Origin of the sequence: Planctopirus hydrillae, assembly GCF_001707835.1 — a bacterium.
In the GTDB taxonomy this organism is placed as follows: Bacteria; Planctomycetota; Planctomycetia; order Planctomycetales; family Planctomycetaceae; genus Planctopirus; species Planctopirus hydrillae.
In genome coordinates, this window is record NZ_LYDR01000055.1 from 1 (window position 1) to 85,558 (window position 85,558).

An 85,558-nucleotide genomic window follows, 5' to 3' on the forward strand; every position below is an offset into this window, starting at 1 on the left:
GAGGTCGCGGGGCATTACCGCAAAGAAGTCACAGAGATCTTCCAGTTTGATCTCGATACAGCCGTCCTGCGAGCACCTCAAATCGTCGTAGAAACCATTTTTCGGAATCTCTTCGACAATGCCATCAAGTATGGTGGACATCCACCCCTGATTTTTGTCGAAGTTCGTGCGGTGGATCATGCCCGGATCGTAATCCGCGTGACCGACAACGGAGCGGGTGTTGCTCCCGAAGATCGCAAGCGAATTTTTCAAATGTTCTATCGTGCGGGTAACGAACTGCAGAGACGAACCAAAGGAACAGGGCTGGGTCTGTACATTGTGCAGACGTTAGTCCGGCAGTTGAAAGGCAGAATTCACGTTCACCCGGTCAATAGTCATTCATGGAGCCTTTCCAGTGTGCGCTTCGGGCTGAAAGATCTGGAAGGCAAGCCTCTGGAAACTGGCACCACTTTTGAATTGATCCTTCCAGGACGGGTCATAACATGAGAATTCTCGTCGTTGAAGATGAAGAAGCGATTGCCGAAGGTCTGAAATTCAACTTCGAGCAGGAAGGTTACGAAGTTGTCGTCGCCACCGATGGCCACGAGGCTCTGGCTGCCGTCTCACAGACGGATGCAGAAGAGTTCGCCCTGATTGTGCTCGATTTGATGCTCCCCGGACTTTCAGGCTACGAGGTCTTGCGCGAACTCCGGCAGAAACAGGTGATGACACCCGTCCTCGTCCTCTCCGCGCGGACGCTGAGTGAAGACAAGATTCTCGCGTTCGATCTGGGTGGTGATCAGTACATGACCAAACCCTTCGCCCTGCGTGAGATTTTGAGCCGGGTGAAAAGCCTGATTCATCGTCATCAGTCGATTCGGTTATCAACGCCAGCAGCCCCGGCTGACCCTGCACCTGCTGCTGAGCAGAGCAGTTCGACTCAGGGCTCATCTCCCGGCAGATTTCAGTTTGGCCGGGTGATCGTCAATTTTCAGACATTCCAGGTCTCCGTCGGCGAGCGTGTCCATAGCCTGACCACGCTGGAACTCGAATTGCTCAAATACTTTATCGAGCATCAGGGCGAAGTCCTTTCACGCACCAGAATTCTCAATCATGTGTGGGATGAACATGCCGAAGTCACCACACGCACGATCGATAACTTTGTTTTGAGGCTGCGAAAACTGATTGAGCCCGATCCTTCGAAACCGGTGCATATTCTCTCGGTTCGCGGGACCGGATATCGGTTTCTTCCCTTCCCCTCGTCGCAAGATGTTACTGATGAAGAGTTTGCGGAATGACAAAAGTTTGACAAAAGCTTGACACTCACCTGACACACCAATCCCGATGATTCATGTATAAGACTGAAACTTGGCAATTTCGCCAGGCCATGCACGAAAAACATCGGGAATTTGGATATGTCCCCTACCTCGCTCGTCCCACCTGCTCCCAACGAATCTGCGGTGACTGATCACCTTAGCCATACAGACTCAGCTCAGTCGGTCGAATGCTCGGCTGTTGATGCCGCACCATTAGAGACAGCACCTCTCGACGCTGCACCCCTAGACGTTGCACCATTAGATGCTGCACCCAGCCAACTGGTGGCTGAGACACTGGTTGCTCCTCAACTGACCATCGAAGACCGTGTCCGGGCTTCTCGTGCCAGTTCTGTGCGAGTCGTCGGCGAGAACAATCCAGCGCTGACAACAATGTACGAATCGTACAGCCCCAGGCAGCTTCGCTGGGATAACATTGACTGGCCCGTGGTCGGCTGGCTCGTGCTGATGCATGCTGGTGCCATTGCTGCTCCATTTTTCTTTACCTGGACAGCGCTGGGTGTCTTCCTGGTCATGCACTGGTTAACGGGAAGCATTGGCATTTGTCTGGCTTATCACCGCTGTCTGTCACATCGCTCGCTGCGGTTGCGTCAGCCATTCCGTTTCCTCTGCACACTCTGCGGAGTCCTCTCCGGCGAAGGCTCGCCTCTCTTCTGGACAGCCACTCATCGCCTGCACCATCAGCGGTCCGATCACGAAGGTGATCCTCACTCCCCATTCGATGGACAGTGGTGGTCACACATTGCCTGGTTGTTTGTCCGCCGCTCACCAGAAGCCAAGGCCATGGTCATGCGCCGCTATGTGCCTGACCTGATCAAGGACCCCATGCTCCAGTTCTTCGAACGTTATTATGGGCTTATCCTGATTGGTTCGGGAGCATTCTTCTTCGGCATCGGTTATCTGGCAGGTGGCCTCGACTGGTACACAGGTCTGTCTGTCATGCTCTGGGGTCTGTGCCTCCGGATGACACTCGTTTACCACGGCACCTGGTTCGTGAACTCCGCCACACACCTGTGGGGCTACCGCAACTACGATACTCGCGATGCCTCCAAGAACCTCTGGTGGGTTGCCATTTTCGCCTATGGTGAAGGCTGGCACAACAATCATCACGCTCACCCCAACGTCGCCCCTGCTGGCCACAAGTGGTGGGAATTCGATATCACCTGGTGGTCGATCAAGGCCCTGAGAGCCATTGGTATGGCCTACGATATCGATGATCGCATTCCACAAAATCGCTCGGCCGCCGAAGGCTGCTAACCCGGTTTACGGGTAATCCCGGAATATCGGTTCGATATTCACGTTCATTCTCAAGAGAGCCCCGCTTCTCCACTCAGGAAAAGCGGGGCTCTTTTTTAATTAACTTGCAGGTCGTTGACGGGTGGCCCGGCCAACTCGTGGCCGGGTTTTCGTGCGAAGCCACGACAACAAGATGCCGCGCCATGCGTGTCCCCAGTCACAACCCTTGAGCTGTCTTGGGTGGCACGACCTTGGAGGCCCCAAAAACAAAACACTGCGGAAGGGCGTGGTCATTAAACCTTTCAAGATTAATTTTTAGCCAGGGAGGGTGGCAAGGGCCGGATGTCTTCATCCGCCTCCAACTCCATCGATATCAATCGCCAGAGTCCCATGAACTGGGGGCAAACGAGGACGTTTGACCCCAGCCACTCGTCAAAAAGCCTTTCGGCAAAAGATGTGTGTAAGAGACAGGCTCTTCAACTCAGCTTCACCCCGGGATGCACCCATGGTGCACGATAAGGCCTGGCCAGGCGGCTGTTGGCTTCAGCATCATCAATCACCAGCCCGTTCACGGCATCCCAACGCAGTGTGCGGCCCAACTCCAGCGAAAGATTTGCCAGCAGGCAACTCACCGTCGAGATGTGCCCTTCTTCAATATCCGCAATGGGCTTTGATCGCTCATCGATCGCCTTGAGAAAGTTCCGCATGTGAGCGCGAATCGCCGGTGCCACATGCTTTTCGAGATCCTTCTCGGTCTTGTCTTCGGGATACTCTTCGAGTTCATACGTGACATCTTTATGAACAGCTTCGCCTCTTCCCTGAGGAATGAAGTCGTAGCTCATGACACTCACCTTAAGAGTTCCCTTGTCGCCATAAATTGTGACTCCCCACGGATACTTCGGGTCGGGCGTCGAGCCGTAACTGCGATGTTGCCAGACAACATCCAGATCGCCGAAATCGAACGTGGCAGTCTGTGTATCGGGAATGTTGGCCTGGCTCTGGCGATCGACATAGATCCCACCGACGGATGAAACCGCCTGGGGCCAGCCCAATCCCAGCATAAACCGGGCCGTATCGAGCATGTGAATGCACATATCACCCATGATCCCATTGCCGTACTCGGTAAAGGCCCGCCATCTGCGGGGATGAATCAGTGCCGAATAAGGCCGCTTGGGTGCCGGGCCTGCCCACATTTCATAATCGAGGTTTTCTGGCGGCTCTGTGATCGGCGGATTCTCTTTGGCCCGCATGTGGTAATAGCAATAGACCTCGACAAGGCCGATTTTTCCCAGCATCCCCGTATCGATGAACTTCTGCTTCGCCTCGGCAATATGAGGCGTACTGCGGCGTTGAGTTCCCACCTGCACCACGCGCCCGTGCTTCCTCGCAGCCGCCAGCATTGCCTGGCTCTCGGCAACATCGACACTCGTCGGCTTCTGAACATAAACATCGGCACCCGCTTCGACAGCCGCAATCATCGTCAAGGCATGCCAATGATCCGGCGTGGCGATCAGCACAATGTCGGGCTTGGCCTCAGCCAGCAACTTTCGATAATCACTGTAAAGTGCCGGTGGTTTTTCGAGCTTTCCACGCTTGGTGATCAACTCGGCGGCATTGGCCAGCATTTGCGAATCGACATCACAAAGTGCGACCACATCAACTGGCTCCACCTGCATCAATCGCAACAGATCACATTTGCCATACCAGCCCACACCAATGGCAGCCACGCGACGCTTCTTCTTCGGCACAGGAGACGAATCCTGCAAAGCAGAGGGCAACTCTCCTCGAGCCGGATCGATCCAAAGTGCCGCGGAACCCAGCAGGCTGGCTGTTGTGGTCGTACTCAAAAAGTCACGTCGATCCATAATTCACTCGCCATTTCAAAGAAGAGAGGTTTCAGGATGCTTCGGGATTGGTGATGGATAGCGAAAGGAAAAATCGAGGAAACTCGATGATTTGATCATCCCACGAAGACCGAGCCACTTCCAGAGTTCACTTCCACGGGCCATGATGCAAAATCATAAAAGTCTGATCGCACAACCCTCACTCTCGAAACCTGTCTCGTAAGGAAGTTCTCTGCTAATGAACCACTCACTTCACTCAGAAATCCCGGAGCGCCGTCGTCCCGATGTTCCACTGCGGGCAGGGATGGTGGGTTTTGGCATGATCTTCGACGAAACCTATCGGCCATTTTTCGAACAAGCCGGTCAGCGAGGATTCTACTCACCCGATGTCGGTGTGATCACTTGCCAACTGGCAGCCGTCGTCAGCCTCACAGGTCGTCGGGCCGAAGCCTATCGGGCTCAGGCACCTCATCATCTGGCAACCTTTACCAGTGAAACCGGCGAGCATGGCCTCCAAACGCTTTTACAAAGCTCGACAGGTGCTGCACTCGATGCCGTATGTATTGCGACACCAGATGATCGACATTTCGATGCCGCCCGACTCGCCTTAATGGCCGGTAAGCACGTGCTGATTGAGAAACCATCAGTGCTTTCATTGAGCGAACTCGATGAACTGCATCGTCTGGCACAGCATCACCAGCGACTGGTGCGTGTCGTCTATCACAAACTTTTCGACCCCGATCATAAGCGCCTCCGAACACTGGTGGTCGATGGAGTTCTATCACACGTCAATCATGGATATTGCTCGCTGTTGGAACCAAAGTCAGTGGGTCTGGGGCAGTTTGCCACGTGGAATCATGGCCGCAATCCCGGCACTTACGTGGCATGCCATTATCTCAAGCTGATTGATTTCACCTTTGGTGGCCGACTCATTTCCGTCAGTGCGACCGGCCAGCGCGGATTAGCGGGAACGATTGACGGCCCGACCTGGGACAGCACACAACTGCGTGTCACTTATGCTTATCCCGATCGGCGAACGGCCAGTTTCGATATCCATACCTCCTGGGTGACGCCCGATAACTTCCCCGGTTATGTCGAGCAGGAGGTTCAGTTTCGATTTGATAACGGCGTCTGGAACGGCCATTCCCGCAAGCGAGGTATTGAACTCACTGTCGAAGGCCGCACGCCGCACGAACTGAAAACCACCATCAATACGCATTACAACGGTCAAGCGATTGAACCCTGGAATGAGCGCACGCAGAGAGGCTATGGCATCGAAGCGATTGAGCGGTTCTTCCGCGAAGTCGCCTACATCGAATACGCTTCAACGGGGACTCGCACTTCGCGGCTGCAGGAAGTCAATGCTCTGTCATTTTCCAGTCTGACTGCAGATCGTCCTGTTGTCGCAGCGGTACAGGCTTTAGAGGCGATTCTTGCCTCCAGCGTCAATTCCTGCCCGGATGGCGTGGTGCGCGTCGATACAGCAGAAGGTGGCCTGACGTTATGGCTCCCCGGCGCGGCTCATCCAGTGGTTCTCTACGCCCCGAAAGTCTACCAGGATGAATGACCACCCACTTCTGCCGATTTCAGTATTCGACCGTGCTCCCTGATATGGGGTGGCTGGGGTTGAGCGTCTTCGCGAACCCCCAGATCATGCTGAATATTGCTGGGGGTTTGAAGACTCAACCAAAACCACCGGCTTAGTGCCATGCTTGCGGCTCGGAGCTGTCTAGTACACATAACTTCCACCCGAGGGTAGCCCGGCCAACTTGTGCCCAACTCGCCGACACAGGTTGTCGTGCAGTTCCACGACAACAAGAAGCCGCGCCATGCGCATACCCTGCCACCAATCTTGACTTTCTCTTGGGTGGCACACTTTTGAGTGGCACGACGCAGAGGCCCCTAAAAGACTAAAACAGTACGGAAGGGAGTGGTCTTAAGGCTTTTCAACGTCACATTCGCTGTCAGCCTTGGGTGGCACGCCCTGGAGGCTTTGCGAAAGGGCGTGGTTCTTGCCCGGGTCGCAGGAGCCGGATCTCTTTATTGGCCCTTGGTCACATCAAGTTGACCAACACGAAAGCATCTGAAGACATGCTTCATGGCTGTTGAGAAAGTTCTTCAGCGACGATCCAAGTCCAATGACCTGGGGGGCAAACGAGGACGTTTGACCCCAGCCACCCAGCCTTCAGCCACACTTCAGATCAATAGGCATGCAAAGTTGTGTGTAATAGACAGCGGCCCGGAACAAGCATGCTTGATCGACTCTCTGCGCGTATTTGATTTCTGGGATAGATATTAGACCAGGATCTCTTTGACGACGCGCCCATGCACATCGGTCAGTCGGAAATCTCGGCCCGCATACTTGTACGTCAGCCGCTCATGATCGATGCCGAGAAGGTGCAGCATTGTCGCATGCAGGTCGTGCATATGGACGCGATCTTTGGCCGCGAAATAGCCGACCTCATCGGTCTCGCCATACGAAAAACCATTTCTCACACCACCACCAGCCAGCCAGACCGTAAATCCCTGCGGATTATGATCGCGTCCATCATTCCCCTGCACGATCGGCGTTCGGCCAAACTCACCCGCCCACACGACAAGGGTCTCATCGAGCAATCCCCGCTGATCAAGATCATTCAACAGAGCTGCAATCGGCTGATCGACAGCCATCGCATTCTTGGCATGGCCCGCTCGTAACCCGCCATGCTGATCCCAGACGTTCCCTGTGGATAACTCCACATATCGAATCCCCGATTCCACCAGCCTGCGCGCCAGCAGGCATTGTCTGCCAAACTCGTCAGTCGCTTTTTCGCCGATCCCGTAAGCCACCTTCGTCGCTTCGGTTTCGTGGGAGAGATCCAGCACATCGGGAGCCGCAGCCTGCATTCGATAAGCGAGGTCGTAAGTTTCAATCGCCCCCTGCAATTGAGCATCCGGGCCCACACGATCCAGATGTTTCTGACTGATCGTCTGAATGGCACGCACTAGTTCGAGCTGCTCAGGTGTCGCCTGGCTCAGAAAATCAATCTGTCCATTACCCAGCCGACCCTGTCTTCCAATCGTTGTGGCCTGATGGATCGCAGGCAGAAAGGCCGCCCCATAATTGCGTGGCCCGCCATGACCTGCCGAAGGGCCAATCGAAACAAAAGCAGGCAGATTCTCGTTTTCACAGCCCAGTCCATAAGAGACCCAGGCACCAACAGAAGGCCGCACCAGATTGTCACTTCCGGTATGCAGCATCGAAACCGCCTGACCATGCGATTGCCCCCGGCTGTGCATCGACTTGATAATACACAGCCTGTCGATCTGCTGGGCGATGTGGGGGAACAGTTCCGAACACCAGGCCCCCGATTCTCCATACTGGTTGAACTTCCAGGGAGACTGCATCAACACCGGCTTGGCATCGATGTTCGCTGCCGCCTGAAATGGCAACGTTTTGCCATCCAGCTTTGACAGTTCAGGCTTGTAATCGAAGGTATCAACCTGACTGACACCGCCATGCATGAACAGGAAAATGACCCTTTTCGCGCGGGGAGGAAAGTGAGGTTCTCCCACGACAGGCGCTGCGTTCTGAACCTCGCTGCTGGCACCTGCCCAGCGGGAAAGACCAGTCCCCAGTGTTAATCCCGCCAGACTTCCTGCCAGCGAGGAAAGAACCGTCCGTCGGGAAAATCGGGCAGCAATTTGATCGTACATCATTCCCTCCTGACGACGGTTAACAGCACAACAGTTTCAATCAATCGAGGCTATGGCATCCATTGGCTGGTGCTTCGAAATGCATCAATCCCGCCAGCGGAATTCGGTCGAGGCAATCAGGGCATGTGCCACGCGCGACCAGCCTGCCAGATCACCCGGGCCAGCCAGTTTGTTAGCCAGTTGAATTTCTTCTTCTTGAGCAGGACGGCCCAGTAATCGCAGATAAATCGCACTGGCTCGACCATCACTGGGAATGCTGGCATCTTCCACGACCTGGCGGGCGATCTGTTGTGCCGACTCTTTAACGAACGGGCTGTTCAGCATCACCAACGCCTGGGCAGGGACTGTACTGACAGAGCGATCACCCACGACAAAATCAGGGTCAGCAAAGTCAAAGACAGCCAGCAGTGGAGAAATCTCGCCGCGCACGACCGGTTGATAAATCGTTCTTGTGCGCGATTCCTGAATCGACTTGGCAGCCCCCTTGGGATTGTTTTCGGCAACCAGCTTCCCCAGTGATTTGACGGGTGAATCCCGATCCGGTGTCTCCAGCCCGCTGGTCAGAGAAATCAGGCTGTCGCGCATCGATTCCGCCGATAGCCGCTGCCGATTGGCGCGCCAGAGAAGTTTGTTCTCAGGGTCGATGGCCGCTGCCTCCGGACGATAGGTCGAAGACTGCTGATAAGTCTTCGAGAGCACAATCGCACGAATGAGCTTCTTCGTCGACCAGCCTTGTTGGATAAAACTGCTCGCGAGCGCGTCGAGCAGTTCTGGATGTGTGGGCCGTTCACCCAGCACACCAAAGTTATCTGTCGTACGGACAATGCCGGATCCCAGCAGGGACTTCCAGATCCGATTGACATACACGCGGGCCGTTAAAGGATTCTGAGGATGGGCCACCCAGTGCGCGAGTTCCTGGCGTCCACTCACATCGGCAGGGATGGGTCGAGCAGGCTCCCATGAAGCAACTTGCAGGAAACCTCGCGGGACGACTTTTCCCAACTGGTGAGGCTCACCTCGAATGCAGATCGCACAGTCTGCAAATGAGGGGGTATTCTGAGCAGCCATGGCCTTGGGAGCTGGTGGCGGTGCAGTCTTGAGCAGCTCCGCCATTTTCCCTTCCATCGCCTTCATTTCGTTCTGCAGTTTGTCTCGTTCGGCATTCGCCTGAGACTGGCTGGCCGCTTTCGCCAGCATGGCCCGATGGGCTTCGATATCGCGCACAGGGATCCATTGGACAGCATCAACAATCACATGTCCCTTTGTTCCAGCCGTCTCAAATTTGACCACCGCAGGGCTATCGGCCTTGAAGCGGAAGCGACCGATCGTTTCGAACAGACCACCAATCGATCCTGACTTCTGCTGATTGAGTTTGACTGTGGTCTCACCCGCAGCATGCGTCACAGAAATGGGCACAGCTTGAGCCCGGGCCGCCGCCGGTGTAAACGAGACACGCACTTCGTACTCATCATCGGCTGGCAGCGCGGTCTTGAAAGTCGCCGATTTCTCACCTTTGTCTGAGTTGTCGTCGTGACGATACCCCGCACCCACATAGGGCTTGGAATGTGTGCTCTGTTTCCACTCTCCCACAAATTCAGCAGCCGTATCATCGACAACAATGCCCAGTTCCAGTTGCCTGTCAGATCCTTCATTCGTCGAGCCCGTGGAACTGTTCAACTGCTTCTTGATGGACGCCAGTTGTGATTGCAAAGACTTCCTGGCCTGCTCGAACTGCTCCAGCGCTATGCGGTGTTCCGCAGCGATCGGAAGTGGCACCTCGGGCCAGTCGGAAACATACTTCTGAATTTCACCCTGCAAGGAGAGGGTATTCTTGAGAATGCCCGCCATGGCGTAATAGTCTGCCGTCGGCACAGGATCAAATTTATGGTCATGGCACCGGGCACAGCCCATCGTCATGCCGAGAAACGCTTTGCCAATTGTGTCGAGCTGCTCATCCACGACATCCATCTGCAGCTTGAGTTTGTCGCGTTCACTCAGCATTTTCGGGCCGAGCATCAGAAAGCCCGTCGCGACCAGTTTTCGAATACGCTCCTCTTCAGAAGTGGATGGCAGAAGATCACCGGCCAGTTGCTCTTGAATGAATTGATCGTAAGGCAGGTCGTTTTTGTAGGCTTCGATCACATAATTTCGATACCGCCACGCTTCACGGAAGGTAGCGTTGAAATCCGAGCCATTGCTGTCGGCATAACGGGCCACATCGAGCCACCGGCGTGCCCAATGCTCTGCGTACTCAGGACGATCCAGAAGTTGATCCACCAACCGCTCAATGCGATCAGGACGCTGATCCTGGCAGAACTCCTCGACCTCCAGAGCCGAAGGTGTCAGCCCCGTCAGATCGATGTAAATGCGGCGTACCAGCGTGCGGACATCGGCCGGTGGTGAAGGAGCTACCTGGGCCGCCTCCAGTCGAGCCAGAACCCAATGGTCAATCAACCGGCTCTGTGTCGAACTCTCATCGGTCGCGACTGCGCCCCATCCAGGATTCTGTAAAGCGGGTGGCGCAGCCTGAGTTAGTGGCTGAAATGACCAGAACTGTTTACCAGCTTCGATACTCATGCCACTCAGCGGAGCATTCTTTGCAGTCGTGGCGGTCTCAGACCGGGGATCGAAAGCACCCGCTTTGATCCAGCTTTCAAAGTCAGCAATGATCTCATTCGATAGCCGCCCGGCTGGTGGCATTTCGAGGCCATCAAATTTCATCGCCGAAAGGAGCAGACTGTCTTCCGGATTCCCGGGAACAATCGCCGGGCCCGAATCGCCTCCGGTTTGCCAGCCAGCTCGGTGCTCAAGGTTGAGCGCGCCCTTGAGCACCGGAGCCTGACTGGAATGGCACGAATAACACTCTTTGATCAGAACGGGACGAATCCGCGATTCGAAGAATTCCGCAGGCGTCTGCCCGGCCTGTGCCGGGATCATCCCCAGTGCTAAAGCCATCGCAACCACCAGGGAAAGCCAGGCAGATGGACGACTTTTCGCAGAGAGACGACTTTTCCAGGAGAATTGAGAGGCCGCAACCATAATTGTTCACCGGGAAAAATACCGCAGAGTCATGAAAATGGACCGTTCGCCTGAAATACAACGCACACGAGGCTCAGGAAAACCGTGAGCCTGCTAATCCTAACGATCAATTCGCCCTGCGAAGCAACTAACCAAAAGATAATAACGTATTGATGCGTCGTGATGCGAGAGAATTTTCCCCCGCTGGTTGATTCCTCAGGCTGGTCGATGGAATCGATAAGTTCAGGTGAACTGCTAAACTCCAGTAGCGAATTCGAAGACAGTCGCGCGGCGTGCAGAGACACCCCGCAGGTTAAGGATGCTGTGTTGGCAAAACCACAATCTGTTGACGGCATCCCGACTGATGTTCGAAATCCAGCGGCTGATTCTCTCGCTCCTCTTTCCAACGCTTTCATAGAAGAGGCAAACGCTTTGATAGAAGAGGTTTCTTCAGAGCAGTTGGTAAGCAACGCTTCTTCATCGCGAGAAAAGCAGCCACAAACTTCATTGCCCGATCATCTCTCCTGGGCGGGTGCCCATCGAGCCGTAATTCTGCTTGCCTGGCCAGTCCTGTTAGAGCAGGTGCTGCATTTCTCGGTCGGCTTCTTTGATGTCTATCTCTCTGGTCGACTGGGGCAGGAAGAAACTGCCGCGATTGGCATGGCGGCCTATGTCAGTTGGCTGGGTTCGATGATTTTCGGCCTGGTCGGAGTGGGAGCCACCGCGCTCATCGCCAGGTTCTGGGGAGCCCATCAATTTGATGAAGCCCGCACGATCATTTCGCGAGCCATGGCACTGGCGATCTGCATCGGAATATCGGTTTCTTGCGTCCTGTTCACAATGGCTCCCGGCATTGTCTGGCTGTTGGGACTCTCGGGAGAATCCGTCCAGATTGGTGTGACTTACCTGAGAATTGACGCCATCGGGCAGATCTTTTCCGCCTGGGTGCTGGTGGGAGCAGCGAGTCTGAGAGGCGCTGGCGATATGCGCACTCCGCTCTATGTGCTCTGTCTCACCAGTGTCGTTAACATCGTCCTTTCCACGACCTTTGTTTATGGCCTGGGGCCTGTCCCCAAGCTGGGAGTCAATGGGATCGTCTACGGAACCGTCTGTGCCCAGTTCAGCGGCGCTATGCTCATGGCCTGGTTTCTGACATCTGGCAGAACAGTCCTCCAGATCGTCTACAAAGAGTTTCTCATCCGGCGGGAAAGCACCTGGCGACTGATGCGCATCGGCGGGCCTGCTGCTCTTGATGGTGTCGCCACCTTCACGGGACATTTTCTGTTTCTCATGATTATCTCCCGACTCACCGACGGAAAAGCGGCCTTTGCGGCTCATATTATCGGCGTGCGAGTGGAAGCCTTGTCGTATCTACCAGCCGTCGCCTTTGGTATTGCCAGCGGAAGCCTGGCCGGGCGATATCTCGGTGCACAACGACCCGATCTGGCACGCGCCTGTGGCTTCGCTGCAGTCGGTCAGGCCGTCGCCTATGCCGCGTTGATGTCAGTCCTGTTCTTTACTTTCGCACCGCAGATCTACGCCAATATGCACATTGACCCGCTCGTGCAGACAATTGGCGTCGATCCCTTCCGACTGATGGCGTGCTATCAGATTCCCAACGCGATTCTGATTGTCCTGGTTAGTACATTGCGAGGTTCGGGAGATACAAGATTTCCTCTGTGGTGCGCCTTTCTGGGCACCTTCTTCGTCAGAGTCCCCGTGGCCTGGTCTCTGGGAATTGGTCTGAATTACGGCCTGTTTGGTGCGTGGATCGGTATGGGAGCTGATAACATTCTGCGCTGCTGCCTGATCAGTTGGCGATACCTTGCCGGACGATGGACTCATGTCAAAGTCTAGTCGTCTGATAGATTTTTCACCCGGTCAATCAGCATTGACTTGATACAGGAATGTTCATTTCTTATCGACATAGTAGACATCAAATGCAGATACGATCCATACTTCTATTCTTTTCATATATCCCTATTTCAATATTCTCAAGCTGCTCGGCAACCAGTTCGACTTATGAAGATCGCGCACAAAACAAAAACACTTCTATCGATGAACTGCAGCAAGTCGCTATCACGTATCAGATTGAGATCCTCACGTCGAATCTCGATTTCCCAGTTAGAACCACTCATGGCCTCATTGAAGGAAAAGCCGCGACTGAGCAGCAGGTTCGGGCTTATCAGCCCCTGTTTGTCAAAGAATTTTCACTCTATCCGCCAGAATTGATTCGCCTGACAAAGCTGAAAAGAATTGTCTTTTGTGACGAACTCTCATTTGCTGGCCAAAGGCGTAACGCCATTCCCGACTTCGAGCATGATTCACTCTATCTTGACATTGTTCGCGGCATGAAGAACAGTCTTTACATGCGCAAAGTCCTGCATCACGATTTCTATCATATGATCGACTATCGCGATGATGGAAAACTCTATAACGATGACCGCTGGTTATTGCTGAATCCCCCTCAGTTTCAATACACACCTGGTGGGGGGAAAAGCGTGCAGAACGTGGCCGATACTTCGGTACTCACTGATAAATATCCGGGATTTCTGAATCATTATTCCACGATGGGTGTTGAAGAGGATAAAGCCGAGATCTTTGCCCACATGCTGGTCGATGGAAGCTACATGACCCGGCGTGCCTCTCGCGACGATATTGTCGCCACAAAAGTGGAACGGATGACGGAACTGCTGGAAAAATTCTGCCCCGAGATGAACAGCGAGTTCTGGAAAAAGATCGAAAAAGCCGAACAGGATCACCAGCCGCGATAACTGGTCCTCACTGTTCGGCTGCATGGCGTTGATTTCAATCGATCTGATGGACCGGCGGGTGGCAGGGGTCGGATGTCTTCATCCGCCCCCTGGTCAACAAACTTCCACAGCGCAAATGCATCCGAAACATAGATCCATGTCTTTTCATGCTGTTCGTTAAAAATCGATCAAAGTCCAAAGAACTGGGGGCAAACGAGGACGTTTGACCCCAGCCACCCAGTCTCTGGCGAAGATAAAACGAATGAGCACCCGAACAAATTTATTTATAAATGATAGCGGCGATATCTAGCCTCAATGCTCGGCTGCAAGGATTTGCTGTATCCACAGGATCTCATGTCATCGATCAGGCCATGGCGAGTGCGACTTTCGGGCCAAAGAATTCATAATGGATTCGCGATGGATCGATCTGCAGTCCCGAAAGTGCTGAGATCATCTCCTGCATCAGTGCAGAAGGTCCACAGAAGTAATACTCCGTCTCTGCCGCCTGCGTGGCCAGAAGTTCCTTCAACAGGTTCTGATCGACAGGACCTTGCGTATGAAAGCAGTCGCCTGGTCGGTCATTTTCCAGCGGCTGGCTGTAATGCAGGTGCAGTTTCAGTTGCGGGCAGCGAGTCGCCAGATCGATCAGTTCCTGTCGGTGGGAATGTGACCCGCTGTTTCTCGTCAGCACAATAAAACGGATTGGTTGTTGAGGTTCTTCTGCAATCACAGTTTTGAGCATCGAGAGGAGCGGGGTCATGCCAACTCCACCCGCCACAAAGACCAGTGGTTTCCTGGCTGCGAGTACGGGATCGATGGAGAATTCGCCACAAGGGGGGCCAATTTCGAGTCGATCACCTTCATGAATACCGTCGTGCAGATGATTGGAAACCAGGCCATCAACCGGAGATACTTCCTGACGAGCGGACTCCCGTTTGACACTGATCCGGAAGTAGTCTTTCCCCGGCTGATCGGAAAGGCTGTAATTGCGGGGAGAGAGCAATCCTCGCGGAATCTCTCCCGTGGCGGCTGCCTCTGATGATCTGAAGCCGGTGCTCTGAGGAGGAACCTTGACCGTGATGTATTGTCCTGGCTTGAATTCCGGCAACGACTGATGATCGGCTGGTTTCAGATAGAAGGACGTAATGGTTTCGCATTCGGGAATTTTACGCTCGACAACAAACGTACGATAGCCCTTCCAGCCGCCGGGCTGAGACTGCTGCTCGCTGTAAATGGCCGCTTCCCGTTCAATCAGAAGATCTGCCAGCAACTGGTAAGCTTCTCCCCACGCAGTCAGGACATCATCGGTCGCGGCCTCTCCGAGAACATCGCGAATTGCCCGCAGCAGGTACTTCCCCACAATCGGGTAATGCTCTGGTTGAACACCCAAAGAACAATGCTTCTGTGCAATGAGCTCGACTGCTGGCAAGAGCACTCCCAGATTCTCGATATGCGTCGCATAGGCCACAATGGCATTCGCCAGAGCCATGGATTGCCGCCCGCTTTGCTGATGAGCCGGGTTGAAATAAGCCCAGAGTTCAGGATGCTCCGAGAGCATGAGCTGATAGAATCGTTTGGTGATACTCTGGGCATGTTCAGCCAGGGCTGGTGCCGTCGCGCGAACAACTGAAAGAGTGGCCGAAGAAAGCATGCTGTGACTCCCGAGGTAAGTTGTTTCTGGCGCATTGATGACGAGACAGCGAGCCATCAAAGACCGAGCATGTCGTGAAAGTTCTGCGGCAATTCATGGCTGAATGAACTTTACCACTTTAATAATACACGTCAAGGTGTAGAATCGGATTTCAATAGAGGTTTTCTTCAGATTATGATTTCAAAAACGGCGGAATATGCCCTGCGGACAGTTGCCTGTCTGGCCAGTGCCCCTGCGGGAATTGTGCTGGCCGACGAACTGGCCACTCGCACACAAGTTCCCCGGCGGTATCTCAATACCGTACTTCAGGATCTGGGAAGAGCCGGGATCGTAAAGTCCAAATCGGGGCCTGGGGGTGGTCACAGCCTCCTGGTCGATCCCAAAGAACTCTCCATTCTGGATGTCATCAACGCCGTCTCGCCACTGGAGCGAATTCGTCAATGTCCTCTGGGTTTACCTTCGCATACCGAGCTTTGCCCATTGCATGCCGAACTCGACAAAGCCTATGCCCACACGGAAAAAGCGTTCGCCGGTGTTACCTTAGGGCAGGTGCTGGCATCTACCAAAGGAGTGATTCCCCTGTGCGACCTTCCCATTTCGCCAGAGGTGAAACCATGACATGAGCCAGCACACTCCCCAGCGAACCCATTGAGGGAGTACGTCGAGAAGGTGATCTGCATGGAGATGAATTCGCCGACAGAACCAGACAGGATGACTTATGCCCCCGCAGAAGACGAACAGCAGTTGATTGAACGATTGCGAGGCGGTGAACGCGAAGCCTTTGAGATGTTTGTGCGCCGTTATTGCAATCCGATGTATTACGTGGCCCGCCGCATTCTGCGTCATGATGACGATGCCCGCGAGGCGATGCAGGAAGCGTTTCTTTCAGCCTTTCGCAAAATCCAACAATTTGATGCTCGCTCGCAGTTTTCTACCTGGCTGCATCGCATTGTGGTGAATGCCTCACTCAAAAAATTGCAGGTTCGAGAACGCCGGGAAAAACGTACGATTGATGCGTTCTTACCGACATTCACAGATGATGATCATCATCGCATTGAGCCGCGATGTCCTATCCTCAGTTCCGAAGAGTTAGCCCAGCGAAACGAACTCAGGGAACTTCTGCATCAGAAGATCAATGAGTTGCCAGAGATTTATCGCACAGTGCTGTTGCTGAGAGATATCGAAGGCCTCGACACGGAAGAAACAGCCCAGTCGCTTCAGACCACGACCGATGTCGTCAAAACACGTCTGCATCGGGCCCGGCAAGCGCTACGAACTTTACTTGAACCCTGGTTTTCAGGAGACCAACCATGAACTGCCGTGAAGTCGCCGATTTTCTCAGTGCTTATCTCGATGGAGAGCTTTCGCACACAACGAAGCGTGAATTTGATGCTCATCTGGCCGAATGTCCTGCCTGTGTCGCCTATCTGGAGGGGTATCAGCGCACTTTGGTGGCTTTGAAACTGGTGGCCGGGATTCCTGAAAAGACGGTGGAACCTGTGCCCGAAGAGATCATCCAGGCCATCCTGTATGCCCAGTCTCAGACCGCTGCCTAGGCCGGTTTTCGAGTGATCACAGCCGGAGATAACCACTGTTTTCGGCCGAAAGTATTCGCAGGAGCACCAGAGAAATTCTGACCATCTGGTGTTCCGCCACTTGAGGCCGATGGGAAACGCCTGGTGATTCCAGATCGCAAAGCATCGGTTAAACCGGGTGTGGATGTCGACTCTCTTTTGAGAACCACCAGAGACTTCTCGATCTTTGCCAGTGGTCTCTCCTTGCGATCTGCACTTGCTGATGTGTATGGTGAACGGACACTTCAATGGGTCTCTGGCCCGTCGATGATTTCAGTTTTTCAAGGGGTTGATTCTGCTCGACCTGGCAGACAGCGCTTTGATACCTCTGAGCTGGCTGTCCCTGGCGGGCTGACCTGATTCAGAAGCTGGAATTTGTACGATCACCGAGAATCTTCCGCAGGGTGCTGATCCCATGTCACAGGCGAAAAACGCTGTTCGTGCTGCTATAAAGCATGCGACAAGCCGTCAGGTTGGTGCGTCAGTCTTGTATGTGGCGATCGCAGCCTGGACGCTGCAACCACTGGCGCTGGCCAATGAAGAAGATCTGCTCTTTATCGAACGGCTGAGAGGTCGCGGTTATCACGACACTGCTTTGTTGTATCTCGACCAGCTACAAGCCAGACCGCAACTCGACGCGACTCTGAAATCACGAATTCCTTACGAACGGGCCATCACCTTACTTGATGCCGCCAAAATCAATCGCGATTCAAAAACAAAAACGGCTCAACTCGATTCAGCACTGGCTTACCTCAATCAGTTCGTCAAGGAATCGCCCAATGCGCCGGAAGCCGCTACTGCCAATTTAAGACGTGCCGAGATTTTACTGGCTCGTACTTCGGCAGAAGTCGGCAGTGCTCGAACACTTCAAGGCGCTGCTGCCACTGAAGCCAATGATCGCGCCCGGAAGTCTGCCAGCGAAGCTCGCGAAATTCTCACCACAGCGGAAAATCAATATCAGACAGCACTTAAGGCATTCCCTACACACATCGACAAGGTGGCGGATGCCGAAAAGTTTGCAGCCCGGGCGGAAACAGAAAATCGACTGATCAGCGTCCAGCTCGACCTGGCCCGTTCGAGCTACGAAGAGGCGCAGACTCATCCTCCGGATAGTGCTCAGCGAAAAGAATTGTTGCAGGCAGCGGCTGACGCTTACGAGAAGCTGCATCAGAAGTACCGCACCAATGTGGCTGGGCTCGTGGCACGAATGTGGCAGGGAAAATGCTTTGAAGAGCAGGGCGATCTCCCCAAAGCTCTCGGTGTTTACAAAGAGATTCTTGATCAGCCCGACAACAGCCCATCGATGTCGGCACTGAAAGATCAGGCCCGGCAGTTCCAACTGATCTGCCTCAATCGAAAATCGCCACCGGATTACGCTGCGGTCACTTCTCAAGGCGAGGAGTGGGTCAAGGGGAATAAGTCGCTGCTCAGAAGTCGGGTCGGCCTCGGGATTCGACTCGAATTGGCAAAAGCCTATGAAGGGTTGGGAGATGACCGCAATCTCATCAAGCCGGAACAATTAAAGTTCTGGCGATTGGCAGCCACACACGCTCGCGATGTCTCGCAGTTTGGCGAGTTCAGTCGAGAAGGGATGGAGATTCTCCGCCGACTCGAAAAGAAGATTTCTGGCGATGAAAAAGCGCCGGATGCTTTTGAACCCGCTTTGTTCGTGGCCCAGGCCAAACTCCAGGAACGGCAAGAAAAGCAAAAACTCTTCGAAGAAGCCACTGCTGCCAAAAAGCCTGCCGCCGAATTGGCCAAAATGCGACAAGAGCTTTCACTGCTGGATCAGGAAGCGATGCGATCTTTTGAACTGGCGTTGAAGCTGGCCAGTCGGCAGGATGACCCTGTCAAGGTCAACAAAGCCCGCTATCTGTATGGCTTGTGTGCCTACTTGACTGGTAAAAGTTTCGAGGCCGCTGTCATTTGCGAACAGGCCGCCATCATGGCCCGTGGCGACGAAGACCAGCAGTTGGCACTCGATGCAGCTTACCTCTCGCTGATGTCGCTGGTGCAGGCTTATCAGGAAAGTCAGTCCGAAGGGGCAATACGCGAAGCAGAACTTGAGGCTGTGGTGAATGCCGCCAATCGCATGCTCAAGCGATTCCCGGATACGGAAAAAGCCAACGATGTCCGCATGCAGATGGGAAATCTCTACAAGCTGCAAAAACGCTTTATCGATGCCACCGGCTGGTATCTGCAAATTCCAGCAACAGGTGGTAAATACGCCGAAGCACAGATGGCAGCCGGGCAGGCCTTCTGGAATGCCTATCTCGCGGAAGCCACCAAACCCGAATCGATGCGCGTCGATGCCGCCCAGATGACGGAATGGCGTCAGACGGCTCAAAAGAAGCTCGAACAGGGTGTCGCCAAGATCTCTGAAAATCTGCCACCGGAAGGAACCTCACCTCCGGAACTGATTGCTGGCAAATGGTCGCTGGCCCAGATTCTGGTGGGACAAGGTCAGGATAAGGAAGCCGTCAAACTGTTGACGGGAGAGCCGCACTCCCCACGCAAAGCCATTGAAGTTCCCGACGAGAAGAAGCGGCCAGCCACTGGCATCAAGAATCGCGCATTCGCCGGCGAAACGCTCAAATTGCTGGTCAGGGCCTACATTGGTTCTGGCCAGACGAAAGAAGCCAACCAGGCTATGAAGGATCTGGAAAAGGTCGCTGCTGGTCAGGCCGGGGCAGACGTGACCCAGCTCTACATCGGCATCAGCAAACTTTTGAAAGAAGAACTCGATCGTTTCAAAGAAACGGGCGAAACCGAACGCTACAACCAGTTGCGAACGGCCTTCGAAGAATTCATGGGGGATCTTTCCAAGCGGATAGAAGGCCAGACCTGGGCATCACTGAGCTGGATTGGTGAAACCTATGCGGCTCTAGGTGAGGCCAGTGCCGGTGATCAGGAAAAGCAGGATCAATTCTTCGGGAAATCCGTCGAGGCTTTTGAATCGATTCTCAGCCGCAGTGAGAATGAGCCCGAGTTTGCCAGTGCGAATCAACTCCTTTCGACAAAAGTGCGGTTGATTCGTGCTCATCGCATGAAGAAGAATTTCGAAGCAGGTGAGAAGATCATCAACGAACTGCTCGCCTCAAGAAAGAATGATGTCGTCCTGCAGACACAGGCCGCTGAGCTCTATCTCGACTGGGGCACAAACAGCGATGCCAAGTATCTGAACATCGCACTGGTCGGTAACCCGGCCACAGGTGTCTGGGGTTTTGGCGCCTTAGGTCAGCGACTGCAACAGGCGATGGACAGTGGCCGTGCCGACCTGTTGCCGCAATATCTCGATGCCCGCTACAACGCCGGAACCGCACGCCTGGCTCTGGCAGAATCTCAGGGGGATCAGAAGAAACGAGCCACTCAACTGAAAAACGCAGAAATCGAACTGGTTGCCAGCTTGAGTGTGCTTCCCGATTTGACCGCCGAACAGCGGGGACGATTCAACGATCTGTATCGGAAAGTCCTCGAAGCTTCCGGCAAACCCGCTGTCGATATGCCGCTGTCGCGTGAAGTGGTGATGATCGCGACAGAGACCACCGAGACTCCTGAAAACAATGAACCTGGAGTCGCTGGAGCGACTGGCAATCCGAAAGCTGCTGACAAAAAGCCAGACGAACCCGAGAAGATCGCCGAAGTCGCTCCTCCGATGTCCACCACGACGGCTTACGCGATCATTGGTGGGATTGTGGTGGCCTGCCTGGGAGTGGTGGGATTCTTCGTCATGAGTGGAAACAAACAGAAAAAGCGTTCCCGCAAGACACCTGGCCGGAGTGAACCCACTTCGCTGAATGTGGATTTCGGTGGAGGAGCCCCCGCCGCTCTGGGAAGTTTCGATTTTGATATCGCGACGAAACCGACTGGAAAGGCGCCACCCAAGCCCGCCAGTCGCCCAAAGCCCGCAGGGACAGCCACTCGTACGGCAGGTGAAAAATCCACTGGCGAGAAAGCGACGGGTGAGAAAACGACGGGTGAGAAGACCGCTCGACCTGCGGGAACACCCAAACCCCGTCCCAAGCCTCCCGTGGAACCACCAGGCTAAACAGTGTGAGAATTTTCTCTCCACCTGAAAAACAGATGCGGAATCAGCCTTCGAATTGTGACAACTCCTTCACAGAAAACTTTCCAGCTTGTATGAGCGCTGCCACTCGTTGAGAGCCGTAAACCAGGTAGCCAGCACGCCGGAATCACAGCCCCTACGGACAGATCAATATGATGCCGAACTTGCACACGATGATTGGGGATCAGTTAGGCCGGGCCGCACGACCATTTTTGATGTGCGGAGCATTGCTGCTCTCGTGGCAAATGACCGTTGATGCAGCAGATATTGTTATTCGCAAAGGGGGCGGGCGTGTTGGCGGGACTGCGGTTTCGACGAAATCCGGCATGACCGTCAAACCTCAGGCGGGAGACGAAGTCACCATCCCTCTGGCGGAGTTGCAATCGGTCGAGTGGGATTCCATGCCCGCCAGCTTCAAGATTGCCAGTGGAGATCTCGCCGCCGGTCGCTTCGACAAAGCCATTGACGCCCTCTCGAAGTTGAAATCTGATGGCAAGTTCCCTAACGACAACGTCAAGAAGGAAATCGGCTACACCCTGGCCCGCGCCAAGGGCCTGCTGGCTCAGACTCAACCCTCGAAAGTCGATGACGCAATCAAGGAGTTAAAGGGCATTCAGGCCAGTGATCCAGATTTCTACCAATATTTTCCCTCGGTGATTTTGCTCGCCGACCTGCTGGTCAACAAAGGCTCTTTTGATGAAGCCGCCAAGGTTCTGGAATCCTTCAATGAGGTGACCGATTCCTCGCTCAAGCTGCAGGGGCGCAGCTATGTGGGGCGAGTCCTCCTGGCACAGGGCAAGATCCCCCAGGCGGTGACTGCTTTCGACGAAGTCATCTCGTCTGCAGGTGATGATCAAACACTGGCACCACGCAAGCTCGATGCCATGGTGGGCAAAGCCAAAGCCGCTATTCAACAGAACAAGTATGCAGAAGCGTTGCCACTTCTGGATGATGTCATGCTGAACATGACAGAGGCCAGCGCCGCTACTGGTGCGGAATGCAAACTCCTGCAAGGCAACTGTCTGCAGGCTCTGAACAAGCCCATGGAAGCTGTGCTGGCCTATCTGTATGTCGATCTGAATTATCCCAATGAATCAGGGGCCCGTGCTGAGGCACTTTATCATCTGGCGGGCTTGTGGCGCGTCATTCAGCACCCCGATCGGGGTTTGGAAGCACGGGCTCGACTCGAGGCCGATTATCCCGCCAGTCCCTGGGCCAAGAAACTTTCAGGAAGTTAACGAACGGAGTTTGGAGTTCGCCGCACGATGAGACACAGAAAATATTCGAAAAGTAACTTCTCTCGTTTGCCTGCCATTCCAGGGATTGCCTCTGGAATCAGGGGGGCAGCAGACTTACACTCAGGCTCTGATGCGTTGTTCAACATCTACTCGATATTTTTCATCTTCTCCTGAAGATTTCGTCTTTTCGGCGAATGTTTTGTGTTCCGTAACGGTGTTACAGCGAGTGACTTGATCCCGAAAGATTGATGAACTCCTGTTGTTTTATGAATTTGGCAAGCAGCTTCATGGAGGACTGGTCGTCGGCAAGAATTCCCTTTCGACGTCTCCAGTACATCATGGCTCGACTTTCACATCCCTGAATCACTCCGCAGTTCTTGCAAGAGGTGCCCCTTTGAACCGTCGTTGGACCGCATTCTGGCTGGTTTGTGCAATTGTTGTCACTGGCATGGGAACAGGCCTGTTCTCATCAGGGGCCGATCTTCTGGGAGTTGATCTTCCAGGAACGTCACTCGCATTGGCCCAGGATGAAGCGGCTGCCCCGGCAGCCGGTGGCGGTGCGGCGGATCCTGCGGCTGATGTGCTTGCTCAACGCAAGCAGGAGAGTTTCCTCGCGTGGATGATTCGCGCCTCGGGCATCTTTGGCTTTCTGATCATGCTCGTCTCGTTCGTCATGGTGGCCCTCATCATGATGCTGTTCCTGCAGATCCGCAAAGTGAACTACATCCCTGCTGATTTCGTCGAAGACTTTGAAGAAAAGTTGAATGCCCGCGATTACCCCGGTGCCTACGAGCTCGCGAAAAGTGATGATTCGTTCGTGGCCCGCGTCCTGGCAGCCGGTATGGCTCGACTCGCCCGTGGCTATGAAGAAGTCGAAAACGCAATGCAGGAAGTGGGCGACGACGAAGCCCTCGGCATGGAACAGAAGATTGGTTATCTGGCATTGATTGGCTCCGTGGCTCCGATGCTCGGTCTGCTGGGAACTGTCCAGGGGATGGTGCTCAGCTTCCAGGTGATTGCCACCAGTACACAACAGCCCAAGCCTTACGAGCTGGCCGACGGTATTGCCACAGCTCTCTTTACGACACTCGAAGGTCTTGTTGTGGCGATCCCCGCCATCGTCGCCTTTACTGTCTACAAGAATCGTTTTGCACGGTTCATGTTCGAGGCCAGTGTGATCAGCGAAGGATTGATGAGCCGTTTCAGTGGTATGAAACCACAGGCGGCACCTGCTGCTCCAGCAGCCCAGGCGGCTCGTCCTGCGGCCGCTGCTCCTGCTGCGGCTCCACAGGGCTAGTCGGTTCAAGCCTGGAGCGATCCAGGAGTTTGGTCGCTCAGGAAAAGTTGAGCCGTCACATTTCTGTTCTGAAAATTAAAGACTTCCCTGATCGTATTCGCACAGGAATCGACTTGTGGCAAAGCGCCGTCTGAATCACACCAGCGTCATTGAACCGGATATGACGCCGATGATTGATATCGTGTTCCAGTTACTCACCTTCTTCATGGTGGTGATCAACTTCGAAAACACGAAGGCTGATGAACGCGTCAAGCTCCCGAAAGACCTGCTGGCCAAACCTCCTGAAGTCAAGCCGGCAGAAGAGCTGGTGTTGAACGTCGGCTTTGATCGTGATCTCTCCGGAAGAAAACTTTCCGAAGAGCCCATCGTGTTCTATGCCGGTGATAAATTCACGATCAATAACTTCGGTCCGCTCCTCGAACAGGAAAAGCGACTGGCGGAAGCTAAAGGCGGAAAGGGGGCCATTGACGAAACAACCGTCATCCTCCGGGCCGACAGTGAAGTTCCGACAGGCAAAGTCCAGGAGCTGATTCGCAAGTGTCAGGAAATTGGCTATACCAAGTTTTCGCTCAAGGCCATTTCGGAAGAGAAGTGACGACAGCTGATTGTTGAAATCAGCAGATCGAGAGACGTCCCGGTTCAGTGAGTGAGATCGAGTTTCATGGGCAGCAAACGCAGACCAGATACGGGCGGTAAAGTGGATGTGCCCATGGCACCCATGATTGATATCGTCTTTCAACTGCTGATTTTCTTCATGCTCCAACTGAAGATCATGGCTCCGGAAGGTAACTTTGATATCAACATGCCGCTGGGCCAGTCATCACAGCAGAGCAGCGATGCTCCCCTCGTGCCGGACATCAAGATCAAGCTGATTTCCGATGACAATGGAAACCTCGCTCAGCTCAAGTTTGGCGAGCGAAATCTGGGTGTCGGAGATGGCGCCTTCGAAGCTTTAGGGGCCGAAGTCCTCAAAATCATTGGCACTCCGGGCAACCCGGCTACCAAAGATATCGAAGTCGAGATCGATGCCGACTACGAACTTCACTACGAGTATGTCATCAAGGCCGTTTCGCACTGCACAGGCAAGATCGATCCGCAGACCAAGCAACTCGTTCGCTATGTCGAGAAGATCAAGTTCGCCCCGCCGCGGCTCCCTAAAAACAGCTGATCGATCACTGCAGGCAATTCAAGTGGCCCGGATGTTTCATGGAATCATCCGGGCCACTTCACGTTGACGATCCGAGGCTTAAGCTCATTACAGTTCGGTCAGTGGCAGGTGGAATGTCTTGGCGACGGCGGCATTCGTCACCTGACCGGCATGAATATTCACAGCCCGATTCAACCCCGCATGGCCTTTACATGCCGGCAACACCCCCTCTTTCGCAATCTTGAGGATGTAAGGGAGTGTCACGTTACACAGTGCATAGGTACTGGTACGGCCCACCGCACCCGGCATATTCGTAACACAGTAATGCACAATACCATCGATCACATAGGTCGGGTCGGAATGTGTCGTTGGCCGGGTGGTTTCCACACATCCCCCCTGATCGACCGCCACGTCGATAATCACCGCACCATGCTTCATGTATTTCAGGTCTTCGCGAGAGACCAGATTCGGCGCACGCGCACCTTCCACCAGCACAGCGCCAATCACCAGATCGGCCAGTTTGAGTTGCTGCCGGATATTATGTCGGTCACTGAAGAGCGTATTCACATTGGGAGGCATGATGTCCTCCAGGTAGCGCAGCCGATCCACGTTGATGTCGAGAATGACCACGTCGGCCTGAAAGCCTGCAGCAATTCGAGCCGCATTCTTCCCGACCACACCACCACCCAGAATGGCAATATGAGCTGGTGCCACACCCGGCACCCCCGCCAGTAAAATCCCGCGGCCCAGTTGTGGCCGTTCGAGATACTTGGCCCCCTCCTGAATGCTCATGCGGCCAGCGATCTCACTCATAGGAGTCAACAGCGGTAAATCGCCCTGCGGCCCACGCAGAGTCTCATAGGCAATCGCGGTCACTCCACTCTCGATCACATTTCGCGTCAGCGATTCACTGGCGGCAAAGTGAAAGTAAGTGAAAATCGCCTGGCCAGATCTCATCAGAGGGAATTCAGACGCCTGTGGCTCTTTGACTTTGACAATCAGATCCGCCTGATCCCAGACTTCTTTCGCACTTGCCACAATCTCGGCACCGGCCTCGGCATACTCTTCATCCGAGATCCCACTGCCGACACCCGCACCCGCTTCAACCAGCACAGTGTGTCCACCACGCTTCAATTCCTCGACACCGACTGGGAGCATGGCCACGCGATACTCATCAACCTTCACTTCTTTCGGAACACCCACCCGCATGATCGCCCTTCCGGTCTCACTGACTGCTGAAATGAACGCTTTGTCATTCCACTATACCGGTCATTGCCATTGTGGGCGATGTCAACAGAGATGGCGAACGCAAGATTCGCTCGACCTCGACCACGATGACAAATAAAAAACCGTTCATGGCGTCTCCACCACGAACGGTTCAGAAAATCAGTCAATCTCGACGAACGACTTGATGGACTTGGACTTATTCCACGCCGATGGCCTTCACAAGATCAAGACCATTGAATGTCGAACCACTGGCGTTGGTGTACGAGCCCATTGAAGGGACAAGAATCAGTTCGCCGATTTCCAGGTTTGGCAATTCCTGATCGCGGCTGACCACATCTGTGGAATCGCATGTCGGGCCGGCAACCACACAAGGGAAGCAGGGACGATCCAGATGATTTTCGGCCATCAGGTTAAAATCGGTGTGATCGTAAACCTTGCCCGAGAATGAACCATAAAGACCATCGTCGATGATGTATTGTGTCGCTCCGTTAGGACGGACAGACTTCCCGATCACACTGGTAATCAAAGTCTGCGTATCCGCAGAGATCACACGGCCAGGTTCAGCAATCACCCGCACAGGCAGGTCGCCAAAGTGCATTTCGAGTGACTGACGAACGATATCGCAATACGTTTCGAGGCTGATGATCGCTTCACGATAGGGAGCGGGCATCCCACCACCAATATCGAGGATTTCGAGATCAATCCCTTCGCAGGCAGCGTCATCAAAGATCTGTCGCACTTTGGCCAGTGCGCGGTCGTAGTCGCCTGGTTCCAGAGTCTGTGAACCCACATGGAACGAAATACCGCGAACATTCATGCCCAGCTCGCGTGCCTGACGGAGCAGTTCAACCGCTTCGCCAGGAGCACAACCAAACTTGGCCGAGAGGTTGATCATGCTGGAAGCTGACGACATGGCGACTCGCAGCAGCAGACCGACATCGGGCGTCAGGCGATGAACTTTCTTGAGTTCTGTCGCATTGTCATACACAAACAGCCGCACGCCCGCTTCGTAGCAGGTCATGAGGTTATCGACTGTCTTGCAGGGATGGGTATGCAGCATCTGCTCAGGCGTAAAACCTGCCTGAAGAGCAGCTTTCAGTTCGCCAACAGAGCAGATATCGACAGAGCCACCAAGCTTGCGCAGCGTGCGGAGAATGGTCAGATCCGGGTTACTCTTGGCGGCGTAGAACAGTTCCACACCAGGTAGACCCGCCTGAAGAATTTCATAGTTCCGGGCGACGACCGAGCGAGAAACACACATGAGCGGCGTCCCGTACTCGGCAGCGAGTTCCTTCGCCTGCTCGAAAGAAACGACAGGTTCCGCAACACGGTAGCCAACAGCGGATGCAGTACGGTCATCAAGAATTGCAGCCATGACAACGCTCCAGCAGGTAAACGGCAATCTTTTGCCGGTGGGGGATGCGAACGGGAAAAAACGAGGCAAGGAACTTCACTGAATCCATGCGGCTGGAGACATTCATCTGGTCTCTGCTCTGCGACACGGGCGGCTGAGAATTCTCAGTCACTAAGATTCGAAAACCAGGCAGAGGTGACAGAATCAGAAGGTATTTGGAAGATCGCCCGTTGTTCAGCCAGTCACTGGCTGCCAGAGAAGCGTCAAACAGTAAACCTTCTATTCAACCTAAAGAACGCCGTCCGCGAGATAGCTCACTGCAGCGACCGTTTGTTTACCCCCGCCGGCTGCGGGCAGCGGTATCATCGCTTGAGGAGGGGTGTTCGACTCAAAAGGCACAAAGAACCATCCAGCCGAAGTGCATGAGTGCAGGCGGAAAGCCGAGTGCGTTTGCTGATACCTGTGGCCAGCGTCATCACCTGATCAACCAAAGCCAGCGAGCGAATGGCCGAATCGTGGCGAATCGCTGAGGCACGGCGGCGGTAGACCACACTGAGACGCCCCGAAAACATGCGGGCGTTCATCGCCGAGAGCCAGCGACGCAGACCACCAATACCCAAACCCGACTCCGCAAAGCTCAGCGGAGCTGGCAAAACTGCCGGGGTATGGATGGTCATGGTCTGTGGCATACTCGGTTTGACCCTAAGTTGAGTGTTTCGACTGCGGGATAATACGAACACAAACCGCCTTGGCCAAGATAAACCCGGACAAAATTCACCAAGTTCGGGAAAATTCGTCCGGCAGAATCGGCCAGAAGCACTCCCAGAGGAGTCCATCTTGCCGATTCAATCACTTTGCCCAAAGGAAAACGTGGTTTTTCCCGAGAGAGATCAATCTCTTTACAGGAATCACGAATTCAGCATCGTTCGCCAAATCCTTATCACGAGATTTCGACCGCTAGACGACGGGAAAACAAGTCGATTTTCAAAAAAATACAGTGGCCAGTACACACCTGGCCACTGCAAAGTTGATTCATCTTTTTGAATTCGTCCCAGCCTGCAATGCAAACGGCTGGCTGGGGACTATTTCCGTTCGGTCAGAGGAACAAGTTCTTCTCTGCGTGGCAACACCTGTCGCTTGAAGGCGGTCGAATTGCTCGAAACCCACGGTCTTGGCCCGAGAGCTTCCCGAGCAGGCTCTCTGCCAGACTCACCGGCAGACGCTGATTTTTCAGAAACCGATGAGGCTGTCTGTTGCTGGTTATCGTCCACTCGGAGTGAAACCGGCAGACGCTGCGACTGAGAATCAACCTCACCCATCAGATAGGTCATGAACGTCTGGCTGGCACGATTCAAAACCACAATTCGACTGTTATCTCCCGCACCACCACGTGGACGCACAATGCAGATGATTTCCGCATCGGGCGATTGATTCATCAGTGCCGCCTCGGCAGCGGCATTCGTGCCACTGTTATTGCTACTCGCGACACTCGAAACAGCGCGATTGTTACCAACCCCAGCCATCAGGTTGTCGCCCATCGCTTCAGACGAACTTCCCGCATCAGCCGTACGGACAGCACTGGCGATCGCCGTATTCGCCCGGCCTCGACCTTCTCGTCGAACGAGCGCACCCAGCCGATGCTTTTCGAGCATGGTACAGATGGGTTCCAGACCAGCATACAGACCACGGCGTTCTTTCGTATCGGCAGCAATGCACACGCCAGCCAGTTGACCATCGGCTCGGAACAGCCCGCCACCCGAGCGGCCCTGAATTGGCACTCCTGTGCATTCAATGTTTTCCGGCCCATTGTAACGATTGATGGCTGTCACCTTGTGACTTTCGCGTGAAGGGTTAGCCCCTCCACCGCAGCCAATGCTGAACATCTCTTCGCCCGGCCCGAGTCTCACATCGACAGGGGATAGCCGGGCGACTGAGACAGCTTTTTCGGTGGGAATCATGATCAGACCCACATCCGCATCGAGATTGAAATCCATCACTTCGCCGAGGTAGGTCCGAGGACTTCCTTGAGCCTGGAAGACATCCACTTCAACAACAGGCTTGGATTTCAGATCACGGAAAATATGCCCGCAAGTGACAATCATCGTGCGGCCAGTCTGACTGTCGACAATGGTTCCCGATCCGTAGTTCGACATTCCACCCTGGCTGTCGCGAACTCGAATACGCACACTGGCCAAAGCGGGATCGACAGAAGCGACTGTCATTTCTGCATCGTCTTCAGCATTGTTCCCGCGAAAGAGTTCGTTGGCGGGAGTGGCAGGTGGCTTAGGTTCTGCGGGAATTGAAGAATTGGCCGATCGAGTCAGGCCCATGCCCTCACTGATCGAATTGAGAATTCCAGTGCGGGGAGCAGCGGGTGCATTGCGAGGGTTAGAAACAATCTCTGCTTCCAGACGCGATGATTCACCCAAAACGGTGGTCGGTACGCCGTCGGCATCGAAGGGTGAGCTGTTGGTCTTGGGCAGTGGTTTTGAACCAGGGACTGCCAGTCGCTCCTGCTGACCACGTGCGAGTTGTGAACCCTGTACTGCCTGCTCGGCCATCCGTCGCAGTTGAGCTTCGTTGGTCATGCCGACAATACGATTCACTTCTTTGCCATCGATCACGAGGATAAATGTGGGCATCGAATCCACGCGAAACTGACGGGCAAGATTCGGTTCCTGATCCACATCCACTTTGCGGATCGCGTAACCTTGTCGCTGCAGCTTGGAGACAATCGGACTCATCTGCTGACAGGGGCCGCACCAGGAAGCGGTAAAGTCGAGTACGACAGAGTTGGCCGGTGTCCCCGCAGCTTTCAGCGTCTGATTCGACCCCGCCAGTCCAGCCGGCCAGGTCGTGGGGCAGACAATGGCAACCACCGCTGCCACAAGCAAAGTCATCGTGAGAGCCATGGCACTCACGAGACCGGCTGTGCGGGAAAGTTTGCCATGAAGAAATCGTCGAGAACTGCGGATTGTCGCGGGAAGCTCAGGCTCCATAGCAGAAGCAGCCGGGACTTCCGGAGTTGTCGCCTCGGCTTTTGCATCACCTTCCGCAATGATCGAGCGATGGGACAGCGCGATCTGCAACGCATGGGCCTGTGTCTTCGCAGGCAGAGCCACGTGATCGTGAGATCGAGAATGCTGGGATGACTGATGGGAAGATTCAACGCCCGATTCAGAAACTACGGCTGTGTGGGAGACTCTCGATGCTTCCTGAGTCAGCTTTGTCTCAGGGAAAGAGTTCACTTCCACAGTCCGACGGGAGCTATCGGCAACAGGCACCGGTTGATCAGCAGGTGGGATTTCTCCGTACCAGCCGGGAACCTGTCCTGCAAACGACTCGGTCGTGGGCGAAACATGGCGTGCAATGGTCGAATCTCGATCCATGCAAGGCCTCCTTGCCTTGTTCGACTTGTAAATCTTTCCAGAACGTTTGGTAAAACTTACTAGCGTTTTTACCAATCGCATCTGGCCCGAAGTGATCGTCATCCATGACTCGCAACTTCGGCGAAGCATGCGGAAGTTATCCTCCGCAACAATTTAGCTCAAGACAAACTTCTGCAGACACCTTTTCCGGGGAGCATGTACTGAACATTCAACTCCTCGAAGCGACGGCAGAATCTGCCGAAGAACCATAAGAGCACCTCCCGTGCCAGTTGCTTCGATTGCCTTGTTCATTCGCTTTTTCTGAGAAACACAGTCACGCTAAGCCGTATCGTTTCTGCATAGTGAGCTTTGTTTGCAAAGGTGTTCCATGTCCGCAGCGGCCTGCCATTTTCGAGATGAACTCCTGGAACGATTCTTGCGCTATGTGCGCATCGAAACGACGGCGGACGAAACCAGCCAGACTGTTCCCAGCACAATGAGCCAGCTCGATCTCTCCCGATTGCTGCTCGCGGAATGTGAGGCCATGGGGTTGGCCGATACTTCAATGACTCCTCACGGGGTCGTCATGGCCACAGTCCCAGCCACCATTCCGGACGGAGCCGGGGGGAAGAAACTTCCCGCGATTGCCTGGATTGCTCACGTCGATACTTCACCTGAGTACAGCGGGAAGAACGTTCAGCCCATCGTGCATCGCCACTACGATGGCCGGGACATTCATCTCCCAGCCGACCCTCGGCAGGTTCATCGCCCTTTCGAACAGCCCGAACTCGCTGCCGCCCTGGGACACACCATCATCACGACCGATGGCTCAACGCTTCTGGGTGGCGATGATAAAGGGGGCGTGGCGGTCATCATGCAGGCTGCGCGAGAACTGATGCGCAGCGAGCTTCCTCATGGGCCCATCCGGCTCTGCTTTACCTGTGATGAAGAAATTGGCCGCGGCACCGATCATCTCGATCTGGCGGCTCTCGACTGCATTTGCGGCTACACACTCGATGGCGGTGGGCAGGGTGTCGTCGATAACGAAACGTTTTCGGCTGATCAGGCCGTGATCACTGTCAAAGGGGTCAACACTCACCCTTCCGTCGGCAAAGGAGTGATGGTCAATGCCATTCGTATCTTGAGCGAACTCATCTCACGCCTGCCTAAACTTGCAGTCTCACCAGAAACAACCGACGGCCGAGACGGGTTTATTCATCCTTACCATATCGAAGGAGGAGTGGCCGAAGCCTCGGCCCGGCTCATTCTCCGAGACTTCGAAACCAGCGGATTGGAAGCACAGGCCCGGATCCTGCAATCCATTGCCGAGTCGTTAAAGGTCGAGTATCCGCGAGCCACCATCGAGATTGCGATCCACCCGCAGTATCGCAACATGCGCGACGGATTGGCCAAAGAACCCAAAGCCGTTCCGAAGGCGCTGGCTGCCATGAAAGCCGCCGGGATCGAACCCACGCTCAGTATTATTCGCGGCGGAACAGATGGCTCACTCCTCACGGCCAAAGGTTTGCCTTGCCCGAATCTCTCCACGGGTCAGCATAACCCGCATTCACCACTCGAATGGGCCAGCCTCGATGAAATGGAAGTGGCTGTCAAAGTGCTGATTCAACTGGCTATCGAGTGGGGTAAGCTCGAATAAGCCATTTGTAATCACGTCTGTGCAGATTGCCAAGTCGCCTGGAAAAGTGAGCCTGTTGTGTCCTCAGAGCCACCTCGATTGCTGCAGTTGTCGCCAGTGGATCATGTTGCGGTGGCGACACAAAGTCTGCCAGCGGGTTCTATGACGCACGAAGGCCAGGAACTTCTCATCAGGCAACCAGTGCGGGCTGGGCATAAGGTGGCCTTGCTTCCGATCGCTGCGGGAACACCCATTCTCAAGTACGGCCAGCCATTTGCCATCGCTGCACGAGACATCATGGTTGGCGAACATGTCCATACTCACAACGTGCAGGTGCTGCACAACGATGATTGTCAGCAATTCGCGAAGCAGAATTCAGTCGCTGCATCTCATGATCAATCGACGAACCCGAAATCAAATCCCGAAAACAAAATGACGTTTGCCGGGATTCGGCGGCCTGATGGTAGGGTGGCCACACGGAACTACGTGGCTGTTATCGGGACAGTCAACTGTTCATCCACTGTGGTGCGACAAATTGTGCGTGCCATCCCACCAGATCTGCTGAACCAGTACGGAAACATCGATGGTGTGATTCCGCTGGTGCATAGTGGTGGCTGTGCCATGGAGTTTGGCGGGACAGATCATCGGCAACTGGCACGCATTCTGGGTGGATATGCCAGGCATCCGAATATTGGAGCCTATCTTCTGGTCGGGCTGGGCTGTGAAACAGGACAGGGATCTTTTCTGATCGAACAGGAAGGACTTGTGCAACTGCGGCATTCCGGTGAAGCTCAGCAAGCGGCATCGCCACTTTTGGTCAACATCCAGGAAGCAGGTGGAGTCCGCCGAACAATCGAACGCGCGCTGGCAGCATTGAAAGAACTGCTTCCCGAAGCCAACAAATGTCAGAGAGAATCGATCCCCGCCAGCGAACTGGTGATGGGTTTAAAGTGTGGTGGCAGTGATGGCTTCAGCGGCCTCACGGCCAATCCGGCACTCGGTATCGCCAGCGATTTGCTGATTGCTCAGGGCGGGACAGCACTCCTCGCAGAGACGCCGGAAATATTTGGTGGCGAGCATCTGCTGGCATCGCGAGCAATCCATCCAGAAGTCTCGCAGAAGCTACTCGATAAAGTCGCCTGGTGGCGTGCCTACGCCGCCAGGTTCGGCACCACGCTCGATGGCAACCCGTCGTTTGGGAACAAAGAGGGTGGCCTGACGACGATTGTCGAGAAATCCCTCGGAGCAATCACCAAAGGTGGTGCTTCGCCACTGGTCGATGTCCTCGATTATGCCGAGCCGGTTCGTCATCGCGGGTTGAACTTTATGGATTCACCCGGCTACGACCCGGCCAGTGTGACCGGCCTGATTGCCAGTGGTGCCCATGTCGTTTGCTTTACTACAGGCCGGGGGAGTTGCTTTGGTTCCAAACCCGCTCCGACCCTTAAAATTTCGACCAACACGTCGTTATTCGAGCGACTTTCCGAAGAGATGGATTTTGATGCAGGTCGCGTCCTTTCCTCAGCTTCGATCTCACAGACAGGCCACGATCTGCTAGAGAAGGTTCTCAAGGTCGCCAGTGGTGAAAAGACCTGCAGCGAGCAGCAAGGTTTCGGGGATGATGAGTTCTTCCCCTGGACCCCAGGGCCCGTGCTGTAACGACCTCATACCAATCACAACCTGGCGTGATCGCGCGTAAATGGGGGCACGCCATCCGCATGTGGCTTTTGAACCCTCGCCCATGTCCGCGTGGGAGAGGGTGGCACGCAGTGCCGGGTGAGGGTCTTGCCTGGCGAAGTGAAGCCGCCATGAACACTTCCGATGGGTGCCACTGCTGGCTTGCCAGCAGTGCTCCTTCCACGATGCTTTCGATGTCAGATCTTAACGATGACTACACGGAGTTAAAGCACTTCGTCGATTGACCGTCCAATACATTCGAACTCACCCTCATCCCAGCCTTCTCCCGTCGGAACGGGAGAAGGAGCAAAAAACCCTCGCCCGCGTCTGCGTGGGAGAGGGTGGCACGAAGTGCCGGGTGAGGGTCTTCTCCAATTGATATGTATGAATCACAAGGGCTTCCGCAGGGACGCCAATGGACTATCAGTTAGCGGCGATGAAAAGCATCCCGCGATGAGGTCGATTGTTGATTGCACGACAAACACGTACGAACTCGCCCTCATCCCAGCCTTCTCCCGTCAGAACGGGAGAAGGAGCAAAAAACCCTCGCCCACATCCGCGTGCGAGAGGGCACGGTGAGGGTCTTCAGCGTTTCACTTTGTTAGGAAATACAAAGTTTTACTTCTGAGTCACTGGCACCGGTAAGCGAATTACTACAACAGCCAGTCGAACTGCAGCCAGTCTTTGAACAGGAATTCGAGCCGCATGGTCAAGAGTGTAATTCGGCCCATGACCGTATAGGCGAATGATGCACCGAAGGTGATCATCAGCACAAAGACCCCCACTCTCGACAGCCTGCCAAACGCCCCGCGATGCTCAATTGAAAAGATGAAGTAGCTGAGACTGCTGATCACGCAGGCAATGATCGAAGTATTTCGCAGCGAGAGCAGCCAGTCGATCTTGAGAGGTGCACCGGCTTCAGCACTGTTCGGGACCATCACGATCAGTGGCAGAATAGTACTTCGAATCTGCTCGACAAAATCCGATTCGATAATCAGCACCAGCCTTAGCCCTGCCATCGTTCCCACAATGAGAGCTAATGGCCACCTTGCCAGCCAACTGAATGAAGGGATCAGTCGGGCCAGCAGCATGGCTCCGAGAAGTAATGGAAACAGTGCGGAGAGATCAGGAGCGGTATACCCGAAAATCTGCCACGAGCCTGGAGGAATCTGCAAACCAGGGAGCACTGTCGCCTGAGCCAGATCCGGAAGCAACTTCGCAAAGACCAGCGGCACCAGACTTGACCAGAAAGCGACCACAAACCAGTAACCTGCAGAGACACCCACCATCAGTGACTCGGCCAGTTTGTAAAACATGTTGTCGCGAAAGAGCGACGAAAACACGGCCAGCGTAATGGCTGCCGCCAGCCAGACTCCTAACGTTCGTTGCCACGAGATAAAACCTTTGGCCTTCTCTTCATCCGTGGCATTCGGTTTCAACTCGGTATAAATCGGCAGCAGAGTGTTGTTTTGGGCCTTAATCGTTTGGGCTTGAACGTAGACTGTTCCGTAAAGACCTTGCTTATAAACGCCCCAGCCCACCAGAAAACAAAGGCCAACAACCATCAACGAGATTTGAAACTTCCACCAGAAATCCCGCGGAGGAGTGCCCGCGACTCCCGGATCTGTGGAAGATGCCATATCGGCTGACTGATTCATGCCGGGCCTCCTGGAGCAGGAGTGACATCGGCTCGATGAGAATTCGCACCCACACCATAAACATTGAGCGGGAAGCAGCGCGAGAGGACGTACAGAATATTGCCAGCCACAATCAGGCAGATCATCAACAGATGGGCCCACAGTTGTGGCCCCATACGCTGTAAACCTTCGTTGAGTCTGGGCTCTGCAAACCTCGGATACTTTTCAGAGAGGGCGGCTTCGTATTCAGCGGCTCCTTTAATCGCAGCGAGAATCCCCAGCACGCGATCCGGAATGTAAGGGTACAACTGCGGGCCTTGCACACCAGTGCAACCAACCGCCATCGGTGTGCGTGTGGTCGTGGTGGCATATTGCACCCACTCCTTGGCCCCCGGATAACCTGCCGAAACATTCAGCAGCAGATCAAAGTCCTTCAGCGAATGGATCCCTTCCATCATCGGAATTTTTTCCAGACTGGTTCCTCGGGCATCCGTGGGAAAGAGAGCGCGAAGATTGTCTGCCACCTTCTTGATGGCAACCACCTCGCCGGCCTGATAGCCCAGAAACATCCAGTCTTTGCCATATTCCAGATTCTTCTCGGCGAACTCATCATTCAGGACTTCATTGGTGTTCTCATTGATCAAAGGGGAGGCAGCCGGCCAGAGCGTCATCAGATAAATCTTGTGCCCCCGGCTGGCAAGATGACGGAGGAACGAGACCGCCATCGGATTCAGTTCGGCTGCCGAGGCCGGGTCGTAATCCATCGAAACCAGCACGCGTGAGCCCGGCTTCAACTCTTCAATATGATTGAACACCGCTTTGACGTTTGCAGTCGGCTTTTCCGGGAATGTTGCCTTAGTGAGGACAGGAATACCCACAGCCAGCAGCATCAACAGAAAAATCCAGCGGCGATCAATATTCGCTGCCCCCAGCCTGGCGAGCAGGTAACCGCCATTCTCTGCGACCAGGTGACCCCAATGCAGGGGCTGTCGAGACGGCGACGATTGATCATCGTCTGCCTTCGAAGTTGTTGGCCCTGAGGGTGTGGAGGACATACCGTTCTCTTTGTCGAACATCTCGCCCGGAGGCTTGAGAGCGCTCCCTCACGGACGAGTCATATCATGATCAGTACGCTAATCGGTTGCTCGCGTGGCCGCTACTGCCATCCGTGCAAAATCAGCCACACACCAGTCAGTTCTGATCTGTAGCAGTCTGTACTCTGCTGGCTGGTCGTAAGTCGTTAGGGGCGCTCGGCTGCAATCTCGGGAATCTCACGAATCCAGATATTGCGGAACCGGACAGGATTGCCATGAAACTGCAACTGGAAAGGAGCCTTCGGCGCATGGGCTTTGTACTTGGGGGGAGAATCCCAGGCGGTCATGCCGAGAATTTCCGTGTGGTTCTGAATCAAAACACCATTGTGCAGAACGGTGACGTAGCCGGGTTTAAGCAGAGCCCCTTCGGCACTGAATCGAGGTGCATTGAAGATGATGTCGTAACTTTGCCATTCGCCGGGCTTGCGCGAGGCATTGACCAGAGGTGGCTTCGTTTTGTAGAGCGAGCCAGCCTGGCCATCGAAGTAAGTCGGGTTTTCAAACGAGTCGAGAATCTGAATCTCGTACTGACCCATCAGATAGACACCGCTGTTGCCTCGACCCTGGCCTTTGCCTTCGACCTTTTCGGGAGTGGCCCATTCGATGTGGAGCTGGCAGTCACCAAAGCTCTCTTTGGAGGAAATCCCCCCACCCTTGGCAATCGCATAGCCATTTTCAATGACCCACTTGTCACCACCCTGAAACTGATCAAGACTTTTGCCATCAAACAACACCAGGGCATCACTGGGGGGATCACCGGGATTTGTGCCAGGTGTCACGACGACAGGTTCAGCCCAGCGAATTCCACTCACCCATTCGCCAGAACTCACGATACCCGCACCGGCGACCAGCACGGCACAACTGATCATGGCGACTCTGGCAAAACGGGGTCGATTCGTGCCCCAGCATGACAACTTCATGATGACCATCCCTCTGAGAAAACTGACAATGACTCCGATCACGGTAGCGTTTCACTATGGCCCATTTGAGGCCTGACCTCAAGATTCGGGTGTGAAAAGTCTTCTGGATGGATCTGCGAGATTTGTTGAGCAAGGTTTGTTGTGGCAGGTATCTGAACCGCACAGGGAATCCGTCTCGAAAGCAGGGGCTTGCTCGTCGTGTGGAGGACATGTCAAAATCGAGACCATCGCGGGCAATCCCAAGTACGTTTTCTATGACCTGACAGCGTTCGATGTGATCTATCCAATGTGCCATGCTTGCGGCTCTGGGCAAGCATGCCTTCGCAGGTCACAACGTGCTGTTGTTTAGTGGATAACTTACGAGGTTGATCAGAGCGTTACTTCCCGTGGAAATTCACATTTCTTTGCAGGACAAACAGATGCCAACAGGGCCCGGACGGAATTGCGATTCGGTTGATCTGCTGCGCTCCCTCCATGCGTTGACCACTCTTTGCATGGTGCTGACAGGCGTAATTGTCTCCAGCAGCATTGCCAAAGCACAGACAGGGCCGGAAACACCCGCAGCCCGAAATGTGGCCTATGTCGAAAATGGTCATCAGAGGCAGCGACTGCACGTCTATCTGCCAGCCACCGGAAAGAACTGGCCACTCGTGATCTGGATTCATGGTGGCGGCTGGGAAAGTGGAAATCATGATTATTCACCGGCACGTTTTCTGGTAAACGAAGGGTTTGCCGTCGCGAGCATTGGCTACCGGCTTTCGACAGATGCTCCCTTTCCCGCACAGATCCAGGACTGCAAATCAGCCATTCGCTGGTTGAAAATGCAGGCTCCCCGATTTGGCTACAATCCCGAGCGGGTCGGTGTGTGGGGTCAATCCGCCGGCGGTCATCTGGCCAGCCTCGTCGGAACCACCGGAGCCGATTCGATCTTTGACGTGGGAGCTCATTTGGAAAGTAAGAGTCACGTACAGGCGGTGGTCGATTTCTGCGGCCCGACGGATCTGTCGCTCTACGGCCAATCGAAGACTGATGACACTCTGGGAAGGCTGATTGGCGGGCCCATTCAGAACAATGCTGCCAAGGTGAAAGCCGCCAATCCGCTGAGTTACATCCGCAAAGACCAGCTTCCAGCTTTTCTGATTGTGCACGGCGATCGCGACAACATCGTTCCCATCAAACACAGCGAGCTTCTGGTGAATGCACTCAAGGCCAATGGAGGCGATGTCACCTATCATATTGCCAAGGGGAAGCAGCACGATGTCCGGGAAAACGACACGCCCCAGAGAGTGACTGCGTTTTTCAAAGCGAACCTGCAGAAGTGATCTCTTTCGACGATGTTTGATCCCGCCAGATCCTTGAGACCTTGTTCTTTCAAGACTTTGGCCAGAACGAGATGGCGACGAATGGCTTCGACAAGCGAGTTGGCAATGGTAATGATCAAGGCATGATTTATCTCGACCACAATGCCACCACAAAACCACTTCCCGAGGTGGTCGAAGTGGTTTCGAACTGTCAGCAGGAAGCCTGGGCCAATCCGGGTTCGCGCCATGCCATGGGCCGCCGTGCCAGACGAGTTCTCGATGACAGCCGGGAATCGATTGCGAGCCTGCTGGGGGCCAATCCTGAGGAATTGATTTTCACATCGGGAGGAACAGAATCGATCAATCTGGCACTGCGCGGTCTCGCAGGCACCCGGCCCGGCGTGATTGTGATGGGCTCGGGAGAACATCCTGCCACCGTAGAAACCTGTCGCTGGCTGGCGATGGTGCAAGGTCACAAGCTGCTCGAAATCCCTGTCAATTCTCATGGTGAGTTGAAAACACCCGACCACTGCGAAATTCCGTGGGATGATGTCCGCCTGGTGACGATTCTCTGGGGACATAACGAAACTGGTGTGATTCAACCGATTGATGCGTGGAGCCATGCCTGCCGCGAGCGAAACATTCCATTGCATCTGGATGCTGTGCAGATGATTGGCAAAATGCCACTTGAGGAAGTGTCGTTTCGAAGGACCGGTGCCACGGCCATCAGTTTTGCCAGTCATAAGTTTCATGGCCCGCGCGGGATTGGTGGTTTGCTCCTGTCTCCAGCGGCACGGTTAACCCCACTGCTCACGGGCGGGCACCAGGAACGAGATCGCCGGGCCGGGACAGAGTTCACACCCATGGTGGCCGGCATGGCGAGAGCCCTGGAATTGTTTGCCCGGGAAGGAAAGTCCGCATATCAGCACATGATCGAATCGAGAAAACTGCTGGAGGATCATCTTCTCGGCAGTTCTGCCCCGGCCCATGTGTTTGGAAACGAGGCTTCCCGCCGCCTGCCCAATACCATTCAAGTGGCCTTCGAAAATGTGCCGGCAGAGGCACTGCTGGTGAATCTGGATCTGGCTGGTATCGCCTGTTCGGCTGGCAGTACCTGTGCCAGTGGTTCGATGGAGCCTTCCCCGATCCTGCTGGCCATGGGGGTGCCGCCAGAACTCGCCAAGTGCTCAATTCGATTCAGCCTGGGACGATTCACCACGCGCGAGGAAATCATGAGTGCGGCTTCCATCATTGCCCAGACTGTGCAGCGCTTACGGGATCAGGCTGCACAATAGACTCAATGAGTCTTGAGCAATCGCGACCTGACCTCAGCAATATGAGCCGCACAGGCTTTGCGGGCATCGTTAAAGCCTGCGACGGTTCGCGCAGGATCTTTGAGATAACCGAGAACCAGGGCCTCAGCTTTCGCGAGTTCACGGCAGACATCGGGAACTTCGCTCGCGATTTCAGGCGGTATGGTGCTCACTCCATTGCGATCTCCATGGAGCAGATCACCAGGGTAGATGGTGATCCCGCCCACTGTGACAGGGACGTTGATCGCAAGAATATGGCAATATCCATGGGCGGCGATTGAGCCACTGGTAAAAGCCGGAAACTTGAGTGGAGCCACCTGATCGAGATCGCGACCGGCACCAGAGGTGATGATGCCTTTGGCACCAAAACTTTGATAGGTCGTACACATCACTTCGCCGAAAGTGGCAGAAGCGACTGGCTCATCGAGATCCTGAAAAACGATGACGGGTGGGCCGGGAATACTGGCCATGGCTTCAACTTGTGCACCCATGCTGCCATAAGCATCGCCGCCACGGGGTGGCTTCTGGCTGCGGAAGGTGCTGGTGAGCGCAAAACCGACCATCGGTGGAAGATCCGGAAAGCAGGCCCGGATGGACGAGTTCATGTAGCCTTCATTACGAGGCCGGAGATCCCAAAGCTCGACCGCATTGCAGATCGTGGGGGTATCGAAGAGTGCCAGTTCCGTGAGGGTTTGCGGCGAGATGACTACGGACATGAAAGATCCCGGAAGAAAATGTTCAAGATCATCGGCAATCACAATTGAGATCACTCAAGGGAGCGACAACCGGTTCTCAGAGGCTCTGCTCAAGTTGTACCGCATGCTTGTGTGTCAGTTGCATTATCGCCGTACGCTTGAAAAATTGCGAACACGCATTTCCGAAACCTGTCCAGCAGCCTGGCTCGTCACATCATTACAATCGAATAGGCGAAAAGAGTACTACGTCTCGCGATCGAAGCACCCATGCGCATTCTTGGGGTTGTCGCTGGCTGTGTTGGATAACCAGCATCCACTCAGACACCGCGAGCGGATTTGATTGTTAGCAGATTGCTTTCCATCGATTTATTCAATTGACCTGACTGTTTCGTTGATAAGATTGATGAACAATCAGCAGGAAAGACAAGACGCATGCCCTGGTTTGAATTTTTCTGGACGCCCGAGATCGAACAACATGTTGCCGAACATGGCGTCACTGTGGAGCAATTCGAATATGTCGTCATGACATCAGTGGCCCGCGAATTCAGCCATTCCAACTCACAAAACACTGTAGCCAAAGGATATGATCAGACAGGGCGGTGGTTGATTTGTGTCTACGAGATGATTGATACCATGACAGTTTTGCCAGTCACCGCTTATGAGCCAACGGAGGAATGATGAAAGAAATCAAAATCAGTCCGGAAGAACTCCGGGCAAAACAACAAGCTGCTCAGGCTGGTCGAGTCGAAGACAGTGCCGGGTTGGTTCGTGCGATGAAGGCCGCTGGTGAACTGACACACTCGGGATGGCTGCGTCGGCAGATTCATGAACGTCGAGAAGTACCCCTGGAACGGCTGTGTCAGTCAGCAGACATCACTTCCACACAGCTAAACGACTTCCTGGAAGGTCTGGGACCATTGTCTACGGTGCAGGTGGATGCGATTTGTGCTGCTTTGGGAATCATTCCAGCAGGTACCGAAAAGGTCGCTTGAGCTGATCATTCCAAACGTTCGAAACTAGTCAATACCCAGCTGCTGTCGATAGTAATGGACGGTCTTCTCAAGACCTTCTGCCAGCGGAATCTGCGGCTCCCACTTCAGCATGGCTTTCGCGCGGGTGATATCCGGGCAACGCTGTTTCGGGTCATCTTGAGGCAGGGGGCGGAAGTCGATGGTGCTCTTTGAACCCGTGGCTTTGAGAACCTGTTCAGCGAGTTCGAGCATGGTGTATTCGCCCGGATTTCCGATATTCACCGGGCCCGTATGAATCCCCTGATCCATGAGCGCCATGATGCCGCGCACGAGATCATCGACATAGCAGAAGGAACGGGTCTGGCTGCCATCACCATAGACAGTGAGTGGCTCACCTTTGAGAGCCTGTGTGATGAAGTTCGAAATCACCCGCCCGTCGTTGGGATCCATACGCGGGCCGTAGGTGTTAAAGATGCGGACAATACGAATCTCGAGCTGATGAGCCAGGTGATAGTTCATGCACAGCGATTCTGCGACGCGCTTCCCTTCGTCATAGCAACTGCGTGGCCCCAGGGGATTAACATGCCCCCAGTAATCTTCCGTTTGAGGATGCACAATCGGGTCGCCATAAACTTCCGAAGTGCTGGCCTGCAGGATGCGGGCTTTGCAGCGCTTGGCCAGACCCAGCATGTTGATCATCCCCAACGTCGAGGTCTTGATCGTCTTGATAGGGTTGTATTGATAAGCCACTGGCGAAGCAGGGCAAGCCATGTTGTAAATGCGATCGGCATCCAGCGTGATCGGATGGACAATATCGTGATCCACCAGTTGAAACTGAGGATGATCCTTCAGGTGAGCAATATTGGCCATCCGGCCTGTGAAGAAGTTGTCGAGGCAGATGACTTTGTCACCCCGCTCAATGAGACGGTCACAAATGTGACTTCCCACAAAACCTGCACCACCAGTGACGAGTACTGTCGCAGCCACGGATTATCACCTGCGTAAAAGTAAACTGAATGTCTCGATGTTCAATACCGCTCGATCAATCAGAATCGGGCTTTGCTCTGAATTCTCCCGCCCGCTGAGGAGCGTTCGCAAGATGGAAACTTCACGTTTGCCCGAAAGTCGACAGAACTTGGGACAGATCCCGGGGGCTTCCGGTTTCAGACAGTCGCAGACAACCCGCAGAATCGTTACAGGCGGATGTGGTCGAGTGCGTCTTTCGGATCGAGAATATAGCTCGTGTAGAATGGTCCAAACTCGGCGTAGTGAGCTGAGGCATGGTCGAACCGCATCGTGTAAACGATCTCCTTGAGATATTCGGGAGTTCGTCCCCAGAGAGTGACACCCCACTCCCAGTCATCGAGGCCAGTCGAAGCGGTAATGAGTTGCGAGACTTTTCCTGCGAAAGCAATCCCACTGGTGGCATGTTCGGCCATCAAGGCACTGCGCACACTGAAAGGCTCTTCGTACCAGTTGGCGAGTGGATGCCGGGCCTTATTCATCGGGTAAAAGCACATCACGGGCCAGGCGGGGAAATCCGGACACAGACGCTGCTGATTCATCATGGGGAGTCGCTGACGATAGCCATTGACCCGGGCCTGAAAGGCGGGCTCTTCGGGCTTGCCACCTTCACGAATCAGTCGTTCAGCGAACTGCTCGACGGTGGGAACATACTCCGAAACTTCAGTAATCGAGACGAATGAATAAGTTGGCTCGAGTGCCACACCTAAAGTGCTGGCCCGGATCTTCTGCCGCAGTCGTTCAATTTTGAAGGGGTCAGCATCCATCAGCATGAGCGACAGATCCGCACGATGCCCCGCCACGACAGACGTCTGTAAACGGACAGGAGCCTCAGGACCATCGGACCTGAGCAGTTCCAAAAGCTCTTCGCGGCCGCTCGCCCGCTGGCTGTCTGTCAGGCGGGCATAATGGGCCTGATTGACCTGATAGTAGATATGCAGGCAGTGCCAGCCTTCGCGCAGAATGGCAGAAGGTGGCGGAAGATCACGCTGTGGAGCTGGATGATTCATGGAAGGTCACTTGATCGATAGACAAATCCGCTGGATGAAGCATCTCCTCATCTTTGCCTCATTGTAGTCTCTGGGGCGATGGAGTTCACGCAGGTCGCACGAGGATGTCCCCCATGCTCCTTCAAGACTCATCACTTCACAAAAGCGAAGAACAGGCTCCCACGAAATCTTTCAGCACACCTTCAGGGATTCTCTCAACGGGAAAGATAAGTGGTGTCCGAAATCATGGCTTCATAAGCCAGAGCCAGTTGATCCAGGCGTTCATCGGAAAGGCTGCCAGCCTGCTTGCGAACTTCGAGCTGCTGCTTGTAATTGGCCAGAAGCTGTGCCCGGTCGTAGCGGGCAAAGGCCACCATCTCTCCCAGCTTGCTCCCCTGAATCAGCTTGGTAATGTGCCATCGTCCTTCAGCATCCATCACCACATGAGCCTCATTGGGAAGCCCGAACAGATTGTGGAAACTTCCCATCACTTCCTGATAGGCACCCACCAGAAAAATCCCGAGATAATAAGGCTCTTCCGGCTTCCACTTGTGCAGTTCAAGAACTTCCCGCACATCTTTCAGATCGACAAATTTGTCAATCCGCCCATCCGAATCGCAGGTGACATCCACGAGCGTCGCAAAATCGGTCAAAGGTTCGTTGAGCCGATGAATGGGCATGATCGGAAAGAGCTGCCCAATCGCCCAGCTATCCGGAACCGAGCGAAACAGCGAGAAATTGCACAGGTACTTCGCAGCCAGAATACGTCGTAAATCTTCGAATTCTTCCGGTGGCGATTTGACACCATCGGCTTCTTTCAGCGCCCGAGCACACGTTTCCCAAAAGAGAACTTCCCCTTTGGCCCTGTCTTCCAGACTGATCAGCCCGAGATTGAACTGCGTGTGCAGTTCGTCTTTGTGCTCGAGTGCGTCGTGATAAAACTCAGTGAAATTCTTGCGATTGATCCCGTCGCAAAGCGCTTTCAGTTCGACAATCACCTGCGGGTCGTCATCATCAACAGTCACTTCGGGCTTATCATCGGCAAAGGTTTCAATTTCATCGCGAATGCTGGTAATCAGGACGGCATGATACGCCGTCATCATGCGGCCGCTCTCAGTCACCAGATGGGGATGTGGCACATTCTCTTCATCGCAGACCGATTTGATCGTGTAAACCACATCGTTCGCGAACTCCTGAACAGTATAGTTCATGGAGGATTCAAAGCGGGTCTTTGAGCCATCGTAATCAACACCCAGGCCGCCACCGATATCCATCGTATCGATGGGAGTCCCCAGTTGCCTGAGTTTGGCATAGACGCGGGCAGCTTCCTTCATTGCCATTTTGACACGTTTGATCTCGGTGATCTGCGAGCCAATATGCGAGTGCAGGAGCTTGAGTGAACTCAGTCGGCCGCGATCCTTGAGCAGCCGGACACAATCGAGCAGTTCAGACGTCGTCAGACCAAACTTGGCAGAATCACCACCCGATGAGGCCCATTTGCCTGAGCCGCGGGAATAGAGCTTGGACCTGAGGCCAATCATCGGCATGACGCCCGTTTCATCCGCCAGATTGAGCGTGGTGATCAACTCGCTGAGCTTTTCAATCACAATGACGACGTTCTTGCCCGCTTCGACCCCCAGCATGGCAAGGCGAATAAACGAATCATCCTTAAAGCCATTACAGATCAGCAGCGAATTGGGATGCTGCACCTGTGCCAGGCCGGCATAAAGTTCGGGCTTGGAACCACATTCCAGACCCACATTGAAACGGGCTGAGTCTTTGAGAAACTCTTCAACAACTTCCCTTCGAGGATTCACCTTCATCGGGAAGACCGGAAAATGTCGGCCCTGATAGCCGTATTCTTCGATGGCCTGAATGTAAGATGTGGCGAGCTTTTTGAGCTGATTGGTGAGAATCTGCGGGAATCGCAGGAGCAGTGGAGTGTGCAGCTTCCGTTCATCGCGCAGAGAGTTGACCAGCTCGAACAGATCGAGCGATCGTGGATCATCGGCGGCGGGCCTGGCAATCAGATGGCCCTTCGAATTGATATCGAAGTATCCCGCGGACCAGTTTTCAACTCCGTAAACGTTCTGCACAACCTGCAGTTGTTCTTCGTCCATGGACATGGAGGTTGCTCTATCGCTGGGGAGTCACTGGTGATTTACAACACTGGTGAGATGCAACACAGTTGCTATCAGGCCGGTGCTGGATCACCGGCAGGATGATCTGTGCGCACTACTTTGGATTTGCACGGAGTGAACCATTGCGATAGGCCGCTGCCATGGCCAGTGGAATCTGCGCTTCCGCCAGCACCACTTTCGCCTGGTTTTCGACAGTGAGCGCCCGCATTTCCTGTTCGGCAGCCACGGCCCGAGCTCGTCGCTCTTCGGCTTTAGCACGGGCAATTCGTTTGTCGGCTTCTGCCTGATCGGCCTGCAGCCGGGCACCAATGTTGTCACCCACGTCGATATCGGCAATGTCGATCGAGACAATCTCATAAGCGGTCTGCGAATCGAGACCCTTATCCAGCACGGCCTTGGCGATCAGTGAAGGATTCGAGAGGACATCGTAATGGGTCTGGCATGAGCCAATCGCCGAGACGATTCCTTCACCCACGCGGGCAATCACCGTGTCTTCGGTCGCTCCACCCACCAGTTGCGAGATATTGGTTCGCACAGTGACACGGGCTTTGGCCTTGAGTTGAATCCCATTACGAGCCACCCCATCGAGTGTCGTGCGGCCGAAGTGAGCCGGATCGGGGCAATCAATCACCTTGGGATCAACACTCGTGCGAACGGCTTCCAACACATTGCGGCCCGCGAGATCAATGGCCGAAGCGGTATCCCAGTCGAGGTCGATATTCGCCCGGTGAGCCACAATCAAGGCACGGACGACTGTGTTGATATTCCCGCCAGCCAGCATGTGGGCTTCAAGCTTGGTACGCGTGATGCCGGAAATTCCCGACTGGGTGGACATGATGAGTGCATCGACAATCTGCGGAGGATTGATCTTTCGCAGCGACATGAAGAGCAGCGAAAAAGGATTGATCCGAACACCAGCAAAAGACGCCCGCAACCACAGGTTGAAGTACGAAGCCAGGGCGATGAAGAGAATAATGCCAATGATCGCGAGGAAGATCACTCCCACGATGATCAAAGCTGTAATGATCTCATTCATTTAGGTTTTCCCTGGGTTTCGCTGAAAGAAAGAGCTTGAATCGAACGGGAGTCGCCACACATCGTCTGATCAGGCAGACAAGCCCGTCCTGAGGTAACGCGTATTCTAGGGAAGTGGATCATTCACTCGCAAGACGCTGGCACCGACATCTGTTCAAAAACCTGAACAGCGATGCGATGTCGCACTCTCAGAAATCAAAGTCTCAGCATTGTGGCTCATCAGGACATTCAAAATTTGCGCGGCTTGAGTCCTCATGGCCGATACACAACCGCTCAGAATTTGACCTGGCGACTTCCGGCCATATCCTTTGGCCGAGGCTCCAGGCCTTCCATCGACTGAGCGTCCGGTCGGTCTCGGCCCACTTTGACCGTATGCTTACCAGTCGAATAGACCCGTGGCTGGAAGCGGGTTCCCTGCACGCGGACTGTATAAAGAATATCTGCCGTCGCTTCTTCAATCACCTGAACCACAGGATTCTCAACCCCTTCGAAGATCAGTTCCGGCAGCCAGCCTTGAATCGCGCGACCATCGTTGGCATCAAGCGCAATGGTCACTGGCCAGCCGGGGAACTGGGCTTTGTCTCCTTCGCTGACCTTTGAAAACCGCGGCCAGCACTCGAACGTAATCTTTCGCGACTTCTTGTCGAAACGGATCAGGCCGTAGCCATCGGCCCTTTGCTGTTCGTTCTGAATGTTCTCGGGGTTGGCGTAGGCCAGCATGCTGATCGGATTGCCAAGTCCATCTTTGAAATCACCAGTCCAGGGCAATGGGCTGTTCGGAACAGGATTCGGCCCGGCCTGCTCATCCAGCGGATGCCACCAGCGACCATAGATTGTGTTCACAAGGGCGGGACTGGTGAAACCAAATGGGCCATCGCCGAACGTCTCAATACCATGCTTGACGACGACCGCCAGGTGCTGGTCGCCACAGAGATGCGGAGCCCACGCGCAACGAATCTCGCGGAGAGCACGATTGCGACCACTTTGCGGCCAGCCATTGCAGTCGAGATCGGCCAGCAGCCGGCTGTTCGGTCCGCCATGCATATGGACCGCTCCGCAAAAGGCGGTCGCAGAAAGAACACATTTCATCTCGGCACCGCCGCTGTAATCCTGCGACCACTCGTGCAGGAACTTCTCCTGTCGCGGGCCAAGCAGTTCGAGACCAGGCAGGTCAATGCTCTTCGGGTCATACGAGGGATCATTGATATGGTCAGGACGCGGCCCCATCTGCGGGATCATGCCTGCCGGACCCGTCTTGAACTTACGATCTTCAAGAATGGCAAAGTCGATTCCACCCACTGTCATTCGCGTGAAATAGACCGAAATATCCCGGTTCACTGGCGCGGGATCGGGTGTATCGGGCAGATGCCACGATTGCTGCCGCTGGACCTGATTGACATAAGCCACAGGGTACCGATAACCACCGTCGGCATCTCCTTCGATGTGTGATTGACCACCTTCTTCGCCCCAGAGATTCGGGTGGCCGACATCGTGATCGTCGGGAATACAGACCGTGGGCCGGTCGCGGATGATGTCGCGGAACTGCAAGCCGAATTCAATCCAGCCGGCGGTGTGTTCGGTATGGCGATAGGTCTGATCACCTCCAAAGAAAAGGACGTCGGGATCCTGAGCGCGGAGGTTATCGACAATCTCTGTGCGTGGTCCGATGGTGCGACTGCTGTTACAGCTCATGTTGGCGACAACAATCACCTCTTTTTCGACGGGGTCGCGACGAATCAGGCCTTCGAACATGGCCTTCTCGCCGTGACGCACTCGATAGGGGACGCTCTTTGAACCATCCCAGCCCTCGACGCGAAAATGGGCATCCCAACCCGGATAAAGCACCTCAGTTCTGGCGATCTCCTTCCAGTCTTCGCCTGCGGGTCGAACTTCGAGTCGGGCGACACGCTCTTCATCGGGCTTTAGTGGAAAGAGCTGGGCACTCAGCTTCAGCACGCCATTCTGCTGCGTGTAATACGCGAAGCAGACCACCTCATCACGCGGCACATTCATCGAAGGCGGTGCCGATGGCCCACCAGCCGCTTTGGCCTTCCCCTTGGCGTTCTTGTTCGCATTGGGAGTTGCCGCCAGCGCCCCTTTGTTCCACCACTCGCCAGTCGTCAGCGATTCCAGGTTGGGATACTTCTCACCAAACGGTGGCACGGCAGCGGCAAAAGCACGGGAAACATAAGCCTGCCCCAAAAGAAAAACCGGAGCAATCTTCAGCAGCAGGCGGCGTGTCAATTTCATGGGTGGACTCTGAAGAGGTTTTGCATGAGAGGTGTTAAGCGTCTTGAAGCATCGACAGTACTACATCATCAGTGTCAATGTCAGACCAACGAGGAAAATCAATGCGGCGTCCGATCAATCGTTATGATACATCAACTTGATGTCCCTGAAACCAGGAGTCTAACCCTCGGTGCCAACCTTCAAGATGACATCACCAGAGCTGCTTGAAAAATTCAGTTCAAAGCCATTGGCCATTTTTTGATATCGAACCATTTTCCCGTCGATTGGTGTCAATGAATTTTCACCCTCGCGGAGGACTCTTAAGGCCTGTTCCAGTAATTGACGACGAATATGCAGTTGCTCTTCACGAGTGATGACATTTCCAATTGATGGCAGAACCGTGATGGTTAGGCAGCGTTTCAAATCGGCCTTGTCCTTTAACTGTCTCGCAGCTTCAATCGACTTTTCAAATGCATCGACTTTTGCCTTTCGTTGATCGAACGGCAGGCTGGCAATTTGGGCCAGAGTATTGAAATCATCGCTAAGTTGCTTAATTTGTGCATCGATGTCGGCTATTGACAAAGTTTTGATCAACTCGGCCAGCCGTTGTCCTTGGCGATCCTCTGGCTTGGGATCCAGATTACAGGGAACACCCATCGACAGACAAAGCGCTGCAAACAGTTTTTCGGTTGAGGGCGAATTGCCCTGCTGTCGAATTTCGGCTTCGAGTTTTCGTTTCAACCAGGTACCAAAAATCTCGCCTTCCCATTGTATGGCAGTGGCAACCGTCACCGTTGGTGGCAGCAGTGCAAGTTCTTTTTCAAGACGATCCTGTTGATCTTTTGTTAACGCCGGAAGTTGGCGGGCCAGAAGGTCAATGGCGGCCTTTTCAATCGAGGCATCGACCAAAATCGAAATCAGAAGAGGACTGCTGGCACAATCCCGCGCCATTTTCAATGTTGCTAGTACATCATCAATCGCTGCATCTTTCTCACTCTCAGCAAATCGCTGTCGAGCCCTGAGCAGCGAAACTCGACTGAGGTCTCTCAATTTCTGGACGTGAGGTAGCAGTAATTCGGGGCCAGCGCTCATGTCCAGCTGCCAGTCACAAGAAGTCACGTGGCGGGCACGCTGCATTTCATGGAAGGCAATACGGTATTGCGCCAAAATTGGTTTTAGCTCATCCGAAACTGGTGCTTTATCGCTGGAAATGGCGGCTTCGAGAACCTTTTTCTGCTCTTCAGTCAGATTCGGGATCGCATAAAAGGCCTGCCAGTAGATAACAGCCGCGTTAGGAACAGTCGCCACCTTGACGACTGCCGGCGATTGAGGAACGACTTCAGCACGGAGGTGTGTCGAACTTAACCCAGATATCAGTGATCCCAGAATCAGCAGGTTCGTCATTCGTTTCATTGTACAGCTCCTTGCCTTAAAGAAAGAGGTTGAGATGAATCGTTAAAGACATGTTCCGGACATTGAGTCAGAAATCTTTCGAGGGACTCCTCTGACACAGACGCTGCTCGACGGAGTGCAATTAATGTTGGTACCGATGGAGAAATGGAGTCATCCACAACGATGACTGGAGCATCAGAGACAACCTGCGAAGGAGTGGGCAGGGTCGGATCGACAGATCTCGCGACTGAAGGCTGACTTGCTCTTGAGAAAAATGGGATAAAAAGACCCACCATCACCAGAATACCGACGGCAATCAGTATGGCGCTCACGAACGCTTTGACAGGGTATCGCTTTCTCCTGGGTATATCTGAATTCAATGAAAGAAGGGGTTGCTCAATGAGAGCCACACGGGCTGAATCAACTTCAGGTTTTGCGGTCCTTAAGGCCCCTGTGAGATTCTGCAATTCCACGAAACGCTCCTGGCATCCTGCACATTGGCCAAGATGCTCCCGGAGTTCGCGGGATTCGCTTTCCATCAGGCAGCCAGCAGCGTGCAGGCTGATCTCCTCAAGGCGAGTTTCACAAGGTGTGAGTGAATTGTGCATCATGATTTCACTCCTGATTCCCGGGTGTTCGAGAAAAGGTTCACGGTGATTTTTTGTTGCCGCAGTTTTTCCAGGCCGTGGTGAAGTCGCGATTTGACTGTTCCCAACGGAATACCGAGTGCTGCGGCTATGTCTTCGAGGGACGCCTCAGCAAAAAAACGAAGCTCGATCACCAAGCGGTGTTCATCGGGAAGCAAAGCGACAGCCTGACGCAGTTGTGATGCGTCTTCGTTCAGTTGCAACTGGTGAACAGGATCAATCGTTTCAGCCGTCATGAGAGGAGCAGTATCGAGAAGCCACGCATGAGGTTCTTGCAGTGACTTCTGTCTGAGCGATTTCAAAAATCGATGCCTTAAAATTCCGTACAACCACGTGGAAAACCGACACCGGCCATCGAACCGACCGATATAGCGCCAACCTTCCAGTAATGTCTCCTGTGCCAGATCCTCTGCGGACTGCTGGTCTCGGCAAAGAGTGAAGGCACAACGGAGCAACGACTCTGAGTGCCGGCGGGCAAGTTCTTGAAAATGACCTGATTCCCCCGCCTGTATGCGGCGAATCAGTTCGCTCTCAGAAAATGTGCCATGGACTTCCATGCCTTCTCATTCCCAGCTTCACAGAAAAAGGTTCAGCACAATCTCATGATTTTTCAGTTTTATTCAGAAAGACCTTGTTTAACTGTCCTTTGACAGTCAGATGAAATTCTCGTTGATCATCATCATGAAAGGCTTAGAATTCGCCAGAAGAGAGTCCGCATAGACGAAAAACCTGTCTCCAGCATGTCGTTCAAATCATGCCGTGTGGTTCGTGACGAAGAGGTCGTGGTCGATTCTCACGATTCCTGGATTTGAGGAGCTTTGTGGCCTCTGTCCTTGAGCTGGGCAAGTCGTTACAAAGAACTTTCGAACGGGCAATGACTTTGTTCTTTGCCACTCGGTTTTGTCTGATAGCTGATTTGTTGACACCACGGATTGACATCACCTCCTTTTCAGCGAGAAAGGCACGTGCTCATGCCTCGGTCGCGCGCTTTATACATTGTTGTTTCGGAAAACCTCAAAGAGGTCACGCGCTGTCTGAATTGTTTGTTCCTCGGAGGAGTTTGCGTCTTTCTGGGAGGCCAAGTCACTCTGTGGGCCGAGACTTTGCCTGGACGCGAGATTCTGGATCTTTCGCTGGTTCCACCGGTGATTCAGACCCGTCCCGGGCCCGAGTATTCGCCCGAGCAGCTTGACTACTCGATGACCATCGGGATCGAGCGCACGCCCAAAGGACGTTTGTGGGCCGCCTGGGTCGCGGGTGGAGACAGCGAGAAAGGGTTTTTTGTGCTGGGTCTGAGTGATGACGATGGCAAGAACTGGAAGTCGCCACAACTGGTGATCGATCCACCCGAAGCACCCACCGGTTTGAAGCGTCGGATTCTTGTCGGAAACCTATGGACTGATCCTGCTGGCAGACTCTGGCTCTTTTTTGATCAGTCGATGGGCTATTTTGATGGTCGTGCCGGGAACTGGGCAATCACGTGCGATGACCCTGATGCTGAGTCTCCTGTCTGGTCGACTCCTCGCCGGATCTGGGATGGTTGTACGCTCAATAAACCGACCGTCCTCAAGTCGGGAGAGTGGATGCTTCCCGTTTCATTATGGGATCGCGGCAAGATCGGCCCTGCGGAACTCAAAACCGCTGCTCCAGAACTCGACCCTTACCGCAAGGCCAATGTCCTCGTTTCCCACGATCAGGGAAAAACGTGGAACTATCGTGGCGGAGTCGCCTTTCCTGGCCCGCAGTTTGACGAACATATGATTGTTGAACGCAAGGATGGCACACTCTGGATGCTGGCCCGCACCACCGAAGGGATGTTTGAAAGTCTCTCGCAAGATCAGGGAAAGACCTGGAGCCAGCCGGAAATGGCGATGCCGCATATCCCGACGAGATTTCATATCCGGCGGTTGGCTTCAGGAAACCTGCTGCTGGTCAGGCATGGCCAGGTGGATGAACGCACAAAACATCGGACACGACTGATGGCGTTCCTCTCACACGATGAGGGCCAGACCTGGGAGGGCGGACTGATGCTGGATGACCGGGGAGGCGTTTCCTACCCGGATGGTTTTCAGGCTCCCGATGGAAGAATCTACATTTCGTATGACCGCGAGCGGGCGAAAGAGCGGGAAGTGCTGCTGGCTGTTTTTCGGGAAGAGGATGTGGCAGCCGAAAAAATTGTTTCACACGATGCACGCCTGCGGGGAGTGATCACCAAAGCCATGGGCGGCCTTCTCGAATCAAAATTACCCGGCGTGAAAAAAGCCCCCTTCGCGCAGCCCGTTGACGTGAAACTTCTCGCCATGGTCGAAGGTTCGCAGGGTCAATGGAAAGACAAAGCTCTGCAGAACGCGAAACTCGACCGTACGACGATTGCCTATGATGGCATCACACCGAACAAATTGGTCTGCGACACGACGCTGCGTCAGTTGCCGGACAAATCATGGGCACTCTACCTGCTGGCGGGTGATGACATCGAACCATCGCCAGGGAATTACATCGGCGTCGTCAAAAGTCTCGATCAGGGCAAGACCTGGTCTGCGATCGAGGAGGTTCCCACCGGTCTGCCGCGCAGTGGTCTCACCAGTGGACAAGGTGCGACCGAGGTGATGGTGCATCGCGCCAAGTTGACCATGTTCTTTTCGACGCACTCTGAGACGTGGGGCCGAAACTGGCAATCATGGATCATGACCAGCCCCAATCAGGGCCGGGCCTGGAGCAAACCCGGATTGCTGCCAGGACGATTGGGCCAGTTCACGTTTATTCGCAACCACATCGTCACCAGGGATGGGCGAATTATGGTTCCCTTCCAGCATTATGAAGGGCCGGGACCAGATGTTCCTCCGCCACCCGCGGAAGATCGCCCCTGGCACAAGGCGCTAAGGCATTATGTGAGCAATCCGCGAAACGGAGTGCTCATCAGCAGTGATCAGGGGAAAACCTGGACAGAGCACGGCAACATCCGTCTGACAACAGATGATCGCTACCATGGCTGGGCCGAGAACAATATCGTCGAGCTGGACGACGGTACGATCAAAATGATCATTCGTGGGGATCGACTGGGTGGTGTGCTTTACATGGCCGAATCAATAGATGGCGGCAAGACCTGGCCAGATTTTGCGCAAAAGACCGAGATTCCGAATCCTGGCTCGAAGGCGACCATTTACAAGCTGCGTGATAATGGTGTCGCCATGCTGCATAATCCCAATTCCAGTCACCGCAGTCCCCTTTCCTTATGGGTCAGCTATGATGGGATGAAAACATGGCCTTATCGAAGGGTGCTGGTTAAAGAGTCTTCAGATGGCCCAAAGGGGCGACTGAATTATCCGGATGGGTTTGTCAGCGAGGATGGTTATCTCCACTTTGCTTACGACGACAACCGCCACCGAGCTGTTTATTACGGCGCCAAACTTCCCCAGATTGCGATTGACGAAAATTCTCCATAAGCACGGCATCAGCTATTCAATAGATATCGTCGCTATGAACTCACTTTGAGCGAGATTTTCCGCCTCCATTTGGGGTAGTCATCGCTCAGGAGTTTTTGAGGCCAGGTGCCGTACCAGGCATAGCCGTTGCGTCGTTCGTAGCCGATCTTGGCCAGCGTTGCTTGAGGAACCCCGTCACGATCAACAAAGACGGGCTGATTGGTCTCGATCTGATAGAAGCGAGCCCATAATGGAGGGGCATGTTCATCCGCCACCACCACTCGATTGATCCCCTCGGGGCCTTTTTCATCCTTTTCGATCTCCACTCGAATGCCTGTGAGTTTTGACTTCTTAAACCACTCAACAGCGGCATCAACAGACTGCACAATCTCGGGCGATGGATCTTCAATGCTCATCAGAAATCGAGTGATTCCTGCCGATTCGCACCCGCTGAGCGTGGCCAATTCGAATGTGCGGGCTGGCCGCGGGCGAAAATCGATTTCGTCGTGCTGAGCGCACCAGACTGTCAATGTGCCATTAACCCGGATCTGGCACTTGAGGATGCAGTCGATTCCCCGGCTGACGGCGTCACTTGCCGCCTGGCGTCGATGGTCATCGACAAAGTCGTAGGTAACGGATGTCGCGACTTCCCGCAGCAACTCAAGCAGACGCACCATCGCACCATCATTGAATGTGATATAGCGATGATAGCCCGCACCCGGCGGTGAGAATTGGGGCCAGCCGCCGTTTGTGTATTGTCCCTTCAGGATAGAGTCGAGGCCACGGTCAAACGACTGGTGGTACTTGGAATCTTTTGTGGCCTTATAGATACGAGCCAGAAATCGCAATTCATCGGTCGTCGCCCCGTTATCGTAGGTCCCTTTGAGCTGCGAGCGATCGCCGGTAAAGGGAGCGGCCGTTGTATCAACATTCTTGGGCCAGCCTCCGGTTTCACTCTGAAACGAAAGAATATGCCGGGCAATTCGCCGCGCCTCATCTCCGGCAAACCAGCCATCGCTCTTCTTGAGAAAATCCTTCGGCCGAGCATCCGCGATTCCAGCGACCAGCAGCAAGGCAGCGATAACAAGCCCGCATCGAAAGATCATCGAACTAACCCTTTGCGTATCTGCTACCTGCAGGAATTAACTCGTGTCGAAGAATTTCAGCGATCTATCGGCCAGAGCGTCTCGGGTTTTCTGTGGGTCTGGTAAGAATTTCCGCCAACGCATGAAGAACCAAACGAATGCAAAACTGGCGATTGCAAGTCACTTCTCAACGCACCTTTACCAGGCGCGAACTGTTCATATAATACGAAGGCAATCACCATCCCCAGTGAAGTATAAATTTCCTAGATGGGCTGAGCGGGTGTCCAACGGACCGTCGAAGCTTGATCCATCACCGTACGAACCAGTGAAGGCTCAAAGTATGCCATGTTCCAGAGCCGTGGATCCACAAGCGTTTAGAGAAAGTCGAACAATTAATCGTTGTCCGCGATCTGATTGAATTACTAGCGAACCCTCTCCCGGTGACGACAAACCTCGCACCAGCACTGACCAGCGAAGGCCTATGCCTTTGTATTGGATTGGAGTACTACTAAATTCTTGAAGAGCCATAATTAGAGTATGATTCCGGACTTTCCATCGGCTTACGCCACACTTCACAGAATGATGACGATGGATCGTCCACTGCAGATCCACTCGACTTCACCTCCTTAGTGCTTCACATTGTTTGCCGATGTTTTATGTGTGAATAGAGATCGAGTCTCCACCGTTCTCGCCGACGTGAAAACTGATACTTCCGTCAGGGTTTTGCCGAATCTGGGCGTTACCACTCGTCTGAACGAAGGCACCACGCCCTGCTTCAATCGCTGTGTTTTTGGTAGTCAACTTACTCGAATTACCGACGATTGCCGCCCCCTGAATGCTACCAAAAGTTATCGCGTCAGGAGCGTGCAATTTTGATTGTTGGATTGAAAGGACTCCGTTGGCTGCAAGAGCATCGATGACGGTGGCAGCTTTCATTGTGACACCGTGAACTCGGATTGCGTTCTCAATTTCCACTGCGAGAGTCTGTGTGGGCAAAGGCTGCGCCGCGTGTCGCTTGAGTATGTCGTACACCGCATTACAAGCGACGCCGAGACCAATCTGCTGAAGCAGCGAAAGCAAATCATCCATCTGCGATCCATTTCGTGTTAGAAGAACGTTTAGCGTAATCGATAAGCGAAGGTTGCCGTTAATTAAAAAGTCGGCGTGAATCTCCATTCCGATTCGCATAACTATTAACAACGAACCAGGGTAAATCACCAAATCTTGCCAACAGCTCGTTTATAGCCTCCGTGTCGCTCGTGCGTAAGGTCTCTGAATTCGTCCGATCCATCGTGTTGAAACTGGTTGAGAGTTTTTCGATCATTTAGTGTGAAATCAGCCGATACGGTGGTGGATTTTTCGTTTCGGATTTTCCCAAATCCGTACTTATTGCGCCCATTGTCACCCGCGTGGGGTGCGTTGGTTGTCAAACCATTCGTTTGTTACTGCCAAGTTGGCTATTCGAATTTTGGATGAAACGGTTCCTAGGCATTCGATGCGGGTTCAATCAGTTCCAGAACTCTCGTTAATTCTTCACGAGTGATTATCAGCTCACAGAGTTTCTTTGGACCTTTCTCTGAAGCGTCCGTCATGACGCTCAACGTAATGACCTCACCAGCACCGATTCGCTGGGTCCCAGAGTCGGAAAATTGCAAATAGCGTTCACTGACAATGCATGGTATCGCAAAGTCGCCGTGCTCCTTACGCCATCGTTCTTGCCATGTGCTCAAGGGCATCCTCTTTTGAATGAAGGGTATTCAATCCACGCAAGTGGGGTAGAATTTTGCCGAAGTGTGCCGGTCGGGAACGGTCTTGGTAATTCTGAATAATCATATCATGAAACAAGTTGCTACGAAACGCTGACAGAACTCCCATGCTACACCGCTCTTGGCTATCGTGCGAGACCGCAGTTTTCTTGATTTGACGGTGGCTGCGACAAGATTCTTCCCGTTCGTGTCATGGGTTGGCTTCGCGGCGTGTTTGTGTGCCAAGCTATGCCTGGGCCAACACTGCCTCGGTGAGTGGAATGATCCTGTCCAGGGTTGGTGAACGCTTCGAGGATGAACTGAAGAGCTGGTGGGTTGCGCAAAGCCTTTACGCCACCCTGCAGAACTGGTTTTGACGATGCTTTTGTTTCATGTGTTGAGTATCTCCTATTCCCCTTGTGGTCGGATCCAGTCGCCTTTTTTGTTGATATAGCCCTGTTTGCGGTCCAAGGCGACTTCTGCGACGCCGTGGCGAAAGCCGTCGTAGATCCAGCCGTATCGACCCGGAACCACTGCTTGGCCCGAGCGATCGATGAAACCCCAACCTTCTTCGCCAAGCTTGACGCCAGCGAGGCCTTCCGAAAAATCGTTGGCATACTCGAATCGTGGGGTAATGGCCCACTCGCCGCGCTTGTCGATGTAGCCGCAGAGCCGGTTTTTGTAAGCTCTGGCCAGCCCTTCGGAGAAAGCAGCGGCGTACTCAAATTGCGGCTCAATGACGACCTGTCCCTCAGCATTCACATAGCCATACAGACCCTGCTTGCGGAAAGGAATGAGTTCGTCCTGCTCGCCCGTTGCGTAGTGTTCGGGAGGAGGTTCGGGAACACGATTGCCGTTACGGTCAATAAACTTGTAATGGCACTCGACCCCCACGTCGGCAATCAGACTGAGCAGGATTCCCTTGTAAGTGGCAACTCCCACCCGGGCGACACCATTGCGAAAATCTTCTGCCACATCGAACTGTGGTTGAATGACGACCTGGCCCGTCTTGTCGATGTAGCCCAGTTTGTCGGGGTAGCGTTTAACCTGGAATTTGGCCAGGCCCTCGGAGAAGGAACCCACGCTGATAAATTGCGGCTCAATGACCATGCGCCCCGTTGTGTCAATGAACCCCCACTGGCCTTGCCTCTGAACGGCTGCAAGTCCATCATGAAAAGGTAGCGCCCTTTCGAAGGCCGGTTTGATTACAAGGTGACCAGCGGGATCCATGAACCCGGTTTGGCCCTTGACAGTCACAACAAAGAGGGGTGGCCCAACAGGTTCGACTCGTTCGGGAGGAACCAGTTGCGAGTATGAAGCAGATGGGATAAAGAACATCAGCACAATCGCTGCGAGAATCGGTATTCGCATCATGTTCTCCAAGGTTCTGACTAACGAACAGGCTCAATCGCAGCGGGTGCCGAGTGAATATTGAGTGTTATAAATCTTGCGTGCTTCTGTTATTGGAAGCTGTGCTCGGCGCTTTGTGTGTATGACGGTGATTTGTGACATGTGCCAACAGACCGAGAGCACATAGCACGATACCGCCAATGAAGGGGGGTAAGCCCCAGGTGAGCAATTGAATGCCCATCTTGCGATTCTCGCCAGGACCAATGTCCGCAAGGATTCCGAGAAACCCGAGAGCAGCAAAACCGAGGGGTAGCAATGAGATCAGAAGACTGATCATTCCCAGGGCGAGCGAGATGGTTTTGAGATGCCGCACAGCCCTGCTCCAGACAAAAGTTTGTACGCAGTCGATTCACAAAAAACTACCGCTTGAGCTTAACTTGTGAGCGAATATTCGACTGTCGCTAGACTGCATTGCCTCATCACAGATTGCGGATGCGGGATGAAAATGTCAATTTTTTCCGCCTGCCGGTCCAATTCGTTGCGACCGGTCGTGGACTGAGAGGTCCCGGGAAACGGAGCTGCCATAAACGCCTTACCACCTTACAGGACTGTCAGGTAGATCAGATTGATTTTCTGAGCCGCATCGTATATTCGATTATGCGAATGTACACGGACTCGAATGTAAGGGCAGGTCGTGATGTTGGAGTCGCTGCGGCAATTCAAGGCGGGGATTTTTCAGGCACTTGGCCACCCGACACGGGTGGCCGTTGTCGAGTTTCTGAGTCATGGCGAAATGTCGGTCGGCGTGCTCTGCGAAAAGATCGGTGTGGAACAGGCCAATATCTCCCAGCATCTGGCCATCCTGCGAAACAAACACATCGTCGAAACCCGCAGGGATGGCAACCAGATCTTCTACCGCCTGCGTGATCCCCTGTTGGGTGAGGTGTTGGAGAAAATGCGTGAGTACTTCTTCGCCCACCTCGGTGAAGTGATGGAGATGATGCAGGAAGAGAAAAAGGGAGCGAAAAAGTCCGAACAGAAGGCCAGGCGATGAGACGTGGCCACTCCCTCCACACCATCTGGCAGTATTGTCACCGGCCAGTACAACCCATCTGGGGCACACTTCTTCCATTGTTTTCAGCCATTTCTGCTGAACTGCTTCCGCCTCTTGCAGGAAAACCACTCTAATGGTCAGGGCTATTCTCGATCCCACTTCCATGGCACTGTTGCTGCTGGCGTGGCCGCTGATTCTTAATCTGCTGACGATTATCAAGGCAAAATCGAAGCTCTCGTTTTACTCGATTTCGATCGTATCCACCGCCTGTATTGCGGCGATTGCGATTCTGCATGGCCCTGAAAGCGGTTCGATTCGTCTCGGGAACTGGATTTCGTTCTCTCTGGACAGATCTTCATGGATGTTCGTAATTGTCGTCTATCTCTGCTGGAGCGTCACATTACTTTATTCAGTGGGTTATATATCTGCTCATCTCTCGGATCAGGCAGTCGCATTTCATAAGTACATGAATGCGACCGTGGGATTATCAGTCGGGGCCGGGCTTTCGGATAACTTCTTTACACTCTTGTTCTTCTACACTGCGGCTATACCAACGATTGTTCCGCTGATCACTCTCAGAGGAGGAGACGCCGCCCATCGGGCGGCAAGATTCTATGTCAGATCGACACTTTGGCCAGTCCTGCTCATTGTGCTGCCTGTCGTGGCATGGAATTTTCCACTGGGCACCCCTTTTGAACTCATCAGTATCACAGACTACGGATGGAGCCATAGCAAGGCGTCCATCATTCTCGCTCTGATCATTGTGGGGTTGTCGAAGAACTGTGTCGCTCCGTTCCACTTATGGCTACCCACTGTTTCTATCGCACCGGCACCTGTGACGGCCATGATTCACTCGGTCGCGTCTGTGCAGGTGGGAAGCATTGTTTTGTTCAAGATCGCCAAGCATGTTTACGGCATGGAATTGCTGCGTGAACTGAGTGATCACTTCTTTGAGACAGGTTGGCTGATGTACCTGTGTGGGTTTACGGCTATCTACACAGCGTATCGAGCGTGGAAAACGCCCGATTTGAAAGAGCGGTTTTCGTTCTCGACGGTGGGCCAGTTATCCTATATCATCACGGCAATTTTGGTCGGAACTCCGCAGAGTATGCAGGGGGCCATGCTGCATATCATTACGCACTCGATTGCCAAACTCGGATTGTTCTTTTGTGCCGGGGCGTTTCTTACATCCTTTGGAAGTGTTCAGGCCCCTCAAGTGGGCAACGCCATTCCCGGTCGGCGGTGGCTCGGCGTTGCGGGCGTGCTCTTCGGGTTATCTATCAGCGGCTTTCCATTTTTTGCCGGCTACTACAGCAAGGACATCATGCTGCTGGAGGAAGTTCATCGTCACCATTATGCGGCTGCAGGCTTTTTACTCATCGGTAGTTTTCTCAACTTTGTCTATATCTACCCTCTGATTCGAGCCACAATTCGGCGAGCAACGACAGCCACGCCTTCCCCGGCTCCTCTGCCTTTCGCCATGGCCGCCGCAATTGTTACATGCGTGGTATTTATCATTACGCTTTCGGCAAGTGCTTTTGTCTTGATGCGATTTGTGACTGTGTAGTTGCGACAGGCCGGGTAAGGGGCTTTCCAGTTGATGTCTATCTTCAGATGCATATCCATGCAGGTTTGCAAATTCTTAAGTAGCATCCCGCGATAATGCCGCTCGTTGATAGAACCCCCAACCTGTTTGAACTCACCCTCATCCCGGCCTTCTCCCGTCGGAACGGGAGAAGGAGTGAGTCAGTCCCTGGGGGATTCTGGTGGTGGGGGGAGTTTCTGGTCAACTTTGAGAATCGGTTCGTTCTGGCCATCCGCACGCAGTGATCCGGTTTGCAGAAACCGCAGGGCGTGTTCGCCGACGGCCTGATCACGCATCATCAGTGCGTGGATGACCGGGATCGTGATGAAGTCTGCTGCTCCGGGGAGGCGCGTGCTGGACACCTCCACGGTCCCGTCGTCATCCCCTGCAATGAACGGGTTCCAGCCTTTTCCGTCGCCACGAACACCGGCAATGATGGCAAATTCACACGGTGGAATCGGCAGACTGGGGATCACTCCCTCAGGATCAGTCACAAGCTGTTGACCTGCCGGCCCGAAGACGGTTTTGAAAAGCAATGTTCCTTTCAAATGGTCAGCCATCCTCGCTCCCTGATTGGGAGTGCCCAGCATGACGAGCCGGCCAATGCGGGGATCATGATATTTCTCGAAGTAAGCCCGCGTCACCAGTCCACCCATACTGTGAACAACGAGATGAATCTTTTCGACACCTTCCAGCCCGCTGATGCATTGATGCAGGTACTCGGCACAATCACGAATATCAATCTGAGTACTGGGATAATCAAACTCCAGCCCGGTCATGTCATGCTTTTCCGCCAGACGTGCCAGTGTCGACATGGATTTGGATGAGCGGACGATCCCGTGCACGAAAATGACGACCGTGCCAGACATCGACGGAATGTTGTCCTTCTTTCGCAGTTCGTTCAGAGCACTATGGCAAGCTTCGAGCGTCCCACTGGCCAGACGTCGATCGTGGCTGTCGAGTAATCGATAGTGACCCGTGAAGACGTTCTTTTGAATTCGGAAATGATGGAAGAAATGGACATCACCCCAGAATTGGCGTCCGCCCAAAGTGCTCGACCAGATGCTTCCTTTGGGGTCACGAAACAGAGCGGCCATGGGATCATCCTCGCCAGCAGGAGTTTCGGCAGACTGGGCCTCCACCAGAGATTTCACCAATGACAATCCGTTGGGAGGAAGAACTTCAGCGCGTCGGTCCAATGGTGGCTGGCCTGCCTGCTTTGGGGCTGAGGCCTGTTCCTGGCCTGCTGCCGATACCGTGGTCAAAGCCACTGTGCACAGCCAGGCGACGCGAGCAGAGTCTGCCAAAGAGGAATTCAACAGTTGCCGAAAAAGTTTCTGCATGCCTGAACTCCCGGAAGTCGCCAATTCACGAAATCAAACTGAGATAAAAATTGAACTCGAAGATGAAGAGTGCTTTCTCAGCCATCCACTCACATTGAACGTCCAGCAGGCGATTGTCCAGAACCATTACAAAGTCTTGAGGTATTCCAGGAGAGCTTTCTTCTCATCGGCAGTCAGTGCATTGGGGTAATCGTGCCCGACAGATGACTTGCCTTTGAGCTTCGTCTCGAAGTAGCGGCGTCTTTCGGCAGGAATTTTGATACCCGTCGGCAATCGGCCAAACTCTTCCACTTCGAGACCCACTTTGTTTGTATCGTAACCATTTTCAGTTCGTTTCCAGACGGCAGGGCGATTCTCAGGATGGAGGACATGCCAGAGTGTAGGAACACTGCCATTGTGAAAGTAAGGAGCACTGGCCCAGATACCGACAAGTGGGGGTGCCACATAACCCGCAGGCTCGATGATCACTGGATGATTGCCATAATCGCTCATCCAGCCATCTTTCATCCATTGGCGATGTGTCGCCGTTAATGCCTGCAGTCGAACGGGATCAGTGGCGACATCGCCGATCGGAATCGTCTTCTGTTCGTACTTCACGACATCGCGTTTGGCTGAAGTGAGTGCATTCAGCGGAGTATCGGCGGGAAATTCCCGATCTGAAACGAGGGTTCCCTGGCCATAATTGCCATGACAACTGGCACAGTTTTTCTCGAAGACTGATCGGCCTGAGGCGGCCAGTGTGTCATCGATGGGGAAGGGATAGGCCGGTGCCTCGACAGATTCGATCCATTTTTCAATGGCTCGGAAATCATTCTCCCAACTGTAGATTGTCGATTGACCGTTCACCGGCAAGAGCATGAACTGCATGAGAGGGCGGTGATACCTGGGAGCAAAGCCATCGCAGTAGAGTGAGGTTTTATATTTGACATTCCAGAAGGGTGGAGCATCGACATCGTGATGAATGACTGGCGGAACTGTCCGTGCCAGATCAACCGACATATCCGGGCGGCGGAAGGTGCCCAGGATCACTCCAAAGATGACGGAATTGGTCGTGCCGTTGGTCACATTCAGCGGAATCGTCAGTGATGCAGTTTCCAGGTGTGCCAGAGTCTCTTTGTTAGCGAGCTTCACCTGCCGAAGATCTTCGGCAAGCGTTTGCAGGGCAAAGTGTGAATTGGGAAGACCAGCCTGTGATTGACCAGCCACTTTACCGCCGTGGCAGGCGAGACAGGTCATCACCCAGTTTCCGGATTCCGTTTTGAGATATCCCAGTGCAGGCGTACCAGAAACCACTTGCTCCTCGCTGGATTCGGCAGACTTCTGCTGAGGATCTTCGATCAAGCCGTAGTACGAGAAAAGAAGCTGCCGCTTTTCGCGCGGGGCAGCCTGGGCATATTTTGTCTTCCAGGGCTCGGGCCAGACCGTCCAGAGCTGCTCCAGGTGGCGATCATGAAAGTCTGCTGGAAGAAAAGGTTTGGATTTGAGAATCCGGTAGCCATCTTCTGCGGTGACTTCCTGAGTATTGGCCTGCTGGGAAATTGAGACAGTGGGTGAATCGCTGGCGTGGGTCATCGAGGTGAGACAACCAGCAATCAGTAGAACGGCCCACGCGAGAAGGAAGTTTGCAGGATGTCGTTGAATACTCATCCCGGAAGTTAATGGAGTATTGAGGATGGGTAGGGCATGCTTGCTCAGAGCCGCAAGCATGGCACGAAGCAGAAGACCCGCCAGCATGGCACGAAACAGACGCGTCGCAAGCAGAGTACAGAGGCGGCTCATTAACTGGTGATCTTCCCGTTGATCAAGATCAGCAACTGCTTCGTCCATGCGTTGTGGCGAGCAGGTCTGCGCCGGATTCGGGAATTGAGGTTCCAGCCGCTGGATTGACGCTGGAACTTCCTTCACCGGATAAGCTGTAGGGAGCACTCCCCATGCGAGGTGCATTTGCGAGGGCGTTGACAATGGCGTCGACATCGTAGACACATCCTCCCCAGGTTCCGCCTCCTAACTGCTGCAGTGCTGCCCAGAGCCTGGTATCGGCTGGAAGTTCTGGGTCTGGAGCCAATTTCGGGTGAGGTGTACGCCCTGCCAGAATTCTAGCACCATGTTCGGCTGTGAACGTGGCGTCACCTTCCCCAATGAAGTTTATACTTCCCGTCAAGTTCCGCGTATCGATCCGTACTTCGATGAGATCATGATCCCGGAGCTTGCCAATCGGGCCACCCGCGAGAGCTTCCGGGCCCACGTGACCAATGCAGGCCCCCGTCGAAACTCCCGAGAAGCGGGCATCAGTGATCAAAGTCACCTCTTTTCCGAAGGGGAGATATCTGAGGCTGGACGTGATCTGATACGTTTCTTCCATCCCACAGCCCAAGGGCCCACGCCCGGCAAGAATGAGAATATCTCCTGCCTGGACTGCGGGCTGAGACTGGCCTTTGACCGCACGAATCGCTTCCCGTTCCGTCGCAAAAAACCGCACGCGGCCAATCTTGTGATAGACACCATTCGCATCCAATGTGGATTTGTCGATCGAAGTCGCTTTAACCACAGAACCTTCGGGGGCAATGTTCCCGCGAGGGAAACAGACAGTGCTGGTCAATCCGCGAGCCTTCGCCTGAGCGGGAGGCATGACGACGTCATCGGGATCGACACCATCCCGCTCACGCAATACCTGACGGACGCGTTCACGACGTTCACTCTTTTCCCACCATTCGAGAACATCGCCGAGTGGTTTGCCGGTGGCTGTGAGAGCGTTAAGCCTGAGCAGGCCTAAAGCACGCAAATGGAGCATGAGTTCCGGAACACCACCCGCCAGGAAGAATCGCACAGTCGGGTGACCTACGGGGCCATTGGGAAGGCAATCGACCAACCTGGGTGTCGCCAGATTGATGCGGTTCCACTCTTCAACCTGGGGCCGCTCAAGACCGGCCGCAAAGGCGATAGCCGGGATATGCAGCAGCAGGTTCGTCGAGCCACCGCAGGCTGCGTGAACGACCATCGCATTATGGAGCGAATCGGCAGTGAGGATCTTGTTCATCGATAGACCCGTCAGCCGCTGAGTCACAACAGCTCTGGCCGATCGAACAGCAATATCCAGCCAGATCGGCTGGCCAGAAGGTGCCAGAGCGGCATGTGGTAAAGACATTCCCAGCGCTTCAGCCACAACTTGCGACGTGGCGGCTGTCCCGAGAAACTGGCAACCACCACCTGCTGAACCACAGGCGCGGCAACCTGCTTCGGCAGCATGTTCCAGCGAGATTTCGCCTTTGGCATAACGGGCACCGATGCTCTGGACTTTCCCGGTATCTTCGCCCGAAATTGGAGGCAAAGTGACTCCGCCAGGGACAATCACACACGGCAGATCGTGCATCGATGCCAGTGCCATCATCATGGCCGGAAGGCCTTTGTCGCATGTCGCCACACCCACAACACCTTCCCGGACAGGAAGTGACCTGATCAATCGGCGGAGCACAATGGCAGCATCATTCCGATAGGGCAGACTGTCCATCATCCCCGTTGTGCCCTGGGTACGGCCGTCACAAGGATCGCTGACATACCCGGCAAACGGCAATCCCTCCAGACGATCGATCTCTTCGGCGGCAGCACGCATCAACAGGCCAACTTCGTAATGGCCCGTGTGATAACCCAGAGCAATCGGGCGCCCATCTTCGCCGCGAATACCACCTTGCGTGCTCAGAATCAGGTATTGCGGCCTCAAAACTTCGGCGACAGGCCAGCCCATGCCCGCATTTTGAGTGAGACCAAACAGATCGCCACTGGGAGCATTCCTCAGCAGTTCATCGGTGAGTGGCAAAGCGCCTTGCGGGCCGGGGCCACGAGTTTCAATCTGCCAGAGATCAGGAGTCTGTGAATCGACAAGACTTTCAAAGGTCGCCGGTTGCATTGCGAGGCTTTCCCGATGATTCATTCCACGCGGAGTTCGAACGAGCCAACGTCAGCGTGCAGAATCGAAATCAACACCAGCAAAGCATCAACTGACGGCTTGCGAAATATGTTAGCACAAAGACGGAACGGGTGCGTGAGATCAACCCATCCTGAGGAAACCAGGGAAGCTCGTCAGGCCTCAATCACCAGATGGCTGCAGGGACGGGCCTGGCAGGGGAGGATATGGCCTTGTGCTCGCTCCTGTGGCGAAAGCGCTTCCTGGACATCCATCACCACTTCGCCACTGACGAGTCGAACCCGGCACTGACCACAAACACCCGAGCGGCAATCGTAAGGCCAGTCGAGTCCAGCCGCTTCAACCGCTTCGAGCAGATTGTTGTAGCCGCCTAAATCAATGGTTTGGCGGGACGATTGCAGCGTGGCTTGATAATCGCCCGAAGTTGCGGAGTGTGTGGCAAGCTGGTTTGAGGAGGTCGCTGCGGGAGTCGCTGGAGACTCCACAGGCAGAATCTCAGTCGCCTCTTTTTGTGCTGCTGGTGAGACGAAGGCTTCGGTAAAGATCTGATCGGCAGGGACTCCCAGCTCAGTCAGAAGCTCACGAGTGGCCTCCATCATGGCGTCGGGGCCGCATAAATAGACCTGACGCTGGGGCCAATCCTGCAGGCATTCACGAAGCCACGAGGTATTGATGCGCCCTTCGCCTCGCCGCCAGCCATCCGGCACCATCCAATCATCCATCTCTGGAGATCGTGTCAATGTGACGGCCACATGAAGATTGGGGAACCGTCGGGCGAGATGTCGTAATTCATCGTAAAAGATCAAATCTTTGGGTGAACGATCAACGACGAGAAAGTGGATTTCGCCGGGCCAGCAGGTATCGGTGAGGTAACGAGTCATCGACATGAGCGGTGTAATTCCCACACCACCCGAGATGAAAACCACACTTTTCGCCTGGCGACCATTAAAGAAGAACTTCCCACCGGGTGCCGAGATGGAAAGGAGATCGCCTTCGTGCAGGTGATCGTGCAGGTACCGCGAGACGAGGCCTTGTTCCTCCCGCTTGACGGAGATTTCGCAATAGCCCAGTTGGCTGGGAGATGATGCGATCGTATACGAGCGACTGACGAACTTTCCGTCGATAAGGACCTTCAATGTCAGGTATTGTCCGGGTTCAAAGGCAAACGGCAGATTGTTGCCATCGGGAGCCACGAAGCGAAAGGTCTTGACAAGAGAAGTTTCGTGAAAGACACGCGCCAGCTTGAGTTGACCTGTCCAGAACCTCGGCCGACCTGTCGTCGTGGCTGATGATTTGACAGAGGGGCGGGCGGGTGTGTGAGACCTGGAACGTTGCAGGAGCTTTTTCAGAGGAACTCGCATCAACAGAAAAGCGCCCAGCACGACGGCAAAGGCGAGTGGCTGGCGAATATCGGCCTTGACCTGCATGAAGTAATGGAGGACTGCCAGTCCTCCCACCAGGTACGCCAGGCGATGCAAGAGCTTCCAGCGCTGACCACCGATTCTATTGATCATGGCGTTTGTGGACGTGACGGCCAGAGGAACCATGAGCATCAGTGCCGTCATGCCGACCAGAAGAAACCTTCGCTTCGTAATCTCGTCGAAGGTACTCGACAGGCTCAGAGCGCGATCAAATCCAAAGTAGATTCCGAAGTGAATGGCAGCATAGAAGAAGCCAAACAATCCCAGAATCCGACGAAAGGCGACTGGAGTCGTCCAACCGGTGACCATTCGAAGTGGTGTCACAGCCAGGGACGCCATGATGAAGAGCAGTGAGACATAGCCTGTGGTATGAATGGCCTGTCCAATGGCGTTGCCACCCGTTTTGCCCTGTATCGCATCCCATCCCAGAAGCACCAGGGGGATGAGACCATTAATCATCAGCAGCAGCTTCCAGAACTGAATCTCACTCACGCGGTGGCCTTCCCGAGATGCATGGATGAACGCGGACAATTCCATTCCGTCATCGAAGCCAATGGAACGTTCCCCTGGTAGCTGCTCTCTGTTCGCTTCTCTCTTGCAGTTGAACTCTATCGGCTACAAGTGATTCAGTAGAATTTTCGCAGATTCATTCCTGTATAGAGAGAAGCCACCTGCTCTTCGTAACCGTTGAACATGAGGGTTTTGCGACGCCCGAGTTCGCCAATCCGCTGTTCAGTCGCCTGGCTCCAGCGGGGATGATCGACTTCCGGATTCACGTTTGCGAAGAAACCGTACTCGTGAGGGGCGAACCGATTCCAACTCGTCGGGGGCTCTTCGGCCACCAGCGAAATTTTGACGATGGATTTAATGCCTTTGAATCCGTACTTCCAGGGAACGACCAGCCTTACGGGAGCACCATCCTGTGGTGGCAATTCTTTGCCATACAGCCCCGTCGCGAGCAGAGCCAAAGGGTGCATGGCCTCGTCGAGCCGCAAACCTTCGACATAGGGCCAGTCGAGAACAGGCGAGGCCTGCCCCGGCATACGCACAGGATCAAACAATGTTTCGAACGCCACATACCTGGCTGCCGATTGAGGCTGAACAACTTCAAGAATTCGGGCTAAGGGAATTCCGGCCCACGGAATGACCATCGACCAGGCTTCAACACAACGCATGCGATAGATGCGTTCTTCGGGTGGGCTGAGTGCTTTCAGCGAATCCATGGTGAAGGTGGTGGGCTTATCGACCAACCCGCCGACTTCGATTTTCCAGCCCTCAGTTTTGAAATTTGCAGCAGCTCTGGCCACACCTTCTTTCGAAGTGGTGAACTCGTAGAAGTTGTTGTAATTGATAATGTCAATCTCGGGGGTTAAAGGTTCATCAACCTTGAACCCCTGGCTGGCCAGATTAGCATCCGTATCAGCAGGACGTACCAGCCCTTCAATAGCTGCGGTATTGGCCTCTTTCTGGGCCGGCTGTTTGAAGGCACGATACAGACCAATCGTGGCACCGACAGTCCCTAATGCAATGGCTGCCCGCATGATCTGCCGGCGATTGAAATAGAGTTCTGGCGGTGTAATTTCCGTATCAGAAATCTTTGGATCTGTGGACATTCCCACCTCACTCTCGACGTTTCAAAAGACGAATGTGGGCCAGCACTGACAGCCGGAAGGTTACTTCTTCTCGCCGGCCATGTCTGGCGCCATCATCGCGGGAGGTTTCATCTTATCATCACTTTTCATGGCTGGTGCCATCATACCATCTGACATTTTGGGATCTGCCATCATCTTTTCACCAGCCATCTTTTCGCCAGCCATTTTTTCACTGGGCATCATGCCATCATTCATCTTCGGCTCACTCATCTTCGGGTCATTCATCATGGGAGCCATGGCAGCACCACTTCCACCTGTGGGGGCGGAATTTGTAGTTGAGGCTGCCTGACCACAACCAACCACCAGACCCATTAAACCTGTGCTGGCCCACATCCAGACGATTCGACGATGCATGTGATTTTCCTCAATACCGGGTGAGCTGGATGCGAAGGGAGATTCTCGCAAGCTCACTCTTCTTGCCTTGAATTGGATTGGCCAGACAGGCCACATGACCATTGAGATCAGGAAGATGTGAGAAAGGTGACACGCCATACAAAATTCTTCGGAATTGCCTGCTGAAGTTGGGAAGCCACGCTAAAGGCTTGTGAAAACTGCAGGCGTCGATCTGTGATGTCGGGTGTCTCATGCGAACTGACGTGCCACGGGGAAGTCGGCCGATGATGCAGCAGGTTCAAATGGCGGGACGGAAAATAACAGGAGTGTAAGATTGCGGGACCATAAAAGAGCGAGGGGTTGGAAACCTTTCGATTTCCAACCCCGAGGCTCGTGCGATACCCTATTGAGTGTTCTTAGTGGAATTCGGGATCACGAAGAATCGAATTCGCAGAACGTTCTCCAAGGACATGGCCGCTACGAGACGGTGGCTCTAAGCCAGTCCGTCGACTGTCACTAGGATTTGCCACCTCGCTGGCGACTAGAACTAAGACAATTCAAACGACCACCTCCTTTCTACAGTTTATAGATCGTCCGCCGGATTCGATCGGGGTCACCTCCGATCACATCTCCAGCCGGTCTACCGTCGCACTACGTTTGTGCGAACTGTTCGAATTATTCACTGAGTTTCGAACATCGACAAGACCGTTTTAGCGAAGGAATCGCGAATTTTTGATTTTGATCGCCTGACTGGCCCTGCTTTTCCCAATCACAATTCTGAGAAGCTCCGTTGCTATGGCCCCTCTCCAGCAGCGATAATTCCAGAATTCTTAAAGATTTGGCAGGTAACAGACGTGACGAATCCTTCGGCTGATCGACGTGACTTTCTGACGGGTCGGCTGGCACAACAGATTGCTGCTGAAGCTGCTCTTCGATCTGCTGACTTGCCGAATTCAGAGGTACCAACTCGTGGGCCAGCCCTGCTGCTGCAGACCACAGCCATGGCCTGCCATTTCGATGTGATCCTGAATCCTGATGGGCCCGCCCTGCAAGTGGAAGCAGCTTCCGAGGCACTGGATCTGGTGCATCAGCTCGAAGCCATGATGACGATCTATCGTCCCGAAGCCGAGCTGGCGACCATTAACCAATCGGCCGCGCTTGAGCCTGTCGAAGTCAGCGGTGAACTGTTCGACCTGTTGATCGAAGCGCGGGATCTCGTTGCGAAAACGGAAGGGGCCTTTGATCCCACCACCGGGCCACTGATTGCCGTCTGGAGAACAGCTCGCAAGGAAGGCCGCCTGCCGAGTACAGCCGAACTGGAAGCTGCGCGGCAACTGACGGGCATGGACCAGATTCAGTTGGATGTGGCTTCAAAAACCGTCCGATATCGCCAGCCTGGTGTGGAGCTCAATCTGGGTGCCATTGGTAAAGGATATGCCGTCGATTGTGCCGGGAGGCATTTGAGTTCGCGCGGGATCGACCATTGGCTGGTGCATGGTGGAAAGAGCAGTGTCCTGGCTCTGGGAGACCATGCGGGGCATGGCGGCTGGCCTGTCGGATTGCGCGATCCTCTGCTGCCGCAACATTCGTGGGGCACGATTTTGTTAAAGAACCAGGCCCTGGGGACCAGCGGAACAGCCGCACAGGGGTTTCGAGTCGGTGGACGGCGGTATGGTCATATTCTGGACCCTCGGACGGGCTGGCCTGTCGAAAACGTCCTTTCCGTCAGCGTATTAACGGCACGAGCGGCCCTGGCCGACGCACTTTCCACGGCTTTTTTCGTGCTGGGGGTCGAAAAGACTCGACGTCTCTGTGATAATTCAACAGATGTCGGTGTGTTGTTGTTTACCCAGTCCAGTCGTCAGACGGCTGCGGAAGCCACAATCATCAACGTCCCTCCAGAGATTCTTTACCCTGCCCGCTCACCTGCCGCCTCATTCTGAGCTGATGGATTGAGTTCTCTGGATACTCCCAAGCTGGTGTGATGATGATGATCACTGATTCGCAGTGGTCAGAGTGATCGAGCAGGCCGTGGGTTCGGTCTGATTCTGTTGCAACCCTAAGATTTACATCCGAGAGAAAGGCTTTGATTGCGAAGGCTGTGATTGTGCTTCAACAGAGATTGATCTCAGACTTGAGATTCGTCAGTGGCAGATCCAGTTCCCGTAAGTCGAAGTCATGAGGTTCGAGAGTGAACGGCGAAGACCGCAAGATCTCCCAACTGGCCTGTGTGCTACTGGTCACTTTGCGACTGTTTATCGGCTGGCACCTGCTTTACGAAGGCTGGTGGAAGATTGATACGCAAAAGTCGCCTCAACCATGGTCTGCCGAAGGCTATTTGAAGAATGCGACCGGGCCGTTGCGGGGCTTTTTCCGCAGTCTGCTGGGCGACCCCAATGACTTGCGTTGGGTCAACTACGATTACATGTCGAACAAATGGGACGACTACGCCAATCGATTTCTGGCGCATTACAACATCGCTGACGATGCTCCTGAAGCCGGTCGCCTGATGTATCTGCTCAATGGGCCTGCTCAGTTCAGTGTAAAACTGGAGGCACTTCCTCCGGGAGTCACGCAGGAAAAAATGGGTCGGATGGCGCAGTTCGATCCCGCGAAAAAGATACTTTCTGTGGATGGCAAGCAGCATCTGCTGGCCGCCGAACGCGATCGACTTTTGAATCTGGTCGATACTTCTGCTGCTGACACACCGGCGGCCACGGCTTACAAGAACGCCGTGAATTCTCTTTACACTCAAGGAACCAGGCTGAGTTACAAAGAGCGATTAGCTGTGTTGCTCAAGGGAGATCCTGAGAGAGTCGGCGTCATTCAACGCGAGAAAGACGGTAAAGAAGTCGAGAAGCGGATTGGCGAGATTGAACTCTATCAGGCTCAGATTGATCGCTATGAAGCCAATCATGCTCAGGCGAAAACGAAATACCAATGGGATCATCTCGAAACTCAGTGGCGTGAATTGCAGGATCTTCGCCGGCGTGTCGTCGGGCCGGTTCAGGCTCTTGAACAGGAACTGCGTGATTCTGCAGAGAAGCTGCTTTCCTCCGATCAACTGGCGATGGGGCCAGTCCCTCAACCGTGGACCGAAGCTCGTGTCCTCAGTTGGCGAACCATGTGGAGCCTGACGATTTTTGGTTTCCTCCTGATCATCGGTCTGGGAACCCGGTTTGCCGCTGTGGGAGGTGCAGGTCTGCTGATGCTATTTTATCTCGCCGCACCACCCTGGCCGGGAACTCCCGAAGCTCCGGGGATTGAACACAACTACATTGTCAACAAAGTCAATATGGAAGCGTTGACACTTCTGGCGATTGCCGCCATGCCCACCGGTCGCTGGTTTGGACTGGATGGGCTGATTTACAGCTTGTGGAAGAGCCGTCAGAAATCCAAAGACTAATTTCCCTGTCGATCAAGTTCTTCAGGCATTCTTGGGGTGATGTTCGTATCCCTCTCTAGAAGTGACCTGACGGGTTGATCTCGGGCTATCGAAATATTGCCAGCAAGTTTTCCCAGTATCTGTTTTTTGCATTTTGTCTCCTTCAATCCTCCGAGGACTGAATCATGCAGCTCACACCCGAACAGGAACGCCTTGGTAAAGATAACTTTCATGAGGCCGTCTCGTTTTCCCGCCGAGATATGCTGATCGGTGCTGCCGCCGCTGTTCCAGGGCTGGGAGCTGCTTACTTCGGCTACCAGAAACTTTCTGGAAACCCGGTTAAAGTTGGCTTCATTGGTACAGGTGACGAAGGAAGCGTTCTGCTGACCCAGCATCCTGCCGAGTACATGGATATTGTTGGTATTGCTGACATTCGCCCCACCAACCGCCTCCGGGCATTGCATGGTGACGGGAATGAAGAACGCATCGGGCTGATCAAGAAGCTGGGCCGCGATAAGGCCATGAGCATTACGCTCTACGACGATCACAAGAAACTGCTGGCAGACCCGAATATCGAAGCGGTCGTGATTGCCGTCCCGCTCTGCCAGCATTATCAGGTGGCTCTCGATGCCCTCAATGCCGGTAAGCATGTGCTGACCGAGAAGCTCATGTGCCACTCGGTAAAGCAGTGTAAAGATCTCATCATGGCAGCCCGCGAGAAGAAAAAGCTCCTCGCTGTGGGACATCAGCGGCACTACAACGTCCTGTACGATAACGCCAACGATCTGATCCAGAAGGGATTACTGGGTGATATCAAGTTCATCCGAGCCCAGTGGCATCGCAACAACAGCTTCCCCGGACGTGACAGTTGGCGTAAGAACGTCCCGGCGGATGACCTGCGGGAACTGACTGCCATCGCCAAAGAAAAGGGGTTCGCTTCAGCGGATGAAATGCTCGCGAAAGAGTACGGCTACCCTTCCGCTCATAAACTCGTCAACTGGCGTATCTACAACGAGACCGGGGCCGGGCTGATGGCCGAACTGGGAAGCCACCAGCTCGATGCAGCCAGTATCTTCCTGGGTAAGGTTCAGCCGATTGCCGTCCAGGGTTATGGCGCCAAGAACTTCTACGGCGTCAAAGGGATTGGTTCTTCGGATCAGCAGGCGGATGACCGGGATATTGAAGATCATGTTTACGTCACCTTCGAATTCCCCGGGCCACATTACGCGGCAGACAAGAACGATGTCTGCGTGGTGACTTACTCTTCAATCAGCACCAATCGCTGGGAGCCTTATGGCGAAACCGTTTTCGGCAGTCGCGGGACACTCGTGATGAAGCAGGAACTGGAGGCCATGCTCTTCAAGGAAGCGAGTCCATCAACTGGTGGTGGCGGAGTTGATCAACGCCTGTATGTCCTCGCAGGGAACGATGGCAAACCTGTGCTCCAGGCCAGCGACAGTGGCGGGCCTTCACGACAGGCGGCTGTCGCGGATATCGGCAAGGTGAGCCGGGGCTACACGGAAGAAATGGAACATTTCGCGTTCTGCATTCGCGAAGGGAACTTCGGCAAGGCGAGCGAAGGTGGCCTGCGCTGCCCGGGCGAGCAGGGGATGAAGGATGCCATAATGGCGTTGACATCAAACCTCGCCATGAAGCACAAGAAACGCATTGTCTTCAAGCCCGAATGGTTCGACCCCGCCAGCCCACTGGTTCCTGAAACGGATCCTGAAATCGTGGGCTAACTTCGATTGAAGGACGGAATAAAAAAGGTCGAGCCAGGGAATAGAGTCTCTGGCTCGACCTTTTTTGGCAATACCTTGAGATGGTATTGATGAATTACGAAGTCAGGAAGTCAAAAGCATGTGGAGGATCTATCAAGCAGGAGTGCTCCGGATTAACACAAGGCGCACTGCAAGCGTGGCACTCACAGCAATGCGAAGTCCTGAGTCGGAATCACATTAGCGGAATTAATGCTCTTCGGGGAATTCGCCGATCATCTGGGCGAGATAGTGCTGGATGCCCATTTTGCTGATGAGATCAATCTGGGATTCCAGCCAGTCGACGTGGCCTTCCGACTCTACGAGGATTGGGGCAATGATTTCACGACTGCCGTGATCTTTCTCGGCCATGCAAATCTCGACCGCTTCGTTATAGGTCTTCACGCCTTTGGATTCGAGCTCGAGGTCGAACTTGAACTGTTCTTCGACATTCGTCCCCGGGCGGATTACGTCGTAGCGGGCGATTTCAGGGATCCCTTCGAGATACAGAATGCGATCAATCAGCTTTTCGGCATGACGCATTTCACCAATCGACTCTTCGTAGTGCTTTTTGGCCAGTTTGTGCAGGCCCCAGTTGGCACACATTTTGGCCTGAACGAAATACTGGTTGATGGCTGTCAGTTCGATTGTCAAACCGGCGTTCAGTGCATCGATGACTGCCTGGCTACCTTGCATGTTCAATCCTCTTTCAATTTTGTGGAAGCAGGCCACCTGAGAATCCCTTGCTCAGGGCATGCCGCAGGTTGATCCGACTCGTAAAGCATGTTGGCAAAGGGCTAGTGATACGACTCTCTGGAAACAACTACGCGTTGCTGGTCGCGAAGACAAACTTGCCCAGAGCTGCAAGCATGGCACACAAAGCGATGTCGTTACATGGAGAGCGAATTAGTCAGCAGATTTTAGGTCGCGCGCCGTGTCTTCGCCATGTTGGGCCGCTGAACTCTCGAAAGATTTCTCAAGTTGAAATTCAGTCCGCAGAGATCATTTCCCGGGTTTGCCAACCATTGGAATTGCGTCTCAATGGGGCGCAGAAGTTTCCTGATAACTGACGTGACGACAGACGGGCTTCTTAAGGAACGTCGCGCAGCCGCAAAGATCTCGTGACGAATCAAACCGGGCTGACCCATCGATCAAGAATGGCGAGACCCAGAATTCCGAGACTGATCACGGCATTCACCTGAAAAAATGCCTCGTTCACCCGCGAAAGATTCTGTGGGCTGACAATCGCATGCTCGTAGATCAGCAAAAGCGAAATACCAGCGATCCCTACGAGAAAAATCATTCCAAATCCAGCACTCCACCAGAGGCCAAACAGGCAGAGCACCACGATCAGATGGCTCGCGGCGGCCAGCTTCAAAGCTGCTGGAATGCCCCAGCGGCCCGGGATACTGAAAAGCCCCTTCTGTCGATCAAAATCGGCATCCTGGCAGGCATAAAGCAAGTCGAAACCACCGACCCAAAAGAACAGGATCGCTGCCATCCACAGAGGAGGAGCGTCCACCCGGCCTGTCAGGGCAATCCAGGCCGCAATGGGTGAGAGCATGAGCGCTGCCGACAACCAGTAATGGCACAACACGGTAAATCGCTTCGCCAGGGAATACCCGAGCAGAAAGATCAGCACAGGGAAAGAGAGTGCCAGAGGTAACCAATTGGGCCAGAAACAAAGTGTGGAGACCACAAAGCCAATGGAACAAATCACGGTAAAGAGCAGCACGGCGGCATTCGAAAGTAACCCGGCAGGAAGATGACGACCGGCTGTCCGTGGATTCTGTGCATCGATGTCCTGATCAATCCAGCGATTGAAAGCCATCGCTGCAGAGCGTGCGAAGACCATGCAAAGGAGGATGCCAGCCAGATCCTGCCAGCGAAAACTGATGCCGGGAGTTTGCCAGGCCAGAATCGCTGCGAGGAGAGCAAACGGCAAAGCAAAAACGGTGTGGCTGAAGCGGATTAAACCCAACAGCCTGCTCACTGTGCTCCACGATTCCGCCAGGACACTCGACATACTTATTCCTCAGAGGAGAACCTCATCCCATGATGTCCGCAGTCCATCTACTGTACGAAAGGTAACGTTGGATTATAGTCATCGAGATCGTTGTCTGCCCGTGATGATGTTTGTCTCCTGGAAACCGCTGTTTGAAAATATACAAAAGATCACGTATCGATGTGGTGTCGCAGTGCTTCGCAGGGCGGATTATTCCTCTCGATCGTCGAACCCGCACTGCACCAGAGCTGTTACGGATCGTCAACGGTGCCTGCTCTGGCGTCAGCCCGTTGTCTCACCTTATACTCTCGTCAAGAAGACGGGAAACATGGGCTGTTCTGTGAATAAGTACTGTTCCATCAGAGTTCATACTTTTTCAGCGTAACTTTTGGTTGCATCTCCCACATGGCAAAGTGATTCTGGAAGGTCGGCATCAATATGGCTTTGAGTATGCCCAAGAAGATCATCTACGCTTCATTTGCTGCTTGCGGGCTGGTGGGTCTGGCTGCCATTCTCGATCTGATTATCGGCATGCCCTTCGGCGGGAATGTCGTGTTCGATGTTCTCTTCCTGCTCTCTGCAGCGGTGATTGTCTATCTGGGTTACGACTCGCTGAGTGAAATGGCCTGATGCTGCTGGCGATCGGCTCAAAGCAGCCCGAGACGATCGGCAGATACATCTTGGCATTGCTGTGGTCTGTAGAAGTTGTGCGATGATCTGCCTGGCCTGTCGATGCAGATCAAACCAGCACTCGGCTCATGGTCGCCAGGTTGCCAGTGACCATCATCGATCTACCATTCCCTGAATCGGGGTTGCCTGCCCCGCTGGATCATCGCTGAGCCCCCCTGTCATTGTATGACGAGATGATCTGCCGGTTCGAGAACTGAGCCATTTTCAGGGTCATGATATGCCGCGCCGATCTGCCGTGAGTCACACGCCGCCTTCGGGGGCTCATCGCTTCCTGATCATTCTGGGCGATCAGCTCGATGTGAACTCCGCCATCTTTTCGCAGTATTGCCCCGAGACGGACATTCTCTGGATGGCTGAAACACCGGAAGAGGTCGAGCAGATCTGGTGTCATCGACTGCGAATCACGTTCTTCTTTTCCGCCATGCGGCATTTTCGTGATGAACTGCGAGCGAAAAAGTTTCATGTCCATTATCGCGAGTTAAACGAGGATCCAGTACAGGATGAAGGGCAGACATTCACGGACTTACTGTTGCGTGATGCCCATGAGGTTGGGATCAAGGAACTGGTGGTTGTTGAACCTGGGGATTGGCGGGTCAAGCAACGACTCGAAGCCGCCGCCCGGAAGCTGGGTATCCCGCTGACGTACCTCGACGATACGCACTTCTTTGCCACTCATGTGGACTTTCAAAAGTTTGCCTCAGGCAAGAAGAAGCTGATTCTCGAATACTTCTATCGCGAGATGCGAAAGAAACATCAGATTCTCGTTGATGAAGCCGGGCAGCCGGAAGGCGGCCAATGGAACTTCGATCATGAGAATCGTGAGAGCTTTGGTTCGAGCGGGCCCGGCAAGTTGCCGGCTCCGCTTAAGTTCTCCCCTGATACAATCACTCAAGAAGTGACTGACCTGGTGCGTGCCAGGTTTCCATCGAACCCCGGGGAAGTGTTTGATGAAACATTAGCGGTGACACGGGCCGATGCACTGAAACTGCTCAAGTATTTTGTCAGGCACCACCTCCCGCGATTTGGTCGATATGAAGATGCCATGTGGACGGGAGAGGCCACTTTGCATCATTCGAGGCTATCGGTTTATCTCAATGTCAAACTGCTCAATCCACGCGAATGTGTGCAGGCGGCTGTTGAGGCTTATCAGGCGGGCCAGGTCGATCTGGCGAGTACTGAGGGATTCGTGCGGCAGATTCTTGGCTGGCGTGAGTTCATTCGCGGCATTTACTGGAGCCATATGCCCCGATATGCCGAACTCAACTTCTTTGAACATCAGCAGCCCTTGCCCTCGTTCTTCTGGGATGGCAAGACCGAAATGGTCTGTGTGCGTGAGTCGATGAACCATGTGCTGAAGCATGGATATGCACATCATATTCATCGGCTCATGGTGCTGGGCAATCTTTCTCAGACCTTTGGTGCTCATCCCTATCAGTTTCATCAGTGGCATATGGCGATGTACCTGGATGCCATTGACTGGGTGTCGTTGCCGAACACACTCGGAATGAGTCAGTTTGGTGATGGTGGTATTGTCGGTACCAAGCCTTATTGTGCTACGGGTGCTTACATCAGCCGAATGAGTAACTTCTGTCAGAACTGCCGCTTCGATCCGAAGAAATCAACAGGAAAAGACGCTTGCCCGATCACGACTTTTTACTGGGATTTTCTTTCGCGTCATCGGGAACAATTGCGCGGGAATCAGCGGATGGCCATGCAACTGAAAAACGTCGATCGAAAGACGGAAGTCGAGTTAGCCGAGATCCAGCAGCAGGCGGAAGACTTGCGTCGATCATGGCTTAACAATGAGGGCGTCAAAAAACATTGAGGCCAGTTCAAGAACAGTCAACGTTCGTTATTCGAACCTGTTGGCTTGCGATATTGTGAGAATCCATAGGACTCGATTGTTGCGAAAAGGACAGTATCTTCTGTCTGTTTGCCAGCTCCTCCCAATTCTATAATCAGGGAGTCGAGCAACGATGATGTGATTCTTTTCCTGCAAATGGCTGAAAGCTGTTTGTGGCCCGCCGGTATCCCGTATTGACCTGCCAGCTCTTCCCACCTTCTGGAGCGACCATCATGACTTCACGATCTATGGCCATTGGCTTGTTGATTCTGGCAAATCTGTTCTTTATGACTAATGCCCAGGCGGCTTATCGTGGGAATTACAGCCGCTATATGAAACAGATTCAGCAGATGCAGCAGGCCCAGCAACAACAGGTGGCTGCACGTCAGAAAGCACTACAGGAACAGGCGGCCGCCAACGCTGCTGCTGAAAAGGCACGACTGGAAGCTCATCGCAGGGCCCATGATGAGATCAAAGCCAAAGCGGCAGAAAGTCATGATAAAGCCATCGAACGAATGAAGCGCGAAGCAGCCGCCAGAGAAGAAGCGAAGAAGCGCGGGCCGGTCGCTTCCGATGCAACCACATCGACAGCCACAAAGCCAGCAGCGGCCAAATCTGTAGCGACCAGGCCCGTGACCACAAAGGCTCCCTGATGCGGCGTAACCTCTCAGGTGGCAGCTATGATCTCTTGTGCAATTTCCAGCATGGCCTGGGTATCGAGCGTCAGGTCATTTGACGTAAACAGCTTTTCGATCGCGGCTTTATGAACCTTGATCTTGAGGTTCCCGACACCCAGTGCGCCGTAACAGATCATCCCTTCCCGCTCTTTGGCCTTATCGGTGGATTCAACGCCTCGAATTCCCAGAGGCGGGACAGCATTCACATCGACCACCACCCGGATTCCGGTTCCTGTTAACTCTTTGAGCGACGCCAGTTCGATCCCGGCGGCGCCGGCTGCGATCAACAGATCAGCACCCTCACACAGAGCGATCGTCTCCTCAAAACTGGTCGAGACATGCGGCGTCACGGTTCCCGGAAGTTCCAGTAACTTCAGTTGGACGCACGCTTTGCTGGCCTTAGCGGCATGACGAGAGACCAGTTTGACAGTCGCACCTTGAGACGCCAGCAGTTGTGCTGCTCGAAAGCCGACGGGGCCGGTACCACCCAGAATGACCGCTTGTGTCTCTTTCAGTACAAGATGTTTGCCGGCAGAAGCGACAGCTGCAGCGGCTGTGGTGTTGGAACCATTCGAATCGAGCATGACACTGACACGCATGGGCCCGAAGAACGAATGCAGAACTTTGGCGTAGACCGCTTCTCCGGCTTGAACATCGCTGCCACCGACAAAGATCGCGGTGGATTTCAGGTCAGCCACTTTGCGGGTAAAGATCGCACCATGCGTCAGGCCCACGGCGGCTTCGGGAGAAACGCTTCCGTAGCTGAAGAGTTCATCGACGCCCGCATCGACGGCGACAACCCGGTCGAACACGCTGGCCAGAGGATCGGTATCGAGCTGAATCAGTATGCGTTTCATGAGATCTCCTGACAGCCTTCATGCAGTGCGAGTCAATGCCCGTGATGGATTCGAACTGTGAATATATCCATGTGACGAGAGAAAAGTTGATTGATCGAACCGGCAGAAACTGCTGCTGAAGAAACGATGCCGGGAAGAACTCGAACGAAGAGCACCTGTGCTTATGTTCAATTTTCTGTTGCAGAATCCATTTCGCTGATGACTGTTCGCGGTCGTGCCGATGATGACAAACAAGGCGACTGTGCGCCCATTAACGATTGCAGCGGGAGTGAGCATTATGTGGTGGCCGAAAGTGGCGACCTTGGTACTGGGGTTGTTCGGAGTGGGAGAGATGGCTTTTGCCCAGTCTCGCCCATCGTCGCCTCGTATCATCAACTTCCAGACAACCGTTCGCGAAGAGAGCTTCGTGGCGATGGTTGGCGAAGTCGCACAACCCGGTGTGTACCGCCTCCCCGCCGGTGCGGATTCACAGAATCGAGTCGCGACCATCGAACAGTTGGTAGCGCAGTCAGGTGGCCTGAACCCGACAGCATCTCCCAGTTTGCGCGTGATTCGAAAATCGAGGCCTGATCAACGGGTGTACTACCATCCCGCAGGAGCGACGTCATTAGAGGCTGGCGATGTGATCATCGCGGAAAACGTGCCAGATCACGCACCACCCGATGCAGCCAGAATCGAGCAAAATGGAGTGCAACTGGTTCTTCTGGGTGTACTTCCTAGACCGATTGTCGTGCGCGTCAAAACTCAGCAGGCCAGTATCAGCAGTATTTGTGCAATGCTGGGGCAACCTCCTGAGTTATCGCGAAATGTCAAAGTCCTTTCTCCCGCGAGGATAGAACACGTCGATCAGACGATCCCGCAGACCGCTTTGCTGATCTTCGCACCGGGCTCGATCAATCCTGCTCAATTGCCGGAATTTCCACCAGTTCGCGAATGGATAGCGAATACAGGAACCACCACAACCAATGTCGCTGTGCCTCAACGGGATCCTCAGATCACTCCGACCGGCATGTTGCGAACTCCCTCATCAAACCAGACCACTGAAGAAGCCAATCTGGCTCTGCTCCAGCAGGCTGAGATTGGTGTTGGTCGAACAGAGCCACTGGGTGAACCCTATATTCCCGGAAGTCAACCGCGAGAAGTCGCATCAAATCCTTCGGCTCCCTGGCCCAGACAGGCTGCGAACCCGGCTTATCCACCGCCCCGTACAAATCGCAGTCAGGTCGAAGATGTCCCACCTCCGCCAGGAATGGATGGCCATGGATTGATGGCGGATCATTTACGATCAAACAGTCAGAATCCTGCCCACTCCAGAGAGACAATTCCGGTACAGACCACGCAGCTTCCCGGAGGAACGAATCCGGGTGAGAGATACTCGACATCGGGTATGAGTCTTCCGCTGCTCCCGGCGATTTCTCCAGGGACAACTGGCCGAACAGAGGCCGCTATGGCCTCTCAATCGGGAGCTGCACCATCAGGGACCAGTGCGGTCTCCTCTGTACCGATTTCCCAGCCAGCGCCGGAAGCTTCGTACACGGGATCTTCATACACTGGACCAACTCGTGTGGAAATTCCTGCTAACTCGCAAAACAACGTGTTATCAGGCAATTCGTCGATCCCGGTCGCGCCACTTCCGCCGGAGGTTGCCGACATGGAAAACGAAAGTGCAGCCAGCCAGGGAATGGGAAGCTATCTGACCACGATGGCTTTGATTCTGGGGACCGTGATTGGATTGATGGGAGCCGCCTTTGCTGCCGGTCGATTTCTGGATCCCTTGCATGGTCAATCTACGAAGGAAAATAGTTCCCGCGAAGAGCATGAGATGGCCCAGGATTTCAGTCTGGCCAGATTTCAGGCTGAGAGACCTGAGCCACTGGTTGGTCAGCCGATTCTCAAACCCACAGATGCTTCTGTACAGGAAGAGAATCGATTCAGTGATGATGAAGATCAATCCTATCGAAGCATTCTCAAGCCTGCTGCCCATCGAACAGAGATGGCACGAGCTTCGAAGGAGAGCGATCGTTTGCCCACTGAGCGGACTTTGCCCGAACAGCCAGCTCGACCGACCAGTGAGACAGCATCGACTCAGCAGATGATTGAAGATCTGTTGCACAATCGTCTGGAGCTGCATGAAGAACCCGCATGGATTAACCGACAGTTGCGATTCCAGGAATTGCCTGCTGATCGTCGCTTTGCCAGGTTTGATCCGGCGGAAGCACCTCTCTCTCAAGAATCCGGCCAGACGCCACACTTCCTCCTGAGCCAGAGTTCGCGGACGCTCCGCGAGCCCAGCATGGGAGATCGACCGATTCATCGCGACGCGCACGAAGAACTGCCTCGTCGAAGCAGTCTGGGTGCGAACCAGAGCCGCAGTTCCCACTCGAGTTCGGCGGTTTATCGACGAGTCGATACCGCGCAGGATGCCCTCTCACGAGATCGAACAACACCTCCCGGAAGTGCTGCGGGCAAAGGAGCGATGGCTCCCTTTGAACAGGCTCTTGTGCAATTACGAGGGACAAAAAAGTCATGAGTATGGGTCTTGATCTTGGAACCTCGGTCTTTCGATCTGTCCGTGCGCATGGGCGTGAGCTTCGAGCCCGGAGATTTCCCGCCAGTTATGTCATGATTCCCGATCAACCGGCCAATCGCCAGAAACTGGAGCGATCCGAAGGACTGTTTGTCCCATGTGGCGAGCATCTGGTGGTGCTGGGAGATGCCGCTCTGGAATTGTCACGCAGCCGATCGCTGCCACTTTATCCGCTGTTGCCTGGCGGTAAGCTCGATATGCGAGATGCGCTTTCGCGGCAGATTATGGCTGCCATGGTGGATGCTGTACTTCCTGAAGCGAAAACGCCGGGAGAGATCTGCTGTCTGACGGTGCCCTCGACGCGTATGGCGGAAACTCAGATCGCGCTGAGCGGTGACTTGCTAGACGACCAGAATTCCACATTCGACTGGCCCGAACTTGATTACAGTTGCCAACTGGTGAAGCTGCGCGGCTACCAGCCAGTGGCTGTCGGTCAGGCCTTGGCGGTCACTCTGGCAGAGCTTGTGGGTGAGAGTTTCTGCGGTGTCACGGCTGTCTTTGGTGCCTCGGTCACCGAGTTTGCAGTGGCCCATCAAGGACGCGAAATCGCCCGAGTAGTAATTCCCCGTGGTGGTGACTGGATTGATGAGCAGCTCACGACAATGTCGAGCTCGAAACTGAATCCACACGAGCGAAGTCCGGAGTCAGATCGAATCGATGCGGATGTCCGTCATCTGCTGAGTATTCAGAAGGCGCGGCATGATCGGGAACAGGCCTCAAGGGCACCTTCGAATGAAGGACAGGCTTCCATGATGGTCGAGGGGCGTTATGCCGATCTGTATCGACAGTTTCTGATGGCGGTTCTTTCGGAAGCTGGTCGAAGGCTGCATCAGGTGGCGGCACTTGCGAACTTCCCGCAACCGACAGTCCTGGCCTACGCGGGTGGTCTCAGCCGGGCCACGGGATTTCCGACAATGCTGAAAAATGCGATGCGGCAAATCGACTGGCCAATTGCGATTGAGTCGTATCGATCAGCCGAGCTTTCGCCCTTTGGTGTGGCTCGTGGTTGCCTGATTCATGCTGCCCTGGAAGAACTGGCGACACAAAAGCCAGCCGCCTGATTGATCGGGGCATGCAGCGTGACGAAGTGAAGATGGTGCCAGCCGTCTGAGCTTCCTGCACCCTGCTCGATTGAGGAGAGCGTGGCTGGAGTCAAACGTCTTCGTTTGCCCACTGGTCATTAGACACTCATGAATTCAGCGAACGTGCTCGAAAGTCATGAAGACTTGTTCCGGATGCATTTGCGCTGGTGAAGCCGATTGTCCAGGGGGCGAATGAAGACATTCGACCCATACGCATCAAGTTAAGGGCTGAAGGCGTAGTTGAGCAGTTCGGGATTGCGGAGGAGTTCGAAGGTGCCGGG

The 85,558-nt window shown here is 54.1% G+C and carries 63 protein-coding genes; 32 read left to right on the top strand and 31 right to left on the bottom strand.

Annotation, left to right across the window (positions count from 1 at the left end; translation table 11 throughout):
* The 3 genes from A6X21_RS06920 to A6X21_RS06930 all read left to right on the top strand — a co-directional run.
* The coding region (locus A6X21_RS06920; RefSeq protein ID WP_131818223.1) for a sensor histidine kinase at positions 1-486 on the top strand (486 nt) is incomplete at its 5' end.
* A complete protein-coding gene (locus A6X21_RS06925; protein WP_068846886.1) occupies positions 483-1,277 on the top strand; it encodes a response regulator transcription factor in 795 nt (264 codons plus the stop codon). The genes A6X21_RS06920 and A6X21_RS06925, both read left to right, overlap by 4 nt.
* A 117-nt stretch (positions 1,278-1,394) precedes the next feature.
* Positions 1,395-2,570: an acyl-CoA desaturase gene (locus A6X21_RS06930; RefSeq protein ID WP_240490190.1), complete on the top strand. Its 1,176-nt coding sequence runs from the start codon at positions 1,395-1,397 to the stop codon at positions 2,568-2,570.
* A 455-nt stretch (positions 2,571-3,025) separates the two neighbouring features.
* Here the strand turns inward: A6X21_RS06930 and A6X21_RS06935 are convergent, their stop codons facing one another.
* Complete coding sequence (locus tag A6X21_RS06935) at positions 3,026-4,414, bottom strand: Gfo/Idh/MocA family protein (RefSeq protein ID WP_110766439.1); 1,389 nt, start codon at positions 4,412-4,414, stop codon at positions 3,026-3,028.
* A 217-nt stretch (positions 4,415-4,631) separates the two neighbouring features.
* Between A6X21_RS06935 and A6X21_RS06940 the strand changes: the two genes are divergently transcribed.
* The gene (locus tag A6X21_RS06940; RefSeq protein ID WP_068846887.1) at positions 4,632-5,960 is read left to right on the top strand and encodes a Gfo/Idh/MocA family protein; all 1,329 of its coding nucleotides are present in this window, start codon (positions 4,632-4,634) and stop codon (positions 5,958-5,960) included.
* 728 nt (positions 5,961-6,688) lie between these two features.
* Here the strand turns inward: A6X21_RS06940 and A6X21_RS06945 are convergent.
* On the bottom strand, positions 6,689-8,089 hold the full coding sequence (locus tag A6X21_RS06945; RefSeq protein WP_068846888.1) for a DUF1501 domain-containing protein: 1,401 nt from the start codon (positions 8,087-8,089) through the stop codon (positions 6,689-6,691).
* 84 nt (positions 8,090-8,173) lie between these two features.
* Entirely contained in the window at positions 8,174-11,128 is a 2,955-nt protein-coding gene (locus A6X21_RS06950; protein WP_068846889.1) for a DUF1553 domain-containing protein, read from the bottom strand.
* A gap of 306 nt (positions 11,129-11,434) precedes the next feature.
* On the opposite strand from A6X21_RS06950, the gene A6X21_RS06955 reads away from it, so the two are divergent.
* Both A6X21_RS06955 and A6X21_RS06960 read left to right on the top strand, forming a co-directional pair.
* A complete protein-coding gene (locus A6X21_RS06955) occupies positions 11,435-12,964 on the top strand; it encodes an MATE family efflux transporter (protein WP_240490191.1) in 1,530 nt (509 codons plus the stop codon).
* 83 nt (positions 12,965-13,047) lie between these two features.
* The gene (locus A6X21_RS06960; RefSeq protein WP_068846890.1) at positions 13,048-13,881 is read left to right on the top strand and encodes a hypothetical protein; all 834 of its coding nucleotides are present in this window, start codon (positions 13,048-13,050) and stop codon (positions 13,879-13,881) included.
* A 343-nt stretch (positions 13,882-14,224) separates the two neighbouring features.
* Here A6X21_RS06960 and hmpA read toward each other — a convergent pair whose 3' ends face one another.
* On the bottom strand, positions 14,225-15,511 hold the full coding sequence (gene hmpA / locus A6X21_RS06965) for an NO-inducible flavohemoprotein (RefSeq protein ID WP_068846940.1): 1,287 nt from the start codon (positions 15,509-15,511) through the stop codon (positions 14,225-14,227).
* Between the two features lie 174 nt (positions 15,512-15,685).
* On the opposite strand from hmpA, the gene A6X21_RS06970 reads away from it, so the two are divergent.
* The 9 genes from A6X21_RS06970 (at position 15,686) to A6X21_RS07010 (ending at position 24,854) form a co-directional block, all read left to right on the top strand.
* Positions 15,686-16,129, top strand: a complete 444-nt coding sequence (locus tag A6X21_RS06970; protein ID WP_068846891.1) for an RrF2 family transcriptional regulator — start codon at positions 15,686-15,688, stop codon at positions 16,127-16,129.
* A 60-nt stretch (positions 16,130-16,189) separates the two neighbouring features.
* Positions 16,190-16,825, top strand: coding sequence for a sigma-70 family RNA polymerase sigma factor (locus A6X21_RS06975; RefSeq protein ID WP_205847408.1), 636 nt, complete (start codon positions 16,190-16,192; stop codon positions 16,823-16,825).
* The gene (locus A6X21_RS06980) at positions 16,822-17,067 is read left to right on the top strand and encodes an anti-sigma factor family protein (protein ID WP_068846892.1); all 246 of its coding nucleotides are present in this window, start codon (positions 16,822-16,824) and stop codon (positions 17,065-17,067) included. The genes A6X21_RS06975 and A6X21_RS06980 overlap by 4 nt, the downstream gene beginning before the upstream one ends.
* A gap of 123 nt (positions 17,068-17,190) precedes the next feature.
* Positions 17,191-17,445 carry a hypothetical protein gene (locus tag A6X21_RS06985; protein WP_068846893.1) on the top strand — a complete coding sequence of 85 codons (255 nt, stop codon included), beginning with the start codon at positions 17,191-17,193 and terminating at the stop codon, positions 17,443-17,445.
* A gap of 55 nt (positions 17,446-17,500) precedes the next feature.
* Complete coding sequence (locus A6X21_RS06990; RefSeq protein WP_068846894.1) at positions 17,501-21,133, top strand: tetratricopeptide repeat protein; 3,633 nt, start codon at positions 17,501-17,503, stop codon at positions 21,131-21,133.
* Between the two features lie 173 nt (positions 21,134-21,306).
* Positions 21,307-22,389, top strand: coding sequence for a tetratricopeptide repeat protein (locus tag A6X21_RS06995; RefSeq protein WP_165603705.1), 1,083 nt, complete (start codon positions 21,307-21,309; stop codon positions 22,387-22,389).
* 394 nt (positions 22,390-22,783) lie between these two features.
* Entirely contained in the window at positions 22,784-23,686 is a 903-nt protein-coding gene (locus A6X21_RS07000; protein ID WP_240490192.1) for a MotA/TolQ/ExbB proton channel family protein, read from the top strand.
* A gap of 115 nt (positions 23,687-23,801) precedes the next feature.
* Entirely contained in the window at positions 23,802-24,281 is a 480-nt protein-coding gene (locus A6X21_RS07005; protein WP_013112049.1) for an ExbD/TolR family protein, read from the top strand.
* Positions 24,282-24,395: 114 nt separating this feature from the next.
* A complete protein-coding gene (locus tag A6X21_RS07010) occupies positions 24,396-24,854 on the top strand; it encodes an ExbD/TolR family protein (RefSeq protein ID WP_240490193.1) in 459 nt (152 codons plus the stop codon).
* 87 nt (positions 24,855-24,941) lie between these two features.
* Here the strand turns inward: A6X21_RS07010 and ald are convergent, their stop codons facing one another.
* From ald to A6X21_RS07030, 4 genes are all read right to left on the bottom strand, one after another.
* The gene (gene ald / locus A6X21_RS07015) at positions 24,942-26,042 is read right to left on the bottom strand and encodes an alanine dehydrogenase (protein ID WP_068846897.1); all 1,101 of its coding nucleotides are present in this window, start codon (positions 26,040-26,042) and stop codon (positions 24,942-24,944) included.
* A gap of 214 nt (positions 26,043-26,256) precedes the next feature.
* Complete coding sequence (locus tag A6X21_RS07020) at positions 26,257-27,435, bottom strand: type III PLP-dependent enzyme (protein WP_068846898.1); 1,179 nt, start codon at positions 27,433-27,435, stop codon at positions 26,257-26,259.
* Positions 27,436-27,776: 341 nt separating this feature from the next.
* On the bottom strand, positions 27,777-28,103 hold the full coding sequence (locus A6X21_RS07025) for a hypothetical protein (protein WP_013112045.1): 327 nt from the start codon (positions 28,101-28,103) through the stop codon (positions 27,777-27,779).
* A 393-nt stretch (positions 28,104-28,496) separates the two neighbouring features.
* Entirely contained in the window at positions 28,497-30,803 is a 2,307-nt protein-coding gene (locus A6X21_RS07030) for a thioredoxin domain-containing protein (RefSeq protein WP_068846899.1), read from the bottom strand.
* A 367-nt stretch (positions 30,804-31,170) separates the two neighbouring features.
* Between A6X21_RS07030 and pepT the strand changes: the two genes are divergently transcribed.
* Both pepT and A6X21_RS07040 read left to right on the top strand, forming a co-directional pair.
* Positions 31,171-32,439: a peptidase T gene (pepT, locus tag A6X21_RS07035; RefSeq protein WP_068846900.1), complete on the top strand. Its 1,269-nt coding sequence runs from the start codon at positions 31,171-31,173 to the stop codon at positions 32,437-32,439.
* A gap of 57 nt (positions 32,440-32,496) precedes the next feature.
* Positions 32,497-34,077 (top strand): UxaA family hydrolase, encoded by a 1,581-nt coding sequence (locus tag A6X21_RS07040; protein ID WP_068846901.1) that lies wholly within the window; start codon positions 32,497-32,499, stop codon positions 34,075-34,077.
* A gap of 671 nt (positions 34,078-34,748) precedes the next feature.
* Here A6X21_RS07040 and A6X21_RS07045 read toward each other — a convergent pair.
* The 3 genes from A6X21_RS07045 to A6X21_RS07055 form a co-directional block, all read right to left on the bottom strand.
* Complete coding sequence (locus tag A6X21_RS07045; protein ID WP_083233449.1) at positions 34,749-35,753, bottom strand: hypothetical protein; 1,005 nt, start codon at positions 35,751-35,753, stop codon at positions 34,749-34,751.
* Positions 35,750-36,787, bottom strand: coding sequence for a hypothetical protein (locus A6X21_RS07050; protein WP_131818224.1), 1,038 nt, complete (start codon positions 36,785-36,787; stop codon positions 35,750-35,752). Before A6X21_RS07050 ends, A6X21_RS07045 begins: the two co-directional genes overlap by 4 nt.
* Before the next feature lie 185 nt (positions 36,788-36,972).
* On the bottom strand, positions 36,973-37,746 hold the full coding sequence (locus tag A6X21_RS07055; protein ID WP_068846944.1) for a 3-keto-disaccharide hydrolase: 774 nt from the start codon (positions 37,744-37,746) through the stop codon (positions 36,973-36,975).
* A gap of 419 nt (positions 37,747-38,165) precedes the next feature.
* On the opposite strand from A6X21_RS07055, the gene A6X21_RS07060 reads away from it, so the two are divergent.
* Positions 38,166-39,068, top strand: a complete 903-nt coding sequence (locus A6X21_RS07060) for an alpha/beta hydrolase (protein WP_131818225.1) — start codon at positions 38,166-38,168, stop codon at positions 39,066-39,068.
* Positions 39,069-39,109: 41 nt separating this feature from the next.
* Positions 39,110-40,342: a cysteine desulfurase family protein gene (locus A6X21_RS07065; protein WP_240490194.1), complete on the top strand. Its 1,233-nt coding sequence runs from the start codon at positions 39,110-39,112 to the stop codon at positions 40,340-40,342.
* Between the two features lie 2 nt (positions 40,343-40,344).
* Here the strand turns inward: A6X21_RS07065 and A6X21_RS07070 are convergent, their stop codons facing one another.
* A complete protein-coding gene (locus tag A6X21_RS07070; protein WP_068846947.1) occupies positions 40,345-41,076 on the bottom strand; it encodes an RraA family protein in 732 nt (243 codons plus the stop codon).
* 411 nt (positions 41,077-41,487) lie between these two features.
* On the opposite strand from A6X21_RS07070, the gene A6X21_RS07075 reads away from it, so the two are divergent.
* Together A6X21_RS07075 and A6X21_RS07080 are read left to right on the top strand one after the other, a co-directional pair.
* Positions 41,488-41,733: a hypothetical protein gene (locus A6X21_RS07075; protein WP_068846903.1), complete on the top strand. Its 246-nt coding sequence runs from the start codon at positions 41,488-41,490 to the stop codon at positions 41,731-41,733.
* On the top strand, positions 41,733-42,047 hold the full coding sequence (locus A6X21_RS07080; RefSeq protein ID WP_068846904.1) for a hypothetical protein: 315 nt from the start codon (positions 41,733-41,735) through the stop codon (positions 42,045-42,047). Before A6X21_RS07075 ends, A6X21_RS07080 begins: the two co-directional genes overlap by 1 nt.
* 24 nt (positions 42,048-42,071) lie before the next feature.
* Here A6X21_RS07080 and A6X21_RS07085 read toward each other — a convergent pair whose 3' ends face one another.
* The 7 genes from A6X21_RS07085 to A6X21_RS07120 form a co-directional block, all read right to left on the bottom strand.
* Positions 42,072-43,013, bottom strand: coding sequence for a UDP-glucuronic acid decarboxylase family protein (locus A6X21_RS07085; RefSeq protein WP_068846905.1), 942 nt, complete (start codon positions 43,011-43,013; stop codon positions 42,072-42,074).
* Between the two features lie 206 nt (positions 43,014-43,219).
* Positions 43,220-44,059: a hydrogen peroxide-dependent heme synthase gene (hemQ, locus tag A6X21_RS07090; RefSeq protein WP_068846906.1), complete on the bottom strand. Its 840-nt coding sequence runs from the start codon at positions 44,057-44,059 to the stop codon at positions 43,220-43,222.
* Between the two features lie 194 nt (positions 44,060-44,253).
* Positions 44,254-46,164, bottom strand: a complete 1,911-nt coding sequence (gene speA, locus A6X21_RS07095) for a biosynthetic arginine decarboxylase (RefSeq protein ID WP_068846907.1) — start codon at positions 46,162-46,164, stop codon at positions 44,254-44,256.
* A gap of 109 nt (positions 46,165-46,273) precedes the next feature.
* Positions 46,274-47,215, bottom strand: coding sequence for a flotillin-like protein FloA (gene floA / locus A6X21_RS07100; protein WP_068846908.1), 942 nt, complete (start codon positions 47,213-47,215; stop codon positions 46,274-46,276).
* Positions 47,216-47,487: 272 nt separating this feature from the next.
* Positions 47,488-49,464, bottom strand: coding sequence for a metallophosphoesterase family protein (locus A6X21_RS07105; RefSeq protein ID WP_068846909.1), 1,977 nt, complete (start codon positions 49,462-49,464; stop codon positions 47,488-47,490).
* 159 nt (positions 49,465-49,623) lie between these two features.
* Positions 49,624-50,352, bottom strand: a complete 729-nt coding sequence (locus A6X21_RS24290) for a hypothetical protein (protein ID WP_131818226.1) — start codon at positions 50,350-50,352, stop codon at positions 49,624-49,626.
* Positions 50,353-51,442: 1,090 nt separating this feature from the next.
* Entirely contained in the window at positions 51,443-52,039 is a 597-nt protein-coding gene (locus A6X21_RS07120; RefSeq protein WP_068846912.1) for an RNA polymerase sigma factor, read from the bottom strand.
* Between the two features lie 414 nt (positions 52,040-52,453).
* Between A6X21_RS07120 and A6X21_RS07130 the strand changes: the two genes are divergently transcribed.
* The gene (locus tag A6X21_RS07130; protein WP_068846914.1) at positions 52,454-54,925 is read left to right on the top strand and encodes a sialidase family protein; all 2,472 of its coding nucleotides are present in this window, start codon (positions 52,454-52,456) and stop codon (positions 54,923-54,925) included.
* Positions 54,926-54,957: 32 nt separating this feature from the next.
* Here A6X21_RS07130 and pelA read toward each other — a convergent pair whose 3' ends face one another.
* From pelA to A6X21_RS07150, 3 genes are all read right to left on the bottom strand, one after another.
* Positions 54,958-56,010: a pectate lyase gene (pelA, locus tag A6X21_RS07135; protein WP_068846915.1), complete on the bottom strand. Its 1,053-nt coding sequence runs from the start codon at positions 56,008-56,010 to the stop codon at positions 54,958-54,960.
* A gap of 633 nt (positions 56,011-56,643) precedes the next feature.
* On the bottom strand, positions 56,644-57,078 hold the full coding sequence (locus A6X21_RS07140) for a hypothetical protein (protein WP_165603706.1): 435 nt from the start codon (positions 57,076-57,078) through the stop codon (positions 56,644-56,646).
* Between the two features lie 1,064 nt (positions 57,079-58,142).
* Complete coding sequence (locus tag A6X21_RS07150; RefSeq protein WP_083233450.1) at positions 58,143-59,108, bottom strand: WG repeat-containing protein; 966 nt, start codon at positions 59,106-59,108, stop codon at positions 58,143-58,145.
* Between the two features lie 673 nt (positions 59,109-59,781).
* On the opposite strand from A6X21_RS07150, the gene A6X21_RS07160 reads away from it, so the two are divergent.
* Together A6X21_RS07160 and A6X21_RS07165 are read left to right on the top strand one after the other, a co-directional pair.
* Positions 59,782-60,138, top strand: a complete 357-nt coding sequence (locus A6X21_RS07160) for an ArsR/SmtB family transcription factor (RefSeq protein WP_013112018.1) — start codon at positions 59,782-59,784, stop codon at positions 60,136-60,138.
* Positions 60,139-60,271: 133 nt separating this feature from the next.
* On the top strand, positions 60,272-61,705 hold the full coding sequence (locus A6X21_RS07165; protein WP_068846920.1) for a complex I subunit 5 family protein: 1,434 nt from the start codon (positions 60,272-60,274) through the stop codon (positions 61,703-61,705).
* A gap of 179 nt (positions 61,706-61,884) precedes the next feature.
* Here the strand turns inward: A6X21_RS07165 and A6X21_RS07170 are convergent, their stop codons facing one another.
* From A6X21_RS07170 to A6X21_RS07195, 6 genes are all read right to left on the bottom strand, one after another.
* Positions 61,885-63,066, bottom strand: a complete 1,182-nt coding sequence (locus A6X21_RS07170; protein ID WP_068846921.1) for an alpha/beta fold hydrolase — start codon at positions 63,064-63,066, stop codon at positions 61,885-61,887.
* 126 nt (positions 63,067-63,192) lie between these two features.
* Complete coding sequence (locus A6X21_RS07175; RefSeq protein WP_240490195.1) at positions 63,193-64,893, bottom strand: c-type cytochrome; 1,701 nt, start codon at positions 64,891-64,893, stop codon at positions 63,193-63,195.
* Entirely contained in the window at positions 64,874-66,970 is a 2,097-nt protein-coding gene (locus A6X21_RS07180; protein ID WP_068846922.1) for a YjhG/YagF family D-xylonate dehydratase, read from the bottom strand. The genes A6X21_RS07175 and A6X21_RS07180 overlap by 20 nt, the downstream gene beginning before the upstream one ends.
* Before the next feature lie 173 nt (positions 66,971-67,143).
* Positions 67,144-68,901: a protein-methionine-sulfoxide reductase heme-binding subunit MsrQ gene (msrQ, locus tag A6X21_RS07185; RefSeq protein WP_068846923.1), complete on the bottom strand. Its 1,758-nt coding sequence runs from the start codon at positions 68,899-68,901 to the stop codon at positions 67,144-67,146.
* A gap of 134 nt (positions 68,902-69,035) precedes the next feature.
* Entirely contained in the window at positions 69,036-70,022 is a 987-nt protein-coding gene (gene msrP, locus A6X21_RS07190; protein ID WP_068846924.1) for a protein-methionine-sulfoxide reductase catalytic subunit MsrP, read from the bottom strand.
* A 60-nt stretch (positions 70,023-70,082) separates the two neighbouring features.
* Positions 70,083-70,415, bottom strand: a complete 333-nt coding sequence (locus A6X21_RS07195) for a hypothetical protein (RefSeq protein ID WP_068846925.1) — start codon at positions 70,413-70,415, stop codon at positions 70,083-70,085.
* Between the two features lie 833 nt (positions 70,416-71,248).
* Here A6X21_RS07195 and A6X21_RS07200 point away from each other — a divergent pair.
* The 3 genes from A6X21_RS07200 (at position 71,249) to A6X21_RS07210 (ending at position 75,521) form a co-directional block, all read left to right on the top strand.
* Positions 71,249-72,337 (top strand): FAD:protein FMN transferase, encoded by a 1,089-nt coding sequence (locus tag A6X21_RS07200; RefSeq protein ID WP_068846926.1) that lies wholly within the window; start codon positions 71,249-71,251, stop codon positions 72,335-72,337.
* Positions 72,338-72,585: 248 nt separating this feature from the next.
* Positions 72,586-73,800, top strand: a complete 1,215-nt coding sequence (locus tag A6X21_RS07205; protein WP_068846927.1) for a DoxX family protein — start codon at positions 72,586-72,588, stop codon at positions 73,798-73,800.
* 164 nt (positions 73,801-73,964) lie between these two features.
* Positions 73,965-75,521 (top strand): Gfo/Idh/MocA family protein, encoded by a 1,557-nt coding sequence (locus tag A6X21_RS07210; RefSeq protein ID WP_068846928.1) that lies wholly within the window; start codon positions 73,965-73,967, stop codon positions 75,519-75,521.
* A 225-nt stretch (positions 75,522-75,746) separates the two neighbouring features.
* Here A6X21_RS07210 and bfr read toward each other — a convergent pair whose 3' ends face one another.
* Positions 75,747-76,232 carry a bacterioferritin gene (gene bfr, locus A6X21_RS07215; protein ID WP_068846929.1) on the bottom strand — a complete coding sequence of 162 codons (486 nt, stop codon included), beginning with the start codon at positions 76,230-76,232 and terminating at the stop codon, positions 75,747-75,749.
* Positions 76,233-76,665: 433 nt separating this feature from the next.
* Positions 76,666-77,562, bottom strand: a complete 897-nt coding sequence (locus A6X21_RS07220) for a UbiA-like polyprenyltransferase (protein ID WP_068846930.1) — start codon at positions 77,560-77,562, stop codon at positions 76,666-76,668.
* A gap of 429 nt (positions 77,563-77,991) precedes the next feature.
* Here A6X21_RS07220 and A6X21_RS07225 point away from each other — a divergent pair, with 429 nt between their 5' ends.
* From A6X21_RS07225 to A6X21_RS07235, 3 genes are all read left to right on the top strand, one after another.
* Positions 77,992-78,171, top strand: coding sequence for a hypothetical protein (locus tag A6X21_RS07225; RefSeq protein ID WP_052301635.1), 180 nt, complete (start codon positions 77,992-77,994; stop codon positions 78,169-78,171).
* 277 nt (positions 78,172-78,448) lie between these two features.
* Positions 78,449-80,056 carry a cryptochrome/photolyase family protein gene (locus tag A6X21_RS07230; protein WP_068846931.1) on the top strand — a complete coding sequence of 536 codons (1,608 nt, stop codon included), beginning with the start codon at positions 78,449-78,451 and terminating at the stop codon, positions 80,054-80,056.
* 251 nt (positions 80,057-80,307) lie between these two features.
* Positions 80,308-80,727 carry a hypothetical protein gene (locus tag A6X21_RS07235; protein WP_131818228.1) on the top strand — a complete coding sequence of 140 codons (420 nt, stop codon included), beginning with the start codon at positions 80,308-80,310 and terminating at the stop codon, positions 80,725-80,727.
* A 14-nt stretch (positions 80,728-80,741) separates the two neighbouring features.
* On the opposite strand, the gene A6X21_RS07240 is transcribed toward A6X21_RS07235, so the two are convergent.
* A complete protein-coding gene (locus tag A6X21_RS07240; protein ID WP_068846933.1) occupies positions 80,742-81,608 on the bottom strand; it encodes an NAD(P)-dependent methylenetetrahydromethanopterin dehydrogenase in 867 nt (288 codons plus the stop codon).
* A gap of 277 nt (positions 81,609-81,885) precedes the next feature.
* Between A6X21_RS07240 and A6X21_RS07250 the strand changes: the two genes are divergently transcribed.
* Positions 81,886-84,138: an SLBB domain-containing protein gene (locus tag A6X21_RS07250; protein ID WP_068846935.1), complete on the top strand. Its 2,253-nt coding sequence runs from the start codon at positions 81,886-81,888 to the stop codon at positions 84,136-84,138.
* A complete protein-coding gene (locus tag A6X21_RS07255; RefSeq protein WP_131818229.1) occupies positions 84,135-85,256 on the top strand; it encodes a disk-shape morphogenesis protein volactin in 1,122 nt (373 codons plus the stop codon). Before A6X21_RS07250 ends, A6X21_RS07255 begins: the two co-directional genes overlap by 4 nt.
* Positions 85,257-85,558: the final 302 nt, after the last annotated feature.

Bases quoted from the DNA above. Each gene is read 5' to 3' on its own strand.
- A6X21_RS06925 (WP_068846886.1), top strand. From the start codon at position 483: ATGAGAATTCTCGTCGTTGAAGATGAAGAAGCGATTGCCGAAGGTCTG.
- A6X21_RS06930 (WP_240490190.1), top strand. From the start codon at position 1,395: ATGTCCCCTACCTCGCTCGTCCCACCTGCTCCCAACGAATCTGCGGTG.
- A6X21_RS06935 (WP_110766439.1), bottom strand. From the start codon at position 4,414: ATGGATCGACGTGACTTTTTGAGTACGACCACAACAGCCAGCCTGCTG.
- A6X21_RS06940 (WP_068846887.1), top strand. From the start codon at position 4,632: ATGAACCACTCACTTCACTCAGAAATCCCGGAGCGCCGTCGTCCCGAT.
- A6X21_RS06945 (WP_068846888.1), bottom strand. From the start codon at position 8,089: ATGTACGATCAAATTGCTGCCCGATTTTCCCGACGGACGGTTCTTTCC.
- A6X21_RS06950 (WP_068846889.1), bottom strand. From the start codon at position 11,128: ATGGTTGCGGCCTCTCAATTCTCCTGGAAAAGTCGTCTCTCTGCGAAA.
- A6X21_RS06960 (WP_068846890.1), top strand. From the start codon at position 13,048: ATGCAGATACGATCCATACTTCTATTCTTTTCATATATCCCTATTTCA.
- hmpA (WP_068846940.1), bottom strand. From the start codon at position 15,511: ATGCTTTCTTCGGCCACTCTTTCAGTTGTTCGCGCGACGGCACCAGCC.
- A6X21_RS06970 (WP_068846891.1), top strand. From the start codon at position 15,686: ATGATTTCAAAAACGGCGGAATATGCCCTGCGGACAGTTGCCTGTCTG.
- A6X21_RS06975 (WP_205847408.1), top strand. From the start codon at position 16,190: ATGGAGATGAATTCGCCGACAGAACCAGACAGGATGACTTATGCCCCC.
- A6X21_RS06980 (WP_068846892.1), top strand. From the start codon at position 16,822: ATGAACTGCCGTGAAGTCGCCGATTTTCTCAGTGCTTATCTCGATGGA.
- A6X21_RS06990 (WP_068846894.1), top strand. From the start codon at position 17,501: ATGTCACAGGCGAAAAACGCTGTTCGTGCTGCTATAAAGCATGCGACA.
- A6X21_RS06995 (WP_165603705.1), top strand. From the start codon at position 21,307: ATGCCGAACTTGCACACGATGATTGGGGATCAGTTAGGCCGGGCCGCA.
- A6X21_RS07010 (WP_240490193.1), top strand. From the start codon at position 24,396: ATGGCACCCATGATTGATATCGTCTTTCAACTGCTGATTTTCTTCATG.
- ald (WP_068846897.1), bottom strand. From the start codon at position 26,042: ATGCGGGTGGGTGTTCCGAAAGAAGTGAAGGTTGATGAGTATCGCGTG.
- A6X21_RS07020 (WP_068846898.1), bottom strand. From the start codon at position 27,435: ATGGCTGCAATTCTTGATGACCGTACTGCATCCGCTGTTGGCTACCGT.
- A6X21_RS07025 (WP_013112045.1), bottom strand. From the start codon at position 28,103: ATGCCACAGACCATGACCATCCATACCCCGGCAGTTTTGCCAGCTCCG.
- A6X21_RS07030 (WP_068846899.1), bottom strand. From the start codon at position 30,803: ATGGATCGAGATTCGACCATTGCACGCCATGTTTCGCCCACGACCGAG.
- pepT (WP_068846900.1), top strand. From the start codon at position 31,171: ATGTCCGCAGCGGCCTGCCATTTTCGAGATGAACTCCTGGAACGATTC.
- A6X21_RS07045 (WP_083233449.1), bottom strand. From the start codon at position 35,753: ATGAATCAGTCAGCCGATATGGCATCTTCCACAGATCCGGGAGTCGCG.
- A6X21_RS07050 (WP_131818224.1), bottom strand. From the start codon at position 36,787: ATGTCCTCCACACCCTCAGGGCCAACAACTTCGAAGGCAGACGATGAT.
- A6X21_RS07055 (WP_068846944.1), bottom strand. From the start codon at position 37,746: ATGAAGTTGTCATGCTGGGGCACGAATCGACCCCGTTTTGCCAGAGTC.
- A6X21_RS07060 (WP_131818225.1), top strand. From the start codon at position 38,166: ATGCCAACAGGGCCCGGACGGAATTGCGATTCGGTTGATCTGCTGCGC.
- A6X21_RS07070 (WP_068846947.1), bottom strand. From the start codon at position 41,076: ATGTCCGTAGTCATCTCGCCGCAAACCCTCACGGAACTGGCACTCTTC.
- A6X21_RS07075 (WP_068846903.1), top strand. From the start codon at position 41,488: ATGCCCTGGTTTGAATTTTTCTGGACGCCCGAGATCGAACAACATGTT.
- A6X21_RS07080 (WP_068846904.1), top strand. From the start codon at position 41,733: ATGAAAGAAATCAAAATCAGTCCGGAAGAACTCCGGGCAAAACAACAA.
- hemQ (WP_068846906.1), bottom strand. From the start codon at position 44,059: ATGAATCATCCAGCTCCACAGCGTGATCTTCCGCCACCTTCTGCCATT.
- speA (WP_068846907.1), bottom strand. From the start codon at position 46,164: ATGTCCATGGACGAAGAACAACTGCAGGTTGTGCAGAACGTTTACGGA.
- floA (WP_068846908.1), bottom strand. From the start codon at position 47,215: ATGAATGAGATCATTACAGCTTTGATCATCGTGGGAGTGATCTTCCTC.
- A6X21_RS07105 (WP_068846909.1), bottom strand. From the start codon at position 49,464: ATGAAATTGACACGCCGCCTGCTGCTGAAGATTGCTCCGGTTTTTCTT.
- A6X21_RS07120 (WP_068846912.1), bottom strand. From the start codon at position 52,039: ATGGAAGTCCATGGCACATTTTCTGAGAGCGAACTGATTCGCCGCATA.
- A6X21_RS07130 (WP_068846914.1), top strand. From the start codon at position 52,454: ATGCCTCGGTCGCGCGCTTTATACATTGTTGTTTCGGAAAACCTCAAA.
- pelA (WP_068846915.1), bottom strand. From the start codon at position 56,010: ATGATCTTTCGATGCGGGCTTGTTATCGCTGCCTTGCTGCTGGTCGCT.
- A6X21_RS07140 (WP_165603706.1), bottom strand. From the start codon at position 57,078: ATGGATGATTTGCTTTCGCTGCTTCAGCAGATTGGTCTCGGCGTCGCT.
- A6X21_RS07150 (WP_083233450.1), bottom strand. From the start codon at position 59,108: ATGATGCGAATACCGATTCTCGCAGCGATTGTGCTGATGTTCTTTATC.
- A6X21_RS07160 (WP_013112018.1), top strand. From the start codon at position 59,782: ATGTTGGAGTCGCTGCGGCAATTCAAGGCGGGGATTTTTCAGGCACTT.
- A6X21_RS07165 (WP_068846920.1), top strand. From the start codon at position 60,272: ATGGTCAGGGCTATTCTCGATCCCACTTCCATGGCACTGTTGCTGCTG.
- A6X21_RS07170 (WP_068846921.1), bottom strand. From the start codon at position 63,066: ATGCAGAAACTTTTTCGGCAACTGTTGAATTCCTCTTTGGCAGACTCT.
- A6X21_RS07175 (WP_240490195.1), bottom strand. From the start codon at position 64,893: ATGGACGAAGCAGTTGCTGATCTTGATCAACGGGAAGATCACCAGTTA.
- A6X21_RS07180 (WP_068846922.1), bottom strand. From the start codon at position 66,970: ATGCAACCGGCGACCTTTGAAAGTCTTGTCGATTCACAGACTCCTGAT.
- msrP (WP_068846924.1), bottom strand. From the start codon at position 70,022: ATGTCCACAGATCCAAAGATTTCTGATACGGAAATTACACCGCCAGAA.
- A6X21_RS07195 (WP_068846925.1), bottom strand. From the start codon at position 70,415: ATGCATCGTCGAATCGTCTGGATGTGGGCCAGCACAGGTTTAATGGGT.
- A6X21_RS07210 (WP_068846928.1), top strand. From the start codon at position 73,965: ATGCAGCTCACACCCGAACAGGAACGCCTTGGTAAAGATAACTTTCAT.
- bfr (WP_068846929.1), bottom strand. From the start codon at position 76,232: ATGCAAGGTAGCCAGGCAGTCATCGATGCACTGAACGCCGGTTTGACA.
- A6X21_RS07220 (WP_068846930.1), bottom strand. From the start codon at position 77,562: ATGTCGAGTGTCCTGGCGGAATCGTGGAGCACAGTGAGCAGGCTGTTG.
- A6X21_RS07225 (WP_052301635.1), top strand. From the start codon at position 77,992: ATGCCCAAGAAGATCATCTACGCTTCATTTGCTGCTTGCGGGCTGGTG.
- A6X21_RS07230 (WP_068846931.1), top strand. From the start codon at position 78,449: ATGCCGCGCCGATCTGCCGTGAGTCACACGCCGCCTTCGGGGGCTCAT.
- A6X21_RS07235 (WP_131818228.1), top strand. From the start codon at position 80,308: ATGACTTCACGATCTATGGCCATTGGCTTGTTGATTCTGGCAAATCTG.
- A6X21_RS07240 (WP_068846933.1), bottom strand. From the start codon at position 81,608: ATGAAACGCATACTGATTCAGCTCGATACCGATCCTCTGGCCAGCGTG.
- A6X21_RS07250 (WP_068846935.1), top strand. From the start codon at position 81,886: ATGTGGTGGCCGAAAGTGGCGACCTTGGTACTGGGGTTGTTCGGAGTG.
- A6X21_RS07255 (WP_131818229.1), top strand. From the start codon at position 84,135: ATGAGTATGGGTCTTGATCTTGGAACCTCGGTCTTTCGATCTGTCCGT.